Annotated in this window: 104 protein-coding genes, 1 tRNA gene, 2 pseudogenes and 1 other annotated feature (3 of these 108 only partly in view); of the genes and pseudogenes, 51 read left to right on the top strand and 56 right to left on the bottom strand. The window is 58.0% G+C overall.

Features of this window, described 5'->3' with window-relative positions:
* A protein-coding gene (gene fepC, locus L463_RS12675; protein WP_032103089.1) for an iron-enterobactin ABC transporter ATP-binding protein crosses the window boundary here: on the top strand, positions 1–265 show its 3' end. The gene continues 530 nt to the left of window position 1, outside the view; the window shows 265 of its 795 coding nt (coding positions 531–795); the start codon falls outside the window, past its left edge; its stop codon occupies positions 263–265.
* An 82-nt stretch (positions 266–347) separates the two neighbouring features.
* On the opposite strand, the gene entF is transcribed toward fepC, so the two are convergent.
* From entF to fes, 3 genes are read right to left on the bottom strand one after another with little or no spacing between them, the layout of a single operon-like run.
* Positions 348–4,205: an enterobactin non-ribosomal peptide synthetase EntF gene (entF, locus tag L463_RS12680; RefSeq protein WP_032103088.1), complete on the bottom strand. Its 3,858-nt coding sequence runs from the start codon at positions 4,203–4,205 to the stop codon at positions 348–350.
* A complete protein-coding gene (locus L463_RS12685; protein ID WP_032673161.1) occupies positions 4,202–4,414 on the bottom strand; it encodes an MbtH family protein in 213 nt (70 codons plus the stop codon). The genes entF and L463_RS12685 overlap by 4 nt, the downstream gene beginning before the upstream one ends.
* 10 nt (positions 4,415–4,424) lie before the next feature.
* Entirely contained in the window at positions 4,425–5,624 is a 1,200-nt protein-coding gene (gene fes / locus L463_RS12690) for an enterochelin esterase (protein ID WP_032103086.1), read from the bottom strand.
* Positions 5,625–5,770: 146 nt separating this feature from the next.
* Here fes and L463_RS12695 point away from each other — a divergent pair, with 146 nt between their 5' ends.
* Positions 5,771–8,020 carry a TonB-dependent siderophore receptor gene (locus L463_RS12695; protein WP_032620108.1) on the top strand — a complete coding sequence of 750 codons (2,250 nt, stop codon included), beginning with the start codon at positions 5,771–5,773 and terminating at the stop codon, positions 8,018–8,020.
* Positions 8,021–8,082: 62 nt separating this feature from the next.
* Entirely contained in the window at positions 8,083–8,772 is a 690-nt protein-coding gene (gene entD, locus L463_RS12700; protein WP_032103084.1) for an enterobactin synthase subunit EntD, read from the top strand.
* Here entD and L463_RS12705 read toward each other — a convergent pair.
* Genes L463_RS12705 through sitA form a run of 4 tightly spaced genes read right to left on the bottom strand, consistent with a single transcriptional unit; the run spans position 8,708 to position 12,109 of the window.
* Complete coding sequence (locus L463_RS12705) at positions 8,708–9,547, bottom strand: metal ABC transporter permease (protein WP_023303259.1); 840 nt, start codon at positions 9,545–9,547, stop codon at positions 8,708–8,710. The two genes, entD and L463_RS12705, sit on opposite strands and share 65 nt — an antisense overlap.
* Positions 9,541–10,392, bottom strand: a complete 852-nt coding sequence (gene sitC / locus L463_RS12710; RefSeq protein WP_023296090.1) for an iron/manganese ABC transporter permease subunit SitC — start codon at positions 10,390–10,392, stop codon at positions 9,541–9,543. The genes L463_RS12705 and sitC overlap by 7 nt, the downstream gene beginning before the upstream one ends.
* Positions 10,389–11,195 carry an iron/manganese ABC transporter ATP-binding protein SitB gene (gene sitB, locus L463_RS12715; RefSeq protein WP_032103082.1) on the bottom strand — a complete coding sequence of 269 codons (807 nt, stop codon included), beginning with the start codon at positions 11,193–11,195 and terminating at the stop codon, positions 10,389–10,391. Before sitB ends, sitC begins: the two co-directional genes overlap by 4 nt.
* A gap of 2 nt (positions 11,196–11,197) precedes the next feature.
* Positions 11,198–12,109: an iron/manganese ABC transporter substrate-binding protein SitA gene (sitA, locus tag L463_RS12720; RefSeq protein WP_032103081.1), complete on the bottom strand. Its 912-nt coding sequence runs from the start codon at positions 12,107–12,109 to the stop codon at positions 11,198–11,200.
* Positions 12,110–12,321: 212 nt separating this feature from the next.
* Here sitA and L463_RS12725 point away from each other — a divergent pair, with 212 nt between their 5' ends.
* Genes L463_RS12725 through L463_RS12730 form a run of 3 tightly spaced genes read left to right on the top strand, consistent with a single transcriptional unit; the run spans position 12,322 to position 13,735 of the window.
* Positions 12,322–12,882, top strand: coding sequence for a hypothetical protein (locus L463_RS12725; protein ID WP_023296087.1), 561 nt, complete (start codon positions 12,322–12,324; stop codon positions 12,880–12,882).
* A complete protein-coding gene (locus L463_RS23495) occupies positions 12,879–13,235 on the top strand; it encodes a putative T6SS immunity periplasmic lipoprotein (protein WP_023296086.1) in 357 nt (118 codons plus the stop codon). The genes L463_RS12725 and L463_RS23495 overlap by 4 nt, the downstream gene beginning before the upstream one ends.
* The gene (locus tag L463_RS12730; RefSeq protein WP_023296085.1) at positions 13,235–13,735 is read left to right on the top strand and encodes an Hcp family type VI secretion system effector; all 501 of its coding nucleotides are present in this window, start codon (positions 13,235–13,237) and stop codon (positions 13,733–13,735) included. Before L463_RS23495 ends, L463_RS12730 begins: the two co-directional genes overlap by 1 nt.
* Before the next feature lie 87 nt (positions 13,736–13,822).
* On the opposite strand, the gene L463_RS24030 is transcribed toward L463_RS12730, so the two are convergent.
* Both L463_RS24030 and betT read right to left on the bottom strand, forming a co-directional pair.
* Positions 13,823–14,272 carry a SymE family type I addiction module toxin gene (locus tag L463_RS24030; RefSeq protein ID WP_074130314.1) on the bottom strand — a complete coding sequence of 150 codons (450 nt, stop codon included), beginning with the start codon at positions 14,270–14,272 and terminating at the stop codon, positions 13,823–13,825.
* A 380-nt stretch (positions 14,273–14,652) separates the two neighbouring features.
* The gene (gene betT / locus L463_RS12735) at positions 14,653–16,686 is read right to left on the bottom strand and encodes a choline BCCT transporter BetT (protein WP_032103080.1); all 2,034 of its coding nucleotides are present in this window, start codon (positions 16,684–16,686) and stop codon (positions 14,653–14,655) included.
* A gap of 128 nt (positions 16,687–16,814) precedes the next feature.
* On the opposite strand from betT, the gene betI reads away from it, so the two are divergent.
* The 3 genes from betI to betA are packed head-to-tail and all read left to right on the top strand — an operon-like array spanning position 16,815 to position 20,566.
* Positions 16,815–17,402 carry a transcriptional regulator BetI gene (betI, locus tag L463_RS12740; RefSeq protein WP_017382531.1) on the top strand — a complete coding sequence of 196 codons (588 nt, stop codon included), beginning with the start codon at positions 16,815–16,817 and terminating at the stop codon, positions 17,400–17,402.
* 13 nt (positions 17,403–17,415) lie between these two features.
* Positions 17,416–18,888, top strand: a complete 1,473-nt coding sequence (gene betB / locus L463_RS12745; protein WP_032103079.1) for a betaine-aldehyde dehydrogenase — start codon at positions 17,416–17,418, stop codon at positions 18,886–18,888.
* A gap of 13 nt (positions 18,889–18,901) precedes the next feature.
* A complete protein-coding gene (gene betA, locus L463_RS12750; RefSeq protein ID WP_017694353.1) occupies positions 18,902–20,566 on the top strand; it encodes a choline dehydrogenase in 1,665 nt (554 codons plus the stop codon).
* Positions 20,567–20,659: 93 nt separating this feature from the next.
* Here the strand turns inward: betA and L463_RS12755 are convergent, their stop codons facing one another.
* Positions 20,660–21,358: a GNAT family N-acetyltransferase gene (locus tag L463_RS12755; protein WP_032103078.1), complete on the bottom strand. Its 699-nt coding sequence runs from the start codon at positions 21,356–21,358 to the stop codon at positions 20,660–20,662.
* Between the two features lie 200 nt (positions 21,359–21,558).
* Here L463_RS12755 and L463_RS12760 point away from each other — a divergent pair, with 200 nt between their 5' ends.
* The 5 genes from L463_RS12760 (at position 21,559) to L463_RS12780 (ending at position 26,592) form a co-directional block, all read left to right on the top strand.
* Positions 21,559–23,127 (top strand): ABC transporter substrate-binding protein, encoded by a 1,569-nt coding sequence (locus tag L463_RS12760; protein WP_023303250.1) that lies wholly within the window; start codon positions 21,559–21,561, stop codon positions 23,125–23,127.
* A 98-nt stretch (positions 23,128–23,225) separates the two neighbouring features.
* Positions 23,226–24,239: an ABC transporter permease gene (locus L463_RS12765; RefSeq protein WP_032103077.1), complete on the top strand. Its 1,014-nt coding sequence runs from the start codon at positions 23,226–23,228 to the stop codon at positions 24,237–24,239.
* Positions 24,239–25,072 carry an ABC transporter permease gene (locus L463_RS12770; protein ID WP_032103076.1) on the top strand — a complete coding sequence of 278 codons (834 nt, stop codon included), beginning with the start codon at positions 24,239–24,241 and terminating at the stop codon, positions 25,070–25,072. The genes L463_RS12765 and L463_RS12770 overlap by 1 nt, the downstream gene beginning before the upstream one ends.
* Positions 25,065–25,901, top strand: coding sequence for an ABC transporter ATP-binding protein (locus L463_RS12775; protein WP_023296076.1), 837 nt, complete (start codon positions 25,065–25,067; stop codon positions 25,899–25,901). The genes L463_RS12770 and L463_RS12775 overlap by 8 nt, the downstream gene beginning before the upstream one ends.
* A complete protein-coding gene (locus L463_RS12780; protein ID WP_032103075.1) occupies positions 25,888–26,592 on the top strand; it encodes an ABC transporter ATP-binding protein in 705 nt (234 codons plus the stop codon). Before L463_RS12775 ends, L463_RS12780 begins: the two co-directional genes overlap by 14 nt.
* A 108-nt stretch (positions 26,593–26,700) precedes the next feature.
* On the opposite strand, the gene L463_RS12785 is transcribed toward L463_RS12780, so the two are convergent.
* The 4 genes from L463_RS12785 to budA all read right to left on the bottom strand — a co-directional run bounded on the left by L463_RS12785 (position 26,701) and on the right by budA (position 30,575).
* Positions 26,701–27,174 (bottom strand): cold-shock protein, encoded by a 474-nt coding sequence (locus tag L463_RS12785; protein WP_017382537.1) that lies wholly within the window; start codon positions 27,172–27,174, stop codon positions 26,701–26,703.
* Positions 27,175–27,311: 137 nt separating this feature from the next.
* Positions 27,312–28,082 carry a (S)-acetoin forming diacetyl reductase gene (locus L463_RS12790; RefSeq protein ID WP_003858846.1) on the bottom strand — a complete coding sequence of 257 codons (771 nt, stop codon included), beginning with the start codon at positions 28,080–28,082 and terminating at the stop codon, positions 27,312–27,314.
* Positions 28,083–28,102: 20 nt separating this feature from the next.
* Positions 28,103–29,824, bottom strand: a complete 1,722-nt coding sequence (gene alsS / locus L463_RS12795; RefSeq protein WP_154123198.1) for an acetolactate synthase AlsS — start codon at positions 29,822–29,824, stop codon at positions 28,103–28,105.
* On the bottom strand, positions 29,796–30,575 hold the full coding sequence (gene budA, locus L463_RS12800) for an acetolactate decarboxylase (protein ID WP_026094386.1): 780 nt from the start codon (positions 30,573–30,575) through the stop codon (positions 29,796–29,798). Before budA ends, alsS begins: the two co-directional genes overlap by 29 nt.
* A 105-nt stretch (positions 30,576–30,680) precedes the next feature.
* Between budA and L463_RS12805 the strand changes: the two genes are divergently transcribed.
* Positions 30,681–31,562, top strand: a complete 882-nt coding sequence (locus L463_RS12805) for a LysR family transcriptional regulator (protein WP_015571195.1) — start codon at positions 30,681–30,683, stop codon at positions 31,560–31,562.
* Positions 31,563–32,110: 548 nt separating this feature from the next.
* Here L463_RS12805 and L463_RS12810 read toward each other — a convergent pair.
* A complete protein-coding gene (locus L463_RS12810; protein ID WP_023296073.1) occupies positions 32,111–32,779 on the bottom strand; it encodes an epoxyqueuosine reductase QueH in 669 nt (222 codons plus the stop codon).
* Positions 32,780–33,148: 369 nt separating this feature from the next.
* Positions 33,149–33,301, bottom strand: a pseudogene (locus L463_RS0122680) (ketopantoate reductase C-terminal domain-containing protein); the annotation flags it as partial.
* On the opposite strand from L463_RS0122680, the pseudogene L463_RS23485 reads away from it, so the two are divergent.
* From L463_RS23485 to L463_RS12825, 4 genes and pseudogenes are all read left to right on the top strand, one after another.
* Positions 33,297–33,520: pseudogene (locus tag L463_RS23485) on the top strand (glutamate-cysteine ligase family protein); the annotation flags it as partial. The pseudogenes L463_RS0122680 and L463_RS23485 sit on opposite strands and share 5 nt — an antisense overlap.
* Before the next feature lie 343 nt (positions 33,521–33,863).
* Positions 33,864–34,355: an Hcp family type VI secretion system effector gene (locus L463_RS12815; protein WP_003858859.1), complete on the top strand. Its 492-nt coding sequence runs from the start codon at positions 33,864–33,866 to the stop codon at positions 34,353–34,355.
* A gap of 10 nt (positions 34,356–34,365) precedes the next feature.
* Positions 34,366–34,722, top strand: a complete 357-nt coding sequence (locus L463_RS12820) for a tlde1 domain-containing protein (protein ID WP_006809708.1) — start codon at positions 34,366–34,368, stop codon at positions 34,720–34,722.
* The gene (locus tag L463_RS12825) at positions 34,719–35,153 is read left to right on the top strand and encodes a hypothetical protein (RefSeq protein ID WP_032105018.1); all 435 of its coding nucleotides are present in this window, start codon (positions 34,719–34,721) and stop codon (positions 35,151–35,153) included. The genes L463_RS12820 and L463_RS12825 overlap by 4 nt, the downstream gene beginning before the upstream one ends.
* Before the next feature lie 50 nt (positions 35,154–35,203).
* Here the strand turns inward: L463_RS12825 and L463_RS12830 are convergent, their stop codons facing one another.
* Positions 35,204–36,094: an oxidoreductase gene (locus L463_RS12830; protein WP_032105017.1), complete on the bottom strand. Its 891-nt coding sequence runs from the start codon at positions 36,092–36,094 to the stop codon at positions 35,204–35,206.
* Positions 36,095–36,199: 105 nt separating this feature from the next.
* Here L463_RS12830 and L463_RS12835 point away from each other — a divergent pair, with 105 nt between their 5' ends.
* Entirely contained in the window at positions 36,200–37,321 is a 1,122-nt protein-coding gene (locus L463_RS12835) for a YbdK family carboxylate-amine ligase (protein ID WP_032105016.1), read from the top strand.
* Here L463_RS12835 and L463_RS12840 read toward each other — a convergent pair.
* The 3 genes from L463_RS12840 to L463_RS12850 all read right to left on the bottom strand — a co-directional run bounded on the left by L463_RS12840 (position 37,251) and on the right by L463_RS12850 (position 44,295).
* Positions 37,251–40,406: an efflux RND transporter permease subunit gene (locus L463_RS12840; RefSeq protein ID WP_032673160.1), complete on the bottom strand. Its 3,156-nt coding sequence runs from the start codon at positions 40,404–40,406 to the stop codon at positions 37,251–37,253. The genes L463_RS12835 and L463_RS12840 overlap by 71 nt on opposite strands.
* Before the next feature lie 9 nt (positions 40,407–40,415).
* Positions 40,416–41,480 (bottom strand): efflux RND transporter periplasmic adaptor subunit, encoded by a 1,065-nt coding sequence (locus L463_RS12845; RefSeq protein WP_032673158.1) that lies wholly within the window; start codon positions 41,478–41,480, stop codon positions 40,416–40,418.
* A 106-nt stretch (positions 41,481–41,586) separates the two neighbouring features.
* A complete protein-coding gene (locus tag L463_RS12850) occupies positions 41,587–44,295 on the bottom strand; it encodes a cation-transporting P-type ATPase (protein WP_015571204.1) in 2,709 nt (902 codons plus the stop codon).
* Positions 44,296–44,783: 488 nt separating this feature from the next.
* Here L463_RS12850 and L463_RS12855 point away from each other — a divergent pair, with 488 nt between their 5' ends.
* The gene (locus tag L463_RS12855) at positions 44,784–45,032 is read left to right on the top strand and encodes a DUF1158 domain-containing protein (protein WP_032103885.1); all 249 of its coding nucleotides are present in this window, start codon (positions 44,784–44,786) and stop codon (positions 45,030–45,032) included.
* Here the strand turns inward: L463_RS12855 and L463_RS12860 are convergent.
* Complete coding sequence (locus L463_RS12860; protein WP_032103887.1) at positions 45,018–46,586, bottom strand: alpha/beta hydrolase-fold protein; 1,569 nt, start codon at positions 46,584–46,586, stop codon at positions 45,018–45,020. The genes L463_RS12855 and L463_RS12860 overlap by 15 nt on opposite strands.
* 123 nt (positions 46,587–46,709) lie before the next feature.
* On the opposite strand from L463_RS12860, the gene L463_RS12865 reads away from it, so the two are divergent.
* Positions 46,710–48,854 (top strand): TonB-dependent siderophore receptor, encoded by a 2,145-nt coding sequence (locus L463_RS12865; protein ID WP_032103889.1) that lies wholly within the window; start codon positions 46,710–46,712, stop codon positions 48,852–48,854.
* 73 nt (positions 48,855–48,927) lie between these two features.
* On the opposite strand, the gene L463_RS12870 is transcribed toward L463_RS12865, so the two are convergent.
* Together L463_RS12870 and L463_RS12875 are read right to left on the bottom strand one after the other, a co-directional pair.
* On the bottom strand, positions 48,928–49,269 hold the full coding sequence (locus L463_RS12870; RefSeq protein ID WP_003858880.1) for a RamA family antibiotic efflux transcriptional regulator: 342 nt from the start codon (positions 49,267–49,269) through the stop codon (positions 48,928–48,930).
* Positions 49,270–49,301: 32 nt separating this feature from the next.
* The gene (locus L463_RS12875; protein WP_032103890.1) at positions 49,302–50,405 is read right to left on the bottom strand and encodes a RomA family MBL fold metallo-hydrolase; all 1,104 of its coding nucleotides are present in this window, start codon (positions 50,403–50,405) and stop codon (positions 49,302–49,304) included.
* Between the two features lie 191 nt (positions 50,406–50,596).
* Here L463_RS12875 and L463_RS12880 point away from each other — a divergent pair, with 191 nt between their 5' ends.
* From L463_RS12880 to nfsB, 3 genes are all read left to right on the top strand, one after another.
* Positions 50,597–51,187: a TetR/AcrR family transcriptional regulator gene (locus tag L463_RS12880; protein WP_003858882.1), complete on the top strand. Its 591-nt coding sequence runs from the start codon at positions 50,597–50,599 to the stop codon at positions 51,185–51,187.
* Positions 51,177–51,545: an MmcQ/YjbR family DNA-binding protein gene (locus L463_RS12885; RefSeq protein WP_003858883.1), complete on the top strand. Its 369-nt coding sequence runs from the start codon at positions 51,177–51,179 to the stop codon at positions 51,543–51,545. Before L463_RS12880 ends, L463_RS12885 begins: the two co-directional genes overlap by 11 nt.
* A 120-nt stretch (positions 51,546–51,665) precedes the next feature.
* Positions 51,666–52,319: an oxygen-insensitive NAD(P)H nitroreductase gene (gene nfsB / locus L463_RS12890; protein ID WP_003858884.1), complete on the top strand. Its 654-nt coding sequence runs from the start codon at positions 51,666–51,668 to the stop codon at positions 52,317–52,319.
* A 36-nt stretch (positions 52,320–52,355) separates the two neighbouring features.
* Here nfsB and L463_RS12895 read toward each other — a convergent pair whose 3' ends face one another.
* The 3 genes from L463_RS12895 to L463_RS12905 form a co-directional block, all read right to left on the bottom strand.
* The gene (locus L463_RS12895) at positions 52,356–52,643 is read right to left on the bottom strand and encodes a helix-turn-helix domain-containing protein (protein WP_015571209.1); all 288 of its coding nucleotides are present in this window, start codon (positions 52,641–52,643) and stop codon (positions 52,356–52,358) included.
* Positions 52,624–52,953, bottom strand: a complete 330-nt coding sequence (locus tag L463_RS12900) for a type II toxin-antitoxin system RelE/ParE family toxin (protein ID WP_017382553.1) — start codon at positions 52,951–52,953, stop codon at positions 52,624–52,626. The genes L463_RS12895 and L463_RS12900 overlap by 20 nt, the downstream gene beginning before the upstream one ends.
* Positions 52,954–53,092: 139 nt before the next feature.
* Entirely contained in the window at positions 53,093–53,962 is an 870-nt protein-coding gene (locus L463_RS12905; RefSeq protein ID WP_023296063.1) for a helix-turn-helix transcriptional regulator, read from the bottom strand.
* 107 nt (positions 53,963–54,069) lie between these two features.
* Between L463_RS12905 and L463_RS12910 the strand changes: the two genes are divergently transcribed.
* Together L463_RS12910 and L463_RS12915 are read left to right on the top strand one after the other, a co-directional pair.
* Positions 54,070–55,506: an MFS transporter gene (locus tag L463_RS12910; protein ID WP_023303238.1), complete on the top strand. Its 1,437-nt coding sequence runs from the start codon at positions 54,070–54,072 to the stop codon at positions 55,504–55,506.
* A gap of 67 nt (positions 55,507–55,573) precedes the next feature.
* Positions 55,574–56,818: a mechanosensitive ion channel family protein gene (locus L463_RS12915; RefSeq protein WP_015571212.1), complete on the top strand. Its 1,245-nt coding sequence runs from the start codon at positions 55,574–55,576 to the stop codon at positions 56,816–56,818.
* Here the strand turns inward: L463_RS12915 and L463_RS12920 are convergent, their stop codons facing one another.
* From L463_RS12920 to L463_RS12960, 9 genes are all read right to left on the bottom strand, one after another.
* On the bottom strand, positions 56,819–57,790 hold the full coding sequence (locus tag L463_RS12920) for a LacI family DNA-binding transcriptional regulator (protein WP_015571213.1): 972 nt from the start codon (positions 57,788–57,790) through the stop codon (positions 56,819–56,821).
* Between the two features lie 75 nt (positions 57,791–57,865).
* Positions 57,866–59,008: a Gfo/Idh/MocA family protein gene (locus L463_RS12925; protein ID WP_032103892.1), complete on the bottom strand. Its 1,143-nt coding sequence runs from the start codon at positions 59,006–59,008 to the stop codon at positions 57,866–57,868.
* Positions 59,001–60,026: a sugar phosphate isomerase/epimerase family protein gene (locus L463_RS12930; RefSeq protein ID WP_032103893.1), complete on the bottom strand. Its 1,026-nt coding sequence runs from the start codon at positions 60,024–60,026 to the stop codon at positions 59,001–59,003. Before L463_RS12930 ends, L463_RS12925 begins: the two co-directional genes overlap by 8 nt.
* A 15-nt stretch (positions 60,027–60,041) precedes the next feature.
* On the bottom strand, positions 60,042–61,277 hold the full coding sequence (locus tag L463_RS12935) for an MFS transporter (RefSeq protein WP_032647590.1): 1,236 nt from the start codon (positions 61,275–61,277) through the stop codon (positions 60,042–60,044).
* A gap of 294 nt (positions 61,278–61,571) precedes the next feature.
* Entirely contained in the window at positions 61,572–62,960 is a 1,389-nt protein-coding gene (pheP, locus tag L463_RS12940) for a phenylalanine transporter (RefSeq protein WP_032103895.1), read from the bottom strand.
* A gap of 102 nt (positions 62,961–63,062) precedes the next feature.
* Positions 63,063–65,036: a PhoX family protein gene (locus L463_RS12945; protein WP_032103896.1), complete on the bottom strand. Its 1,974-nt coding sequence runs from the start codon at positions 65,034–65,036 to the stop codon at positions 63,063–63,065.
* Between the two features lie 127 nt (positions 65,037–65,163).
* Positions 65,164–67,347 (bottom strand): TonB-dependent receptor, encoded by a 2,184-nt coding sequence (locus L463_RS12950; RefSeq protein WP_032103898.1) that lies wholly within the window; start codon positions 67,345–67,347, stop codon positions 65,164–65,166.
* Positions 67,348–67,547: 200 nt separating this feature from the next.
* Positions 67,548–67,823: a DUF1471 family periplasmic protein YahO gene (gene yahO, locus L463_RS12955; RefSeq protein WP_017382562.1), complete on the bottom strand. Its 276-nt coding sequence runs from the start codon at positions 67,821–67,823 to the stop codon at positions 67,548–67,550.
* 225 nt (positions 67,824–68,048) lie between these two features.
* Positions 68,049–68,125 (bottom strand) — tRNA-Arg (locus tag L463_RS12960).
* A 303-nt stretch (positions 68,126–68,428) separates the two neighbouring features.
* Between L463_RS12960 and L463_RS12965 the strand changes: the two genes are divergently transcribed.
* The 3 genes from L463_RS12965 to fimZ all read left to right on the top strand — a co-directional run bounded on the left by L463_RS12965 (position 68,429) and on the right by fimZ (position 71,274).
* Positions 68,429–69,091 (top strand): EAL domain-containing protein, encoded by a 663-nt coding sequence (locus L463_RS12965; protein ID WP_032103899.1) that lies wholly within the window; start codon positions 68,429–68,431, stop codon positions 69,089–69,091.
* Between the two features lie 24 nt (positions 69,092–69,115).
* On the top strand, positions 69,116–69,832 hold the full coding sequence (locus tag L463_RS12970; protein ID WP_017383240.1) for a helix-turn-helix transcriptional regulator: 717 nt from the start codon (positions 69,116–69,118) through the stop codon (positions 69,830–69,832).
* Positions 69,833–70,641: 809 nt separating this feature from the next.
* Positions 70,642–71,274 (top strand): fimbria biosynthesis transcriptional regulator FimZ, encoded by a 633-nt coding sequence (gene fimZ, locus L463_RS12975; protein ID WP_003858901.1) that lies wholly within the window; start codon positions 70,642–70,644, stop codon positions 71,272–71,274.
* 50 nt (positions 71,275–71,324) lie between these two features.
* Here the strand turns inward: fimZ and sfmF are convergent, their stop codons facing one another.
* The 6 genes from sfmF to fimA form a co-directional block, all read right to left on the bottom strand.
* Positions 71,325–71,846: a fimbria assembly protein gene (gene sfmF / locus L463_RS12980; RefSeq protein WP_023296055.1), complete on the bottom strand. Its 522-nt coding sequence runs from the start codon at positions 71,844–71,846 to the stop codon at positions 71,325–71,327.
* Between the two features lie 9 nt (positions 71,847–71,855).
* Positions 71,856–72,863, bottom strand: a complete 1,008-nt coding sequence (gene fimH, locus L463_RS12985) for a type 1 fimbria D-mannose specific adhesin FimH (protein ID WP_023296054.1) — start codon at positions 72,861–72,863, stop codon at positions 71,856–71,858.
* Positions 72,856–75,414: a fimbrial biogenesis usher protein gene (locus L463_RS12990; RefSeq protein ID WP_032103900.1), complete on the bottom strand. Its 2,559-nt coding sequence runs from the start codon at positions 75,412–75,414 to the stop codon at positions 72,856–72,858. Before L463_RS12990 ends, fimH begins: the two co-directional genes overlap by 8 nt.
* Before the next feature lie 14 nt (positions 75,415–75,428).
* Positions 75,429–76,121 (bottom strand): type 1 fimbria chaperone FimC, encoded by a 693-nt coding sequence (gene fimC, locus L463_RS12995; protein WP_017383236.1) that lies wholly within the window; start codon positions 76,119–76,121, stop codon positions 75,429–75,431.
* 34 nt (positions 76,122–76,155) lie between these two features.
* Positions 76,156–76,698 (bottom strand): type 1 fimbrial protein subunit FimI, encoded by a 543-nt coding sequence (gene fimI, locus L463_RS13000; RefSeq protein WP_017383235.1) that lies wholly within the window; start codon positions 76,696–76,698, stop codon positions 76,156–76,158.
* Between the two features lie 69 nt (positions 76,699–76,767).
* Positions 76,768–77,331, bottom strand: a complete 564-nt coding sequence (gene fimA / locus L463_RS13005; protein ID WP_003858911.1) for a type 1 fimbrial major subunit FimA — start codon at positions 77,329–77,331, stop codon at positions 76,768–76,770.
* A gap of 310 nt (positions 77,332–77,641) precedes the next feature.
* On the opposite strand from fimA, the gene folD reads away from it, so the two are divergent.
* The 5 genes from folD (at position 77,642) to L463_RS13030 (ending at position 82,199) form a co-directional block, all read left to right on the top strand.
* Positions 77,642–78,508 (top strand): bifunctional methylenetetrahydrofolate dehydrogenase/methenyltetrahydrofolate cyclohydrolase FolD, encoded by an 867-nt coding sequence (gene folD, locus L463_RS13010; protein WP_006809817.1) that lies wholly within the window; start codon positions 77,642–77,644, stop codon positions 78,506–78,508.
* Positions 78,509–78,510: 2 nt separating this feature from the next.
* Positions 78,511–78,723, top strand: coding sequence for a ribosome-associated protein YbcJ (gene ybcJ / locus L463_RS13015; protein ID WP_017694378.1), 213 nt, complete (start codon positions 78,511–78,513; stop codon positions 78,721–78,723).
* Positions 78,724–79,004: 281 nt separating this feature from the next.
* The gene (locus L463_RS13020; RefSeq protein ID WP_003858916.1) at positions 79,005–80,504 is read left to right on the top strand and encodes a PTS transporter subunit EIIC; all 1,500 of its coding nucleotides are present in this window, start codon (positions 79,005–79,007) and stop codon (positions 80,502–80,504) included.
* Positions 80,505–80,587: 83 nt separating this feature from the next.
* Positions 80,588–81,604, top strand: coding sequence for a Mal regulon transcriptional regulator MalI (malI, locus tag L463_RS13025; protein ID WP_023296051.1), 1,017 nt, complete (start codon positions 80,588–80,590; stop codon positions 81,602–81,604).
* Positions 81,605–81,677: 73 nt separating this feature from the next.
* Entirely contained in the window at positions 81,678–82,199 is a 522-nt protein-coding gene (locus L463_RS13030) for a metal-dependent hydrolase (protein ID WP_032103901.1), read from the top strand.
* Between the two features lie 84 nt (positions 82,200–82,283).
* Here L463_RS13030 and cysS read toward each other — a convergent pair whose 3' ends face one another.
* On the bottom strand, positions 82,284–83,669 hold the full coding sequence (gene cysS / locus L463_RS13035) for a cysteine--tRNA ligase (protein ID WP_032103903.1): 1,386 nt from the start codon (positions 83,667–83,669) through the stop codon (positions 82,284–82,286).
* Between the two features lie 175 nt (positions 83,670–83,844).
* On the opposite strand from cysS, the gene ppiB reads away from it, so the two are divergent.
* The 5 genes from ppiB (at position 83,845) to mnmH (ending at position 87,913) form a co-directional block, all read left to right on the top strand.
* Complete coding sequence (gene ppiB, locus L463_RS13040) at positions 83,845–84,339, top strand: peptidylprolyl isomerase B (RefSeq protein WP_000256009.1); 495 nt, start codon at positions 83,845–83,847, stop codon at positions 84,337–84,339.
* Between the two features lie 3 nt (positions 84,340–84,342).
* Complete coding sequence (gene lpxH / locus L463_RS13045; protein WP_017694382.1) at positions 84,343–85,065, top strand: UDP-2,3-diacylglucosamine diphosphatase; 723 nt, start codon at positions 84,343–84,345, stop codon at positions 85,063–85,065.
* A gap of 119 nt (positions 85,066–85,184) precedes the next feature.
* On the top strand, positions 85,185–85,694 hold the full coding sequence (gene purE, locus L463_RS13050) for a 5-(carboxyamino)imidazole ribonucleotide mutase (protein ID WP_032673157.1): 510 nt from the start codon (positions 85,185–85,187) through the stop codon (positions 85,692–85,694).
* Positions 85,691–86,758, top strand: coding sequence for a 5-(carboxyamino)imidazole ribonucleotide synthase (gene purK / locus L463_RS13055; protein ID WP_017694383.1), 1,068 nt, complete (start codon positions 85,691–85,693; stop codon positions 86,756–86,758). Before purE ends, purK begins: the two co-directional genes overlap by 4 nt.
* Positions 86,759–86,842: 84 nt before the next feature.
* A complete protein-coding gene (mnmH, locus tag L463_RS13060) occupies positions 86,843–87,913 on the top strand; it encodes a tRNA 2-selenouridine(34) synthase MnmH (protein WP_032104062.1) in 1,071 nt (356 codons plus the stop codon).
* A 125-nt stretch (positions 87,914–88,038) separates the two neighbouring features.
* Here the strand turns inward: mnmH and L463_RS13065 are convergent, their stop codons facing one another.
* The 3 genes from L463_RS13065 to ybbA form a co-directional block, all read right to left on the bottom strand.
* Positions 88,039–89,184, bottom strand: a complete 1,146-nt coding sequence (locus L463_RS13065) for a porin (RefSeq protein ID WP_017383228.1) — start codon at positions 89,182–89,184, stop codon at positions 88,039–88,041.
* 182 nt (positions 89,185–89,366) lie between these two features.
* A complete protein-coding gene (gene ybbP, locus L463_RS13070) occupies positions 89,367–91,781 on the bottom strand; it encodes a putative ABC transporter permease subunit YbbP (protein WP_017383227.1) in 2,415 nt (804 codons plus the stop codon).
* Entirely contained in the window at positions 91,778–92,464 is a 687-nt protein-coding gene (gene ybbA, locus L463_RS13075) for a putative ABC transporter ATP-binding protein YbbA (RefSeq protein WP_017383226.1), read from the bottom strand. Before ybbA ends, ybbP begins: the two co-directional genes overlap by 4 nt.
* On the opposite strand from ybbA, the gene tesA reads away from it, so the two are divergent.
* Genes tesA through L463_RS13090 form a run of 3 tightly spaced genes read left to right on the top strand, consistent with a single transcriptional unit; the run spans position 92,435 to position 94,770 of the window.
* Positions 92,435–93,067, top strand: coding sequence for a multifunctional acyl-CoA thioesterase I/protease I/lysophospholipase L1 (tesA, locus tag L463_RS13080; RefSeq protein ID WP_003858933.1), 633 nt, complete (start codon positions 92,435–92,437; stop codon positions 93,065–93,067). The two genes, ybbA and tesA, sit on opposite strands and share 30 nt — an antisense overlap.
* Positions 93,048–93,857: an SDR family oxidoreductase gene (locus L463_RS13085; protein WP_108454203.1), complete on the top strand. Its 810-nt coding sequence runs from the start codon at positions 93,048–93,050 to the stop codon at positions 93,855–93,857. Before tesA ends, L463_RS13085 begins: the two co-directional genes overlap by 20 nt.
* 58 nt (positions 93,858–93,915) lie before the next feature.
* Positions 93,916–94,770 carry a co-chaperone YbbN gene (locus tag L463_RS13090; RefSeq protein WP_017383224.1) on the top strand — a complete coding sequence of 285 codons (855 nt, stop codon included), beginning with the start codon at positions 93,916–93,918 and terminating at the stop codon, positions 94,768–94,770.
* A gap of 51 nt (positions 94,771–94,821) precedes the next feature.
* On the opposite strand, the gene fetB is transcribed toward L463_RS13090, so the two are convergent.
* Positions 94,822–95,604, bottom strand: coding sequence for an iron efflux ABC transporter permease subunit FetB (fetB, locus tag L463_RS13095; protein WP_032104064.1), 783 nt, complete (start codon positions 95,602–95,604; stop codon positions 94,822–94,824).
* A complete protein-coding gene (gene fetA, locus L463_RS13100) occupies positions 95,597–96,268 on the bottom strand; it encodes an iron efflux ABC transporter ATP-binding subunit FetA (RefSeq protein WP_015571235.1) in 672 nt (223 codons plus the stop codon). The genes fetB and fetA overlap by 8 nt, the downstream gene beginning before the upstream one ends.
* A gap of 142 nt (positions 96,269–96,410) precedes the next feature.
* On the opposite strand from fetA, the gene L463_RS13105 reads away from it, so the two are divergent.
* The 3 genes from L463_RS13105 (at position 96,411) to L463_RS13115 (ending at position 98,783) form a co-directional block, all read left to right on the top strand.
* The gene (locus tag L463_RS13105) at positions 96,411–97,265 is read left to right on the top strand and encodes a hypothetical protein (protein WP_015571236.1); all 855 of its coding nucleotides are present in this window, start codon (positions 96,411–96,413) and stop codon (positions 97,263–97,265) included.
* Positions 97,266–97,419: 154 nt separating this feature from the next.
* Positions 97,420–98,334: an SPFH domain-containing protein gene (locus L463_RS13110; protein WP_003858941.1), complete on the top strand. Its 915-nt coding sequence runs from the start codon at positions 97,420–97,422 to the stop codon at positions 98,332–98,334.
* Positions 98,331–98,783 carry an NfeD family protein gene (locus L463_RS13115; protein WP_015571238.1) on the top strand — a complete coding sequence of 151 codons (453 nt, stop codon included), beginning with the start codon at positions 98,331–98,333 and terminating at the stop codon, positions 98,781–98,783. Before L463_RS13110 ends, L463_RS13115 begins: the two co-directional genes overlap by 4 nt.
* On the opposite strand, the gene cueR is transcribed toward L463_RS13115, so the two are convergent.
* Positions 98,780–99,190 carry a Cu(I)-responsive transcriptional regulator gene (cueR, locus tag L463_RS13120; RefSeq protein WP_017383222.1) on the bottom strand — a complete coding sequence of 137 codons (411 nt, stop codon included), beginning with the start codon at positions 99,188–99,190 and terminating at the stop codon, positions 98,780–98,782. The genes L463_RS13115 and cueR overlap by 4 nt on opposite strands.
* A gap of 108 nt (positions 99,191–99,298) precedes the next feature.
* On the opposite strand from cueR, the gene copA reads away from it, so the two are divergent.
* The 3 genes from copA to ybaK all read left to right on the top strand — a co-directional run bounded on the left by copA (position 99,299) and on the right by ybaK (position 103,320).
* Positions 99,299–101,797: a copper-exporting P-type ATPase CopA gene (gene copA, locus L463_RS13125; RefSeq protein ID WP_032104065.1), complete on the top strand. Its 2,499-nt coding sequence runs from the start codon at positions 99,299–99,301 to the stop codon at positions 101,795–101,797.
* A gap of 50 nt (positions 101,798–101,847) precedes the next feature.
* Positions 101,848–102,642: a TraB/GumN family protein gene (locus tag L463_RS13130; RefSeq protein ID WP_032673155.1), complete on the top strand. Its 795-nt coding sequence runs from the start codon at positions 101,848–101,850 to the stop codon at positions 102,640–102,642.
* Between the two features lie 198 nt (positions 102,643–102,840).
* Positions 102,841–103,320, top strand: a complete 480-nt coding sequence (gene ybaK / locus L463_RS13135; RefSeq protein WP_010428207.1) for a Cys-tRNA(Pro)/Cys-tRNA(Cys) deacylase YbaK — start codon at positions 102,841–102,843, stop codon at positions 103,318–103,320.
* Between the two features lie 91 nt (positions 103,321–103,411).
* Here ybaK and ushA read toward each other — a convergent pair whose 3' ends face one another.
* The gene (ushA, locus tag L463_RS13140; protein ID WP_017383219.1) at positions 103,412–105,064 is read right to left on the bottom strand and encodes a bifunctional UDP-sugar hydrolase/5'-nucleotidase UshA; all 1,653 of its coding nucleotides are present in this window, start codon (positions 105,062–105,064) and stop codon (positions 103,412–103,414) included.
* Between the two features lie 164 nt (positions 105,065–105,228).
* Here ushA and L463_RS13145 point away from each other — a divergent pair, with 164 nt between their 5' ends.
* Positions 105,229–106,449 carry an MFS transporter gene (locus L463_RS13145; RefSeq protein WP_015571242.1) on the top strand — a complete coding sequence of 407 codons (1,221 nt, stop codon included), beginning with the start codon at positions 105,229–105,231 and terminating at the stop codon, positions 106,447–106,449.
* Between the two features lie 232 nt (positions 106,450–106,681).
* Positions 106,682–108,358, top strand: a complete 1,677-nt coding sequence (ybaL, locus tag L463_RS13150; protein WP_017383218.1) for a YbaL family putative K(+) efflux transporter — start codon at positions 106,682–106,684, stop codon at positions 108,356–108,358.
* A gap of 93 nt (positions 108,359–108,451) precedes the next feature.
* Here ybaL and L463_RS13155 read toward each other — a convergent pair whose 3' ends face one another.
* From L463_RS13155 to dnaX, 7 genes are all read right to left on the bottom strand, one after another.
* Positions 108,452–109,756 (bottom strand): inosine/guanosine kinase, encoded by a 1,305-nt coding sequence (locus L463_RS13155; RefSeq protein ID WP_032104066.1) that lies wholly within the window; start codon positions 109,754–109,756, stop codon positions 108,452–108,454.
* Between the two features lie 62 nt (positions 109,757–109,818).
* The gene (gene hemH / locus L463_RS13160) at positions 109,819–110,781 is read right to left on the bottom strand and encodes a ferrochelatase (protein WP_017383216.1); all 963 of its coding nucleotides are present in this window, start codon (positions 110,779–110,781) and stop codon (positions 109,819–109,821) included.
* A gap of 124 nt (positions 110,782–110,905) precedes the next feature.
* Complete coding sequence (gene adk / locus L463_RS13165) at positions 110,906–111,550, bottom strand: adenylate kinase (RefSeq protein ID WP_006809841.1); 645 nt, start codon at positions 111,548–111,550, stop codon at positions 110,906–110,908.
* A 187-nt stretch (positions 111,551–111,737) separates the two neighbouring features.
* The gene (htpG, locus tag L463_RS13170) at positions 111,738–113,612 is read right to left on the bottom strand and encodes a molecular chaperone HtpG (RefSeq protein WP_032104068.1); all 1,875 of its coding nucleotides are present in this window, start codon (positions 113,610–113,612) and stop codon (positions 111,738–111,740) included.
* A 110-nt stretch (positions 113,613–113,722) separates the two neighbouring features.
* Positions 113,723–114,328: a recombination mediator RecR gene (gene recR, locus L463_RS13175; RefSeq protein ID WP_006809843.1), complete on the bottom strand. Its 606-nt coding sequence runs from the start codon at positions 114,326–114,328 to the stop codon at positions 113,723–113,725.
* Positions 114,328–114,660, bottom strand: a complete 333-nt coding sequence (locus L463_RS13180) for a YbaB/EbfC family nucleoid-associated protein (protein WP_003858972.1) — start codon at positions 114,658–114,660, stop codon at positions 114,328–114,330. The genes recR and L463_RS13180 overlap by 1 nt, the downstream gene beginning before the upstream one ends.
* Before the next feature lie 53 nt (positions 114,661–114,713).
* Positions 114,714–115,343 carry the 3' end of a DNA polymerase III subunit gamma/tau gene (gene dnaX / locus L463_RS13185; protein ID WP_017694393.1) on the bottom strand. Its footprint extends 1,299 nt past the window's final position, so the window shows 630 of its 1,929 coding nt (coding positions 1,300–1,929); its start codon lies off the right edge, out of view; its stop codon occupies positions 114,714–114,716.
* Positions 115,320–115,343 (bottom strand) — a sequence feature (DnaX frameshifting element); it runs 41 nt beyond the window's last position. It overlaps the preceding gene by 65 nt.

The following is a 115,343-nucleotide window of genomic DNA, read 5'->3' as shown; positions in this document are numbered from 1 at the left end:
CCATCAGATTGACCTGCTGGAGCTGCTGAGAGAGCTGAACCGTACGCAGGGGTACACCCTGGCGGCAGTGCTGCACGACTTAAACCAGGCGTGCCGCTACGCGACGCATCTGATTGCGTTGCGCGACGGCGAGATTGTGGCGCAGGGCGCGCCGAAAGAGATTGTGACGCCGGATCTGATCGCGCGGATCTACGGCATGCGCTGCATGATTATTGAGGATCCGGTGGCGGGTACGCCGTTGGTGGTGCCGTTGGGTCGGCGGTAATTGCCGGGTGGCGGCTACGCCTTACCCGGCCTACATTTCGCTCCCGTAGGCCCGGTAAGCGCAGCGCCACCGGGCATTTGCACTATCCAAAAATTTCCTTCAGTACCGGCCCAATCTTTTCAAACGCCTGCGGTGAAATGATATCCACGTGGGCGCAGTCCTGGCTGTACACCTCCAGCTCATCCACCCACGGCGCCCACGCGGCCTGCGGATCCAGGGTTCGCGTTCGCTCGGCGACAAACAGCGTCGCTTTACCGTCAAACCGCGCGCTGTGCGCCGTGGTGAGCAGCCGCACCGCGTCCGCATAGTTGCCTTCAATGGCGTTAAACAACTCGCTGGAGCCCTGCCCCTGCTGGGCAGCGATAAACGCCTGGCGTTCGCGCTCAATTTCCGCCAGCACCTCCGGATCGAGGCCGTTGGCCTCTTTCTCCGCCCAGTTCTGGGTTTCCGGCGGCCAGGTATCCAGCAGGCCGAGGAACGCTACGTCTTCACCCTGCTCGCGCAGACGCGCCGCAATGCCCTGCGCCAGCGTGCCGCCGAGGGAATAGCCGAACAGATAATACGGCCCCTGCGGCTGTTGCTTACGCAACGTGTTCAGATGATGTTCGATCACCGCATCGAGATCCGCACACTGCTGCATCGGCCCCTCAGGCCGGGGAGACTGAATGCCGACGATTGACCAGCGCGGGCTGAGGTAGCGCGCCAGGACGCTAAACTGCCAGGCAAAGCCGGACGCCGGATGGAAGCAGAACAGCGTCGGGCCGTTGCTTTCACGCAGCGGGAGAACGGTTTCATACCCCAGACGCTGCGCCTGCTCGTCGCTCATCTGCGAGTCCAGCAGGCCGCTAAGCTTACTCACCGTCGAGGCGACCATAACCTGCCCCGGCGTGACCTTGCGGTTAAACGCGCGGCTAAGCTGAGCCGCGAGGCGCATCGCCAGCAGCGAGTGGCCGCCGAGGGCAAAAAAATCGGCTTCGATATCGTTCACCGCGCAGCCCAGCAGGGCAGAAAACGCCTGCGCGACGACGGCTTCGGTTTGCGTCTCCGGCGCGCGGCCGGTGGTTTTACTGGTCAGTTCCGGCAGCGGCAGCGCCTTGCGATCCAGCTTGCCATTGGCGCTGAGCGGCAGCGCGCTGATTTGCAGCAGCACCACCGGCACCATATGCGGCGGCAGCTGGGCTTTGAGTGAGGCAAGCAACGCGTCGCGATCCAGCGGTAAGCCGGATTCAGAGACGACGTAGCCCACCAGCTGGCGGGCATCGCCGCCCATGGCAGCCGCCTGGTTGAACACGCAGGCGTGCGCCACCGCCTGGGCCACATCCGGCAGCGCGAGCATCGCCCGGTCGATTTCGCCCAGCTCGATGCGCTGGCCGCGGATTTTCAGCTGATCGTCGCTGCGGCCCAGATATTCCACCGCGCCGTTGTCCAGCCAGCGGGCAACGTCCCCGGTGCGGTACATTCGCTCGCCGGGGGCAAACGGATCGGCGATAAAGCGGCTGGCGGTAAGGTCGGGGCGTCCCAGATACCCCTGCGCCAGCTGAATGCCGGTGAGATACAGATCCCCCGCCACGCCGAACGGCACCGGGCGCATCATCGCGTCCAGAATGCGCAGCCCCGTATTCCACACCGGGAAGCCGATCGGCACGCTGTTGCCTTCCACCGCCGCCAGCTCGGGGCCAAACGCCGGATACCAGCTCACATCCACCGCCGCTTCGGTTGGGCCATAGAGGTTGTGCAGCGGCGCATGGGTGAGCTGTTCCCACTCGCGACATAGCGCAGTCGGCAGCGCTTCGCCGCTACAGAACACCTGCTTCAGCGTCCTGCAACAGTCGACGTTTTCCGGCGTCAGCGAGGCGACGAACGCCGCCAGCATCGACGGCACGAAGTGGGTGGTGGTTACGCCATATTCTGCGAAGAAGCTCTGCATCGCCTGCGGATCGCGGTGCGCGTCCGGCTCCGCCATCACCAGCTTCGCCCCGGCGATAAACGGCCACCAGAACTCCCACACCGACACGTCAAAGCTGCACGGCGTTTTCTGCGCCACCACGTCATGCGCCGCCAGTGGATAATGATCCTGCATCCATTTCAGGCGGTTAACGATGGCGGTATGGCCGACCATCACCCCTTTTGGACGCCCCGTCGAACCGGAAGTAAAGATGATGTACGCGGTCTGCTCCGGCTTCGCCAGGCGCAGAGGTTCAGCATCGGTGGCCGGTAATAGTGTGTTGTAACTAAAAGTGGCGATCGGCAGATCGTTAAAGCGCGGAAGCTGCTCGTCGGTGGTAATGAGCAGCGACGGCTTCGCGTCCTCCAGCATCATCCGCAGACGGTCATCCGGGTAACCGGTATCCAGCGGCAGCCAGGCGGCGCCAGCTTCAACAATCCCGTGCAGCGCCAGGGTCAGGAACACCGAGCGCGGGAGCGCCACCGCCACGCTGTCGCCCGGCTTCACGCCGTGCGCGCGCAGCAGGTTTGCCAGCGCGACCACCTGCTCGCGCATCTGGCGGTAGTTCAGTTCAGTATGGGCATCCGCCAGCGCGGGGGCGTCCGGCGTTTTGCTCGCCTGCTCCGCGACCAGATCTGCCAGCGTGGTGGACGGCAGCGCCAGCCCGGTATCGTTGATGCGCGCCAGCCGGGCGTATTCCTGCTCTGATACGGTTTCCACGTCGCCACAGCTCAGGTCCGGATTGGCGGCAAACTGCGTCAGCATTGCGTTCAGGCGCGCCGCGTGTCCCTTCAGCGTCGCCTCGTCGTAACGCTGCCCGTTGGCGAGGATCTCAATGTTCAGTCCACCCTGCTCGTCCGGGAACAGCGCCAGCTCCAGATCGTTCACCGGGCCGGTTGCCAGCGTATGGGTGATGGCTTCCACGCCATCGATATCCAGCTGATAATCGAACACCTTAACGTTCAGCACCGGACCAAAAAGGGCTTCGTCGCCTGCGGCACGTCCGCTGTCGCGCACGATCTGCTCGGCGTCGTAACGCTGATGGCGGCGCATCTTTTTCAGCTGGTTCGCCAGGCGCAGCGCCAGTTCCGGCAGGCTCTCCTGCGGGCGAATATTCACCGCCAGCGGCAGGACGTTGAGCACCGGTCCGGTCGCGGTCAGCGCGGCGGAGCCCATGCGGCGCATAAAGATAAACCCGGCGGCGTAGTCCAGCCGTCCGGTCAGGCGGCCCAGCCACAGCGCCACCAGCGCAAGGGCCAGATCGGTACGCTGCGCCTGGCCTGCCATCTGTGCAAGCTGGCTGAACGCACGGCCGTCCATCGCAATTTTCAGGCGCAGGATATCGGTGGTGGCGGCGCGTCCCGGCAGCGGCGCGGAAGAGAGCGAGACCGGAGAAGGAAGCTGTTTGCGTTGTTCGGCCCAGAAAGCACCGTCGCGCTGATACGCCTCGCTGTCGCGATAGCGCTGATACTCCTCCACCACCTCGGCGAACGGGGTGAACGGCGAGGCCGGCGTGGATTCACCTTTCTGCCACGCAGCGTAAATGGCGGTGATCTGACGGGTAATAGCAGGGAAGCTGAAGCCATCTACCACCAGATGATGATACCGCTGATACCAGTACCAGTGGCTTTCTCCCACCTGAATCAGCTGGTGAAACGCCAGCGGCTGACCGCTGTCGACGCGCAGGTTCTGGTTGAGATCGGCCTCCATCAGCGCCACGGCGGCGTCGTGGGAGTCAACGCGCACGATGGACGGCTCCGGCAGGAGCATGGCCTCATCGATCCACTGCCACACCTCACCGTTATCTTCGGCAAAACGCATCCGCAGGGTGTCGGCCTGCATCATGCCTTCAGCGATGGCTTTTGCCAGCAATGGCGCATCGATAGCGCCTTTCAGCTCGGTGTAGTGCGCGACGCTCCAGGCGTTTGGCAGGGAGGAAAGCTGCTCTGCCATCCAGATCCCGGGCTGGGCGGCGACAAGAGGGAGACGGTTCATGCGCGCTCCCCCGCAAAACATGACGGCTCAGGCGTCTGCCACTGTTCCGCCAGCCACTGCTGGCACGCCTCCTGAGATTGCGGTTCGCAGACCACGCGCCAGCCCGCGGGCAACTCGCACTGCTGCGGCCACAGGCTGTACTGCCCCTGGTCATTTTGCAAAATGGCGAACTGTCCCTGCGGATTATCGAAAGGATTGCTGAATTCCATACAGACTCCGTTATTGAATAAGCGGCTGCCAGAGGGTCATCAGCCCCTGCGTCAGCCCACCGCGCCAGCAAAGCGCATCGTGTCCGCCGTCAACCTGACGCCAGAAAACCGGTTGCTGAGTGTGTAGTTCGGCGAGGATCGCCTGGTTTGCGCGCAAAATAAGCGGCTCGTTGCGCCCGGCCTCAAGGACGATGCGCAGCCCGCCAGCGGTTTTGTCACCCGCTTTGAGTTGTTCGATGAGCAGCCCGTCCTGCTGCGCGCCGCGGTGCGGCCACCAGTAGGATCCGGACTGGCTGAGGATGCAGCCAAAACGCTGCGGCCAGTTGAGGCCCGCATAGAGGGAAGAGAGCCCGCCGAAGCTCTGACCCGCCACCACGGTATGGTCGGCGCGGTCGCTGAACGGGGCCATGTTTTTCACCTGCGGGAGAAGTTCGTCCTGCACCGCCAGCCAGAAATCAGGGTTACACGGCAGCTCGCGGCTGCGGTGTGCGGTGTCAATCACGTCGATTAAGACATAGACCGCAGGCGGCAGTTTGCCTTCATGGGTGAGCGACGCCAGCGCAGGCCAGACGGGCATGCTTTCGGCCCAGAACTGCCCGTCGAGCAGCACCGCCAGCGGGCGCTCGGGGCTTTCATCCCCGGTGGTAAAAACCCACACGCGGCGACGGTTCTTCAGACGCGCGCTGTGCCACTCAATGCAGACAGGCTTTTTGTAAGGGGTATCGGGATGGTTCCAGCCGGGCTGTACGGGCGCCTCCGGCATCTCCAGCGCCGAGACGGCGTGCCCGCGCCCGCCGCGCCAGCTCTGGGCATTCAGCGGGTCGGACACCGCGTGCGGCAATAGTTTGCGCCAGCCTTCGCGCAGCGCCATGCGGTCCGGCTGATCGCCTTCAAACACTGCGCTGGCAAAATCGTTTTCATTGTCGGAGGGGATAAAACAGTAGCTGCCGCGCCATTCGGGGCTGAACTCGCCCTGCCACTGCCAGACGTCGGTATCCGGGATACGTTCAAGGGACTGCGGACGGGCATTTTGATGGTGATCGGTCACACCGGTGACGTAGAGCCAGACGCGTTTAACCGTCGACGTTTTCTGCGTTCCCGCCGGGTCCCGCCACCAGAATGTCACGCGATAGTTTTCCTGATGACGTTCCCGTTCCGGCCCGTCTTTCGCCTGCCACCACGCTTCACTTCCGGTTGTTAACGCCGTCACCCTTATAACCCCATGTTTAACAGTCTTTTTTGTTTCAGAGCAAATTTTATTGATAATATTATTGATAACTATTTGCATTTGCAATAGCGTAATGCCCGCGCTGTGGGAAGCGCGCTCATTAAATAACCATAAAAGCGGGACGTACAATGAATAAGAAGATTCACTCTCTGGCCTTGCTGGTCAATTTAGGGATTTATGGTGTCGCGCTGCCCGTCATGGCAGACGACAACACCGCCTCCGCGCAGCATGAAGACACCATGGTGATCACCGCCGCCGAGCAGAATTTGCAGGCGCCGGGCGTGTCGACAATCACCGCCGACGAGATCCGCAAAAACCCGCCCGCGCGGGACGTGGCGGAAATCATCCGCACCATGCCGGGCGTTAACCTGACCGGCAACTCCACCAGCGGCCAGCGCGGGAATAACCGTCAGATTGACATTCGCGGCATGGGCCCGGAAAACACCCTGATCCTGATCGACGGCAAGCCGGTCACCAGCCGCAACTCCATCCGTCTGGGCTGGCGCGGCGAGCGTGATACCCGCGGCGATACCGGCTGGGTCCCGCCGGAGATGATCGAGCGCATCGAAGTGATCCGTGGCCCGGCTGCTGCCCGCTACGGTAACGGCGCGGCGGGCGGCGTGGTGAACATCATCACCAAAAAATTTGACGACCAGTGGCACGGCTCCTGGAACACCTACCTGAATGCGCCAGAGCATAAAGACGAAGGTTCCACCAAACGCACTAACTTCAGCCTGAGCGGCCCGCTGGGCGGGGATTTCAGCTTCCGCATGTACGGTAACCTGGATAAAACTCAGGCCGACGCCTGGGACATTAACCAGGGCCATCAGTCTGACCGTACCGGCACATATGCCGACACGCTGCCGGCAGGCCGTGAAGGGGTCGAGAATAAAGACATCAACGGCGTGGTGCGCTGGGACTTTGCGCCTATGCAGTCCCTGGAGTTTGAGGCGGGATACAGCCGCCAGAACAACCTTTACGCGGGCGATACCCAGAATACCAACAACGACAACAGCTCCAGCGGGCTGGTGAAGAAGAACTACGGTAAAGAGACTAACCGTATCTATCGTCAGAACTTCGCCGTGACCTGGAACGGCGGCTGGGATAACGGCATTACCACCAGCAACTGGGCGCAGTACGAGCACACCCGCAACTCACGTCTGGGCGAAGGCCTGGCGGGCGGTCTGGAAGGCCTGTTCAACAGCAATAAATTCACCGATACCGACCTGGCCGACGTGATGCTGCACAGCGAAATCAACCTGCCGATTGATTTCATTGTGAATCAAAACCTGACGCTCGGCACCGAGTGGAACCAGCAGCGCATGAAGGACTCGACCTCCTTCACGCAAACCCAGCAGGGCGGCACTATTCCGGGCATGAGCGAAGACCGTAGCCCGTACACTTCAGCGGAGATCTTCTCCCTGTTTGCCGAAAACAACATGGAGCTGACCGACAGCACCATGCTGACCCCTGCCCTGCGCTTCGACCACCACACCATTGTGGGTAATAACTGGAGCCCGTCCCTGAACCTGTCGCAGGGTCTGGGGGATGACTTCACCCTGAAGATGGGCATCGCGCGCGCCTATAAAGCGCCAAGCCTGTATCAGACCAACCCGAACTACCTGCTGTACAGTAAAGGCCAGGGCTGCTACGCCAGTTCCGACGGCGTGGGCTGCTACATGATGGGTAACGACGATCTGAAAGCGGAGACCAGCATCAACAAAGAGATTGGTCTGGAGTGGAAACGCGATGGCTGGCTGGCGGGTGTGACCTGGTTCCGCAACGACTACCGCAACAAGATTGAAGCGGGCTACGCGCCGATTGGCCAGACGTCCACCGGCAAAGTCACCACCGATATCTACCAGTGGGAAAACGTGCCGAAGGCGGTAGTAGAAGGTCTGGAAGGCTCCCTGAACGTGCCGGTCAGCGACACCATCAACTGGACCAACAACATCACCTACATGCTGCAAAGCAAGAACAAGGAGACCGGCGATCGTCTGTCGATCATCCCGGAGTATACGCTGAACTCTACCCTGAGCTGGCAGGTACGTCAGGATGTCTCATTGCAGTCGACCTTCACCTGGTATGGCAAGCAGCAGCCGAAGAAGTACAACTACAAAGGTCAGCCGGTGACCGGGTCTGAGAAAGACGAAGTCAGCCCGTACAGCATCGTTGGCCTGAGCGCGACCTGGGACGTGACCAAAAACGTCAGCCTGACCGGCGGCGTGGACAACGTCTTCGACAAGCGCCAGTGGCGTGCGGGTAACGCCCAGACCACGGGTAATACCACCACCGGCGCGTATATGTACGGTGCGGGCGCGTATACGTATAATGAACCGGGCCGTACCTGGTATATGAGCGTGAATACGCGTTTTTAAGGCACTGAAGTCAATCCTTCCCTCTCCCCTCCGGGGAGAGGGTCAGGGTGAGGGGAAAAACCATGCACACCACCCACAGCACATTTTCTCTCGCCGGCCACACCCTCCACCGCATCACTTTCGACCCCGCCACCTTTACCGACGCCGATCTCCTCTGGCTCCCCCACCACGCCCAGCTCGCTGACGCCGGACGCAAACGCAAGGCCGACCACCTGGCAGGCCGCATCGCCGCCGCGCACGCCTTACCTGACCACACCATGCCCGCCATCGGCCCCAGCGGGGAACCGCTCTGGCCGCAAGGTATTTCCGGCAGCATCACCCACAGCGGCACGCAGGCGATAGCCGTCGTCACGCAATACCCGGCGCTTATCGGCATCGACTGTGAAACGATCCTCTCCGAAAACGAAGCCAGGGAAATCAAAGACGGCATTATTGATACGCAGGAAGAACCTGTGCTTTCCCGCCTGGGATACCCGTTCGCCCTCGCCCTGACGCTGGTCTTCAGCGCCAAAGAGAGCCTGTTTAAGGCCCTCTTTCCGCAGGTACAGGCCTGGATGGGTTTTGACTGCGCCCGCGTTACCAAGCTCGACGACAAGACGCTCACGCTGGCGTTGACCCGTCAACTGGCAGGCTTTGAAGAAGGCACCGCCTTCCGCCTGCACTGGCAGCAGCACGGCGAACAGGTCATCACCCTGCTGTCACACGCTCCTGGCGACGAGCCTTCACGCTGGTCACCACAAACGTCACGATAAACACCATCGCGAACAGGACCACAATGGTCGGCGCAGGCGCGCTGTCGAGATAAAACGAGGCATAAACGCCGCTTACCGACACCAGCGCTGAAACGGCGACCGCCACCAGCAGTGCCATGTGAAAGCGTCGGGTAATCAGCACCGCCACGGCGCCGGGCGCAATCAGCAGGGAAATCGACAGAATAATCCCCACCGCTTTCAGCGTCGCAACGATGGTCAGCGAAACCATGCACAGTAAGCCGTAGTGCAGCCAGCGGGTGCGCAGGCCACTCGCCTGCGCCTGCTGATAGTCAAAGCAGAACAGCAGAAAATCGCGCCACTTCAGGCCAATCACCAGCGCAATCAGCCCCGCGACGAGACCGCTTTGCAGAATGTCCATCCCGTTAATACCCAACATATCGCCGAACAGAATGTGGTCGAGATGCACCTCAGGTTTGACGGCGATATAGAGGATCAGCCCGGCGCCGAACATGCCGGAAAAGACGATCCCCATGACCGTATCCTGTTTGATGCGGCTGTTATCCTTCAGATATCCGGTGGCGACCGCGCAGAAAAGACCGGCCACGAATGCACCCAGCGCCAGCGGCAGGCCCATCATCCAGGCCAGCACGACGCCGGGAAACACCGCGTGGCTCATGGCGTCGCCCATCAGCGCCCAGCCTTTCAGCACCAGAAAAACCGACAGCAGCGCGCAGGGCACGGCCACCATGAGTGAAATCAGCAGCGCGTTGTTCATAAACGCAAACTGGAACGGTTCGAGAAGCAGCGTCAACATGGGTGTGCCTCCCGCGCCCGACGGCGGCTGGCAAGCAGTCCGTGCTTCGGCGCAAAGACGAACGCCATCAGGAACAGCAGCGTCTGGGCGACCACGATAATGCCGCCGGTGGCGCCGTCCAGGTAATAGCTGGCCCACGCGCCGAGGAAGCTGGTGATGCTGCCAATGGCGACCGCAATCATCAGCAGGCGCGGGAAGCGGTCGGTCAGCAGCCACGCGGTCGCGCCGGGCGTGACCACCAGACAGATCACCAGAAATGCGCCGACGGTTTGCAGCGCCGCCACGGTAGAGACCGCCAGCAGCGTGAAGAAGAGAATTTTCAGGCGTTCAGGACGCAGGCCGATGGCGCGGGCGTGGTTCTCATCAAAAAAGGTCACCATCAGATCTTTCCATTTGAACAGCAGGATAACTATCGACACCACGCCGATAATCGCCAGCTGGACGATATCTTCCGGGGCGATAGCCAGAATATTGCCGAGGACGATGGTCTGAATGTTCACCGAGGTCGGGTTGAGCGAGACCATAAACAGCCCCAGCCCGAAAAACGAGGAGAAGATCAGCCCGATAATGGCGTCCTCCTTCAGGCGGCTGCGCTGGTTGAGAAACAGCATGCTGCCCGCCGCCAGCCCGCCCGATAAAAACGCCCCCAGCGAGAACGGCAGCCCGAGCATGTAGGCCCCCGCTACGCCCGGCACGATGGAGTGCGACAGCGCATCGCCGATCAGCGACCAGCCTTTGAGCATCAGATAGCAGGAGAGAAACGCGCACAGCCCGCCCACCATCGCCGAGACCCACATCGCGTTGAGCATGTACTCGTAGCCGAAGGGTTCGAGAAGCACGTTCATTTGGCCTCCTGACGGTGCGTGACGAAGGGGCGTTCGTCATCGGTAATAATGCGATCTTCCGAGCCGCTGAGCACCACGTGGCGCAGCACGCCGCTAAAGGCGCGCTCGAGATTCTCGGCGGTAAAGGTGATATCCGTCGGGCCGCTCGCCAGCACGGTGCCTTTGACCATCACCGTGTAATCGCAGAATTCCGTGACCGAGCCCAGATTGTGGGTCGAGACCAGCATCGTTTTACCCTCGTCGCGCAACTCCCGCAGCAGGCTGATGATCCTGGCTTCGGTTTTGACGTCCACGCCGGTAAACGGCTCGTCGAGCAGGATCACCTCGCCCTGCTGGGCAATCGCACGGGCCAGAAACACGCGCTTCTTCTGCCCGCCGGACAGCTCGCCAATCTGCCGATGGCGCAGCTCGAGCATATCTACACGCTTCAGGGCGTCGGTGACGATCTGCTTATCGCATTCTTTGGGACGACGCAGAAACCCCATATGCCCGTAGCGGCCCATCATCACCACGTCCTCGACGAGCACCGGAAACGACCAGTCGACCTCTTCCGACTGCGGCACGTAGGCGACCAGGTTCTGACGCAGCGCCCGGTGAGGCGGCAGCCCCAGAATGGAGATAGTGCCGCTCGCCGCCCGCACAAACCCCATCACCGCCTTAAACAGCGTGGACTTGCCGGAACCGTTCACCCCCACCAGGGCGGCAATCGATCCGCCCGGCACGCTGAACGATGCGTCGCGCAGCGCCGTGTGGCCGTTGCGGTAGGTCACGGTCACGTCGGTTACAACAATCCCCTCGTGCATGGTTACTCCTTCATGCCGTCACGGATGCCCTGCACCAGCGTGCGGGTGGTGACGTTCAGCAGATCGATATAGGTCGGCACCGGGCCGTTTTCCGCGCTCAGAGAGTCGACGTACAGCACGCCGCCATAGTGGGCGCCGGTTTCACGCGCCACCTGACGGGCGGGCTTATCCGAGACCGTACTTTCGCTAAACACCGCCGGAATGTGATGTTTTTTCACCATGTCGATAACCTTGCGCACCTGCTGGGGCGTGCCCTGCTGATCGGCGTTGATCGGCCACAGGTAAAGCTCCTTCAGGCCCAAATCCCGCGCCAGATAGGAGAACGCCCCTTCGCTGGTTACCATCCAGCGTTTGTCTTCAGGTATCTCCGCGACCTGCTTGCGCAGCGGTTCGAGAGTGGCGGTGATCTTCTGCTTGTAGGCTTCCGCATTGCGCTGATAGGTCTGTGCGTTGGCCGGATCGTTCTTCACCAGCGCGTCGCGGATGTTATCGACGTAAATCAGGGCGTTGTCCGGCGACATCCACGCGTGCGGATTGGGCTTGCCGTTATAGGGCCCTTCGCTGATGCCCATCGGGGTGATGCCTTTGGTGACAATCACCTCCGGCACGCCGTTCAGATGCTGATAAAAGCGCTGGAACCACAGCTCCAGATTCATGCCGTTCGCCAGGATCAGCTGTGCCTTCTGCGCGCGTTTGATATCGCCCGGGGTGGGCTGGTATTCGTGAATTTCCGCGCCCGGTTTGGTGATGGAGGTGACCTCTGCGGCATCCCCCGCCACGTTTTTCGCCATATCAGCGATAACGGTAAAAGTGGTGATGACCTGGAACTTTTCAGCCGCCAGCGCGCCGGTCGTGGTCGCGGTCATGAGCAGCGCGCCGAGCAACAAACGCTTCAATCCTTGCCGTGGATGCATCGCAGAAGTCTCCTGAGGTGATTAAATTCAAAGCAAAATTAGCCTGTGCTATAAGGTATAGCATAGGCTATGTTTAAATGAAAATAGTTATCATTAAAGTTGTGTCAATGAAGGGCGTGACGGGGAAGTTTTAGGAAAAGTGCGTTCTTTTTCCTCTGCCGTTCAGGCGTATGATTGAAGACCAATACCCACATAAAAAACATGGAATTGTTATGCCTGTTAATGAAAGGATCCACCCCACTTCGGGAACCCCAATTAATCCAGGCGGGGTCCGACAGCTCACGATCGGTGAAATCGCCCTTGCTAAGACGCTTTACGGTTACAGCATCCGTTATCATCTGGTGTGGATACACAGGGAAAGTTATCTTCCTTTTAATTTACAACCTGTAAATGTTGCTATGACTCCCAACGGGGAAATGTGGTTTAGAGAAGACACATATTCTCCGGATTTTTCATTAGAAAAATTGTTAGATAAAAAACACCTATTCATGCATGAAATGATGCATGTCTGGCAAGCCCAAAAAGGGATGTTTGTCAGAACAAGGGGATTATTCTCTGGTATTGCTGACTACACCTATAGCTTTGATAAAGCAGATCTGTTGCATTACGGATTAGAACAGCAAGCATCGATCGTAAGTGACTACTGGTTATTACAGTTTTATGGGTTTGAAAAATATACATTCCTGCCAAAATATCGAGATATTAATTCGAATGAACCCGTTTATTCTCTGCTGCAAAAATATAAAAATATTCTGAAAGGATTCCCAGGATGAAAACTATAACGCTCATCTCACCATTATGTATTCTCCTGACGGGGTGCCCTGGTTGCCCGCCGTTGTCTCATCCCAGAGCTACTTTTATTGAGGGTAACCATGTTTGCTTTAGTATTAATAAAAAAGATGTCGTGAACTATTACACCATTGATTCCAGCAAAGGCCCCGACATTACTACCATCACAAGTTCGGGAAGGAATAAAATCAGTTGGTCTTATCCTAACAGTTGCATAGATGTTAATTGGGAGTATGGCTATACATATGTTATTAGCTATGGTTTAAATAATAAAAATTATCATCACGAATTCTTTATTGATAATGACGGACAGCTTACTAATTTAGGAGAATTATAATGTCATTACCCGCTTACCTATTTCTCTACGATGAGAACGGAATGCAGGTTCAGGGCGACTGTATGATGCCAGGCCGGAAAGGTGCTATCGAAATTATGAACAGCAGTTACGGCATAAAACAGGCAGTGGACAGCCATACCGGGAATATGACCGGAACACGGCAGCATGGCCCTGTTACTCTGCATAAGCAATTGGATAAAGTGAGCCCTTATCTTGCCGTTGCCGCCTGCGAGGGCAGACGGCTGCAAAAAGCCATTATCAAATATTATGAAATTGTTGAAGCGGGAGCAGAAAGGGAGATCTACACCATTACGCTTGATAGCGTAGTGATCTCATCTCTGGATTTCACGCATGTTTATTACCCAGGCAGCTCAGCCCCGAATATGCATGAAGTTGTTGGGCTTCGATTCCGGGGCATTCAGTGGAATTATGTGAAAGGTAATATTCTTTATGCCGATGCATGGATGAAACCAGCTCAGAAAGAGAAGAGTAACGCATAATTTACCTGGCTCATAAAGATCAATGCATGCTGCCGCTCAGAAACGGCGATCCTGGCATTCCCTGGATCGCCTGGTTAATCTTAAGCGCTACCCTTTTCCACTTTCGTTCACGGGCAAATCCCCCGTATCAATTAACGCTCCCGGAAACGTCTCCAGCCACTTCATCATCTTCAGTTTGTTGGTATACGTTGCACTGACGCCTTCCAGACAGCCCCACAGCTCACGGGAATTTTGCGGCGTAATCACAATACAATCCGGCATCACGCGGATCTTCACGGCTATTCCTGCTTTAAACCCTGCGCGGGTTAACCACGCGCCGGTTAACGGCAGATAGTTGCGCTCCATTCGAGTATAAAGTTCCACACAGGCGGAACCCGCCTCTCCTCTTTCATGAAGATACGCAGAGTGAACCGGCTCGTCATGCAATGCCCGGATGCGTTTTTTGCGTAGCTTCTCGCGATTTTCTTGCTGAATCTCTAAATCTGCATTTTGTGTTTGGGCAATAGCCCGCTCTGGCATAGAATTCTTCGCAGCCATAATCAACTCCGTGTTAGTTGTTTGTGGTTAGCGGTATGGAGGTGGTCGCACACCTTTGTACCGCGATTCCTTTTCTTACCTTTTTACCTATTCTTTCAAGATCTCAGTGCTGGCTTAACTGGCGCTATTATACTGCCATGGATAAATGTACAGGGGTCGAATATTAGGGAAATGCGAGGCGGCTCGAGTAAATAAAGAAAAATAAAATGGTGAATATAAAGAAAGGAAATATTGCCCTTCAGATCCAATGCTCATTAAACGCCTGATGGCGCTTCGCTTATCAGGCCTACGATAAACCGGTTTTGTAGGCCGGGTAAGGCATCGCCGCCACCCGGCATGAGGGCAGCGGCGCTGCCTTTGTAGGTTCTTCAGATCAAGCCTCAAACATCCGGGAACATCACGCTATTCCCCGGCGCTTCCCTGTGCAGATGGATAAAGTTCAGGTGCCGTTCATACTGGTCCAGAATGTCCGTGATCACCTGCTCCTTGCTGTAATCCATCAAATCATTCCCCTGGCTCCCTTCCAGCAGGAAGGTCTCCAGCCGGTAGTAGGTCGACTTCCCGCTGCGCGCCCGGTAGGTAAAGCCGGGAACCGAATACTGCTGCGGCCAGATCTGATAGACAAAGTTCTGCTCGTCGCCCATGTGCACCAGCAGATCCAGGTGCCCCAGATTTTCGCCCTCCTCTGGCGGCAGGTTTTTCAGTTCAACGTAGGCGCCACGCAGCTTCAGCTCCTGGGCCACCTCTTCCATCGCCGGGAAACAGACCGTCTCCATCATCTGGCTGGTGTAGCGCGTGCCGGGGTAGTTCATCAGGCGCGAGAGGCGTTTCTTCCAGCTCAGCCTGTCCTGCGCGCCCAGCGGACGCGGGGCGGTGTCGCGGCTGGCGCTGACGCGGCGGTAGTCTTCCACCTTAAGCGATTTATACAGCCCGGCCATCACGAAGAAGATCACGAAGCTGAACGGCAGGCCCATGATCACCGTGGTGTTCTGCAACGCCGAGATACCGTTGGTCATCAGCATGCCGAGCGTCAGCAGGCCGATGGCGACGGACCAGAAGATGCGCAGCCAGTTCGGCGCGTCGCTGTTAATGTCCTTGAGCTTCGAGGTGAAGTTCCCCAGCACCAGCGCGCCGGAGTCCGCCGAGGTGACGTAGAACAGCAGGCCGGTGATGGTCGCCACGGAGGCGCTAAAGGTGAACGCCGGGTACTGGGCCAGCAGGCTGTAGAAGCCGCGCTCCGGGTGCGCCATAGCCTCCTGCGCGAAGGTCGCATTGCCGTGGATAATTTCGTGCAGCGCGCTGTTGCCGAAAATCGACAGCCACAGCAGGGTGAAGGTGAACGGGATAATCAGCGTGCCCATCACGAACTGACGGATGGTGCGCCCGCGCGAAATACGCGCCAGGAACAGGCCGACAAACGGTGACCACGCCACCCACCACGCCCAGAAGAACAGCGTCCAGTTGTTCATCCACTCCACCGGGCGGTCGAAGGCAAAGCTGTTCAGCGTCATGCCCATAAAGCGGTTCACGTAGTCGCCCACGTTCAGCACTAAGGCATTGAGCAGGAACGAGGTGTCGCCCATAAACAGCACGAACAGGATCAGCCCTAGCGCCAGCGCCACGTTCAGCTCGGACAGCACGCGGATGCCCTTATCAACGCCAGACGTCACCGAAATGGTGGCGATAATGACAGAGAGCGCAATCAGCGCCGCTTTGGCGGCCATCGAATCCGGGATATCAAACAGCACGCTCAGCCCGTAGTTGAGCTGTACCACGCCAATCCCGAGCGTTGTCGCGATACCGAAGATGGTGCCGATCACCGCCGCAATGTCGACGCTGTGGCCAATCGGGCCGTTGATCTTTTTACCGAAGATCGGATAAAGCGCGGAGCGGATGGTGAGGGGCAAATTATAACGATAGCTAAAGTATCCGAGCGCCATGCCCATCAGGGCGTACATCGACCAGCCCGTCAGGCCGTAGTGGAACAGCGTCCAGACCATCGCCTGGCGCGCGGCCTCCATCGTCTGCCCTGCCCCTTCCGGCGGCTGCATATACTGCGTGACCGGTTCCGCCACGGAGAAGAACATCAGGTCGATGCCGATGCCTGCGGCAAACAGCATTGCGGCCCAGCTCAGCAGGCTGAATTCGGGCTTAGACTGCTCTGGCCCGAGCTTCACCGAACCGAAGCGCGAGCAGGCAATGCAGACCACGAAGACAATATAGAGCGTCGCCGCCAGCAGATAGTACCAGCCGAAGGTCTTCGACACCCAGTTCAGGGTGCGCCCAATCCACTCGGCAGAAAAATCACGAAAGAAAATGGTCGTCAGGGAAAACAACAAAATCAGCCCGGCGGAAGTATAAAAAACGACCGGGTTGATTTTGTCTTTTTCTCTGTCCTGTGAAAGGTCTGTCATCCAGTATCCCCACTGTTTTTGTAACTATTGAAATCCAAATCCGCAACAATTAAGACACATTTTATATTGAACGTCCAATCAAAAACCGCTTTAATAGTTAACCAACGCTGATGAATGGAGTGGCAAAAATGCCCAAAGTGGGGATGCAGCCGATCCGGCGCAGGCAGCTAATCGATGCCACGCTGGAAGCAATTAATGAAGTGGGAATGCATGACGCAACCATCGCGCAAATCGCCCGTCGGGCGGGCGTATCCACGGGGATCATCAGCCACTATTTCAAAGATAAAAACGGTCTGCTGGAAGCGACCATGCGTGACATCACGGGTCAGCTGCGCGACGCGGTATTAAGCCGTTTACGCGCCCTGCCGGACGGCAGCGCAGAGCAGCGATTGCAGGCGATTGTCGGCGGCAATTTTGATGAAACCCAGATCAGCGGCGCGGCGATGAAGGCCTGGCTGGCCTTCTGGGCCAGCAGCATGCATCAGCCGATGCTCTACCGTTTGCAGCAGGTCAGTAGCCGCCGATTGCTCTCTAACCTGGTGTACGAGTTCCGCCGCGAGCTGCCGCGTGAACAGGCTGAAGAGGCGGGCTACGGGCTTGCCGCACTGATTGACGGGCTATGGCTGCGCGCTGCGCTCAGCGGCAAACCGCTGGATAAAACCCTGGCCCAGTCGCTCACCAGCCACTTTATCAGCCAGCATTTACCGACCGATTAACCGAGGAGAATTTATGTCCCGAATGGCAGAACAGCAGCTTTATATCAATGGTGGTTACACATCGGCCACCAGCGGTCGCACCTTCGAGACCATCAACCCGGCGAACGGTGAAGTTCTGGCAACCGTGCAGGCCGCCGGGCGCGAAGACGTGGACCGCGCCGTGGAAAGCGCACAGCGCGGGCAGAAGATCTGGGCGGCGATGACCGCCATGGAGCGCTCGCGCATCCTGCGCCGCGCCGTCGATATCCTGCGCGAGCGAAACGACGAGCTGGCAACGCTGGAAACCCTCGACACCGGTAAAGCGTATTACGAAACCTCGACCGTCGACATCGTTACCGGCGCGGACGTGCTGGAGTACTACGCGGGACTGATCCCGGCGCTGGAAGGCAGTCAGATCCCGCTGCGCGACACCTCGTTCGTCTACACCCGCCGCGAGCCGCTGGGCGTGGTGGCGGGCATCGGCGCGTGGAACTACCCGATCCAGATCGCCCTGTGGAAATCTGCCCCGGCGCTGGCGGCGGGCAACGCGATGATCTTCAAGCCGAGCGAAGTGACGCCGCTTACCGCCCTGAAACTGGCGGAGATCTACACCGAAGCAGGCGTGCCGGACGGCGTGTTTAACGTCCTGCCGGGCGTGGGCGCAGAGACCGGCCAGTTCCTGACCGAGCATCCGGGCATCGCCAAAGTCTCCTTCACCGGTGGCGTGGCCAGCGGCAAAAAGGTGATGGCGAACTCGGCGGCCTCGTCCCTGAAAGAAGTGACAATGGAGTTGGGCGGCAAATCGCCGCTGATAGTGTTTGACGATGCGGATCTGGATCTCGCGGCAGATATCGCCATGATGGCGAACTTCTTCAGCTCCGGCCAGGTGTGCACCAACGGCACCCGCGTGTTCGTACCCGCGAAGGTCAAAGCCGCGTTTGAGCAAAAAATCGTTGAGCGCGTGGGCCGCATCCGCGCGGGCGACCTGTTCGATGAAAACACCAACTTTGGCCCGATGGTCAGCTTCCCGCACCGCGACAGCGTGCTGCGCTACATCGCCAAAGGCAAAGAGGAAGGCGCGCGCGTGCTGTGCGGCGGCGACGTGCTGAAGGGTGACGGCTTTGACAACGGCGCGTGGGTGGCCCCGACCGTGTTCACCGACTGCACCGACGAAATGACCATCGTGCGCGAAGAGATCTTCGGCCCGGTGATGTCCATTCTTACCTATGACACTGACGAAGAGGCCATTCGCCGCGCCAATGATACCGACTACGGTCTGGCGGCGGGCATCGTCACCGCCGATCTGAACCGCGCCCACGGCGCTATTCATCAGCTCGAAGCGGGCATCTGCTGGATCAACACCTGGGGCGAATCCGCCGCAGAGATGCCGGTCGGTGGCTACAAACACTCCGGCATTGGCCGTGAGAACGGCGTCATGACGCTTCAGAGTTACACCCAGGTGAAGTCCATCCAGGTTGAGATGGGTAAATTCCAGTCCATATTTTAACCGGGAGGTTTATTTGCAATTTGACTACATCATTATCGGAGCCGGCTCTGCCGGCAACGTACTGGCAACACGACTGACTGAAGATCCGAACACCACCGTCCTGCTGCTTGAGGCGGGCGGGCCGGACTACCGCTTTGACTTCCGCACCCAGATGCCTGCCGCGCTGGCCTTCCCGTTGCAGGGCAAGCGCTACAACTGGGCGTATGAAACCGAGCCAGAGCCTTTCATGAACAATCGCCGCATGGAGTGCGGACGGGGTAAAGGGCTGGGCGGCTCGTCGCTGATCAACGGCATGTGCTACGTGCGCGGCAACGCAATGGATCTGGATAACTGGGCGAAAGAACCGGGTCTGGAGCACTGGAGCTACCTCAACTGCCTGCCCTATTACCGCAAGGCAGAGACCCGCGACGTGGGGCCGAACGACTACCACGGCGGCGACGGTCCGGTGAGCGTCACCACCTCTAAGCCGGGCGTGAACCCGCTGTTTGAAGCGATGGTAGAGGCGGGCGTGCAGGCGGGCTACCCGCGCACCGACGACCTTAACGGCTATCAGCAGGAAGGCTTTGGCCCGATGGACCGCACGGTCACGCCGCAGGGCCGACGCGCCAGCACCGCGCGCGGCTATCTGGACCAGGCCAAACCGCGCCCGAATCTGACCATCCGCACCCACGCCATGACCGATCACATTATCTTTGACGGCAAGCGCGCGGTGGGCGTCGAGTGGCTGGAAGGCGAAAGCACCATTCCGTCAAAAGCGACGGCGAAGAAAGAGGTGCTGCTGTGCGCGGGCGCCATCGCGTCTCCGCAGATCCTCCAGCGCTCCGGCGTGGGCAACGCTGAACTGCTGAAGCAGTTTGATATCCCGCTGGTACATGATTTACCCGGGGTGGGTGAAAACTTGCAGGATCACCTGGAGATGTACCTTCAGTATGAATGTAAGGAGCCGGTCTCCCTCTACCCTGCCCTGCAATGGTGGAACCAGCCGAAGATTGGCGCGGAGTGGCTGTTTGGCGGCACAGGCGTGGGCGCGAGCAACCACTTCGAAGCGGGCGGATTTATCCGCAGCCGCGAGGAGTTCGAGTGGCCGAACATTCAGTATCACTTCCTGCCGGTGGCGATTAACTACAACGGCTCGAACGCGGTGAAAGAACATGGCTTCCAGTGCCACGTTGGCTCCATGCGCTCGCCGAGCCGCGGCCACGTGCGCATCAAGTCGCGCGATCCGCACCAGCATCCGGCGATCCTGTTCAACTACATGTCCCACGAGCAGGACTGGCAGGAGTTCCGCGACGCGATCCGCATCACCCGCGAGATCATGCACCAGCCAGCGCTGGACAAGTATCGCGGTCGTGAAATCAGCCCGGGCGTCGAATGCCAGACCGACGAACAGCTGGACGAGTTCGTACGCAACCACGCCGAAACCGCCTTCCACCCGTGCGGCACCTGCAAAATGGGCTACGACGAAATGGCGGTGGTCGACGGCGAAGGCCGCGTTCACGGGCTGGAAGGGTTACGCGTAGTGGATGCGTCGATTATGCCGCAGATTATCACCGGCAACCTGAACGCCACCACCATCATGATTGGCGAAAAGATTGCCGACGCCATTCGCGGGCGCGAGCCGCTGGCGAAGAGCACGGCGGCGTATTATGTGGCGGATGGGGCGCCGGTTCGCCGCTGAGTGCGAACGTCTCCCCTCACCCCGACCCTCTCCCAGAGGGAGAGGGTGTCATCGTCCCCTCTCCCTCTGGGAGAGGGTTAGGGTGAGGGGAAATTATTGCCGAAATGCTTCAAGCCGCTTAACCTGCCGTCCTTCCCCGTCAAAATTCTCCGCCGCCAGCCAGGCGCGCAGCTCTGCATCGCGCTGCGGCCATTCGCCGTCAATAATCGAAAGCATATCGCTGTCGCGGTTGCGTCCTTTACGCACCAGCTTCTGGCGCAGGCGCCCTTCCCAGACAAACCCCAGCCGCTCCGCCGCGTTGCGTGAGGCGATGTTCATCGAATCGCACTTCCACTCCAGCCGGCGATATTGATGCTCAAAGGCATTTTTCAGCAGCAGCCACACCGCTTCGGTACCCACGCGGGTGCCCTTCATTCTGCGCGACCAGGTGACGTGGCCGATCTCAACCGAGCCCTGAAAGCGTTCTATCGCCATATAGCTGACCAGCCCTACCGCCTTTTCGGTGCGCAGATCGATAACGGCAAAGGGCACCAGGTCGTCATCCAGCACCTTTCCCAGCACCCAGTGCGCAGTGGCCTCAACGCTCACAGGCTGGGTGCTGGCAAGCCACGTCCAGTCGCTGTCGTCACCCAGCGCATAGGCTTCAAACAAATCAGCCGAATGGCGGTCAGCATCCAGCGGCTCCAGGCGGCAATACTGCCCGGTGAGCAGGGTACGGGTTAACGCGCGGGCGCATTTCCAGTCCGGGACAATATCGTTAACGGTTTGACCATGTTGATTGATTTCGGGCACGGCGGTGACTCCCTGAAAGGTAAGGAGTTTGTTATATCAGGTTAAAAAGCGAACGAAAAGAGAGGTGACTCATAACCAGACCGAATGCGTTATTCCCGGAGGGCATAAGCAAAGCAGAATTTCGACTTTGAGGAAATCCTCAGCCAGCCTACCGTAACGGTGCATAAAACAATCACAATATATTTTCTTCAGGGATCGCTATGAATAAAAAACTGCTGCCGTTACTGGTGCTGGCTGCGCTCTCAAGCGCTGCTCACGCCGCTACCCCGCCCAACACGCTGGTTGTCGCCCAGGGTCTGGATGATATCGTGAGCCTTGACCCGGCCGAAGCCAACGAACTTTCCAGCATCCAGACCGTACCGAGTTTGTATCAGCGTCTGGTACAGCCGGACCGCGATAACCCGGAAAAAATCACCCCGGTTCTGGCCGAAAGCTGGGAAGCGGACGCGGCAGCAAAAACCCTGACCATCAAACTTAAGCCCGATGCAAAATTCGCCTCCGGCAACCCGCTGCGCCCGGAAGATGTGATCTTCTCATATACCCGCGCCGTGACGCTGAACAAATCCCCGGCGTTTATCCTCAACGTACTGGGCTGGGACGCCAGCAACATCGCCAGCCAGCTGAAGAAAGTGGACGACCATACCCTCACGCTTCGCTGGACGGCGGACGTCAGCCCGTCGGTAGCGCTGAATATACTCTCCACGCCGATTGCCTCCATCGTCGATGAAAAGCAGGTTGCGGCGAACGTGAAGGATAACGACTTCGGCAACGCGTGGTTAAAAATGCACTCTGCGGGCAGCGGCGCGTTCAAAATGCGCGTTTACCAGCCGCATCAGGCCATCGTGCTGGAAGCCAACGAATCCGCGCCCGGCGGCGCGCCGAAGCTTAAAAGCATCATCATTAAAAACGTCCCCGATCCCGCTTCCCGCCGCCTGCTGATCCAGCAGGGTGATGCGGACGTGGCGCGCGATCTGGGTGCAGACCAGATAATCGCCCTCAGCGGCAAGCCGGGCGTGAAGGTGCTTAGCATCCCTTCTGCCGAGCAAAACTATCTGGTGTTTAACACCGGCAACAGCGCTAACCCGCTGCTGAATAATCCAGCGTTCTGGGAAGCCTCGCGCTGGCTGGTGGATTATGAAGGCATCACCAAGGACCTGCTGAAAGGCCAGTATTTTGTTCATCAGAGCTTCCTGCCGGTCGGCCTGCCGGGCGCGCTGGAGGACAATCCGTTCACGTTTGACCCGGCAAAAGCAAAAGCGATCCTCGCCAGGGCGGGCATCAAAGACGCGCATTTCACGCTGGACGTAGAGAATAAACCGCCGTTCATCACCATCGCGCAATCCATGCAGGCGAGCTTCGCTCAGGGCGGCGTGAAGGTGGATCTGCTGCCCGCGGCGGGTAGCCAGGTGTACGCCCGCGTGCGTGCGAAACAGCATCAGGCGGCCATACGTCTGTGGATCCCGGACTACTTCGATGCACACTCCAACGCCAGCGCCTTCGCATGGAATGACGGGAAATCCAGCACCGTGGCCGGGCTTAACGGCTGGAAAATTCCGGAGCTGAACAACGCTACGCTGGCGGCGGTTGCCGAGCCGGATCCGGCAAAACGTCTGGATCTGTATAAGAAGATGCAGGAACAGTTACAGCATAACTCGCCGTATGTGTTCGTTGACCAGGGCAAAACCCAGATCGTGGTGCGCGATAACGTGAAGGGGTATCAGCAGGGGCTGAACGCGGATATGGTCTGGTACGATCGCGTTACGAAGTAGCCCTTGTTGCCGGGTGGCGCTGCGCTTACCCGGCCTACGTTCCTGGTTTTTGCAGGCCGGGTAAGGCGAAGCCGCCACCCGGCATAAAGAGATTTCCCATGCCACATCTTTCCACCCGCGTGCTTCAGGGTCTGCTGACTCTCCTGCTCACGCTGTTCGGGCTACTGCTGGTCACGTTTGCGCTCTCTGCCTTTTCCCCGGTCGATCGCGTATTGCAGATCGTCGGCGATCACGCCAGCCAGTCCACTTACGATCAGGTTCGCCACCAGCTTGGGCTGGATCGGCCCCTGCCGGTGCAGTTCTTGCACTACCTGCAAAACCTCGCTCACGGGGATTTAGGCACCGCCAGCGCTACCGGTCAGCCGGTATTGCAGGACCTGCTGCACGCCTTTCCCGCCACGCTGGAACTGGCAACGCTGGCGCTAATTATCGGCACGGTACTCGGCGTGATTGCGGGTGTACTGTGCGCCCGCTACGCCGGTTCGCCACTGGACTTAGCGATCAGAACGCTCACCCTGCTCGGCAATTCGGTGCCAATATTCTGGCTCGGACTGCTGATGCTGGCTCTGTTCTACGCGAAACTACAGTGGAGCGCTGGCCCCGGCAGGCTGGACGACATCTGGCAATTCACCGTCGAGCCACGAACCGGATTTGCGCTGGTTGATACCTGGCTTTCCGGCGACCGCGAGGCGTTCCGCAACGCCATCAGCCACCTGGTGCTGCCGGTGCTGCTGCTGGCCTACTACTCGCTGGCAAGTATCACCCGCCTGACGCGCTCCGCCTGTCTGAGCGAGATGAACAAAGAGTACATATTGCTCGCCCGCGCCAAAGGCGCCGGAGAGATGACCATCCTGCTGCGTCACGTGCTGCCGAACATTCGCAGCACCCTGCTGACGGTAATTGCGCTGGCCTACACCAGCATGCTGGAGGGCGCGGTATTAACCGAAACCGTCTTCTCGTGGCCGGGCATCGGGCGCTACCTCACCACGGCCCTGTTCGCCGGTGACACCACCGCCGTGATGGACGGCACGCTGCTGATTGGCGTCTGCTTTGTTCTGATCAATAACCTTACCGACCTGCTTGTGCGGGCGACCGATCCCAGGGTGCGCTAATGCCGTTTTATCTCTTCTTACGCCGCCTGCGCCGCTCCCCTGCCGCGTTTTGCGGGCTGATCGCCATCGCGCTGCTGGTGCTTATTGCCCTGTTCGCGCCGTGGCTTGCGCCGCATGATCCCAACTGGCAGGACGCCGCCGCGCGTCTGCAACCGCCCAACGCGCAGCACTGGCTGGGTACCGATAGCTATGGGCGGGATCTGCTCTCCCGATTAATCTACGGCACCCGTCCGGCACTGGGGCTGGTGGCCTTAGTCACCGTTATTACCCTCCCCGCCGGTCTGCTGGTGGGGATTTTGTCAGGCTACTACGGCGGCTGGATGGAGCGCATCCTGATGCGCTTTACCGACGTGGTGATGTCGATGCCGCGCCTGATCCTCGCCTTCGCGTTTGTCGCGATGCTCGGCCCCGGTCTGGTGAACGGCGCGCTGGCGCTGGCCTTAACGACCTGGCCTGCCTATGCGCGCCAGGCGCGCAGTGAAATCCAGCGTCTGCGCCACAGCGATTATCTGGCCGCCGCGGAGATGATGGGCATTCGCGGCCCGCGCCTGCAGGTCGGCCATATTCTGCCCCTGTGCCTGCCCTCCGCGATTGTACGGCTGACGCTGGATCTGGCCGGGATCATTCTGGCCGCCGCCGGGCTGGGTTTCCTTGGCCTGGGCGCACGTCCACCGATGGCGGAATGGGGCGCGATGATAGCCGACGGCATGCAGGTCATTTTTGACCAGTGGTGGATTGCCGCCATTCCAGGCGGGGCGATTCTGTTTGCCAGCCTGGCCTTTAACCTGCTGGGCGATGGCCTGCGCGACGTACTGGAGCCACAGCATGACTGAACACCGCGTCATCGTCGATGCGCTAAATATCGACTACCCCGCCGCGCGCGTGGTCAACAACCTGAGCTTTACGTTAGGCAACGAGCGGCTGGCGCTGGTGGGAGAATCCGGCTCCGGCAAGTCCATGTCTGCCCGCGCCCTGATGGGGCTGGTGCGCAAGCCCGGCATCGTGAGCGCTAAGCGGCTTAACGTGCTTGGCAACGACCTGCTGACCCTGAACAGCCGCCGCTGGCAGGCGCTGCGCGGCAACGGCATTGCGATGGTTCTACAGGACCCGCGCTACGCGCTAAACCCGGTGAAAACCGTCGCCGCCCAGCTTGATGAGGCGCTGACCCTCCATCAGCGCCTGCCCCGCGCCGAACGCCTGGCGCGCATTCACGATATCATCCGCGCCGTGGGGCTGAACGAGCACGTGCTCCAGCGCTATCCCGGCGAACTCTCCGGCGGCATGGGCCAGCGCGTGATGATCGCCATTGCGCTCGTCAACAACCCGCAGGTGCTGATCGCCGACGAACCGACTTCCGCGCTGGACGCACGCCTGCGCAACCAGATCCTGGAGCTGCTGGTACAGCAGTGCGAGGCGCGGCAGATGGCGATGCTGTTAATCAGCCACGACTTGCCGCTCGTCGCGGAACACTGTGACCGCGTGCTGGTGATGTATCAGGGTGAGAAAGTTGATGAAATGGCGGCGAGCCAGTTGCCGCAGGCAACCCATCCTTACACGCGCACGCTCTGGACCTGCCGCCCGAACGCCGGGACGTTCGGCCAGATGCTGCCGACGCTCGACCGTTCGCAACCGTGGAAGGAGGCCGACAATGGCACTCGTTGAGGTTAACCAGCTCCGGGTGAGTTTTGGTGAAAAAACGGCGGTTTCCGCCGCCAGTTTTGCCATCGAAAAAGGCGAAACCTTCAGCCTGATCGGTGAATCCGGCTGCGGCAAATCGACTCTTCTGCGCGTGCTGGCGGGGCTGCTGCGCGAGTGGAATGGCCACATTTCCGTCCTCGGGGAAAATTTACGGCCAGGACGACGTTTTGAAGGCGCGCTTCGCCGTAACGTGCAGATGGTGTTCCAGGATCCGTGGGCGTCTTTGCACCCGAACCACACCATTGCCCGCACCCTGTCGGAGCCGTTAAACATCCACGGCGAAACACAGGTTGCCGAAAAGGTGGCGGATGCGCTGCAACAGGTGGGTCTGGCTGCCGACGCCGGCAGGCGTTACCCGCATCAGCTTTCCGGCGGACAGCGTCAGCGCGTGGCCATTGCCCGCGCGCTGCTGCTGCGCCCGCAGCTTCTGCTGCTGGATGAACCGACCTCGGCGCTGGATATGTCGGTACAGGCGGAGATCCTGAACCTGCTCAACCGCCTGAAGGCGCAGCACGGCATGACCTACCTGCTGGTGAGCCACGATGCGGACGTGATTGCGCATATGTCCGACCGGGCGGCATTTATGGCGCACGGGGAGATCCAGCGGGTATTTGACCGTGAAGCAATGTTGCGGGGCGAGCACAGGATGGGGTAAGTGCGCGCGGCGGTGCCCGGTGGCGCTGCGCTTACCGGGCCTACGTTTCGTGCCGCGTTGATGGTTTTTCGTAAGCCGGGTAAGGCGTAGCCGCCACCCGGCAAAACGTTACTTCAGCAGCTTCACCGTGGCATCAATGTCGATCTCATCTTCAGTGAAGATCATCGTCGTGTTCTGGAAGGTGGTGATCGCCAGCTTCTTCACCGTGCGCATTTCGCCCGGCTTTTTCTCGGTTTTGGGTTTGATGCTGTTCATCAGCAGCCCCACCGACAGCACCGCATTCTCTTTGTCGATTTTGGTCTCAACGGGCTCTTCCTCGCTGAACACCACGAAGGATTTAATTGAGGTGAGCTTCACGCGCTCGCCCGCAATATAAAGATGCTTACTCTCCGGGATCACCTTCACCGCATACGCGGAAAGGCCTTTGCTGTTGGTGGTTGGCTCGAAGGTCACCGCCGCATCTTTTTTAATCAGATCAGGGTTGGCGACCTTAATCACATGAAAATAGCGGTTGTCGCCGTTTTCATCTTTGATAAATCCAAAGCCTTTATCTTTAAACCACGTTGTGATTGTACCGTTCATCGCTGTTACCGCCTGTCAGATCTTAAGACTAAAGTTTTGCAGCGCGCAGTGTAATGCACAATGGCTGACGAGACAAAAAAAAGCCCCTGCACGGGAGCAGGGGAAAGTTCATGTCAGAGCTTTTTAGTATTGTGTATTTAGTTGAACACCATCCCACCATCAATCAGCAGCGACTGACCGGTCATGTAGTCGGAATCCGGCCCGGCGAGGTAAGAGACGCAGGCGGCCACGTCTTCCGGCTCGGACAAACGGCCAAGCGTGATGCGTTTGGCAAAGGTTTCCGTCCCGTAGCCAAGCGGTTTACCCGCCGCCTCGGAGACCTGACGGTCGATTTCCGCCCACATCGGCGTTTTGACGATCCCCGGGCAGTAGGCGTTAACGGTGATCCCCAGCGGCGCGAGATCCCGCGCGGCGGTCTGGGTTAAGCCGCGCACCGCGAATTTACTGGAACTGTAGACGGCCAGCTCCGGGTTACCGGTGTGGCCCGCCTGGGAGCAGGCGTTGATGATCTTGCCGCCGTGCCCCTCTTTACGAAACGCGTCAATTGCGGCCTGAATGCCCCAGATCACCCCTTTCACGTTGATGTTGTAGACCTTGTCGACAATCTCCGGCGTGATGGATTCGATGGGCGTGGACGGCGCCACCCCGGCGTTATTGACGATGACGTTAAAACCGCCCAGCGCGGTGCGGGCTTTTTCCACCGCCGCGAACACCTGCTCGCGGTCAGAGACGTCCACCTTCACGGCGACGGCCTTCCCGCCGTTACGGGTGATCTCATCCGCGACCGCTTTCGCCGTCTCTTCGTTGTAATCCGCAATAGCAACGGCAAAACCATCCTTCACCAGGCGAAGCGCGATCGCTTTGCCAATCCCCTGGCCGGAGCCGGTTACGAGAGCCACTTTTTGCATTTCTCTGTCCTTATATTGATTCACAAAATCTGGCTGAGATGGAGCTGGCCCATCAGCAGCGGGTTATCGCTGTAGTCGACGGGAATGGCCACCACGGCCGGGCCATCGACATCCATTGCCGCACGCAGCGTCGGTTCGAGCGCATCCGCGCTCTCGACGGCAAAGCCTTTCGCACCGAACGCGTCGGCATAGACTTTGAAATCGACCGGGCCGAACTCGACGCCGGAAAGCCTCTGGTATTTTTTCTCTTCCTGGATGGCCACCATGTTGTAGGCGTTATCCACCCAGATGATGTGCAGCACATTGGCGTTGAGGCGTACGGCGGTTTCCAGCTCCATGCTCGACTGCAAAAAGCCGCCGTCCCCGGAGACCGAGACCACCTTGCGCCCCGGGTTGACCAACCACGCGCCAATCGCCCACGGCAGCGCCACGCCCATGGTCTGCTGACCGTTGGAGATCATCACCTGACGCGCCCGGAAGCTGTAGAGGTAGCGGGCGATCCAGATGTGGAAGCTGCCCATGTCGACGGTGAGCGTTACGTCGTTATTCACGATGTCCTGCATGGCCCGGACGATGCGCAGCGGATGCAGCGCAAACTGGTTGAGCGATGCGCCGCGACGGTCGAGGAGGTCCCGCTGATGCTGGCGATCGACAAGAATTTCCGAGGCGCGCTGGCTGAGTTCAAGTTTGTGCTCGATTCGACTGGCAAGCAGATTCAGCGTGGCGGCAATATCCCCGACCAGTTCCAGATCGGGAACATACTTGCGCTCCTCATAGGCGGGCAGCACGTCAATGTGCACCAGCGTCGCGTCGCCGCTGTTCCACATGGACGGCTCGTATTCCACCGGGCTGTAGCCGATGCAGATAATCAGGTCCGCCAGATGCAGCAGCCGGTCGCCCGCCTGGTTGTTAAAGAGGCCGACGCGTCCGGCGAAGCGGGTGAAGTGTTCCTGATTCACCGCCCCGGCGGCCTGATAGGTGCTGGTGACCGGAATACGGCTTCTCTCCAGCAGCTTATGCAGCGCGGCGCTGTTGGCGGGCTGGCTGGCCATCAGGCCGAGTAAGATGACCGGGTTTTTGGCCTTCGCGATAAGCTTCGCCACGTCGTTGATGGCTGACTCCGGCGCCGGGCCCATCAGCGCCGCGGTGCTGGCGGGTAAAATAGCCCCCGTGGTGGGCTGGTCGACAATATCCTGCGGCAGGCTGACAAACGCCCCGCCCGGCCTGCCCTGCTCGGCAGCGCGAAACGCGTTCGACACCACCTCGGCAATCGCGTCCGGTGAATTAACTTCGACGGCGTATTTGGTGACCGGGCTGAACATGGCGACGGTATCCATGCTCTGGTGCACCAGTTTCGCTTTATCTGCCCGCTTCACCGCCCCGCCCAGCGCCACCACCGGGTCACCTTCGCTGTTGGCGGTGGCGATGCCGGTGATCAGGTTGGAGCAGCCCGGCCCGGAGGTGACCAGCGCGACCCCGGCCTTACCGGTTAGCCGCCCTACCGCTGCCGCCATAAACGCCGCGTTCGCCTCGTGACGCACCGGGATAATCTCGATGGAGGAGTCCAGCAGGGAGTCAAAGACCTTGTCGATTTTTGCGCCCGGTATGCCGAACACCTGCTTCACACCCTGCGCTTCCAGCTGGCCGACAACCATATCGGCGCCGTGCGCCCACTGACGTGACTGTTTCTCACTGTTCACGGTAGTTCTCCTGTTAGTTTTCGACGGCGCGGATAGCCGCATCAAGGTTGCTGGGGTGCAGGTTGGCCTGTAAAAACGCGCTGTCGGCGGGCAGGTCAATCATCAGCTTGTGGATTTCGCCGAAGGTGAGCACGCCGTTCTCCAGCTGATAGTCGAGCAGGTGGCCCCCGCCCTGACGGTCGTCGGTGATAAAGTGTTCGTGATAGCCCGCCACGTTAATGCCCTGCATATGCTGCGGGGTGCGGAACCCGACCAGTACGCCCTCGCGCTGGTTAAAGCGGAACACCGGCTGGTCATCCAGCACGTCGGTCATCGCCCGGTACGGCGGTGTCTGGCGCGGTACGGTGCGGGTGTGCGCGTGGCGGAAATTGCCGTCGATGCGCAGCGCGCAGAACAGGTTATCGGAGGGGATTTGCTTGTCGATCACGTCGTGGATCTGCTGACGGCTGACCGGCCCGTCGAAGGCCTTGCGGTACTGCGGCTGGAACCAGGTCATCACCGCGAACGGCGTTTTTTGCTCCGGCTTCGCGGCGCGGGCGCTGCCGTCGGCGCGCAGCTGGTACACCTGGCTGCTGAAGGCAATCATTTCACCGTCCAGCTCGTTAAAGGTACCGAGACCAAAATCACCGTGTGCCAGCAGGTCGGCGATGGTCGTCTCCCCTTCGTAGACGCCGCTTAGCAGGGCGCTCATTAGCGATGTCTGATAGATCACGCTGTCAGGATGCTGAGCCGAGAACCCACGCAGGGTCTCGCATAAACTCGCCTCACAGTCGCATGCAGATGAATGCATCATCATGCCCGTCCTCTTCAACTTTATTTATAAAGGTTAAATAAATGTTGACCCGATTCAGCAGAGAGTTCCAATATAGAATCCATGCTGGTTTGAGACGTTTTTGATATGGAACTTCGTTATCTGCGCTATTTTGTCGCGGTAGCACGCGAGCGACACTTCACCAGGGCGGCCAAAGCGCTGGGTATTTCACAGCCTCCTCTGAGTCAGCAGATCAAACGGCTCGAAGAGGAAGTGGGCACGCCGCTGTTCAGGCGCCTGACGCGGGGCGTGGAGCTGACCGAAGCGGGAGAGGCCTTCTATGAGGACGCCTGTAAGATCCTGGCGCTGAGCGATGCCGCGCTGGAGAAAGCCCGGGGCATCGCGCGCGGGCTGAACGGCAGCCTGTCGATTGGCATCACCAGTTCAGATGCTTTTCATCCCAAAATCTTCGCCCTGATTCGCCAGTTTCAGGTGCAGAACATGGCTGTGCAGGTTCACCAGGTGGAAGCCAATATGTCGTCGCTGACGACGATGCTGGCGGAGGGTGAGCTGGATATCGCCTTTGTGCGCCTGCCGTGCGAAAGCAGTAAGGTGTTCGAATTAAAAATCCTCGATCGGGAGCCGATGGTGGTGGCGCTGCATCGCGATCATCCTCTGGCGGCATGTGGCGATCTGGCGCTGGATGAGCTGCGGGATACGCCGGTGGTGCTGTTCCCCCAGGAGGTAGCACCGGGGCTGTATGACCGCGTTTACGGCAGCTGCGAGCGGGCCGGGATCGATATGCAACACACGCTGCAATCTTCACAACTTTCCTCTTCCCTGAGCATGGTCTCCGCTGGCGGCGGGTTCGCGCTGGTGCCGAAATCCATGGCCGCTATTTCTCCGCCGAATGTCACCTACCATGCGCTGCGCTCGCCGGAGCTTTATACCGATATCGCGCTCTGCTGGCGGCGCTTTGAGCGTTCGCGGACGGTGAAGCGGTTTCTGGCGATGATGAGCGAGGAGTAGCTACGGTGTGGCTGTGCCCGGCGGCGCTGCGCTTGCGCGGGCCTACGCTTCGTGTCGCGGGTTGGTTGGCTTGTTGGCGGTTTTGTAGGCCGGGTAAGGCGCAGCCGCCACCCGGCAATGCCCTTTGGAAGCCGCCTCGCAAACTTTTAAGCAACCTTATGTAATTCAGGGGCATCCCTTTTCATCCCTTCTTCACCTGCAACTTCCCGATTCTGCGGATCTCTTTGAACTGTCTGGCACCTGTGCGGCATACGTGAGCGTACTGGTGGAAACGGACGATGCGGTGACATTTGCCACGCTCTGTAAGCAACTGCTGGGTTGTTAGCGGAGTTTGTGAAGGAGCCTTATATAACGGCTCACTGAGTCGGCCTTATACAAAGGACAACGTTGTTTGATGAATGACTGTTAAGAGCGTTCAGCAGGCTTCGATGCCAGATCGACTTTCAGCCATCTCATGACTAAAAATTACTGTTCGTGCCGGGTGGGGCATGCAATTGTTAGAGGAATGCACAGGAAGGCGGTCACGCCACAGAGGGCGTGACATAAAATCAGGCCTGGTCGTCTTCTTTACCGTAGTAAAGCTTACCGATCTGAATGAGAGGACGGCCCTGGGATTTGCGGTGCAGGTTGCTGTCACGCAGTGAATAAACACAGCCGCAGTATTCCTGCTGGTAGAACTGCTCGCGCTTGCTGATTTCAATCATGCGCGACGAACCGCCCTGTTTCCGCCAGTTATAGTCCCAATAGACCATACCCGGATAGTGGGCGGCGGCTCGCTGACCGCAGTCGTTGATTTGCTGCATATTTTTCCAGCGAGAGATGCCCAGTGAGCTGCTAATCACGTTGAAGCCATTTTCAGCGGCGTAAAGCGCAGTCCGCTCAAAGCGCATGTCAAAACACATGGTGCAGCGAATGCCGCGCTCGGGTTCCCATTCCATGCCTTTGGCGCGCTCAAACCAGTTATCTGTATCGTAATCCGCATCGATAAACGGTACGCCGTGCTGTTCGGCAAAGCGAATATTCTCATCCTTACGAATCAGATACTCTTTCTGCGGATGAATGTTCGGATTGTAGAAGAAGATGGTGTAGTCGATCCCTGAGGCCTGGATCGCCTCCATTACCTCACCAGAACACGGAGCGCAACAGGAGTGCAGCAGCAGTTTATCTGCCCCGTTTGGGAGTTCTAGTTTAGGGCGTTTGAAATCAGCGGTAGTCATAAATTTATTTGTTGAGGTAATGAGGACTGAAAACAGTGTAGCATCAGAGCTGTGCTATCGGGAATGGCGGCCAGTCTCATACATATCCCGCAATGCCTGTTATTGACACATAGCGGACGCATCTTTCACACGTTTCTATATAACCTGGTTAGCAAAACTATCTCCGCTGCACTTCTTCTCAGCAAGCAATTCCTGAATACGCTACGCAAATTAAACAAATATTTCAGGCCAAGATAGATCAGGCACGTTAACGCTGGATCATATGCGCGCTGGCGAAGCGTTTTGGTTTGCCGGTGAGCGCATTTGTGGGGAACTGATGCGAGGTTTTCACCCAGACCAATTCCCCAGACGTTAATACCACTATCTCTCTCACCCCTGCCCCTCACTCCCCGCCGCCAGCAGCGGCACCACCACATCGCTGACGGGCACCGCAATCCCGTGCCTGCGGCCATAGCGCTGGATCACGCCGTTGCGTATGTCCCACTCCATCAGGCGATCCGCCTGACGGTCGGACAGGATCGACAGCATTAAAGATCTGCACTGGGACATTCGCCCCAGCCCGCACATTAGCACCGTGCAGGTGCGGTCGACGGATAAGCCGCTGACGCTCAACAACGCGATTAATATCGCCTGGCTGATCCAGGCCACGTCACACTGGCTGCTGACCACGCGGCCTTATAAGCATCAGGAACGGGATTTTCTGCGGTACCTCTTTACCGTTTTCAGGTGTGTCGCTACGGATAGGTGGATATTCAGACGAGCCGTTATGCGTTTTTGAACAATTAATAAAGAGTCAAATAGACAGAATACCCAATAAACATTCAAGTATTTATTACATCTTCAATTAATATTCACTTAATTATTATTTAAGCAAAACCACCGTATTAATCATTAACAATTTATCCAGATCCAAACCATAAGCCCCCATACTTTCTTAATTTGCATCAACGAAACCGCAGATCGTTTTATATCCACCCTGTACAAAATTGACGGCCAATTTTGTACGCGCTAGCGTTGCACTAGTTACGTAACAAGCTAAACCATAAGGTCTTTTCAGGATTTCCTTAAATGGAGTTTTAAACAAATGGCTATTCCCGCTTATTTATGGCTTAAAGATGACGGCGGCGCCGATATAAAAGGCTCTGTCGATATATATGGACGTGAAGGTAGCATCGAGATTATCGCCTTAAATCACGGCATAATGCAGCCCACGGACAAGCATAACGGCAAGGCGACAAGTCTTCGCATCCATTCCCCCTATTCTTTCGATAAAGAGATCGACGCTTCCAGCCCCTATTTGTACAAGGCTGTTAGCACGGGCCAGAAGCTAAAATCCGCAGAGATAAAGTTTTACCGTATCAACGATGCTGGTCAGGAAGTGGAATATTTTTCCACCCTTCTGGAAGGCGTGAAGATCGCCAGCGTCTGTCCAATGATGCTTGATATCAAAGATCCTGACTATGAGAAGCATAACCATCTTGAGCTGGTAGAGCTGCTCTATGAAAAAATTACCTGGCGCTACGTGGACGGTAACATCATGCATTCAGATAGCTGGAATGACCGTAAGACGGCATAAGGAGAACGTTATGGGATGGAAGTATGAGCAATCAACTGGCAAGATGTATAAAGACGGCAAATTAATTGAGACAGGATATTCCGGTGCCCTTACCAATAAAAATAATCCGGACCGTCAGCATGTGAAGGGTCTGGGTCCATTGCCGCGCGGAACATATAAAATTGCGGGACATTCGAATTCTAAAGGACCCATTACCATTATCCTTGAGCAAACTTCGGGAGAGAGTTTTGGTCGTTCAGAGTTCCGCATTCATGGTGACCATAAGTACGGTCCAGCCGGATTTGCTTCGGAGGGGTGCATCATTCTCTCACTGTCAACGCGACGTAAAATCCTTCGTGACGGCGGTGAGCTTGAGGTAGTGCGATGAAATACCCAATCGTCCTGCTGCTTTGTGCGCTCACTGTCCCAGCCATTGCAGCCAGCACTGACTGGCCATCAGCACTTCATGGAATCGCCTCAGGTGACACACACTGGATTGAGCAAGCCCCAACGCTGGCTGCCACGGCTGACGCCAGGCAGGCGCAACTGCTGGAGGATGCTTTGGCCGCAGCGCTCACAACAAACACCAGCGCCACACTGAAAGCGCTCCAGACCATTGACGCGGGAAAGTGGCCGCACGTGGTTGGCAGCGATATCGTCTGCACGCCGCCTCTAGAGAAATCCCCCGCCGAAGTCGACGCGTTCTATCAGCGCACCCGCCGGGCGCTGCTGGATACGGTTGAGGGTGCTCAGTGCCTCTGGATCCTGGAAGCAACAATGGAAGAGCTAAACGCTGAGAAAGCCCGTCAGGGTAAGTAAGAGTTACCCGGCGCACAACGGCCGGGTCTTCCTTCTCGCCAGACCCTGGCTCACCCCGGCCCCTCGCTCCCCGCCGCCAGCAGCGGCACCACCACATCGCTGACGGGCACCGCAATCCCGTGCCTGCGGCCGTAGCGCTGGATGACGCCATTACGGATATCCCACTCCATCGGGCGATCCGCCTGACGGTCGGCAAGGATCGACGTGCCTAAATCCACTGGCGCACGCTGGAAGTTCGCCAGGATCTCCTGGGCCACCGCATCGTCCAGCTTCGCCCCTTCGGCGCGGGCGACGGTAAGCCCCTCGCGCAGGTAGGCCAGCGCCAGCTCGCTGATATCCTCGCGCCTGAACATCCCGGCGCGGCGATTGGCCAGCACCATCAGCCCGGCGACCGCGTTTTGCAGCAGCTTGCGCCAGGCGACGGTAGTGAAATCTGTCGAGAGCTCAACGTCACAGCGCGTGCCGCGAAGCGCCTCCACCACCCGCTGCGCCTGCGGCACGTCCGGCAGCGTAAGGCGCGGTTTGGCGCGCAGCCAGACGGAGGCATCCGGCTCGCGCTGGGCAGGGAACCAGACCACCGAGGGCAGCACCGTTGCGCCATTGACCAAAGGCGCAAGCTGGGCTTTCTGCTCCACGCCGTTTTGCAGCGCGCAGACCACGGTGTTTTCATCGCACAGAGCGCGCAGCCACCCGGCGCTGTCGGCATTTTGCGTCGTTTTGACCGCCAAAAAAACGAGGTCAACGGGGCGCGTAATGACGCTGGGATCGGTGAGTACCGGACCGGGCACCACAATTTCACCCTCATCATGACGCAGGCGCAGTTCCGGATGCGCGGTGCGCCCACACAGCAGCGGCGTGCGGCCCGCTTCATGCAGCACCGCGGCGATGGTGGTCCCAATCGCACCGGGTCCTGTCAGCGCAATGGTTGGATAGTCAGACATGGGTCACTCCCCTTTTGCTAAGCCTGCTATCAGTTATACCACCCTGAGACGAGCGCGCCACGCCCATTGTCTATACTCAACTCATAACAGACAACGGAGTGCGCCATGCCTTTACCCGACTTCAAATCCTCTGAACCTTATACCCTCGGCATTGAGCTCGAACTCCAGGTGGTTAACCCGCCGGGTTACGATCTGAGCCAGGACTCCTCTGCCCTCATCGCCGCCGTCAAAGACGACATCAAAGGGGGGGAAGTCAAACACGACATCACCGAAAGCATGCTCGAAATCGCCACCGGCGTGTGCCAGACCATCGACCAGGCAGCGGCGCAGTTTTCAGTGATGCAGCAGAGCATCCTGCGCGCGGCGGAAGATCAGCATATCCAGATCTGCGGCGGTGGGACGCATCCGTTCCAGAAATGGCAGCGGCAGGAAGTGTGCGACGACGAGCGCTATAACGTCACGCTGGAGCGCTTTGGCTATCTGATTTTGCAGGCGACGGTGTTCGGCCAGCACGTACACGTCGGCTGTCGGACCGGGGACGACGCCATTTACCTGCTGCACGGCCTGTCGCGCTTTGTGCCGCACTTTATCGCCCTGGCCGCCGCATCACCGTATATGCAGGGCACGGACACGAAGTTCGCCTCATCGCGTCTCAACATCTTCTCGGGCTTCCCGGATAACGGTCAGATGCCGTGGGTCAACAGCTGGCAGGAGTTCGAGGGGCTGTTCCGCCGCCTGAGCTCCACCAGCATGATCGACAGCATTAAGGATCTGCACTGGGACATCCGCCCCAGCCCGCACTTCGGCACCGTCGAGGTGCGGGTGATGGATACGCCGCTGACGCTCAGCCACGCCATTAATATCGCCGGGCTGATTCAGGCAACGTCGCACTGGCTGCTGACCGCGCGGCCCTATAAGCATCAGGAACGGGATTTTCTGCTGTACCGCTTTAACCGTTTTCAGGCCTGTCGCTACGGGCTGGAAGGCATTCTGACGGACGTACATACCGGCGAGCACAAAACCGTGGCGGAAGATATCGCCTGGCTGCTCGAGCAGGTTGCGCCGTCGGCCGAGAAACTCGGCGCGACAAGCACAATCAATGAGATTGCCCTGCTGTTAAAGCAGGGCAAGAGCGAGGCGCAGCGCATGCGGGACTTTATCGCCGATGGCGGCTCGCTGATTTCTCTGGTGCAGAAGCACTGTGAGCTGTGGGCGACGAGTCCGTAAGGCCGTGGCCCCACTCGCGCAGGCGCTGGAACAGCACGAACAGCGCCGGGATGAACACTATCCCCACCACGGTCGCCACCAGCATGCCGCTGAACACCGTAGTGCCGATGATGCGGCGGCTCTGGGCACCCGCCCCGGTCGCCAGCATCATCGGCAGGACGCCGATAATGAACGACACGGCGGTCATCATTACCGCGCGGAAGCGGCGCGATGCCCCCTCCCGTGCGGCATCGACAATCGCCATTCCATCCATGCGCCGGGCGCGGGCAAACTCCACGATAAGAATTGCGTTCTTGGCGGCGAGGGCTATCAGTAGCACCAGACCTATCTGCACGTATACGTCGTTGGCATAGCCCGCCAGCCACAGCCAGACCAGCGCCCCGCCGATGGCGAACAGCACTGAGAGCATCACGCTCGCCGGCAGCGTCCAGCTCTCGTACTGGGCGACGAGGAACAGCCACGCCATCACCACCGCCGCCAGCACGATCCATATCGCCTGATTGCCGGTCTGCTGCTCCTGATACGACATGCCGCTCCAGGCGTAGTCGTACCCGGCTGGCAGGTTTTCCGCCAGAATCTCGCCCATCGCCGCCATTGCGGTGCTGCTGCTCACCCCTTCCGCTGCCGAGCCGCTCACCGATACCGACGGGAACTGGTTGTACTGCTGAATAAATGGCGCGCCGACGGTCGGCGTGATGGTGATGAGGTTGCTCAGACGCACCCGCTCGCCGCTGTTGCTGCGCACGAACAGCTCGCTGATTTGCTCCGCGCGCTCGCGCCACTGCATCTCGTTCTGCATCACTACGTGGTAGACGCGGTTGTTGACGCTGAAATCCCCGGCGCGCGTGCCGCCAAAGGCGGTTTGCAGGCTGCTGAAGATGCGTGACACCGGCACGTCGAGGCGGGCCGCGCGCTCGCGGTCAACGGTGAGCGTCATCTGCGGCACGTTGCTGCTCCAGGTGGTGAACACGCGGCTCAGCCGCGGGTTCTGGTTGGCTTTCGCCAGCACCTCACGCGTCACGCGCTCCAGCTCCGCCGGACTTTGCCCCGCCTGCGCCTGAATGCGCAGGTCGAAGCCGGAGGCGTTGCCCAGCCCCGGCAGCGTCGGCGGCGCAAAGGTCATGATGGTGGCTTCCGGCAGGGCCAGCAGCTGGTGCTGAAGGGTGCCCATCACCTCATCCAGCGGCGGACGCTCGCTCCAGTCTTTGAGCATGATGGAGATAAACCCGCCGTTCGATGCGCTGGTGCCGTTGAGGATGTTAAACCCGGAGACCTGAATCACGTCTTCTACCGCCGGGTTGTTAGCGATCAGCTCGCGCGCGGTGGTCATCACCGCTTCGGTGCGCTCCAGCGAGGCTGCCTCCGGCAACTGGACGCTGGCGAAGAAGTAGCCCTGATCCTCCTGCGGCAGGAAGCCCTTTGGCATCGACATAAAGCTGAATACCACCACCGCCGCCGCACCCGCGGTGGCCAGCAGCGCCAGCCACGGGCGCAGGTTTAAAACGTTCACGATGCGGGTGTAGAAACCGCGCGTGGCGTCCAGCCCGTGGTTAAAGGCGCGATAGAGTGCCGCAGGTTTCTCCGGTCGCGGGCGCAGCAACAGCGCGCACAGGGCGGGCGTAAGAGTCAACGCCACCAGGCTTGAGAGCGTGACGGCAGTCGAGAGCGTCACCGCGAACTGGCGGTACAGCTCGCCCACAATCCCCGGCAAGAGCGCCACCGGCACAAACACCGCCAGCAGCACCAGCGTGGTGGCAATCACTGGCCCGGCAATCTGGCGCAGCGCCAGCGCGGTCGCCGCCGTCCGGCTCTGCCCTTCCGCCATCAGCGTTTCGACGCTCTCCACCACCACGATGGCGTCATCCACCACCATGGTCAGCGCCAGAATGATGGCGAACAGGCTCAGCGTATTGGCGGAGTAGCCGAGCGTATAGAGCACCGCGAAGGTGCCCACCAGCGACACCGGAATGGCAAGGGCAACAATCAGCGTCGCGCGCCAGCTTTGCAGGAACAGGGACACCACGACCACCACCGCCAGCATCGTCAGCGCCAGCGAGACGCCAATCTCTTTGATGGTGGCGGCCACAAACGAGGTGGTGTCGAATTTGACTTCATAGACCAGATCGTCCGGGAAGCGTGTGGATAACCGTTCCAGCTCCGCGCGCACCGCATCGGCCACGCGCAGGGCGTTAGCGGACGGCGTCGGGTAGATGCCGAGGTAGGCGGAGTCGTGCCCGTTCAGCTGCGCGCCAGAGCTGTAGCTGCGCGAGCCAAGCTCGATGGTGGCGACGTCCTTCAGGCGCACTAGCTGCCCCATCTCCCCGGCGCGGATAATGATGTTGGCAAAGTCGTCGGCCTGATTTAAGCGCCCCAGCCCGTTAATGGTCAGGGTCTGCTGCTGGCCGTTAAACACCGGCGGCGTGCCGACCTGGCCTGCCGCCCCCTGCACGTTCTGCTCGCGCAGCGCCTGCGCCACGTCATCGCTGGTCACGTTCAGGGCGTTCATGCGGTCCGGGCGCAGCCAGATGCGCATGCTGTAGTCCCGTGCGCCAAACATCTGTACCTGCCCGACGCCCGGCAGACGCGACAGCGCCTCGCGCACCTGGGTGCTGGCGTAGTTGCTGACGAACAGCGGCGTGTGGGTGTTGTTCGGTGAGTAAAGGCTTACCCCCATCATCAGGTTGGTGGCGCGCTTGCGCACCTGCACGCCGTTTTGCTGCGCCTCGGTCGGCAGTTGCGCCACGGCCTGCGCCACGCGGTTCTGCACGTCGATGGCGGCGAGATCCGGGTCGGTGCCTGCCGCAAAGGTAATGTTCAGGCTATAGCTACCCTCGTCCGAACTGGTGGACTCCATATAGAGCATATGATCCACCCCGTTCAGCTGGGTTTCCAGCGGCGTGGCGATGGCCTCCGCCACGTCAGCCGAGCTGGCGCCCGGCCATGACGCTGACACATTCACGACCGGCGGGGTGATCTGCGGGTACTGCTCCACCGGAATAATCCTCAGCGCAATGGCTCCCAGCAGAGTGATGACCAGCGCAATCACCATCGCAAAGCGCGGGCGTTTGATGAAAAACGTCAGCATGATGGCTCCTTAATTCAGTATCTGGACGGCAACGCCTGGCTGCACGCGCTGCGCACCGTCAGTAATCGCTCGCTCACCGGGCTTCAGGCCGGAGGCAATCTGGAACTGCTGGCCGATCTGTCCGGCGACCTTCAGCGGACGCATTTCGGCTTTATCCTCGGCGTTAACCACCCATGCGAAGAATCCGTGGCCATTCTGCTGTACGGCAGCGGCGGGCAGAGTCAGCACTGGTTGCTCACTTGACGGACGCAGGTAGACGTTCACGTTGCCGCCGGGCAGCAGCTGATGGCGCGGGTTGGCGAACTCGGCGCGCAGCATCACGCTGGCGGTTCGCGGGTCGATGCGGTTGTCCACGGAGGTGAGTTCCCCGCTGATGCGCTGGCCGTTGCTGTCAATCAGCGCCTGCCAGGCCTGCTTCATGGCGCTGATATCCGCATGCTGTCCGGCTTTAGTGGCAAACGAGCCCTCTTCCAGCGCAAAGGCGATGCGGATGGGATCGAGCTGCACCACCTCCACCAGCACACCGCTGGCAGGATTCACCAGGCTGCCGACGTGAAAGTTGCTGTGCCCCACGCGCCCGTCAATCGGTGAGGTAATGCGCGTGTAGTTGAGGGTGACGCTGCGGGTGTCGAGACGGGCTTTCGCCTGCTCCAGCGCGGCGCTCGCTACGTCGCGCTGCATGCGGGCGTTGTCCACGTCGTGGCGGCTGATGGCGTTGCTGCTGCCCAGGCTTTCGAAGCGTGACAGCTGCTGCTGCGCCTGACGCAGCGTGGCTTCGGCGCTTCTCACTTCGGCCTGCGCCAGACGCAGGGCGGCGCGCGGCTCGGCGTCGTCCAGTTCGAACAACACGTCGCCTTTTTTCACGTACTGCCCGTCGCGGAAGTGGATTCTGGTGATGACGCCTTCCGTGCGGGCGCGCAGTTCAACGGTGTGGATAGCTTCAATGCGACCCGGGATCTGACGCTCGGCGGCGTGGGCGGTCTGCTCCACGGTGGCGACACGCACGGGAATGGCCGCGGCGAATGCGGGTGGCAGGGTGCAGGCGAGGAGCGCGAACAGGAGTGGGAATTTCATGGGAGTACCTCGGCGTTGTTTTCCCTCACCCCGGCCCTCTCCCACAGGGAGAGGGAGGTCAGAGTTCCCTCTCCCTGTGGGAGAGGGTTAGGGTGAGGGCAAAAGGTTATGCAGCCTTACGGAACCTGCGAGTCAGTCGCTTCTCGATTTCGACGACGAAGAACATCACGCCCGCCACCGCCAGCGTCACGAACCAGTAGCGCAGCGGCAGCGCTTCGGTGCCGAACAGCATCTGCATAAACGGCAGGTAGATGATCGCCGCCTGGAGCAGGAACAGTACGCCCGTTACCAGCCAGATCCCTTTGTTCGCCAGCAGGCCGCGGTTCAGGGAGAACCCGTCGGTGTTGCGGCAGTTAATCATGTAAACCCACTGGGCGCAGACCAGCATCTGCAACAGCACGGTGCGGATGAACTCCGCGCTGTGGCCGCGCGGGGCCAGCCAGGCTTCCAGCGCAAAGGCGGCGATGGCAATCATGGTGCCGACGAAGGCCACGCGCCAGACGGCGTAGGCGTCCATCACGTGCTGCCCGGTCTGACGCGGCGGGCGGCGCATAATGTTGCGCTCGGCGGCCTCGAAGGCCAGGCCGAAGGAGAGCGTGGCGGAGGTCGCCATGTTCATCCACAGGATCAGCACTGGCGTCAGCGGAATGATGTTCCCCGCCAGCAGCGCAATCACAATCAATAGCCCCTGCGCCAGGTTGGTCGGCATGATGAACAGAATGGTCTTCTTCAGGTTGTCGTAAACGCGACGCCCCTCTTTTACCGCGCTGGCGATGGTGGCGAAGTTATCGTCCGTCAGGACCATGTCCGCCGCCTCTTTGGTCACTTCCGTGCCTTTGATGCCCATCGCGATACCCACGTCCGCCTGGCGCAGCGCCGGGGCATCGTTCACGCCGTCACCGGTCATGCCGACGATTTCGCCTTTGTCCTGCAACGCTTTCACCAGGCGCAGCTTATGCTCCGGGCTGGTACGGGCGAAGATGTCATACTTCACCGCCGCTTCCGCCAGCTCGGCGTCGTCCATCTTCTCCAGCTGGTAGCCGGTAACCGCCTGCTCGCTGTTGGTGATCCCCAGCATCTGGCCGATGCTCATCGCCGTCTGCGGGTGATCCCCGGTGATCATCTTCACGCGGATCCCCGCCTGCTGGCAGGCGTTAATCGCCTCAATCGCTTCCGGACGCGGCGGATCCATCATCCCGGCAATGCCGAGGAAAATCAGGCCGTGACTCAGGTCGTCGTGAGTTAATGCCTGCTCGCCGTTCGCTGGCTTGAACGCCGCGGCGACCATGCGCAGCCCCTGACGCGCATAGCGCTCCATCTCCGTTTCCCAGTACGCGCGGTCAAAGGCTTGCGCACCGTTGCGGGTCTGCTGCTGCTCACACAGGGCGAAAATCACGTCCGGCGCGCCGGTAATCAAAATCTGCTCCTCACTGCCAATCTGGTAGTGGGTGCTCATGTACTTGTACTGAGAGTCGAACGGGATCTTGTTAACCAGCGTGGTCACGACCGGCTCGAGGTGGGCCTTGGCCGCCAGCACCTTCAGCGCGCCCTCGGTTGGCCCGCCGGTGATGCCCCACAGGCCACGCTCGTCCTGAATCAGCTGGCTGTCGTTACACAGGTCGATGGTGCGCAGGTACTGCTCCAGCACGGTGCCCGGCTGGATCTGCACCGGCTCGTCGCTGCCTTCGAGGTAGATGTTGCCCACCGGCTCGTAGCTGTTGCCGTCCACGCGATAGCAGGTGTCGGCGGTGATGATGGCTTTCACCGTCATCTCGTTCATGGTCAGGGTGCCGGTTTTATCCGAGCAGACCACGGTCATCGCGCCCAGGGTTTCAACCGTCGGCAGCTTGCGGATGATGGCCCGCTTGCGCGCCATCGCCTGTACGCCCAGCGAGAGGATGATGGAGATAATCGCTGGCAGACCTTCCGGTACGGAGGCTACCGCCAGGCTAATCAGGGAGAGCAGCAGCTCGCCCATCGGGATCTCGCGGAACACCAGGCTGAAGACAAACAGCGCGGCCATCATCGCCAGAATGATGGCGAAGATCGCTTTACCCAGCTTGTCCATCTGCACCAGCAGCGGGGTGCGGTGTTTTTCAATGCCCGCCATCATCTGGTTGATGTGGCCGAGTTCGGTCTCCTGGCCCGTGGCAATGACCACGCCAACGCCGCCGCCCGCGCTTACCGTCGTACCGGAAAAGACCAGGTTCGTGCGGTCGCCCAGCGGTAATTCGCCGTTCAGCGGGCTCGTGTGTTTATCCACCACGGTGGATTCACCGGTCAGAATTGCCTCTTCCACGCGTAAATTATGCGCTTCGATTAAGCGCATATCCGCCGGTATACGATCTCCTGCACGCAACACAATAATATCGCCCGGGACGATTTCCGTCGTCGGGATAGTTTCATGGTTGCCGTTACGAATAACGCGCGCCTCGCTGGAGAGCATATTGCGAATACTCTTCAGGGATTTTTCCGCGTTACTTTCCTGAATGTGGCCAATTAAGGCATTGATTACCGCCACGCCCAGAATAACCAGCGTATCAACCCAGTGTCCCATTACTGCCGTTAATACGGCGGCTGCCAGCAGGACGTAAATCAGGACATCGTTAAAATGCGCGAGAAAACGCAGCCAGCCCGGCTTGCCTTTTTTCTCCGGCAGCGCGTTCGGGCCATGCTTCTGTAAACGCGCCTGCGCCTCGGCACGGTCCAGGCCATTAGCCTGGCTCTGCGCCTGAGCAAGCACCTGCTCTACGGTCTGCTGGTACGCCTGCCCGCCTGCGGGTGGCATATTCTGCGAGAAATTTTTTTTGGTCATGGTATTTTTCCTTCAATATCCGGTGGACGGAAGCCGGAATTCCTTTCTGGCTTTAAATAATTCATTTTTAAGTCTTGCGGGTTAAATTGATCTACCGCAATATATTGACTACCCGGTTATTCAAAACTGATTAAAATTATTTCGACGCGTTGATTTTTACAAAATATTTCTAAACCAACACTAAACGAGGAGGAAGCATGTTTGGTATTTATCGCGGACGGCGTCTGGCGTTATACATTGTCGCAGCCATTGTTATTGCGACGTTAATTGGATATAGCACCTATAGCTTTGTAAAAATATTTTCGTGAGAAAGACGTTTATTTACATAACGCGATATTAATTTAATCGCCCCGAAAATATTATCTATTTTCTGTTATTAATTCGCAGAATAACGGTGGCCTTTTACCCAATTTTGCCAGCGGGGATGATATTGCTTTACGTTTCAGGATGCCGGACAATGACATTTTTAACTGACGATTAACATTACGATGAAACACCCGTTAGAATCGCTGCTCACCGCAGGGGGCATTTTGCTGATGGCCCTGCTCTCCTGCCTGCTGTTACCCGCGCCGTCGCTGGGTCTGGTGCTGGCGCAGAAGCTGGTTCAGACCTTTCATATGGTCGATCTGAATCAGCTGTACACCATTCTGTTCTGTCTGTGGTTTTTGGTGCTCGGCGCCATCGAATTCTTTGTCCTGCGTTTCATCTGGCGCCGCTGGTTTTCACTGGCGTCGTAAGCCAGTGAGATCGCGCATCCCGTGGATCAGCGCTTCACACCAGGCCGCGTAGTCGTGGCCGCTGGATGAGGGGTGGAAGCTGACGCGGTAGCCTTTATTCCTCAGCATCTGTTCAAAATCCTGCGTGGTGCGATAGATGCCGCCGCCCGGCCCCGTGGTTTCAAACTTCCCGGCCTGTAACCAGAAACGCACCGGATACGGTCGAGACTGTTGGTACTGGCGCGTCAGCCAGCCGGGAGCGTCACCTTCCGGCGCCCACCAGTAAGAACCGGAAAGGCTCAGCACGTTGCCAAACAGGCGCGGATAGCGCAGCGCCACCCATGAAGAGGCAATTCCCCCGTAGCTTGATCCTGCCAGTACGGTTTTCTGCCGCTGCATGCCGATGCCCTTCCCCCGCAGCCACGGCAGCAGCTCGTGCGCCATAAAGTCAGCAAAATCCGGGTTCGGCGGCAGCTCGTTGCCGCGACGGGCGTGATCGAGGCTGTCGATAAACACCACGTTAATCGGAGGCAGGTGATGTCGGGCAATCAGACCGTCCAGCACGTTGGCAAAATGGTATTCGTCCTGATAAACCTGTCCGTCGAAAAGGATGAGCGTCCAGCGTGCAGGCTGTGCGCCGCGCGGTTGGTAGATCATCACGTCGCGGGCATTGCCGAGGATGTTGCTGCTCAGCCTCTGGCGGCTCAACGTCCCGTGTAACAGCGGCTGTGCCGTAGCCCGAACGGAGCAGTAGCGCGCCGGGCTGAGATCGAGCAGAGAATAGCGATTCCAGCGATCGGTCTTCTGCTCCCCAAAGCTATTCGGGTTAAGCGGATCGGCCTGCGCGCTTACCAGGATGGCGCGGCGTTGATCGCGGGCAGAGCCTTCAACGATCGGCACATCGGGGGCGAGCTTGTACTGCATCACCGTATCAGCGGGGACCACGTAGCTGCGGAACCAGACGTCGCTGTTGCCCAGACGGAACAGCGGATCGTGATCCCCCGCCGGAGAGCCGAGAATGAAGACGTTATCCCGCGCGCCGCGCCACAGAAAGGTCACCCGCTTATGGCTCGCATCTACCGGCTCCACCATCGGCGTTCCCTGTCGACGCTGCGCCTGCCAGAACGCCTCGGTACTTCCACCGGCAGAAATGACGTTTGCCAGCGCCTTCAGCGTCGGGCTTTCTGGCGCCAGCATCTGCACGCGTGGTAACGGAGAGGTCTCTTTCATCCGCCACTGAAAACGCCACGGCTTGCCAGCTTCGCCGTGTAGCACCAGCGAGGTGTTCTGTTTCACCGGCAGGGCAAACAGCAGCGTGTGTTCCCCGTCCGCAGGACCGTTTTCGATCAGCGTGCGGATGCGACGGTTTTGCCCATCCAGCAGGCGCGCATCCGTCACGCCATGCAGCGTGGCGGAAACGTAATTTTCATCCAGCTCGGGCAGGGAGAAGCAGACTTCGCCGCTGGCATCAAACTTTCCCTGAACATCGCCCTGCCGGGACGACTGCTCGCACGTTGCCGCCACGGCGGGCAGCGCGCCGATCCCCAGCAGCAACCCACTCCATACCCTCTTCATTACCGCTTGTTCCCCAACGAAATTTGTTAACAACGCTAATGCAAATGGTAATAATTTGCAATATCATCAACGGCGTTTTACCGGTGTTTTTATGGCGATAGCAACCAAGGACGTTCAATAAAAATGTTTAAAAATAATAAGATAATGCAGCTCTGGCTGCTGAGTCTGGCGACGACCAGCGTCGCGGCTCAGGCAGAAACGAAAGAAGAAACGATTACGGTGACGCAGGGCGTGAGTGAAGAGCCCACTGCGCCCGTAAAAGGCATTGTGGCGACGAAAACGCTCTCCGCCACCAAGACCAGCGCGGAGATCGTGAAGACGCCGCAGTCGGTATCGGTGATCACCCGCGATCAGATGAACATGCAGGACGTCACCTCCGTTTCGCAGGCGCTGCGCTACTCGGCGGGCGTGTTTACCGAGTACCGGGGCTCGTCTAACCGTAACGACGAGGTGTTTGTGCGCGGCTTTAGCTACGTGCCGAAATTCCTCGACGGCTTAAGCTTTGGCGCAACGGCTTCCTCACAGACGGGCACAGTTGACCCGTGGCTGCTGGAGCGCGTGGAGCTGGTGCGCGGCCCGGCGTCGGTGCTGTTTGGACAGGTGAATCCGGGCGGGTTAATCAGTATGACCAGCAAGCGCCCGACGGCGGAGGCCATTCACAACGTGCAGTTCCGCACCGGCAATAACGATCTCGCCGAAGGTGCGTTTGATTTCGGCGGCAAGCTGAGCGACGACGGCCGCGTGCTGTATCGCGTGAACGGTATCGCCCGTACGCAGCATAATCAGGTGGACGATTATAAAGAGACGCGGATGGCGATCGCCCCGGCGATCACCTGGTACCCGAACGATCAGACCCGCTTTACGCTGCTGACCAGCTACCAGAAAGATCCGGATGCCGGATACCGCAACTTCCTGCCCGCGTATGGCACGGTGAAAAGTGCCGACGGGAAGTACATCCCGCGCGACTTTAACGTCAGCGATCCGAATTACAATCAATCCTGGCGCGAGCAGACGATGATTGGCTACGAGCTGGAACACCAGTTCGCCGACAACCTCACCTTCCGCCAGAACGCCCGTTACGCCACCATCAAGCAGAAATATCGTTATCTGGTTTACGCCAACAGCGCGGCCAACAGCACGGTGTTGACCCGTCGCGCCCAGCGTGAAGAGCGCACGACCAACGAATTTGGCCTTGATAACCAGCTGGAATATCTACTGGAGACCGGAAGCGTCAACCACACCCTGCTCGGCGGGTTTGATTACAAGACCAGTAAGGATAAACAGCTGCTGGCGCGCGGGAGCGGCTCACAGTATGACCTCGACTGGACAAACCCGGTTTACGGCGTGAACGTGGATGAAAGTACCTTCAAAACGGCCACCGACGAGCAGCAAAATCTCGACCAGATGGGCCTGTATCTTCAGGATCAGATGAGCTGGAACAACTGGGAGTGGCTGGTTTCCGGGCGCTACGACTGGAGCGAAGTGCGTACCAGCGACTTCACCGACAACAGCTTAACCCAGCAGAACGACAACAAATTTACCTGGCGCACTGGCCTGCTGTACGCGTTTGATTCTGGCCTGTCGCCGTACATCAGCTACAGCACCTCGTTTGAACCGAACCTGCAAACCAACCGTGCGCCGGGCGTTGCGCCATTCAGGCCTACTACCGGGGAGCAGACCGAGATTGGCGTGAAATATCAGCCGGTCGACACCACGCTGATGACCCTGGCGCTGTACGATTTGACTCAAGACAACGTCGCGACCTATAACAGCGCTGAAGGCTGGTTCGAAAATGCGGGCAAGGTGCGTTCGAAAGGCGCTGAAGCGGAAATCCACGCCACGCTGATGGATAACATCAACCTGATTGGCTCCTACACTTACACCGATGCAAAAACCGAAAGCACCACGGTGGCGGGAACTGAAGGCAAAACGCCTGCGCGCATTCCAGCGCATATGGCATCGGCGTTCGCCAGCTATACCGTTCCGGGCGGAGCGCTGAAGAGCCTGACCGCTGGCGTGGGGATGCGCTACATCGGCACCAGCTACGGCGATGCGAAGAACACCTTCAAGGTGCCATCGGTGGATCTGTATGACGCGATGCTGCGCTACGATCTGGGCGAGATGAACCGCAGCCTGAAAGGGGCAAGCGTGCAGTTCAACGTCAATAACGTGGCAGACACGAAGTATGTGGCGTCATGCGCAAGCGATACGGCGTGCTTCTACGGGATTGGCCGGACGGTGACGGCGACGGTGAATTACAGCTGGTAAGCATGGTGCTGTCTGATCCCCTCACCCCGGCCCTCTCCCTAAAGGGGAGAGGGCCGGGGTGAGGGGATGTTTTTCAGTGCGCCCGACCGTGGTTTTCTTTGCGATACGCCCCGGGCGGCTGGTTGAAGGTGCGGGTAAAGATGCGGGTAAACGTCTGCTGCGAGTCAAACCCGTAGCGCAGGCAGATATCGTACACGCGCTCGTCTGACTCACGCAGATCGCGCGCCGCCATCAGCAGCTTGCGTTCGCGGATGTAGCGCCCCAGACTTTCGCCTTTGTACTGCATAAACAGCCGCTGTAAATGCCATTTTGAGTAACCCGCATGGCGGGCAATCTCTTCGATGCGTAACGGCTGGTGTAGATTGTCATCAATCCATTCGACAATCGTATCAATGACCTGAGCGGAAATCGTCATACTGCTCTCCCCCTCTGCTTCTCGCTTAAACATTATTCCCACCACTCGCGAAATTGTTGCGTGGTATCACTCACCCGCACGGGCTCGCCCAGCTCCGGCGTCAGCAGCCGGTAGTTTTTATCCTTACTGGCTTTCGCCAGCTGGATCAGTGGATCGTTCCAGGTATGTTTCGCCAGCACAAAACGCCCGTTATGTCCCGGCACGACCGCTTTGGCATTGAGATCTGCCGAGGCCTGCGCCGTTTTTGCCGGGTGCATATGGATGTACTTCCAGTCCTGGTCGTACTGGCCGTTTTCCATGATGGCTAAGTCAACTCCGCCAAACTGCTCGCCAATCGCTTTGAAGTGCGGGCCGTAACCGGAGTCTCCGCTGTAGTAGACCTTTCGCTCTGGGGTGACAAACATAAAGCTGCCCCACAGGGTCTGGTTACGCTTAATGCCGCGCCCGGAAAAATGGCGCGCCGGCAGAACGTGTACGGTCAGCGTATCGCTGATATGCACCGACTGGTTCCAGTCCCGCTCGTCGATAATCTCAGGGTTCATCCCCCAGTAGCGCAGATGCGACCCCACGCCCAGCGGGGTGACCACGCGCTTAACCTTCGGCAGCAGCGCCTTGATGGTGGCGTAATCCAGATGGTCATAGTGATCGTGGGAGATAATCAGCAGGTCGATCTCCGGCATGCTCTCCGCACGCCACGGGTACTCCCCCGCAAACGCTTTATTGAGGAAGGAGAACGGTGCGGCGTAGCTACTCAGAACCGGATCGATCAGGATGCGTTTCCCCGCCAGCTGCATATACCAGGAGGAGTGGCCGAGCCACACCAGCGTGTCCTGTTCAGGCGACAGGCTCGCCAGATCGGTTTTCACCAGCGGCAGCGGCTGCGCAGGACGGGCGTTTTCGGTTTTACGGGTAAGGAACTGCCACCACGCCACCAGCATATTTTGTTGCCCGGTAAAGCCCGGCGTAGGGAGCGTGTTATGGAATTGCCCGTCGCGATAGTGCGGAGAGGCTTCCACTTCAGAGAGCTGCGCACCCTGCGGTGGCTGGCCAAATCCGGCATTCAGTACAAACGGTAAACTGGCAGCTGAAGCAATAATCATGACTAACACCACGCAGATGAATAGAGGCTTTTTCATTTCCTGACCCGCCTACGCGCCCCATCCGATGGTTTGCGCGGGTGACACTTGATTATGAGTGAGTAAGCACTCATTATAGATAGGATGATTACGCCGTCAAGAAGGTTTTCGTTCTTTGACATTCCGCGTTGCAGCGTATCAAGGCTCGTGTTTCAATCAGGGCTTTTACAATTGACGGGAGGAAAAATTTAGTGGCACGTCCGAAGAGTGAAGATAAAAAACAGGCCTTACTGGAAGCAGCAACGGCTGCGTTTGCGCAGTCAGGTATTGCCGCCTCAACGGCGTTAATTGCCCGTAATGCGGGCGTCGCTGAAGGGACACTGTTTCGCTACTTTGCTACCAAAGACGATCTGCTGAATGCCCTCTACCTGCATCTGAAGCAGGATCTCTGCCAGACCATGCTGGCGAATCTCGATCGCACCATCACCGAGCCAAAAGAGCATACCCGCAATATCTGGAACAGCTATGTAGACTGGGGCATTCGTAACCCCCTGGCGCATGCGGCTATCCGCCAGATTGGCGTCAGTGAAAAGCTGAACGCCGAAACCGAGCAGGCGGTGAAAGACATGTTCCCGGAACTGCATGAACTGTGTCGTCGTTCGATCCGCCCGGTGTTTATGTCTGACGAGTTTAAGACCTTCGGTGATGCAATGTTCTTATCGCTGGCTGAAACCACCATGGAGTTTGCCGCCCGCGATCCGTCCCGTGCCGTCGATTTTAAAGCGCTGGGCTTTGAAGCCATGTGGCGCGGGCTTGCTGAGGAAGATAACCATGGACAGTAAATCCTTGCAGGAACATGCCAGACGCGTCGCGCTGGAGATGCCTTTTACCGAACATTGCTGGCCGTTTGGCCCGGAGTATGACGTGTTTAAGGTGGGCGGGAAAATTTTTATGCTGATGGCGACCGCACACGGTCGGGCCCACGTCAGCCTGAAATCCGATCCGGAAAAATCGCTGCTCAATCAGCAGATCTACCGTGGCGTGGAGCCCGGTTACCATCTGAATAAAAAACACTGGATCTCACTTTATGGCACGGACGACATCACGCCTGAACTGGTCACCGACCTGATTACGGATTCGTGGAATCTGGTCGTTGATAAACTGCCGAAAAAAGATCAGAAGTGGATTCGGCCAGCCTGATTGTTCGTCTGAGACGAACAGAATAAGCGCTCGAATCGCACTTATCTTTTCCCGCTTCGCGCGGTAATCTGCTTTCCTTTCACGCCCGCCCGCGGGCGAATTTCATCACCAGGAGTTGTTATGGATATTATTTCTGTCGCCCTGAAACGCCACTCTACCAAGGCGTTCGACCCAGCCAAAAAACTGACCGCAGAAGAAGCGGAAAAAATCAAAACGCTGCTGCAATACAGCCCGTCCAGCACCAACTCCCAGCCGTGGCACTTTATTGTTGCCAGCACTGAAGAGGGTAAAGCGCGCGTGGCAAAATCCGCGGCGGGCACCTATGTGTTTAACGAACGCAAAATGCTGGATGCCTCTCACGTGGTGGTGTTCTGCGCGAAAACCGCGATGGACGATGCCTGGCTTGAGCGCGTTGTCGATCAGGAAGAGGCTGACGGCCGTTTCGCCACACCAGAAGCAAAAGCCGCGAACCACAAAGGCCGCTGCTATTTTGCCGACATGCACCGCGTGGATCTGAAAGATGACGACCAGTGGATGGCGAAGCAGGTTTACCTGAACGTCGGCAACTTCCTGCTGGGCGTGGCCGCGATGGGCCTGGATGCGGTACCCATCGAAGGGTTTGACGCCGCGATCCTCGACGAAGAGTTTGGCCTGAAAGAGAAAGGCTTCACCAGCCTGGTGGTGGTCCCGGTCGGGCATCACAGCGTGGAAGATTTCAACGCCACGCTGCCGAAATCTCGCCTGCCGCTGAGCACGATTGTGACTGAATGCTAAGCGCTTCTGGCACGCCGGCTATCGGCGTGCCCGTTTTCAGTAAAGCGTTATCTGCGGATGCTTTACCCCGCACACCAGCGCATAACGCGTTAATGTATCGAGACTCGCCCGGGTAATATTTGCTTCCATTCGTGATACCGTCGGTGCGCTGACGCCCATCCGCTCCGCCACCTGGGCGCGCGTCAGACCAGCATGATTGCGCCATTGCGCCAGCATCTCCCGCAGGCGTTCCTTGCGCTCTTCTGCATCAAAGGAAGCCTGAACTTCTGAATCGCTTAACAGTTCAGCTCTGAGTTCGTCCCAGTCAATAATCTTTTTGCTCATCCAACATCTCCTGTTGTCGTTTCAGTGCCAGACGGAGTTCAGCAGAGGGCGTTTTTTGCGTCTTCTTGATAAACACCCGCAGCAGAAAAATGGTTCTTTCCCGCTGATAAACGTAGATCCCACGAGTATGGATCAGCCCGACGGTTCGGATTTCGAACAAACCATTGGGTAAGGGTTTGCTGTCAGGTTCACGCAATACTGTCGGGTTGTTGCGTAATTTATCAAGCTGGCGAATCAGCTTCGCCTGTACTCCCGCAGGCAATGAGAGGATCTCCTCCCTGACTGCCGCATGAACGATAAGTCTGAACACTGTATTTCATCCCTGATAATATTAGCATGTAAGGCAATTTGCATTAAAGGCTAATTTTGCCTTTCGTGATTCACCTTACCAGCTTATTCCAGGCAGGACCGGATCCGCGTTGATTCCCTGAAAGCCCCTCGCAAAAAACTTATTTCCCCTGCTCCGCCAGCCACGCCATCGCCCTCTCCCCTGCCTCATCCACGGGTAAATAGACCAGCAGCCGCGATCCGTTTCGCGGCGCGGAGTACCAGTACATCTGCTGGAGATGAAAATCCCCCAGCTCGGGATGGGTGAACAGCTTGAGCTGGTTCTCCACGCCGCGCACGTCGTTACGCTGGTGCCACAGGGTTTTGAACTCTTCGGACACCGCAAAAAAACGCGCCAGCTTCGCTTCCCAGAGCGGGTCGCCACGGTGCTCAGCCATGGCCGCGCGGAAGTAGGAGACGAAAATCGGCAGCACGTCGTCACGTTTGCCGAGCCGCGCGCGCCACGCCGGATGGGTGAGGAACAGGTAAATACAGTTGCGATCTTCCGGCGGGATGGCGTTGAAATCGACGCCCATCAGGTGGCCGAAGCTGTCGTTCCACGCCACGATATCGAAATTCGGTTTCTGAATACTGGCAGGTTTCGGCATCAGGGTATCCAGCAGGCGACGCGTGCCTTCGCTGATCCCCTCGCAGCACACCGCCTGCGGGGCTTCGCCCGGCGGCAAACCGGCGAGCACAAAAAGATGCCGGGCTTCGGTCGGGGTGCATTGCAGCGCTTTTGCGATGGCGGCCATCACCGCGCTGGACGGATTGACGTCCCGGCCCTGCTCCAGCCAGGTGTACCAGGTCACGCCGACATCCGCGAGCATCGCCACCTCCTCCCGACGCAGGCCCGGCGTGCGGCGGCGGCCGCTGCGCGGTAAGCCGAGGCGCTGCGGATCGAGGCTTTCGCGCCGGGCTCGCAAAAACGCGCCCAGCTGCTTGCGGGTGTCATCCTGGAGAGAGGTGACAGGTTCAGACATCAGCGTCATAACATCTCCTGCATGGTAGTGTCAGTACCAGTATAAGCAAGAACTGGTACCCGTTTATCAGATGGTTGATGCTACGACTCTACGCTGTTTGACGCAATGGAGTCACCATGAATACGTCAGTTGTTTCACCGGGTCGTGCGGGCCTGATACTGCTGTTAACCGGCCAGATGCTGCCGCTGATTGATACCTCAATCACCAACGTGGCGCTGGATTCCATCACCCATTCATTACACGCCACCGCCACCGAACTGGAGCTGATCGTCGCCCTCTACGGCGTGGCCTTTGCCGTCTGCCTGGCCCCCGGCAGCAAGCTGGGCGATAACCTTGGCCGCCGTCGCCTGTTTATGTGGGGCGTGGCGTGTTTTGGCCTGGCCTCGCTGCTGTGCGGCATGGCGGGCAATATCGAACAGTTGCTTGGCGCGCGCATTCTTCAGGGCGCGGGCGCCGCGCTGATCATGCCGCAAATTCTCGCGACGTTGCATGTGACGTTAAAAGGATCGGCACACGCCAGAGCGATCAGCCTGTTTGGAGGTATCGGCGGAATTGCGTTTATCGTCGGCCAGATGGGTGGCGGCTGGCTGGTGTCGGCGGACATCGCCGGGCTGGGCTGGCGCAACGCCTTCTTTATCAACGTGCCGATTTGTCTGGTGGTGCTGGCGCTGAGCCGTCGCTACGTGCCGGAAACCCGCCGCGACACGCCGTCGCGCATTGACTGGACCGGGACTGTCCTGCTGACGGCAATACTGTGCTGTCTGCTGTTCCCGATGGCGCTCGGCCCGCAGTGGCACTGGTCGTGGCCGCTGAAGGCCGCACTGCTGGCGATTGTGCCGCTGGGCTGTTTGATGGTGCTGAACGCGCGCAAAAAAGAGCGTGAGAATGCCCACCCGCTCATCGCGCCACGCCTGTTACAGCTGCGCAGCATCCGCTTTGGCGTGCTGATCGGGATACTCTTTTTCAGCGTCTGGTCCGGGTTCATGTTCTGTATGGCGCTGACCATGCAAAGCGGTCTGGGGATGGCGCCGTGGCAGTCCGGGAACAGCTTTATCGCGCTTGGCGTCACCTATTTTATTTCTGCCTGGTTCGCCCCACGCCTGATTGCCCGCTACAGCACCAGCGCCATCCTGCTGACCGGGCTTGCGATTCAGCTTGTCGGCCTGGTGGCGCTGATCGCCACGTTCCGTCACTGGGGAATGCAGAATACCGCGCTGACGCTGGCCCCGGCCACCGGGCTGGTGGGTTACGGGCAGGCGCTGATTGTAAACAGCTTCTACCGTATCGGGATGCGCGATATTCAGCCTGACGACGCGGGGGCCGCGAGCGCGATTTTAAGCACGCTGCAACAGGCTGCGCTGGGGCTTGGCCCGGCCATTTTCGGCGCGATTTTGCTGCACGGGCTGCAAAATCATCACGGAGATTATACCCAGGCGGTCAACGTCTTCCTGATGGTGGAAACGGCCATGATGGTGGTGCTGGCGCTGGTCACGCTGCGTATGCGTCATCGTCTGTGTTTACCGGTCGTCAAGGCCTGTCCGGCGACAAAATAAAACTGCCTGAATTTGCATAATAGATCCGCAGCCGCCATTATGGGGCTGCATCAATACAGGAGACGTTATGCAGGAATTAATTGCTCAGGTTGAAGAGTTAGGGATTGAAATTAATCACACCACCTCTTTAGTGATTATCTTTGGTATTATTTTTCTTACGGCCATTATCGTTCATTTTATTCTGCACAAAGTGGTGCTGCGCGCATTCGAGAAACGCGCCCAGGCCAGCAGCCATTTATGGTTGCAGATCATTACGCAGAACAAATTATTTCACCGTCTGGCGTTTACCCTCCAGGGGATAATCGTCAACGTTCAGGCGGTTCTGTGGCTGCAAAAAGGCAGCGAAGCGGCGGAATTACTCACCACCTGCGCGAAATTGTGGGTGATGGTTTATGCCCTGCTCTCCTTCTTCTCGTTGCTGGACGTGATTTTCAATCTGTCGCAGAAAATGGCCACCGCCTCGCAGCTGCCGCTGAAGGGGATATTCCAGGGCGTTAAGCTGGTGAGTGCCATTCTGGTGGGGATACTGATTATCTCCCTGCTGATCGGTCAGTCACCCGCCATTCTGATAAGCGGCCTGGGTGCGATGGCTGCCGTTCTGATGCTGGTCTTTAAAGACCCGATACTGGGCTTAGTGGCGGGCATTCAGCTCTCCGCCAACGACATGCTCAAGCTCGGCGACTGGCTGGAGATGCCGAAGTACGGCGCCAACGGCACGGTGACCGACATCGGCCTGACCACCGTTAAAGTGCGCAACTTCGATAACACCATCACCACCATCCCGACCTGGGCGCTGGTGTCCGATGCGTTCATCAACTGGAGCGGCATGTCCGCCTCCGGTGGTCGCCGCATCAAGCGTAGCCTGAATATCGATACCACCAGCATTCATTTCCTCGACGAGCAGGAGCAGCAGAAACTGATTCAGGCGAAACTGCTGAAGCCGTATCTGGCGGCGCGTCATGAGGAAATTAACCTGTGGAATCAGCAGAACGGCGAAGGGGAATCGGTATTAAACCTGCGCAAGATGACCAATATCGGCACCTTCCGTGCCTACCTGAATGAATATCTGCGTAACCACCCGCGCATTCGCAAAGATATGACGCTGATGGTGCGCCAGCTCGCGCCGGATGCCAACGGGCTGCCGATTGAAATATATGCCTTTACCAACACGGTGATCTGGGCGGAATACGAAGATATTCAGGCCGACATCTTCGATCATATTTTCGCGGTGGTAGATGAATTTGGCCTGCGTATTCACCAGTCGCCAACCGGAAACGATATTCGCTCGCTGGCTGGCGTCATCGCCAGATAATCAGGAGCTGGCGCGGGAAATAAAGCGCCAGTCCATCATGACCCTTTCCGTGGGCGCATCCGGGTTGTCGATCTTATTTAACAGCAGATTGACCGCCTTGCGCCCGATATCCCGTGACGGCTGTTCAATAGTGGTGAGTGAAATCATCTCCGCCAGCTCAGTGCCGTCAAAGCCGACCACCGCGATATCTTCTGGCACCCGCAGCCCTGCCTGCTGAATGGCGCGCAGCGCCCCCGCCGCCAGCGTATCGGAAACGGCAAACACCGCATCCGGCGGGTTTGCTTTTAACAGATTTTGCATCGCCGCCATGCCCGCACCAGAGCTGAGCTCACTGGCGTACTCCACCGCCTGATAATCCAGATCCCGCAGGTGTATGACGCTCTTATAGCCGCGCTCGCGCAGACGGGCATATTTGTAGCTGAGGTCGTGGTTGATGAGCGCAATGCGTTTGCGTCCCCCGTCGGCAAGCTGGCTGACAACGTGCTGGGAGGCATCAACATCATTAATCCCCACGCAGGAGACCGCGCCCGCATCGGCGTATTCAGCGCACTGCACCCACGGCGCGTTGCCAATCAGCGCGGCCAGCTCCGGCAGTTTCGAGAATGCATCCATGGTGATAATGCCGTCGACGATTTTGCCGGAGAGCAGGCTTAAGCCCGAGCGGGAGCGCTCAATATCCGAGCCGGAGTTGCAAAGCAGAATGCGATAGCCGTTCTTTTCTGCCTCGGCTTCAATGCCCTTCACCACTTCGGCGCAGAACGGGTTGGCGATGTTCGAGACCATCACCAGGATCATATAGCTGCGGGCAGTGCGCAGCTGACGCGCCAGCAGATTGGGCTGATAGTTACTCTCCTGGATCGCCTGCAAAACGCGCTCGCGGTTTTTCGCCTTCACGGTATCGCTGTTATTCAGTACGCGGGAGACCGTTGCTACGGATACCCCGGCCAGTTGAGCGATTTTCTGAATTGACATAGCGACGATACATCCTGCGGTTAGCGTTTTGTGCAGGCTACCATAAATTGATTGCCCGGCGAACCGGGCAATGCGTCAGTATTCCACGCGCACCCAGCGCTGCTGCTGATGACTTTTCATAATCGCATCAATGATATACATCACACAGGCGCCATCGTGGAAGGTGGCAAACTGCGGATTATCCGGCATCGCGCCCGCCTGCACGGCACGGTAAAACTGCGCCATCATATTTTTAAAGGCATCCGGCCAGCCTTCAATGTGCCCGCCGGGGAAGTGGGCGCTGTCGGCCACGTCACGGTTCATAAGGCCCGGATCGTCGCAGAGTATCTGGTTTGCCCTGGCGCGATGGCCGACCCACAGCTGCTGCGGGATTTCCTGATCCCACGCCACCGACTGCTCGCTGCCGTTAATTTCAAAGGTCAGGCGATTTTTTCGCCCCGCGCTCACCTGCGAGACGCTAAAGCTGCCCTTGCTGCCGTCGTCAAAGCGGAACAGCACCGAGCCAAAGTCTTCGGTGGTGACCGGTTTGTCTTCATACTCCGCCTGCTCGTCATGGGAGAAGGTCTGATGACCGCCCGCGCTGGCCTTGCGCGTCGGCCAGACGGTGGATAAATCAGCCATCACCCCGGTAATACGCCTGCCGGTCACATACTGTACCGTATCGCACCAGTGGGAGCCGATGTCCGCCACCGCCCGCGACGCGCCGCCGAGCGCGGCATCCACCCGCCAGTTGTAGTCGGTTTCCAGCAGCATCCAGTCCTGTAAATAGCTGCCGTGCGAAGCAAACAGCCGCCCGAGGCTGCCCGCACGCATCATGCTCGCCGCCTGGCGCACCATCGCAAACTGGCGATAGACAAAACTCACGCCATGCACCACGCCTGCCTGCTCCGCCAGCGCCACCAGCTCGCGCGCCTCGTCCGGCGTCATGCACAGCGGCTTTTCGGAAAACACGTGCTTGCCCGCACGCAGGAGCTGGCGGTTAATCTCCGCGTGCAGGTGGTTCGGCGTGCAGTTGTGCACCGCGTGCAGATTAGGGAGCGCGAGCAGTTCCTCCACGCTGGCACAGGCGTGCGGCACATTGAGCTGGTGCGCCTTTTCCTGCGCCTTAACGAGCGAGCCGTCACAGAGCGCGACCACCTGCACAAACCCGAGACGCCTGAGCGCCTCGATATGCGCCGGGCCAATAAACCCGCTGCCGATAATCCCGACGTTAATCATGGCTGCCCCCTGCGGCGAAATCATCAAACGCCCGTCCGGAAACCGGGATGATATGACGGCGGATAAATTCGCTGCCCTCACTCGCGCCGGTATCGCCATCCTTCAGGCAGCACTCCCACTCCAGCACCGCCCAGCCGTCGTAGTCGTACTGGGTCAGCTTGCTGAAAATGCCCTTAAAGTCGATCTGTCCGTCGCCGGGCGAGCGGAAGCGTCCGGCGCGGTTGATCCACGGCTGGTAGCCGCCGTAGACGCCGCTGCGCCCGCTGGGGCGGAACTCGGCGTCCTTCACGTGGAACGCTTTAATGCGCGCATGGTAGATATCGATAAAGGTCAGATAGTCCATCTGCTGGAGCAGCATATGGCTTGGATCGTAGAGAATATTACAGCGCGGATGGTTGTCGACCAGCGCCAGAAAACGCTCGAAGGTGACGCCGTCGTGCAGATCTTCCCCCGGATGCAGCTCAAAGCAGACGTCCACGCCCTGCTCGTCGAAGGTATCCAGAATCGGCCGCCAGCGGGTTGCCAGCGCCTGGAACGCCTGCTGAAAGCGCTGCTCGTTGTGCGGCGGCCACGGATAGAAAAACGGCCAGGCCAGCGATCCGGAGAAGGTGGCGTGCGCTTTCAGGCCTAATCGGGCCGAGGCGACCGCCGCCTGCTTCAGCTTTTCCGTCGCCCACGCCTGACGCGCCGCCTCGTTACCGCGCACGGAAGCAGGGGCGAAGTGGTCAAACGCCTCGCTGTAAACCGGGTTTACCGCCACAAGCTGCCCTTCCAGATGGGTCGACAGCTCGCTGATGACCAGCCCGTGCGCGGCCAGCTTGCCCGCGATTTCATCGCAGTAGGCCTGACTCTCTGCGGCTTTCTCCACATCAAAGATATGCGGATGGTTGCAGGGGATCTGCACCGCTTTGTAACCCTTCCCCGCCGCCCATCCTGCCAGCCCGTCGAGCGTGTTGAAGGGCGCTTCCCCGCCAATAAACTGCGACAGAAAAATGCCAGGTCCTTTCATTGTCCTCATACCACCTCCTGAACATTACGCCTTGTCATCGTCATACTTAAACGTGAGAAGGAAAATCAGCGCGATCGCCGCGGCAGCCACCGCCGGGATCCACCAGAATGTGACCCACGCCTGCGGCACGGTCTGCCCTGCCACCAGACGGTTGTAGAGCGCGCCGGAAATCTGCGAGCCGAGCAGCATGCCGATGCCGTAGGTGAACATCACGATCATGCTCTGCGCCTGACCTTTCACCTTTTCGCCCGCCACGCGGTCGGTGTAGATAAAGCCGACGACAAAGAAGAAATCGTAGCAGACGCCGTGGAGCAGAATGCCGAGATACAGCAGAATGCGCCCCTCCTCGCTGACGCCCAGCGCGAACATGGCATAACGCACGAACCACGCCAGCATGCCGATCAGCAGCATATATTTCACGCCCAGGCGGCGGAACAGCAGAGGGATGACCAACATGAAGACGATCTCAGACATCTGCCCGAAGGACATGGCGGTGCTGACGTCGGCAATCCCGGCATCCGCCAGATACGAGGCGGTGTAGGCGTAGTAGGTGCCGAGCGGGACGGAGATCAGCATCGCGCAGACGGAGAAGACGAAGAAGTGGCGGGTTTTAAGCAGCGCGAAGGCGTCCGCGCAGAAGAGATCCCGCACCTTTACCGGCAGGCCTTTCGCCGGGGCGGGCGTGTGCGGCAGCGTCAGGCTGTAGATCGCCAGCAACACGGAGCTGACCGCCGCCACCTGGAAGATGGTGACGCTGGACGCCACGCCGGTGACGCCGATGAAAATGCCCGCCGCGATCCAGCCGATGGTGCCGAACACGCGCACTACCGGGAAGGTTTTATCCACGTTCGCCAGACTGTGAAACGCAATGTTGTTGGTCAGCGCCAGCGTCGGCATATAGCAGAGCGTGTAGCCAAACAGCAGGCCAATCAGCAGCGCGCCGTTCTCAGCAATCAGCGCCCCCGGCACGAACCAGAGGATCGCCGCGCCCGTGAGGTGCATCACCGCCATCACCTTCTGCGAGGCAAAGAAGCGGTCCACCAGCATCCCGAGCACGAACGGCGAAAGAATGGAAGCGATGGGTCCGGCAGAGAACGCGTCGCCAATCAGCAAAGACATGTTGTGCCGGGTCATCACCAGGCCAAGCGTGACCGACCAGCTACCCCAGATAAAAAATTGCAGAAACATCATCAGCGACAGACGCGGCACCAGCAGCCGGTGCTGCGTTATCGCCTTTTCACTACTCTCAGTTGACACCATGATAAGCCTCACCCGGAAAAAGTAATCGATTACAAATTCGTTCAAATGAAAAGTAATCGATTACAAAACAAAGATCCTGTGGATCAAAACAGAATTGGGAGGGGAGTCACGATAAAGGTGAAGGGGAGGTGCCGGGTGACGGCTGCGCCTTACCCGGCCTACTAAATAACGTCCCCGAACATGTAGGCCCGGTAAGCGCAGCGCCACCGGGCGTGAAGGCGGGTGCGGTCTGGTTTGGTGCGGTCTGGTGCCCTCACCCCGGCCCTCTCCCACAGGGAGAGGGAGAAAACCGCGCTACTTTTTGCGTGAAAGCTTAAACGCGATAAACAGGAACACCACCCACACCGGCAGCAGCATCGCTGACAGGCGCATCTCATCCATGGTGCACATCAGCACCAGAATCAGGCCGAGGAAGGCGATACAGAGGTAGTTCCCCGCCGGATAGAGCAGCGCTTTAAACTGCGTCTCGCGCCCCTTGCGTCGCATCGCCGCGCGGAAGCGAAGGTGCGCCAGGCAGATCATGATCCAGTTCAGCAGCAGCGTGGCGACAACCAGCGCCATCAGCAGGCCAAACGCCTCTTTCGGCAGCAGATAGTTAATCAGCACCACCAGCGAGGTGATAGCGCCAGACAGGAACAACGAATTGATCGGCACGCCGCGACGGCTGACGCGGGTGAGGAACTTCGGCGCGTTGCCCTGTACGGAGAGGCCAAACAGCATGCGGCTGTTGGAGTAAACCCCGCTGTTGTAGACCGACAATGACGCCACAAGAATGACGAAGTTCAGCGCCGAAGCCACCACGTTGCTGTTTAAATCGTGGAAAATCATTACGAACGGGCTACTGTCAGATTTCACTTCTACCCACGGATAGAGCGCCAGCAGCACCACCAGCGAGCCGATATAGAACAGCAGGATACGGTACACCACCTGGTTGACCGCTTTCGGAATGCTTTTGTGCGGATCGCGCGCTTCAGCTGCGGTGATGCCAATCAGCTCCAGCCCGCCGAAGGAGAACATAATGACCGCCAGCGAGAGGATCAGCCCTTTCCAGCCGGTCGCCAGAAAGCCGCCGTGCTGCCACAGGTTGTCGATGCTCGCGCGCTCGCCGCCGTGGCCGGAGAACAGCAGCCACAGGCCAAAGCCGATCATGCCAATAATCGCCAGCACCTTGATCAGCGCAAACCAGAACTCGGTCTCGCCATACAGGCGCACGTTCACAAGGTTAACGGCGTTAATGATGATGAAGAAGGCCGCGGCCCAAATCCACGTCGGCACGTCCGGGAGCCAGTACTGCATATAGATGCCGGCGGCGGTCAGCTCTGCCATGCCCACCAGCACGAACATCACCCAGTAGTTCCAGCCGGAGAGGAAGCCTGCGAACGGCCCCCAGTATTTATAGGCAAAGTGTGCGAAGGAGCCGGACACCGGCTCTTCAACGACCATCTCGCCGAGCTGGCGCATGATCAGGAAGGCGATAATCCCGGCGAGAGCGTAACCCAGCAGAACCGCCGGGCCAGCCATTTGAATGGCGGGGCCGATGCCGAGAAACAGCCCGGTACCGATCGCGCCGCCAAGGGCAATTAACTGAATATGTCGATTTTGCAAACCACGTTGCAGCGTCGGACTCTGATCCGACGAAGCTTCAGCGCTACCATGGCCTGAAGCGGATGACGCGTCTTTCACGCCCTACCCCTGTCTCTTTTTTAGAAGGGGCACGTTTTAACACTTCATGCTGGTGGTAGCAAGCTTAACGCCGGGCCAGCGCATGCGCCCGGCGGATAAACGTCACGACCCGATGATCCCGCCGTCCGCTTTGGTAATCACCACCGTTGACGATCGCGGACGCCCGTTCGGGCTGGCGTCTGGCCAGTTGGAAACAGCGCGCGGATTGGCCGGGTCGGTAATATCATCCCCGCTCTCCCCCGGATGCTGAATGTTGATAAACAGCGTGCGGTTGTCCGGCGTAAACGCAATGCCGGTGATTTCACATCCGCGCGGCCCGGTCAGAAAACGGCGATACTCGTTGGTGCCCGGAATGGTGGCGACCATCTGGTTATTGCCCATCCCCTCGTACGCTTTCTTATTGATGGTGCTGGAGGAGACGTCGGTCTGGATCCACAGGACGCCCTGGTGATCGAACGACAACCCATCAGGGCTGCCGAATGCCGCGCCCTGCATGGAGCCTTTGGCCTTCGGATCGTCGCCGTCGGTACGCCCGGCCATAACCAGAATATCCCACTTAAAGCGTGCGGCGGCAGGATCGGCACCCTCTTCGTGCCAGTGCATGATGTGACCAAACACGTTGTTGGCGCGCGGGTTAGCGGCATCGACCGGTGCCTTCCCCTCTTTACCGCGATCGCTGTTGTTGGTGAGCGTACAGTAGACGCTGCCGCTGGCGTGCGGATCGACGGCAATCCACTCGGGACGATCCATTTTCGTTGCCCCCACCGCGTCGGCCGCCAGGCGGGTTTTGATCAGCAGATCGCCCTGGCTTTCAAACCCGTTGCTTTTATCCAGGCCATTTTGCCCGAAGATCAGCGGCAGCCAGTCGCCGCTTCCGTCCTGGTTGAACCTGGCGACGTACAGCGTGCCGGACGTCAGCAGCTGCATATTGGCTTCCCGGTTCGCGGGATCGTATTTTTTGTCGGAGACAAACTTATAGATGTACTCAAACTTCTGGTCGTCGCCCATGTAGACCACCACGCGATTATCGGCGGCGAGCGTGACGGCGGCCCCCTCATGCTTGAAGCGGCCCAGCGCGGTGTGCTTGCGCGGGGTGGAGGTCGGGTTGTAGGGATCGATCTCCACCACCCAGCCGAAACGGTTGGGTTCGTTAGGGGTTTTATCGACGCTGAACCGCTCATCCACCTCGTTCCAGCGATAGGACTCATCGCTGTCGCTAATGCCGTAGCGTTTTTCCAGCGGATTGAGATCGGCTTTTTTCACAAAAATGTCCGACCAGTTCTCCTCGCAGGTGAGATAGGTGCCCCAAGGCGTGTGGCCGTTGGCGCAGTTCTGCATGGTGCCCAGAACGCGTTCCCCCTGCGGATCGGCGGCGGTTTTCATTAAATCCTGATGCCGCGCCGGGCCGGTAAGCTGCATCGGCGTATTGACGGTAATACGCCGGGCGAAGGAAGACGGACGCACCACCTCCCAGCCGCTGCCCGTTTTTTTCACTTCCACCACCGACACGCCCATCGCGTTCTGCCCCTTGCGGGCTTTATCGAGGCTCCAGTTCGCCGTACCGTCGGTAAACAGCATCCCGTTATCGATGTATTCATGGTTCAGCGCCAGCAGGCCATGTTCCGGGTTTTGCGCCCCCTGCGGCAGGCTAAACCACGCCATGCCATCGTGGTGCATACCCGCCTGCACAGCCTGTTCGTCTGTGGTATTGCTGGCGTCCGGCTTAAATGCCGGCATGTTGTCTTTGATTCCCGTCGGATCACCCCAGCGATAGAACGGGCGGGCAATATAACCTTCTGGCACCCTGACCGTGTCTTCCGTGGAGACGTCGATGCTGGTAAAGCCCAGGGAAACCGCTTTTGCCAGCGCGGAAGACTTCGATACCGCGGCAATGGCATTTTCGGGTGTGATCAGATACGGGAATGATACGGCGGCCCCCGCTACGGCCCCCATCTGGAGAAAACGGCGGCGGGAGAGGAACACCTCTGCAACCTCGGAGAATACCGGGTTAGCGCTGCGGTTACTGATATCGTCGCGATGTTCTTTTTTAAATACGGATTTGAGGGGTCTGCCCATAGCGGCTTCCTGTCATTGGCCAAGAGGTAAGGATGTGGCGACCAGTGTAAGAAGCTTTTATTACAATTTTATAACACGACAACGAAGGGATTGGGGCGTCCCTGCCCCGGATAACGAGGTGGAACGCTTAGAACTCGTAGCCAACCGAGACCTTAAAGGTACGCGGCTCGCCCTGAGTGATGTAAGTACCGGAATCATCCACGCTTGACCAGTAGTTCTCGTTGGTCACGTTGTCGATGCCTGCCCGCACGGTCATCTGGTTTTCATTGTGGTTCACCGCGAAGCGATAGCGCATGCCCAGATCCAGCGTGGTGTAGCTGTCCAGCTTTTTGGTGTTCGCAAGATCGGCATACTGCGTGCCGGAGTGGTTAACGCGTGCGGTCGCCGTCAGGCCTTCAATCGGCTTGATATCGTACTCTGCGCCCAGCACGGCGTAGAAGCTCGGAATACCGATCGCATCGTTGCCCTGATTGACGCCGTTTTTGGTTTTGGTCAGCTCGGCCTGCAACCAGGTGGCGCTGGCATTCAGACGCATCCCAAGCATTGGCTCGCCGAAGACGTTCAGCTCCACGCCGCGGTTACGCTGTTCTGCATCCAGGCCGTAGTGACCGCTGTCGTCAAGGATCGCCGACGGCATTTTGATCTCAAACAGCGCCAGGGAGCCGCCCACGCGGCCAAAGTCCGCCTTTACGCCCACTTCGTTCTGCTTAGAGTGCACGATACCGGTGCTCTGGCCGTAGTTAGTAGCAGTGTTCGGCGCAGTTTCACCGGGCTGTAACGCCTCGGTGTGGTTGGCGTAGAGGGAAATTTCCTCCCACGGTTTATAGACTACGCCGTAGGTTGGCATCCAGCGGCTGCCGTCGAAACCGTCCGCGTCGTTTTCCGCGCCGGTGATTTTGTTGTACCCGCGGATGACAACTTTCTGATGACGTGCGCCTGCGGTGAACAGCAGCTTGTCATCCAGCACGCCCAGGGTATCACTCAGCAGCCAGCCCTGCGTGCGGGTGCGCCCGCTGGTCAGCGGATCGCTGTATTTACCGCCTGAGCCGCTGAAGTTACTGCTGTCCGGCATATCAACGCCGGTGTTGTGGTAGATGTTGGTGGTCGGATTATCCGCCGCGGCCGACATTTTCCACGCGATTTTTTCGTTTTTGGTCATCGCCGAATACCCGACGTTCACCTTGTGCGAGACGAAGCCGGTAGTGAAGTTACCGCGAATGCCCGCCATGCCGCTGACGGAATCGCTGATGCGGTTGGTATCAAGGCGGCTGACCGTCGCATTACCGCTCTTATCGAGGAGCTTCGGCGCGCTGTAGATCCCTTCTTCGTGCGCGTGCTGCGCGCCGAGACCGGTATATGCCGTCCAGCTATCGGTGATGTCATACTCGCTGCGCCACATCCCGAACTCGTTTTCGATATCGCTGTAGGCCCACTTCTGCGAGAAGTTGCGATCGTTCTTCGGCGGCTCAGGCACAAAGTCCACCGCCGAGATGTTGACGCTGGTTGGGCTGCCGTGGAAGGTTTTTTTCTGGTAGCCCAGGTCCAGCGAGGTGCGGAAGCGGTCGCCTTTGTAATCCAGGCCGGTGGAGAGCAGCGTGGTGCGGCGGCGGTCGTTCGGCACGCCGGTTTCCCCTTCGCGATGCACGAGGTTCACGCGCGCGCCAAACTGGTCGTTATCGCCAAAGCGACGACCCGCATCCAGCGTGGTGCCAATCTGGGAATCCGAGGTGTAGTCAACGCCCACTTTCGCCTGCGGGGTGTCGCCCGCGTGTTTTGGCTCAAGGTTGATCATCCCGCCCACGCCGGAGCTTGCGGCGCCGTTCATCAGGGAGTTGGCCCCTTTGAAAATCTCGATACGGTCAACCATCTGGGCATCCACCACCTGACGCGGCAGCACCCCGGACAATCCGCCAAAGGTCATATCGTCGCCGTCAAACTTCAGGCCGCGAATGCGGAAGGTTTCCGCGCTGTTGCCGTAACCCTGAACAAATTGCACGCCCGCGTCGTTGGCAACCACGTCAGCAATGGTTTTTGCCTGCTGATCTTCCACCAGCTTCGAGGTGTAGCTGATGATGTTGAACGGCACGTCCATGGCGTTCTGCTGACCGAGCATACCCATGCGCCCGCCGTTCGCCACCTGGCCGTCGAGGAAGGCTGGAAGCAGCTGGTCACCACCGGGTTTGAAATCACTCCCCGCCGTGGACTGGACCACGATGGTGTCCTCTTTTTTCTCATCCGCCGCAAAAGCGGAGTGTGTAACCGCGCCGATGGCAATCGCCAGCAGCGTTTTGTGCATTGTGGTGTTGTTCATAATGAGCTCTTAACGTGCGCGCAAAAATGACCCGTTGTCGGGCCTTAAAAGTTATTAAAAGAAATGCAAATGAGAACTATACGCATTATGAATGCGTAATCAAGTGTCAACGGACATCTCTGAGCGAGAAGAGACAAGAAACAAGGCTGGCGGGAGGTATGGCGCGCAACCACCCCGAAACAGGGGTGGTTGCTAAGGCATTATTTTTTCTTGAAAATATCGGCGGTACCGTGAATTTTGTTGTTGGTATTACCGGAAGTCAGCACCAGAACATCAGCACCTTCTTTATCGGCTTTCTCGATCAGCTCTTTTTTCGCGTCGTCTACCGAGACTTCATTGGAAGTGCTAACCGTACCGATTTTTTCATACTGTGATTCCACTTTCTCAAACTCGTTTTTCGTCAGCAGTTCAGCCGCAAAGGTATTGGTGGTAAACAGAAATGCAGTGCCCATCAAAATAGCAGTCGTTTTTTTCATAACCTTTTTCCTTGAGATTAATCAGCAACTACGAAAAGCCCCACGAGTAAGAGTGAGGTGATATGAGCATGGTAGAGGAATAGCAAAATTGCCATAGGGTAAGAAAAATACTGTTATAACAGTCAATTGTGCTGTGAAAAATGTGCGTTAACGCTACTTTCGCGAGGGGTGTTTCATGGAGAAAATCAGCAGGACGTCGCGCAGGCGGCAATCTGTGAAATTTAATGGCACGCCCTGTAGGATTCGAACCTACGACCTACGGCTTAGAAGGCCGTTGCTCTATCCAACTGAGCTAAGGGCGCACGGAGAAGAGTGTACTTCGCGGTGGTGAAACGCCTGGAATTATACGGTCAATGCGTAGTGAGTCAATGCCTTTTCCGCCTTCTCTGGCGATAATGACTAGCTGATTGTAAATACGGCTGTTTTTTCAACATTTATCCCTCTTTTACGGGCTGCGAAAAGGCTTAGCCGCTTTTAAGTAACGCCTGCTGTTTTCCTGTTTACTTCACCTTCACACTGTCCAGCGGTAACCCGGCCGCCTGGAGGCTGGAAGTGAACAGGACGACGGAGTGACAGCGCCAGACCAGACAGGTTTTCCCTCGTGCGTGCAGCACATCTCACACGATATTACAGGCATTAAGCTTGAACCCATTGTCGCCCTCTCATCTTCGCGCACGGTGGGGGCCGAAGTGCTCAGCGTGCTGTCGCCGCATCAGCAAAACGAAAGCTTTTTCCAGGACTGGTCCGCCGCCCGGGCGCTTATGCTGCTGGAAGCACAGATCGCCGCGTTAAAAAACCCCTTCCCCTGTGACAACCTTTTCATAAATTTGCCGATAACCGTTCTGACCATACCGGAAATGTTCCAGCGTTTACTGCAACTTAACAGCCCACCGCTGAACATTGAACTCGTGGAGCCTGCCTCGTTCTTTACACTCTCAGACCCGGCGCGTCTGAGGGTGAGTTGTGCGCTTCAGCAGTTGACCGCGCGAGGACACCGGATCTGGCTGGATGATATTGATGAAGCGTCAGGGCACGCATTTTTATCCTGCCGCCTGCCATTAAGCGGAATAAAAATCGATAAGATCGCTTTCTGGCGTTTACGTGAAACGCCGGCGCTGACACAGCTGGTCACCCTTTGTTCAAAAATCGCTGCGAATGTGCTTATTGAAGGCATTGAAACAGAACGGGACCGTACTTGCGCGCTTCATGCTGGCGCGCGCTTCGGTCAGGGATATTATTGGCCATCCTGGAGATGGCAGGAGGACTGAACGGTCATCGCCAAGAGGGAAGCTATGCGAATGACAGTGCGCCGTTACCGGCGTCGTCGGACAGGAAGTGATTCACTGGGTTCTACGCACTCGCCTTTTGCTCTCCCATTTTTTGATCGTCTCGAATATTTGAGCCAGTCAATCAACCAGACCCGCAAAACCGATGCTCCCTTTATCATTCTGGTCACACAGGATAATTTTTTCCGTTCCGGTTTACTGAGCGGGCAGTCGCCCCTGAGCAATTGCTGCGACTATTCCACGCTGGAAGCCGCCCTCAGTGATTTAAATCACTGGCCTTCATCGCGTCTGGTAATAGACATTGAGAGCCGCGCCTCGCCGCTCATCGACCTGCTGGACCGATTACGCCGCCACAGCCTGTTCGCCCCCTACCTGACACCCTACCTGCTCGTCCGCGCCGATGATTATGATGCTCGCCTGTTTTGTAAAGCGGCTGGCCCTTTTCATGTGCTTGAACGCCAGCTAACGGCGCTGGCTATGCAACAAACCTTGCTGGAAGCACCGTCACCGGCCGGCAACCGCAAAGAGTGGTTTTCACGGGATGAATGGCCGATTTTACAGGCGCTGTCGCAGGGGAGCTCCTTGCGGCAGATCGCGCAGTTACAGAACCGCCCCTACAGCCGCATTATTTACCGTCTCAGCTGCATCCTGGCGAAACTTGGGCTGAATCATCGTCATGAGTTGCTACATCTTCTCAACAACCTCTCAGATTTCACGTATTAACGTATTCAGTAACTTCTTAATTCCTAAAGACCTTTAGGAAATTACTTAGGATGTATGTTAAATTTTTGTGTTTTTTAACAAAACTTTCGATTTTATAACTATTCCTAATTCCAGGTCTTAAACCATGCGAAATGCTGCCGGTACGCTCAACGAGAGTGATTTTATCCATGCGTTAAGGTTCTGGCGCTTCAGTTAACAGGATGATAATGGTGTAAAAACAAGCGATTCACCTGTAAAAGAATGCGATGAGAGGTGAAGAAAACAGCAGATAGTACTGTTCTGTTGTTGGGAACGGCAATTTGCCAGGAGGCGTTTGAAACGGAGAGATGACGCACGAAATGGCGGATTTCAGGGATGGCAGGCAGGCGGGATGCTGGTTGTCACAGCCTGCTCGCTGTTAACATTCATTTAACATACAGTAAAATCGTTTATTTTTTGTTATTACATAAAGATGAAAGTGTGTGGTAAATGCAATATCAGGACATTTTTGCTAATTTTAAAAAGTTAGTGATTCAGATCCAGAACATAATAATCAGCAATATATGGATATTAATTTACAGGCTTTTCGGACAATACTTAAACGGTATAATAAGACGTGTTTGACACGCGAATAAGAAAAATCATTTTGCCATAACCAGCCTTATGAGATAACTGCGCTGAGGCATTGATATCACCACTACGTAAACAAGGATGCTTTCGCTCTTCCCAGGGACATTTACCGTACAAGGATCTGCGCAATTATCCTTCCGGCTTTTCGAGAGTTTTAACAAAACTCAGCATAACGCTTTTAACAATCTGAGGCATAAAAAATGAAACCGGCATCCGTTATCATTATGGACGAACACCCTATCGTCAGAATGTCGATAGAAGTCCTGCTACAGAAAAATAAAAACATCCAGGTCAAACTGAAGTCAGGCGACAGCCACGAGGTGCTTGACTGTATACGCAACCACCCCATTGACCTGGTCATTCTCGATATTGAAATGACGGGCACGGATGGGTTCGTATTACTGAAAAGAATCAGGAACTTAAATAAAGACATTAAGGTTCTTTTCCTCTCTTCGAAATCTGAAGCCTTCTACGCAGGACGCGCCATCCGCGCCGGGGCAAATGGTTTTGTCAGTAAGCGAAAAGATCTGGGGGAAATTTATAACGCGGTGGAAATGATCCTGACGGGCTATTCCTTCTTCCCCTCAGAAACATTGAGTTTTATAAACCATCTGGGCTCGCGGACGGGCGCCGCTGTGGATATGCCATTATCAAATCGTGAAGTGACGGTTCTGCGATATCTGGCGAACGGATTATCTAATAAGGAGATTGCGGATCAATTATTACTTAGCAACAAAACAATTAGCGCCCATAAGTCTAATATCTTTTCCAAGCTGGGCGTGCAAAGTATCGTTGAATTAATTGATTACGCGAAAGCGCACGAATTACTGTAATCCTACCCTCTCCCTGCAACATATAACCGTTACAGGGAGAGTGGATACGATTAATTATAATTAATCATGAAAGTTGCATCGGCGTCAGCCCGTCCCGGCTGCGGGTTATCCGCCGTGGCGATATAATTGGCATAAAACGACAGTTCGGCATTTCCCTGCGCATCTACCGCCACCGTCTGGCTGGCCTGCTGCAACGCGAGGCGCGTTTTATCCCGGTCGAGGATCTCCACGGCCACGTTGCTGGCCGCGCTGGCATCATTCAGCGCCAGCAGGCTATTATCATGCCCGTCCATCTTCCCCGTAAATGTGACCGAAGCCGCCCCCGGCGGACATCCGGTCAGCTTCAGGGTGAACGGTACAGGCTGCGTCCGGCTCCCCGTTGTGCGAAGCTGTTTCGTGGGCCAGGTGCCGAGCGTGACGGTTTTATTGCTGTCGTCCCCCTCCGCCACGCAGGTAAAATCCACGATATTGCCGTAGAGCTGAATGTTAATTTCCCCAAGCGCCGTCTCTGCGTGTGCAGGGGAGCAAAGCGCAAAGAGCGCGACGGCTAAATACCGCATTCCGTTTCGCATACCTGCTCCTTAGTCGTAGTCGACGCGTAAATAGCCGCGAGAGGTAAAACGCCCCTCGGCAGGTTTTTTACCGGTTACGCTGACGGGCCACGCGCGGATCCCCACCTGCGCCTGAGCGCTGTCGTCCAGACGGAACGGGATTTTGCTGGTCAGGTTGTTGGGCGTCAGCGGCACGCCATTACTGTTGGCAATCACAAAACCCACATCCGCGTTATCGGAAACCAGCGTACTGCCTGAAACCTTCTCCGCTTCAACACGCATCGTGAGCATGGCGTTCGCCTCGACGTTGGTGCATTTGATGCCGATGGTTTTGCTTTGCGCTGAGATCCCCTCCGGCTTATTCCCGATGCCTGCTTTACTGAACAGGGAGGCGCCGATGTCTCCGAAATCGAACTCCACCACATTCCCGGCATTAATTTCACAGCTCTGAGGTACCTGAATAGTCCCGCTGTAGCTGATGGTATAAACCGGCGTGGTGAGCGGATCCGAGGAGGTCGTGGTGACGTAAACCCGGAACATGGTCGCCCGGGGGATCACCACCATATTGATAAAGCGTCGGGTCACTTTAAGCCGGAAGACGAGGCTGGAATCCTGTACGCCAAACGGTTTGTTTTTAGACACATTCGGGTGGCTCCCCATCTGAATGTAGCTTTTGGGCGGATAAAACGTGCCAGCGTAGCTGTCGGTAATTTTCATCGCCCCGTCCAGATAGTCGTTTAGCTTCAGATACTGGTAGCCATCGCTGGTGCCCGTAACAGGGAAATCGGTAACATAGCTGCGCTTGGTGGTGTTCCCGGACGTTCCCTTAGGGCAGACGGCGTTGACGCCCACCCACTGGGACTTCTCGCTGAGCGTGACAATCTGCCCCACCTGGTTATTGGAGCTGTTAAATTTATCCGTCAGGTCGTAATACACCTCCGTCGGCACGCCATTTTCATTGACGCAGACCGTGGCGAAGGCCTCAGATAGCGGAAAAAACGCCAGCAGGGATAGCCCCAGATAATGGATTTTATTCACAGCGGATCCCCTTAAGTGTGATCGCCTGTTGCAGGCTTTGTTCTGGCAGGCTGTAGGGCGCACGACACTGGGACTGTTTCCCGTCTCCCCACTGAATCAGCAGTTCTCCGCTCAGCGGCAGCCCGCTCAGGTAAATCTGACCGTCATCTCCCACCATGCTGGTTACGCCGCTCTGCGTCTCACGCACCACCGCCCCAAACGGTACAGGCTGGTTATCACGCTTCACGGTGAGCAGCGCACGCACGCCGATGCGGGTGTCAAAACTGGCGCGCACCAGCGCACCGTTCGTCGGCACGACGCTGGAAACGTTATTTTCAATGTCGGTGTTGTTGCTCATGGTGTTGGTGTCCAGCGCCACGCGGTTGTATCGGTACACCGTGGCGTACGGCATCACCGCATAGCCACGCCAGTCTGTTTTGACGCCGGTCTGGTTTTCGACGCTCACGCCTGACGCGCCCGGCGCTTTGATCAAGACGTTGGTATCGCCCAGCGGCTGACTGAATGTGATGCCGTCTGAATGCCCTACCACGCCGCCGGAGAGCTGCCAGTTGAGGTCGTGCTGATCCCGGGCGTAGTTGTAGCCCACGCCCAGCGTGCCGTACGTCGCCTGCCAGTTAGCGCTGGCGCTGCCGCTGGCACCGTTATTGCTGGTGTGACCCTGCGTGACGCTGTAGTTCAGGTTACGATCCTGGAGCAGCGTTCCGCTGATCCCGGTCTGCCAGCTGGTATCACCGTCGCTGTTACGGCTGGCAGAGGCTGTGGCATAGGCCCGGTCGATCGCGTTATCGCGACGGTAGCCGTGACGGGTGAACAGGCTGAACGGGACGGAGACGTTGAACGAGGCGATCCGGTCGGTTCCGTCAATGCCGACGGCCTTGTTCCACGACCAGGATAAGGCGTAGCTGACCCCTTTCACCCCGCCCGCGTAGCCAAGCTGATACCAGACGTTGGATTCGCTGGTGCCCCAGTAACTCTGCTGGCTGCCCGACACGTACACCGAGCCGTAATCGCCGAGAGACTGGGAGATATTGAGCTGGAAACGCCCTTTTTTATTCAGCGTCAGGTTGTGATAGCTCTGCACGTCCGGCACGCCGTCATCGTCCTGATCGTCGCCATACTGGTAGCCTTCCATTGTGCGCCAGGCCACATCGTCGAGGGTGTAGAAGCCTTTGGTCGAGTAGCGATAGCCCAGCAGCTGGAAGTTGGTGCCGAATCCGTTAAGAGATTTTGCGTACAGGAACCGCAGGGACTGCCCTTCATGGCGGCTGTCATCGGCAAGCTGGCTGCGGGCATGGGTGAGATCAAGTGAAACCGCCCCCCAGTCACCGAGGTTTTTACCCGCGCCAATGGCGATGGCGGTATAGCGCGAGGCCAGCTGCGTTCCGCCGTACAGCGTATAGCCGTCGGCAAGACCCGCAATCATCGTACCCTGAGTAAAGAACGGCGTGTCCTGCTCGCTGTTGCCGCTGCGATAGTCCCCTGCCACCAGATCGTATTTCCAGCGTCCTTCACGCTGGAGCAGCGGAACGGTGGAATACGGGACGGTGTAGCGCTGCTGGCTGCCGTCCCTCTCTTCCACCGTCACCTCCAGGTCACCGCTTGAGGAGGTCGGGTTAAGATCAGTTATCGCAAAAGCCCCCGGCTGCACATAGCTCTGGTAAATCACGTATCCGTTCTGGCGGATCACCACTTTGGCAGGGGTGCGGGCGATTCCGCGCACGGTAGGCGCGTAACCTTGCAGGCTGTCCGGGTACATACTGTCGGACGAATAGAGGCGACCACCGCGAAAACCAACGCTGTCGAAGACATCGTTACCGGTGTTGCTGTCGCCAAGCACCAGCTCGCTTTTCAGCGGGATGATCGTACGCTGCGCCCAGGTACCAATATTTTGCCAGCTGCTGTGCCGCTGGCCGTTGCTTTCGGTATAACGCCACGCGCCGTTATTGCGTAATCGCCAGGCGCCATAGTTCAACCCGCTTTGCAGGTTCAGATAGTAGCTGTCGTCGTCGCTGCCCCGGTTGCCGGTAAAGCTGTAGTTCAGCAGCGCGGCGGGGATGCCTTCATCCCACTGTTCAGGTGGAATATACCCGCGGGCGCTGTTTTGCATCGCCACCTGAGGCAGGCTGACGTTCAGGCGCAACGAGGCGAAGTTGAACGCCGTTTCGCTGCCCGGAATAGCCGTGGTGAGCGGAACGCAGGTATCGCCCTGCACGTTGCTCAGTTCCGGGAAGGCGGCGATATTGACGCCAAAGCGATCGAGCATCGCGCGCGTAATGCACGGCGACAAACCGCCCGCGACCGGCGGCGTGTTGTCAGCTTGCTCAAACCGCACGTCCTGCGTGCCGATAAACTCATCGTTACGCCAGATATCGACGCGATAGACGCCCGGTGCTTGCTGGTGGCCTTTTTCAAAACGCGACAAATCCGCCACGTTCGCCGTGTCATCGGAGAGAAACGCCGGGTTAAAGTAGCTTTCGCCCCAGCCAGCGAGTGGCCAGAGCGTTGCCATCAGTGCCAGCGCAACCGGGCAGTAACGCCATTGAGTGTTCATCGCCCTGTCTCTGCTCACAGGCTGACGCTACGCGCCGGCGTAATGGCGCCATAGTCATTCACACTCTGCCAGGAGAGCGTGCCGCTCGCAGCGGCAGGCAGCACCTGCTGCGCCGAGCTTTTAGGAGCAACCATCAGGTTATCCAGCGTCTGACCGCCGAGCTTCAGATTGACCAGCGTGACGTAATACGGCGAGGCATTGCTCACCTTAAGATGGTTGCCGACGCGCTCAAAGCGCAGCTGTGAGAGCGCCTCTTCCGGCGGCATCGCCAGGTTAGCCGGGCGAACAAACAGCTTGATACGTGACAGAATAGCCAGTTGCAGGACGTTGTTGCCGTCCTGATGTTTTTTGCTGACGGAGGGAATCGCTTTGACGTTCATGTAAAAGAGCGATTCGCGATCGGCAGGCAGCGCCGGGCCTGCGTAGATAATGCGCAGGGTGTTTTCGCTGGCCGGCTCGCTGACAAACAGCGGCGGCGTGACGGCAAAGGTTTTTTCCTTTTGCCCGTTGGCATTTTCTATCCACGCGTTAATTAAATAGCGCTCTTGTTTATTGCTGTTGGTGATCGCCAGCGACGTTTGTTTGGCATCGGCCGGATAAATAACGCGCGTCGCGCCCAGCGCAATTCCGCCGGACGCATTCGCGCTGGCAGAAACCATCATCAAAATAAAAGATAAAAACAGTCCAGGTTTAATCAGGGTGTTCATCACAACCGTACCTTTAATAATTAGTTCGCAGGCGTCAGGGATAAATCAACGTAAACCAGACATTCGACTGAATAGTGCCTGGTACAAGGTGTTCGGAAATTGCCCGGTAGCGGGCGCTGAAATGAAATACCAGCTCGCGGGTGTCAATGGGTAACCAGCTCACCGCCGTCGCGTTCGGGATGATCTGACGTTGCTGTTCGTCAAAAAGCGCCAGCCCGACACCACTGCTGACCGCATTTTCCCCCGGCCGCGATGTCGCCAGGAAAACCTGCGGGTCTTCTGCCGGTGTCACTCCCTGGAACTGGATCCCCACGGTGCGGGAGACGTCCACGCTGCAATCCAGCAGACGTACGGTGAAAGGCACATTAACCGTGGAAAAGCTGCCGACGCCGGAAAAGGCGTTTGTGCGGTATTGCCCCATATCCACGCGCATATTCTGGCTGTCCGGGGCCACGGCGCAGCCGCCGTTAACCAGCTCTCCCCTGAGGTGTACTTTGCCGCCGTCTATGACCACGGTATGTGCGTTTACCGCTGAGGCAATCGCAAGGGCACACAGCAGTATCCCAGTCCTTGTCATCCTTCGCTCCCGGTATAGGCGATCAAAAGACCTCTTCCCTGAGGCCAGCCACATCCCTGTACTCAGGCATTACTCGTATTTCATTACGAATGTTGCGTCCGCGTTTGCCTGGCCTGGCTCGGTGGTCGCCGCCGTGGCTTTATAGCGCGCGGTGAAGTTCAGGGTGTTAGTCCCTTCAATCAGGTTCTGCGCCGCAGAGAAGGTGGCGCCGTCCGGGGTCAGCGTGGAGGATTTGCTGTCGAGGATCTCAATACCTACGCCCTTCGCGGAGTTGTCGTTGTTACCGGAGCTTACCGCCAGCAGCGTTTTGTCGGTGGCGTCGATCTGGCCGGTAAACGCGACAGCAGCGGTTTTCGCTACCGCAGGATCGCAGTCGTTCAGTTCGATGGTGAACGGAATATTGGAGGTGGTGTCACCCACTTTAGTGAATTTCGCGGTACGGTACTGGCCAAGATTAACCGTCTGCTCTGAAGAGTCAGTATTCACTGAACACGCGGCATTCACTAATTCACCTTTAAAATGCACCGTACCACCGTTTACAGATACAGGCGCTACCGGATCTTCTGCGTGAGCGGCACCCGCGACCAGGGCCAGAGTTGCAATAACAGTAGAAGCAATGTTGCTGAGTTTCATGTCTATTCCTTTAAAATGTAAATAACCCTTCCCGCGCATATTCGGGAATAAGAAATACGATCAATTAAAAAATTGAAGGCTTATTTCGGAGAGGACAAAGTAGCTCAGGAATTTATTTTGTAATATGTCAAAACGCTGCCATTTTGCCAGGTCACATCCTAATCACCTCTAAGAAATTGACCATGCCCTGAGAAGGGATTTTGCGGGACATCGATGAAATCTCGTAAAGGGTGACTGACAGCGGCGCTCGCTTCTGACAAAATACAGGCAATCCCTCCTTTCTAACGTTACAGACGGAATCTTCTCTCTGATGGCAGCAAAGATTATTGACGGTAAAACGATTGCGCAGCAGGTGCGCTCTGAGGTTGCGGAAAAAGTGAAGGCGCGTAAAGCCGCCGGATTTCGCGCCCCCGGGCTGGCCGTTGTGCTGGTTGGCAGCAACCCGGCTTCGCAAATTTATGTCGGCAGCAAACGCAAAGCGTGTGAAGAGGTGGGGTTCGTCTCCCGCTCTTACGATCTGCCGGAAACCACCAGCGAAGCGGAACTGCTGGAACTGATCGACACCCTGAATGCCGATAAAGAGATCGACGGTATCCTGGTTCAGCTGCCGCTGCCTGCGGGCATCGACAACGTGAAGGTGCTGGAGCGCATCGCGCCGGACAAAGACGTTGACGGTTTCCATCCGTATAACGTGGGCCGCCTGTGCCAGCGCGCGCCGCGCCTGCGTCCGTGTACCCCGCGCGGCATCGTGACGCTGCTGGAGCGTTATAACATCGATACCTACGGCCTCAACGCCGTGGTAATTGGCGCCTCCAACATCGTGGGCCGTCCGATGAGCATGGAGCTGCTGCTGGCGGGCTGCACCACCACCGTCACCCACCGCTTCACCAAAAACCTGCGTCACCACGTCGAAAACGCCGATCTGCTGATCGTTGCGGTCGGCAAGCCGGGCTTTATTCCGGGCGAGTGGATCAAAGAGGGCGCAATCGTCGTGGACGTGGGTATTAACCGTCTGGAAAACGGCAAAGTGGTCGGCGACGTGGTGTATGAAGATGCCGCAGCGCGTGCATCCTATATCACTCCGGTCCCGGGCGGCGTAGGCCCGATGACGGTAGCAACACTGATTCAGAATACCTTGCAGGCGTGCGAGGAGTATCACGACGTAGAGGACGCGTAATCATGGCAACTTTTTCTTTAGGTAAACACCCGCACGTTGAGCTGTGCGATCTGCTGAAGCTGGAAGGCTGGAGCGAAAGCGGCGCGCAGGCGAAGATCGTCATAGCCGACGGGCAGGTAAAAGTAGACGGCGCGGTGGAAACCCGCAAGCGCTGCAAAATTGTCGCGGGTCAGACCGTGAGCTTTGCAGGACAGAGCGTGACCGTGACGGCGTAAGCTGTCTGATGCCCGGTGGCGCTGCGCTTACCGGGCCTACGTACTGTTTCCGTTTGTAGGCCGGGTAAGGCGAAGCCGCCACCCGGCAATTTCTCTCACAATCCCCTCACACCCATCACGGTTAATTATCGATCAACTTCAAATAATCACTATTCCCTCTGGCGAAATGTGAAAATTAAGTTGCGCGATTTTCAGACTTTCCCCACGATAAGTAGAACGTTCTACTAAAACGTTCTACTTACAATAACAGCGCGAAAAAGCGCTACTCGGGGGAAATCAGCATGAGCCTGATATCAGGGTTTGTTAAATCGCTGTCTAAGTTATCGATGATTGGTCGCGCCTTAATGCTGCCAATTTCACTGCTACCCGCTGCGGGCCTGCTGCTGGCCTTCGGCGATAAGTTCCATCTGCCGCTGATGATGAACGCCGGCGGGGTTATCTTTGATAACCTGCCGATGCTGTTCGCCATCGGCTCTGCCGTCGGACTGGCTTCGGAATCCGGCATTGCCGCACTCTCTGCGGCGGTCTCCGTGTTTGTCACTAACATCACCATCAGCACCGTGCTGAGCATTACGCCGGAAATGGCCTCTCAGGGCGGTAAATACGCCATGGTCGTCGGCATTCCGACGTTGCAGATGGGCGTCTTTGGCGGCCTGATCTGCGGTATTCTTGCGGCCTGGTGCTACAACCGCTTCCACACCATGCAGCTGCCGGAGTTCCTCGGCTTCTTCTCCGGCAAGCGTTTTGTGGCGATTGCGACGGCGTTTCTGTCGTTCCTGCTCGGCCTGCTGCTGCCGTACGTCTGGCAGCACATTCAGTCCGGCATCGACGCCCTGTCCGTGGTGGTGAATGGCGATAACCAGGCGGCCTCGACCTTTATCTTCGGGCTGGTGGAGCGCGCGCTGATCCCGCTCGGCCTGCATCACATCTGGTATCCCTCCTTCTGGTATTCGTTCGGGGATTACACTACACAGGCGGGGCAGGTGATCCACGGCGACCAGACCATCTGGTTCAAGATGCTGGAAGAAGGGGTGAAATCCTTCAGCAGCGACACCTACCAGAACGCCGGGAAATTCATGCAGGGCGAGTTCCCGCTGATGCTGTTCGCGCTGCCTGCGGCGTGCCTGGCGATGTACCACGAAGCGCACACGAAGAATAAGAAAATCGCGGCCGGTATTCTGTTCTCTGCGGCGCTCACCTGTTTCCTGACGGGGATCACCGAGCCGGTGGAGTTTACCTTTATCTTCGTGGCGCCAATCCTTTACGTTTTCAACGCCATCATGGCGGGGCTGGCGTACATGACCATGTACCTGCTGCATGCGCACATCGCCAAATCGTTCTCGGCGGGCTTTATCGACTACCTGTCGTTCGGGATCCTGCCGTCGTTTAACGGCTATCAGACCAACTTCCTGAGCGCCATTATCATCGGCATTCCGATGGCATTGATCTACTACTTCACCTTCCGCTTCGTGATCCGTCGCTTCGACGTGAAAACGCCGGGCCGCACCGAAGTGACCGCCAGCGCGAATGACAAGTCCGATTCCGAACTTGCCACCGAAATCATCGGCCTGCTGGGCGGTGCGCAGAACATTGATTCCGTCGGCTCCTGCATCACGCGTCTGCGTCTGGAAGTGGCGAAGAGCGAAGCGGTGGACCGGGACGGGCTGAACGGGCTTGGCGCGCGCGGCGTGGTGTTCGTGGGCGACAACGGGATACAGGTGATTTTCGGGGCCAGAGCACAGTTTATCGCCCAGACCATGTCCACCATGATTGGCAAATAATAAGATGCCTGAAGGAGGCGTCTCCTGTACGCTGGGGAACGCCTCTTATCTGGCTGATAATCGGGAAATTTCAGGGAGCGGTTTTGAAGAAAGTCAGCATTATTGATGTCGCAAAGCATGCGGGCGTGTCGGTTTCTACCGTTTCGCTGGTGCTGCGCCAGAAAGGGAAGATCTCAGAGGCGACGATCGGGAAGGTCAATGCCGCCATCACAACGCTGGGCTATGTTCATAACGTCGCCGCTGCCAACCTTCGCGCCAACACCTCCAACCTAATCGGCCTGATCCTGCGCGACTTCAGCGACAGCTTTTCCATCAAGGTGATGGCGAGCATCGTTCAGGAGCTGGAGAAGCAGGGTTATATGGTTTTTCTCGGTCAGCCGCTGAACGACGGCGAACATCTTGAACGGACCCTGCTCTCGTTTAAGCAGCAGGGCGTGGCGGGCGTCATCTACCTGGCGTCGGACACCCGCGCCGCCTCTCTTCCGGAGCACATTCGTCACTGCCCGCTGCCGCTTGTGGCGGTTTCGCAGTCGTTGCTGGAAGAGAAATGCAACCTGGTAATGCGCGATAACCGCCAGGCGGCGAACCTGGCCGCGCGTTATCTTATCGAGCGCGGGCACCGCAACATCGCCTACATCGGCGGGCGCGACGGGTGCCGTATCCGCGAGCAGCGCCTGCTCGGTTTTCGCAGCGCGATGACGCAGAACGGCCTGGTCTGGCGTGAGGAATATTCACCCGCCTGCACCGATGACACGCAGGCGGCGGCCATGGCGACTCGTCAGCTGCTGGAGAAGAACAACACGATTACCGCCCTGCTCTGCCATTCACCGGACGCGATGATCGGTTCGATCTCCGGTATTCACCAGGTGGGGCGCACGGTGGGTAAAGACGTGTTTTTAACCCAGCAGGTGGCGCTGATCGGTTTTGAAGATATGCTCCACGTTAATCTCACGTCGCCGTCGCTGACTTACGTTTCGTCTGCCAGCGAAGAGACCGGCCGCCAGGCGGCAGGGCTGATGATCCGCAGGCTGAAAGAGCCGGATCTGCAAACGCAGCGCATTACCCTCTCCGGGCAGCTTATCGCGCGGGAATCGGCGTAAAATCAGAATTTAGCACAGGTTTGCTGCGGCGGATCTGCTGCTATATTCCCATGATTTGCCATGGATAAATGCAATGCCTACCGTTATCACCCACGCTGCCGTACCTCTGTGTCTGGGCTTAGGGCTCGGAACTAAAGTCGTCCCACCCCGCCTGCTGTTTGCCGGGATCGTCCTCGCCATGCTGCCCGATGCCGACGTACTGGCGTTTAAATTCGGTGTCGCCTACGGGAATATTTTCGGCCATCGCGGTTTCACTCATTCGCTACTGTTTGCCCTGGTGGTGCCGATACTCTGCGTGCTGGCAGGCCGACGATGGTTCAGGGCCAGCGTGATGCGCTGCTGGCTGTTTTTAACCGTGTCATTGCTGTCGCACAGCCTGCTGGATTCGATCACCACCGGCGGGAAAGGCGTCGGCTGGCTGTGGCCGTGGTCAGATGAGCGCTTCTTTGCGCCGTGGCAGGTGATTAAGGTCGCGCCGTTTGCGCTGTCGCGCTATACCACGCCGTACGGGCATCAGGTAATCATTTCAGAACTGCTGTGGGTGTGGCTGCCGGGGATGGTGCTGATGGGGTTGCTGTGGTGGCGACGGAGGTAAAAAAGCCGGGTGGCGGCTGCGCCTGACCCGGCCTACTTTCATCTGTAGGCCCGGTAAGCGTTAGCGCCACCGGGCGTTACGGACTTACTTACGACGCCAGGTGGTTCCCTGCGGGCCATCTTCCAGAATAATGCCCATCTCGGTCAGACGGTTACGCGCCGCATCCGCCGCCGCCCAGTCTTTCGCCTGACGCGCTTCGAAACGTGCTTTAATCAGTGCTTCAATTTCCGCCACTTCACCGTCGTCAGCCTGCGCGCCGCTTTGCAGGAACAGGTCCGGCTCCTGCTCCAGCAGGCCGAGCACGGAAGAGAGCTTACGCAGGTGAGATGCCAGCGCATTGGCCGCCGCCATATCTTCTGACTTCAGGCGGTTCACCTCACGCGCCATGTCGAACAGCACGGAGTAGGCTTCCGGGGTGTTGAAGTCGTCGTTCATCACCTCAACAAAGCGGGCTTCGAACGCATCGCCGCCTGCGGCCGGAACAGACTTGTCGGTGCCGCGCAGTGCGGTATACAGACGCTCCAGCGCAGCGCGCGCCTGCTTCAGGTTCTCTTCGCTGTAGTTCAGCTGGCTGCGATAGTGGCCAGACATCAGGAAGTAGCGCACGGTTTCCGCGTCGTAATACTTCAGCACGTCGCGCACGGTAAAGAAGTTGCCCAGCGATTTCGACATCTTCTCGCGGTCAACCATCACCATCCCGGAGTGCATCCAGTAGTTCACGTACTCGCCGCCGTGAGCACAGGTGGACTGCGCGATTTCGTTTTCGTGGTGCGGGAACATCAGATCCGAACCGCCGCCGTGGATGTCGAAATGGTTGCCCAGCTGTTTGCAGTTCATCGCGGAACATTCAATGTGCCAGCCCGGACGCCCTTCGCCCCACGGGGATGGCCAGCTCGGTTCGCCCGCTTTGGACATCTTCCACAGCACGAAGTCCATCGGATTGCGCTTCACGTCAACCACGTCCACGCGCGCACCGGCCTGGAGCTGGTCCAGATCCTGGCGGGAAAGCGCACCGTAGGTTGGGTCCGTCGGCACCGAGAACATCACGTCGCCGTTGTCCGCCACATAGGCGTGACCACGCTCGATCAGCTTTTGGGTGATATCAATGATTTCATGGATATGGTGGGTCGCACGCGGCTCACTGTCCGGGCGCAGAATATTTAAGGCATCAAAATCCTTGTGCATTTCGGCGATCATGCGATCCACCAGCGCGACAAAGCTTTCGCCATTTTCATTAGCACGTTTAATGATTTTGTCGTCGATGTCGGTGATATTGCGCACGTACTTCAGGTTATAGCCCAGGAAGCGCAGGTAGCGTGACACCACGTCGAACGCGACAAAGGTACGGCCATGGCCGATATGACAGAGATCGTAAACCGTAATACCACACACGTACATGCCGACTTCCCCGGCATGGATAGGTTTAAATTCCTCTTTTTGGCGCGTCATTGTATTAAAGATTTTTAACATCGAAGATTCCATGTAAACACGTGTGTGGATTGTTTGTTCCTTATAATACCCATAATTCGGAGTACGGTCAGCACACAATGCAAGGTGATCGTGTCCTGTGGTTATGCTATAACAAGCCCCTATATGTGACCCGAGCACGGGTCGACGCACCACAATAACGGAACAGGATGCAAAAATGGTTACTTTCCACACTAATCATGGCGATATCGTAATCAAAACCTTTGATGACAAAGCGCCTGAAACAGTTAAAAACTTCCTGGACTACTGCCGCGAAGGTTTCTACAACAACACTATTTTCCACCGTGTGATCAACGGCTTTATGATCCAGGGCGGCGGTTTCGAGCCTGGCATGCGCCAGAAAGAGACGAAAGAAGCGATCAAAAACGAAGCGAACAACGGCCTGAAAAACACCCGTGGTACGCTGGCAATGGCCCGTACTCAGGCGCCACACTCTGCGACCGCACAGTTCTTCATCAACGTAGCGGACAACGACTTCCTGAACTTCTCTGGCGAAAGTCTGCAAGGCTGGGGCTACTGCGTATTCGCAGAAGTGGTTGAAGGAATGGACGTGGTCGACAAGATCAAAGCCGTTTCTACTGGCCGCAGCGGTATGCACCAGGACGTTCCTAAAGAAGACGTTGTGATCACAAGCGTGACCGTCAGCGAGTAATTCGTGGCGACACTCTTTATTGCGGATCTGCATCTGCAAACAGAAGAACCGGCGATAACCGCCGGTTTTCTGCGTTTTTTACGCGGTGAAGCGAAAAGCGCCGACGCGCTGTACATTCTGGGCGACCTGTTTGAGGCCTGGATAGGCGACGACGATCCGAACCCGCTGCACCGTGAGATAGCTGCGGCCATTAAAGTGCTGGTGGATTCCGGCGTCCCCTGCTATTTCATTCACGGCAACCGTGATTTCCTGATCGGCCAGCGCTACGCCCGCGAGAGCGGTATGACGCTGCTGCCGGAAGAGCAGGTGCTCAACCTCTATGGCCGCAATATTCTGATCATGCACGGCGACACGCTCTGCACTGACGATACCGGCTACCTGGCGTTTCGCGCCAAAGTTCACACCCCGTGGATCCAGAAAGTGTTCCTCGCCCTGCCGCTGTTTATCCGCAACCGCATCGCCGCCAGAATGCGCGCGGGCAGCAAGGCCGCCAACAGCAGCAAATCGATGACCATCATGGACGTCAATCCGCAGGCGGTGGTGAAGGTGATGGAGAAGCATCGCGTTCAGTGGTTGATCCACGGCCATACCCATCGTCCCGATGTGCATTCCCTTATCGCCAACGGCGAGCCCGCCCATCGCGTGGTTTTAGGCGCCTGGCACAGCGAAGGATCGATGGTCAAAGTTACGCCGGAAGGTGTCGAACTGATCGCCTTCCCGTTTTAACGCCTCCCCGTCTTTTCGCTCATTTCCCGACCACGCAACCGTTTTCCTTGCCGGTATTACATGCTATTCTCTGTGCCCTCGAAAGCAGTGTGTTCCGCACCACAGGAGTTTTAAGACGCATGTCTTCCCGCAATAATCCGGCGCGTGTCGCCATCGTGATGGGGTCCAAAAGCGACTGGGCTACCATGCAGTTCGCCGCCGAAATCTTTGAAATCCTGAATGTTCCGCACCACGTCGAAGTGGTTTCCGCGCACCGTACGCCGGATAAACTGTTCAGCTTCGCCGAAAGCGCCGAAGAGAACGGTTACGAGGTGATCATTGCCGGTGCGGGCGGCGCAGCACATCTGCCGGGCATGATTGCCGCCAAAACGCTGGTGCCGGTACTGGGTGTTCCCGTGCAAAGCGCCGCGTTAAGCGGGGTGGATAGCCTTTACTCTATCGTCCAGATGCCGCGCGGTATTCCTGTCGGTACGCTGGCGATTGGTAAAACAGGTGCGGCAAATGCCGCCCTGCTGGCCGCGCAGATCCTGGCGACGCATGATAAAGAGTTACATCAGCGTCTGGCGGAGTGGCGTAAAGCCCAGACCGATGAGGTGCTGGATAACCCGGATCCGCGGGGTGCAGCATGAAGCAGGTTTGCGTTCTTGGTAATGGTCAGCTTGGCCGGATGCTACGTCAGGCCGGTGAGCCGCTGGGTATTGCCGTCTGGCCCGTCGGGCTGGATGCCGAGCCGGAAGCCGTGCCGTTCCATCAGAGCGTGATCACCGCCGAAATTGAACGCTGGCCGGAAACCGCCCTGACCCGCGAGCTGGCGCGCCATAACGCCTTTGTGAACCGCGACGTCTTCCCGATCATTGCCGACCGTCTCACGCAAAAACAGCTTTTCGACAAGCTCGGCCTCGCGACCGCGCCGTGGCAGCTGCTTTCCGATAAGCGCGAGTGGGATGACGTGTTTGCGATGCTGGGAGACCTGGCTATTGTGAAGCGTCGCGTCGGCGGCTACGACGGCCGCGGGCAGTGGCGCCTGCGCGCGAACGACACCGCCGAGCTGCCGGACGACTGCTACGGCGAGTGCATTGTTGAGCAGGGCATAAACTTTAGCGGTGAAGTGTCGCTGGTTGGCGCGCGCGGGCATGACGGGCACACCGTTTTTTACCCGCTAACGCATAACCTGCATCAGGACGGGATTCTGCGCACCAGCGTCGCCTTCCCGCAGGCCAATGCTGACCAGCAGGCGCAGGCGGAAGAGATGCTCTCTGCCATTATGCATGAGCTGGGCTATGTGGGCGTGATGGCGATGGAGTGTTTCATCACGCCGTCGGGTCTGCTGATCAACGAACTTGCGCCGCGCGTGCACAACAGCGGCCACTGGACGCAAAACGGCGCCTCCATCAGCCAGTTCGAGCTGCACCTGCGCGCCATCACCGATCTGCCGCTGCCGCAGCCGGTGGTGACCAGCCCGTCGGTGATGATCAACCTGATCGGCACCGATCTGAACTACAACTGGCTGAAGCTGCCGCTGGTGCACCTGCACTGGTACGACAAAGAGGTGCGTCCGGGGCGTAAGGTCGGCCATCTGAACCTGAACGATACCGACACGGACCGCCTGAGCGCCACGCTGGAAGCGATTGTTCCCCTGCTGCCGCCAGAATATGCGAGCGGTATTGTCTGGGCGCAGTCAAAACTGAAGTAAGTATCCCTCGCCGGGGAGTTGACCTTCCCCTTCCCCGGCGTACAATCCCCGCCCATTGCTGCTCAGTTTTCTTCTGGAACCACCATGAACGATGGAACGGACTATCGCGCGATCCTCGCGTCCGATACCCCTTTAATCGACGTTCGCGCGCCGATCGAATTTGCCCAGGGTGCGATGCCCGCCGCACTCAACCTGCCCTTAATGAACGACGATGAGCGTGCCGCCGTCGGCACCTGCTATAAACGCCAGGGTCCGGACGCCGCGCTGGCGCTCGGCCATAGCCTGGTCAACGGCGAGACGCGCGAGGCGCGCATCAGCGCCTGGCGGGAAGCCAGCCTTGCCCATCCTGAGGGCTACCTTTGCTGCGCGCGCGGCGGCCAGCGCTCGCATATCTCACAGGCCTGGCTGAAAGAGGCGGGCGTCGACTATCCGTTGATACGCGGCGGCTATAAGGCTCTGCGTCAGACGGCGATTCAGGTGACCATTGAGCAGTCACAAAAGCCGATGGTGCTTATCGGCGGCTGTACCGGTAACGGTAAAACGCTGCTGGTGAAGCAGCATGCACAGGGCATCGATCTGGAAGGGCTGGCGCACCATCGCGGCTCGTCGTTTGGTCGCACGCTCACCCCGCAGCTTTCTCAGGCGAGCTTCGAGAATCACCTTGCGGTTGAGCTATTGAAAAAAGACGCCACGCGCTGGGTGCTGGAAGACGAGGGCCGGATGATTGGCTCCAATCACCTGCCGGAGTGCCTGCGCGACCGCATGGCTGAAGCGCCTGTCGTGGTGGTCGAGGATCCGTTTGAGATCCGTCTTGAGCGCCTGCGCGAAGAGTATTTCGTCCACATGTGGGCCGACTTTTCTGCCGCCTGCGGTGAAGAGGCGGGCTGGAAAGCGTACAGCGAATATCTGCATCACGGCCTGTACGCCATTCGTCGCCGTCTGGGGCTGCAACGCTTTGCGGAATTTACCGCCCTGCTGGATGCCGCGCTTGTCGAGCAACAGCGTACTGGCAGCACTGACGCGCACTTCAGCTGGCTTGTGCCGTTGCTGAAGGACTATTACGACCCGATGTACGGCTATCAGCTGGAGAAAAAGGCGGAGAAGATTGTGTATCGCGGGACGTACGAAGAAATTGCTGAGTGGCTCGATCGCTGAAAAATAAAGCCGGGTGGCGAGGTAAAAGCAAAACGGCAACCTGGGTTGCCGTTTTTAATGTTTTTTCCCTCTCCCCGTGGGAGAGGGTCAGGGTGAGGGCATCAGGCCGCACCCTACATGACAACTTAGAAGTCGTAACGCAGACGCACCAGGTTCATATCGCCCAGGTTGTCGGTGCTGGAGGTGAACACGTGTTCGTAATCCACGCGGAAACCGTAATCCAGCTGGAAGCTGATACCCACACCGTTGTCGATGCGCTGGTAGTTACGGCCATTCACGTACTCAATACGGTCGCCCATGAAGTACGGCTGGATGGATTTCACCGCATACTGACCAACCGGGAACTTGTAACCCGCAAAGTATTCAATACCCCATGCATCACCGGCGAAGTAGTCGTTAACGGACACTTTTTTGGTGGTCAGGAAGTTCTGATACCAGCCGCCGCCTGCGGAGAAGGTCCAGTTATCCGGCGTCCAACTCAGGGCGGTACCAAGGATATTCTGGTCGTAGGATTTGCTGTCGCCGTTGTCCGGGTTACGCATGTCCGCGCGGGTGTAGTTCCACGCTGCGCCCCAGGTCAGATCGGTAGTCAGGTGATAATCGATACCCAGTGAACCGCCGCCTTTACGTTTGTAACGCAGGCCGTTGCCCGGCAGGTATTCGCTGTCTTCAAACAGGTAAGAGGCGTAGATGTCAGCATCGCCCACGGTTTTCTTGTACTTCAGCATCTGGCGTGAACGGTAAGAGCCGTCATAGTCGCCGTTGATCCCGTTACCTGGCGCCTGACCAATCATGTCGTAGTCCCAGATATCGGTTTTTGCGCCCACTACGTCATAGTACACGCTGTTCTGCTGGCCGAAGGTCAGCGTACCCCAGGTGTCGCTCTTCAGACCGGTGTAGAGCATACGACGAGAGGTGTCGTGCGCGCCGTCGGCGTAGTGATGATCCCAGTTGAACTGCGCCGGAATGTTCACACCCAGCTCGTAGTAGCTGATCCAGCTGATGTCATCGAACAGGTAGTAATCCGCAGCGAAACGGAAGCGGGTGCCGCCGTCAAAGCCGTTGCGCTTGTAGCTGTTTTTGCCGTCATCACCGGTCATATTCTGGAACTGAGGACGAATACTGCCGCCAACGGTGAAGTTCAGGCGGCTCAGCGGGTTACCCGCCTGCGGATCCTGTTTCAGAAGGGTGATTTCCGCCTGAGATGCGAAAGAAGCCAATGCCACTGCTGCGCCGATCGTTGTCGCCAGCGCTGTTTTTCTTATAGTCATTCTTTTTCCTTGATAGACACGCTGCTAAATATTTAGCTGGTGAATATTAACCGGAAAAATTCGGGCTGTGTGGGCGGGTTTTTAATGTTTTGTGCTACTAAATGCAGGGGCATTAACGATTTGTGCCGTTAAGCGATGACGCACCAGCAGAAATGCCGGTGCGTCATCATCACGTCAGTAAACTAGCTGACAAACTGGCGGAATAGCGCTTTACCTTTCAACAGCCGGGTTCCGAGCCAGCCGCCGCACAGGGACAGCAGCACGGCGCCGCAGACGGGCAGCGTGAGCCACAGCCGCCAGTCGGGCTCCCACGGGAAGTCGAAGACTTTGCTCTGGAGTACCGCCAGCGCGGTTTCCGCCCCGATGGCCGCCACCAGGCCCGCCACCAGACCGAGCAGGGCAAATTCGCTCCACAGCGTGGCGCGCAGCAGCCGTTTACTGGCTCCCAGCGTGCGGTAGACCACCAGCTCCTGATGACGCTGACGCATGCCCACCTGCACCTGCGCCAGCAGCAACAGCACACCGCAGACGGTCACCAGCACTACCATCACCTCCAGCGCGCGGCTCACCTGCTCCAGCACCTGCCCGACCTGTTTGAGGATCGCGCCGATATCCAGCAGGCTCACCGTCGGAAATTCCCGGTTAAGCTGCGTCAGCATGCCGTTGCCGTTTTCCCAGCGGAAGCTGGTGAGCCAGCTCTGCGGCTGTCCGTCCAGCGCACCCGGCGGGAAGATGAAGAAGAAGTTTGGTCGCAGGCTTTCCCAGTCCACTTTGCGCAGGCTGGTGACTTTGGCGGTGAAATCCTGGGTATCGCCGGTGAAGGTCACGCTGTCTCCGAGCTTCACGTTCAGGCGTGTCGCCAGCCCCTCTTCCATCGACACTTCCCCCGCTTTCGGCGGCCAGGTGCCGGCAACGATCGGGTTATGGTCCGGACGTTTCGCCTGCCAGGTCAGGTTGAGTTCGCGATTGAGCGATTCATCCTTATTTCCCTCCGTCGACTGGCCGTTGATCTGCGTCAGGCGGGCGCGCACGATCGGATAGAACGATTCCGGAATAATGTGATGCTCAGACAGGAAACCCTTCAGCGGCGTCACCTGTTCGGGAGCAATGTTGATCAGGAAATAGTTCGGGCTTTCCGGCGGAAGCTGTTGCTGCCAGCGATCCAGCAGATCCCCGCGCAGCACCAGCAGAAGCGCCAGCAGCATAAACGACAGCGAAAATGCCGAGAGCTGGCTGAGGGTAGACCACGGCTGGTGCAGCAGTCGGTTAACCGCTAACCGTATGGGGAGTGATTTAACTGTCAGCTTTCTCAGGACATTAAGCAGTATCCAGCCCACTACGCCGCACAGCAGCGCCAGCACCACCGCGCCCGCCAGCACCGCCCACAGCAACGTACTGCCGCCCATCAGCCAGGCCAACAGCCCGACCGCCACCGCAATAATCACCGGCAGGTAGAACTTCAGCGGCCAGACGCTGGCCACCACATCGCGGCGCAGCACGCGCAGCGGCTGGGTGGCGAGCAGCAGCCGGTACGGGCGTAACCCTACCAGCAGGGAGATCGTCGTCATCGCGCCGATGGCCCACAGCCACGGCCAGAGGCTGGCAGGCGGTAATGCGGCGGGGAGTACCGGTTTGAGCAGCACCATCAGCAGCTTTTCAAACAGCAGCCCTATCGCCCCGCCGGTCAGAGCCGACAACGCCAGCACCATCAGCCACTGGCCGACAATCAGCTTGCGCAGCTGCGCGCGGCCCGCGCCGAGGGTTTTGAGGATCGCCGCCAGATCGTAACGGCTGCGGCAGTAGTGCCCCATCGCCACGGCAACCGCCGCAATGGCAAGCAGCAGAGTTAACAGCGCCGACAGCAGCAGGAACTGCTGGGAACGTTCGAGGGATTTGCCGAGCGCCCCGTCATCCTGCTCCAGCCCGTACCAGCGGTGTTCCGGCTTGAGCTGCGGCAGGAGCCATTTTTCGTACGCCTCCAGCTGCGCAGGCGTCCCGCCAAACTTATACCGCCAGGTGACACGGCTTCCCGGCTGGACGGCGTTGGTTTTCGCCACATCAGCGCTGTTCATCAGCAGGCGCGGCGCAAGCTGGAACGGATTAAATCCAGAGTCGGGCTCCTGCACCACTTCCCCGGCAATTTTGAGTGTCGCGTCGCCGACGTCGATACTGTCGCCGGGTTTCAGGTTCAGCAGCGCCATCAGTCGCGATGCCAGCAGGACCGTACCGGCCGTCGGTTTTAGCCCCGGCGGGCTGGTTTGTAAGTCACCGTACATCGGGTAGATGTCATCCACGGCTTTTACGCTTGCAAGCTGCGGCGTGTCGCCCGCAAAGGTCATAGTCTGAAAGGTGATCTGCTCCCCTACCTTCAGCCCCTCTTTGCGCGCTTCCTCAATCCAGCCCGGCGGCACGGGGCGAGAACTTTGCAGAGCCCGGTCCCCGGCCATAAATTCCCGACTCTGCTGGCTAAGCCCTTTCTCCATACGATCGCTGACGCTACCGAGCGCCAGCACGCAGGCCACCGCCAGGCTCAACGCCAGCCAGACAATCAGCAGCGAGGGCGAGCGCCACTCGCGCCAGAACCAGCGGGCAATCATGCTTCCTCCTGAAGAATACCGTTCACCAGCCGCAGGCGGCGGTCGCAGCGGGCGGCCAGCTGCGGATCGTGGGTAACCAGAATCAGCGTGGTGCCGTGCTCGCGGTTGAGGGAAAACAGCAGATCGGCAATTTTGTCCCCGGTTTTACGGTCGAGATTGCCCGTTGGCTCATCGGCAAACAGCACTTCCGGGCGGCCGTTAAACGCCCGGGCCAGCGCCACGCGCTGCTGCTCACCGCCGGAAAGCTGTGCCGGAAGGTGGTCGAGACGTTTGCCCAGCCCCAGCTGTTCCAGCAACGCCTTCGCGTGATCGCGGCTTTCACGAGTATTGTCACCGCGCAGCAGGCCGGGCAGCTCAACGTTTTCCAGCGCGTTCAGCGTCGGGATCAGCATGAATGACTGAAAGACAAACCCGATATGCCGGGCACGCAGCGCGGCGCGGGCCTCTTCATCAAGCGCGTGGAGGGGCTGGCCGACCAGGTTCACTTCCCCACTGCTGCCATCGTCCAGACCGGCGAGAATGGCCAGCAGCGTGGACTTACCGGAACCGGATTCACCAATCAGGGCGATGGTTTCGGCACGTTTGACAACGAGTTCAACTCCGGTGAGGATGGAAAGCTCGTGTTCTCCCTGACCGACGGACTTCTTAAGACGATGAACTTCAACAATGTTTTCCGCTGGCATTTGCCCTTCCTGTTTTTGATGCTGATGACCTTCCGCGCGGCGGCTGCGGACACGTTATTGATTCTGGGCGACAGCCTGAGTGCGGGCTATCGTATGGCCGCCAGTGCGGCCTGGCCCGCCCTGCTCAATGATAAATGGCAGTCCCGGGCGTCTGTCGTGAACGGCAGCATCAGCGGCGATACGTCGCAGCAAGGCTTATCGCGCCTGCCTGCCCTGCTTAAGCAGCATCAACCGCGTTGGGTGCTGGTTGAACTGGGCGGTAATGATGGTTTGCGCGGCTTCCAGCCTCAGCAAACGGAGCAAACGCTGCGGACCATTTTGCAGACCATTAAGGCCGCCAATGCCCAGCCGCTGCTGATGCAAATTCGCCTGCCCGCCAACTACGGCCGTCGGTATAATGAGGCGTTTAGCGCGATCTATCCTAAGCTTGCCAAAGAGTTTGATATTCCGCTGCTGCCATTTTTCATGGAAGAGGTCTATCTGAAACCCCAGTGGATGCAGGATGATGGCATTCACCCCAATCGCGATGCCCAGCCGTTCATTGCCGACTGGATGGCAACCCGGCTGGCTCCTTTAGTAAAACATGACTCGTCAAACAGCTGAGAACCTGACAGGTAAAGTTATGCAAAAATCGGTCTTAATAACAGGATGTTCCAGCGGAATTGGCCTTGAAAGCGCCCTTGAACTGAAACGTCAGGGGTTTTGGGTACTGGCAGCCTGCCGCAAACCCGAGGATGTCGAACGCATGCGAGGGCTGGGATTTACCGGCATTCTGCTGGATCTCGATTCGCCAGAGAGCGTAGAGCAGGCCGCCGATGAGGTTATCGCCCTGACCAACAACTGTCTTTACGGTCTGTTCAACAATGCGGGCTACGGCGTGTACGGCCCGCTACAGACTCTCTCACGGGAACAGCTGGAGCAGCAGTTCTCCGCAAACTTTTTCGGGGCGCATCAGCTTACCATGCGCCTTCTCCCCGCCATGCTGCCGCACGGCGAAGGGCGCATCGTGATGACCTCCTCGGTCATGGGCCTGATCTCCACGCCGGGCCGCGGGGCTTACGCCGCCAGCAAATATGCGCTTGAAGCCTGGTCCGATGCGTTGCGCATGGAGCTGCGCCACAGCGGTATTAAGGTCAGCCTGATTGAACCGGGCCCGATCCGCACCCGCTTTACGGAAAACGTTAACCAGACGCAGGCGGACAAACCGGTCGAAAACCCCGGCATCGCGGCGCGTTTTACGCTTGGGCCAGAAGCCGTCGTTGCCAAAGTGCGCCACGCGTTTGAGAGCGATACCCCTAAAATGCGCTATCCGGTCACGCTGGTAACCCATGCCGTCGGCTGGTTGAAACGCCTGCTGCCGGGGCGGATGATGGACAAAATTTTGCAGGGTTGAGTTGAAGCGACGACGCTTACCCCCATGTAAAGAGTAAACCGATAAAAGAGAATGCCGCATGTCCGTACAGAATATCGTCAACATAACTGAAGCTAACCTGCAACAGACGCTCGAACAGTCAATGATTAAACCGGTGCTGTTCTACTTCTGGTCTGAACGCAGCCAACACTGCCTGCAACTGACGCCGGTCCTGGAAAGCCTTGCCGCGCAGTACAACGGTCAGTTCATTCTGGCGAAGCTGGATTGTGACGCCGAACCGATGGTGGCTTCCCAGTTTGGCCTGCGCGCGATCCCAACCGTCTACCTGTTCCAGAACGGTCAGCCGGTGGATGGCTTCCAGGGGCCGCAGCCGGAAGAGGCGATCCGCGCCCTGCTGGATAAAGTTCTGCCGCGCGAAGAAGAGCTGAAAGCGCAGGAAGCCATGGCGCTGATGCAGGAAGGTAAGTACGACGAGGCGCTGCCGCTGTTAAAAGACGCGTGGCAACTGTCGAACCAGAACAGCCAGATTGGTCTGCTGCTGGCAGAGACCCAGATTGCGCTGCACCGCCCTGAAGACGCGGAAGCCGTGCTGAAAACGGTGCCGATGCAGGATCAGGATACCCGTTATCAGGGTCTGGTGGCGCAGATTGACCTGCTGAAACAGGCGGCCGATACCCCTGAAATTCAACAGCTTCAGCAGCAGGTTGCGGACAACCCGCAGGATGCCGCGCTGGCAAGCCAGCTGGCGCTTCAGCTTCATCAGGTGGGGCGTAACGAAGAGGCGCTGGAGCTGCTGTTTAGCCATCTTCAGAAGGACCTGGGCGCCGCAGACGGACAGGCGCGGAAGATGTTCCAGGAGATCCTGGCCGCGCTGGGTACCGGTGACGCGCTGGCGTCGAAATATCGTCGTCAGCTGTACGCGTTGCTCTACTAGTAAAAAAATGCCCGGTGGCGCTAACGCTTACCGGGCCTACAAAAGCCGATATTACCCCGTCTTTTTCAACTGCGTCACCACCAGCTGGTGGCGCGCGTTGTAAAACTTCCGATAGGTCAGGTAGCAGGCAATGATGGTGGACAGGCTCGCCGTAGAGAGCAGCATAAACGTCACCATAATCTGGTAATTAATCGCTTTTACCGGATCGATACCGGCAAAAATCAGCCCCGACATCATTCCCGGCAGGCTCACCAGACCCACCGTTTTAGCGGAATCCACCGTTGGGATCAGCGAAGAGCGAATGCTGTCGCGGATCAACCGCGCCGAGGCCACCTTCGGTGTCGCGCCCAGGCTTAGCTTCTCCTGAAGCTGCTGCTGTTCACTGCTGAACCGTTGCCCCAGATTGTTGTAGCACAACCCGACCGCCACCATCGCATTGCCCGCAATCATCCCGGAAATGGGGATCACCTGCATCGGCGTAAATTCTATCGAGCCGGAGAGTACCAGTACCGCCAGCGTTAACGCGGTCCCGGTAGTGATGGCGATCAACGACGAAATGAACGCTTTATCGATGTATTTACTGCGTTTCTGCGCGTTCCATGCCGCGTTAAAGCAGATAAACAGCACCATCAACAGGGTCAGCACGGCATGATTGACGTTGAAGATGTATTTCAGCACATAGCCGACGATGATGAGCTGAATGACCGCGCGGGCGATACTCCAAAGAATATCTTTTTCCAGCCCCAGCTTTTCCCGGTAGCTGACCACAATCGCCACCAGCACCAGGACCATCGACAGCGCCAGCGATTCGTTGGTTATGTTATGTTCACCCACGATGAGCCTCCTCCATTTTCCCGCCCTGCGGCCTGAGCGTGATGACATCATCCGCATGGGTAATTTCATTTGAATCATGCGTCACCCACAGCACGGCAATATTCTGCTCCCGGGCGTAGCGATGGATAATGTCATTGACGTTGCGCTTGTTAGCGTCATCCAGCGCGCTGGTGATTTCGTCCAGCAACAGCGCCTTCGGCAAGAATTGCAGGTTACGGATCAGCGAGACGCGCTGCTTTTCCCCTCCCGACAGTTCGGCGATCGATTTGGTCAGCGTCTCCGGCGAAAGCCCGAACCGGGTCAGATCGTCGGTAAACTTTTTCGGATCAGGCGTTTGGTTGCGGATGTGCCAGGGGAAAACCAGATTGTCGTATACCGTGTCGCCAAACAGGGACGGCGTTTGCACGCAGTATGACACCTGCTGGCGATAGCTTTCCGGTGAAAGCGTGGCGATATCTTTTCCTGCAAACAGGATGGTTCCCTCCGTTGGGCTCAGTAGCGAAGCCACGATTTTCAGGAGGGTGCTTTTGCCGCAGCCGGAGGGGCCAGTTATCAGTTTAAATTCGCCCGGAGAGAGACAAAAATCGACGTGCTGAAGGATGGTGTTATCACCCACACGAAAGCCAACATCCCTGATATCCAGAAGATTTTTTTTATTATTCATTCCGATTCCATTAACCGCTGTAATAAGAACAGCCTTTAGCATAATCCTTTCCGCTACGCAGCGCGAATAGCCTTAACCTATAGCAAGTGTTAAACTTTTTGCTCGCTAATTGTCACCTCTATAACTACAGGAAGTCAGCAACATGACACATATCTTTTATGAGTTCTCTTCCCTGAAGCCTGGTGTTCCTGATGTGGAAACATTAATGGAAGTCATCAATTCTTCTGAACTCACGCGTTTTGTCATGGGTGCAGAGGTGGTCGATTTTGTTAAGAAGGCGCTCATCGTTAACACCACAATCGGTAGCTTTAAAAACTGCTATTTTGCTTTCGATGATGGAGCTTACTTTCTCGAGTTTGACGGCAAGGGTAAATCCAGACGCTTTACTGAGGTGCCGGACTGGTTCGTTTCCCCCGCGGAATTTGCCCGCTCGCAATGGCTGATTAACCATGATCTGGCCGATGTGAAGGCGACGGCGTTTATTGACGTGCTGATGTCCTACCCGCTTAAAGAGCGCCGGGCGCACTGCAATCTGCTGTTTGGTCTGGATCTGCATAAGGTCAATGTGGTTCCTGCGCCTACAGCCCCTGCCGGAAAAATGGGCAATAAAAACGGAAAAACCACCAAGCCTCGCGTCACGGATCTCGGCTCTTTTGAGCTTTTTACCGCGTTCTTTGCGCGTATGAAAACCGCCGTCAATGCTAATGAATTCCCTACCCTACAGGTGCTGACCGGCCAGGAGGATCTTACAAAAGCGCCGCACAGCTTAAAGCAAGGGATCAGAACCTGGTTTAAAGCGATTACCGGCGATCTGCCGCCGAACAACAAACGTGTCGGGGCGGGCAATGCGGTATTGTTCTGCGCTCCCGTTCGCGAGCAGATCCAGCAGATAGAGGCCATCGGCCTGGAAAAATACTATCAGGGCTTATCAAAAGCCATCGCTGACGCCGGGGATGGGTTTATCACCGACTTCAGCTATACCTGGTCTGAAAAGTAACGTTTTGCGCCCCGCATTCCGAACGGGGCGTTTTATTTCTGCCAGTCCGGTTCCCACCTCTTTACAGGGGCGAAATCCTGTTCGTTAGCCGATATACTTACGTTCAACAAATACGCAGTTTTTCTCGTTACGGCATGCAAAACAGGAGGTTTTTATGCTCATCGTTGTTCCTGTCCTTATATTCGTTGCGCTGGTTATCGTGGGCGCAGGCGTCAAAATTGTCCCGCAGGGTTACCAGTGGACCGTCGAACGCTTCGGTCGCTACACCAATACTCTTCAGCCGGGTTTAAGCCTGATCGTCCCGTTCATGGACAGAATTGGGCGTAAGATCAATATGATGGAGCAGGTGCTGGATATCCCTTCCCAGGAAGTCATCTCCAAGGATAACGCCAACGTCACCATCGATGCGGTGTGCTTTATTCAGGTGATTGATGCGCCGAAAGCGGCCTATGAGGTGAGCAACCTGGAGCTGGCGATCGTCAACCTGACCATGACCAACATCCGTACCGTGCTTGGCTCAATGGAGCTGGACGAAATGCTCTCCCAGCGCGACAGCATTAATACCCGCCTGCTGCACATTGTGGATGAAGCCACCAATCCGTGGGGGATCAAAGTGACCCGCATTGAGATCCGCGACGTGCGCCCACCGGCAGAGCTGATTGCTTCCATGAACGCGCAGATGAAGGCCGAGCGTACCAAGCGCGCCTATATTCTTGAAGCCGAAGGGGTGCGTCAGGCTGAAATCCTGAAAGCGGAAGGGGAAAAACAGTCGCAGATCCTGAAAGCCGAGGGCGACCGTCAGTCTGCCTTCCTCCAGGCGGAAGCGCGTGAACGTTCGGCAGAAGCAGAAGCCCGTGCGACGCAAATGGTCTCCGAGGCGATTGCCGCCGGGGATATCCAGGCCGTGAACTACTTCGTCGCGCAAAAATATACCGATGCGCTGAAGGAGATCGGCTCCGCGAACAACAGCAAGGTGGTAATGATGCCGCTGGATGCCAGCAGTCTGATGGGATCTATCGCCGGAATTGCCGAGTTGATCAAAGACGGCGGAAACGAGCGTAAAAAATGATTGAGCTCATCGTTGCACATCCTCATGCGTTCTGGCTAAGCCTTGGCGGTTTACTGCTGGCCGCCGAGATGCTTGGCGGCAACGGTTATCTGCTGTGGAGCGGGGTTGCCGCGGTGATTACCGGGCTGGTCGTCTGGCTGCTGCCTGTCGGCTGGGAGTGGCAGGGCGCGCTGTTTGCCGTGCTGACGCTGCTGGCCGCCTGGCTGTGGTGGCGCTGGCTGAACAAACGGGTGAAGGCGCAGAAGCCGGTCGACGCGCACCTCAACCAGCGTGGGCAGCAGATCGTGGGTAGACGCTTTACGCTTGATAACGCGCTGATCAACGGACGCGGTCATATGCGCGTGGGGGACAGTTCGTGGCCGGTGGTGGCCGACGATGACCTCAGCGCCGGCACGCGGGTTGAGGTCATTGCGGTGGAAGGCATTACCCTGCGGGTTAAAGCCTGTTAGGCGTGGGTTTTACGGTGGCAGCAGCCGGAAAGATTGTCGATAATCGGGCACTCGGCGCTGTCATCTCCCGGGCAGGATTCTGCCAGCTGTAACAGTTGCTCACGCATCGCCTGTAATTCGATGATATGGCGTTCGATCTCCGCCACTTTTTCCAGCGTACGTTTTTTCACGTCGGCACTGTGGCGTTTCGGATCGTTAAACAGGTTAACCAGCTCGCCGCACTCTTCAAGGTTAAATCCTACCTGTCTTGCCTGACGCAGTAACGTCAGTTCATCAAGATGCAGCTGCGTATAGCTGCGGTAGCCGTTCTCACTGCGCAACGGTGGCGTCACCAGCCCTTTTTCCTCATAAAAGCGAATCGCTTTGCTGGTTAAGCCGGTTTTTTTCGCAACATCGCTGATATTCACATTTCCCCCTTGACCTTCCCCTTGATGGAAGGTTTAACCTTCATAACAGTTAGCGAAAAGCAAAGTGAAGGTCAACAATTGACCAGAACATTATACGGGAGTTTTGTTATGTCTCACACTATTGACCTGACACTGGACGGCCTCTCCTGCGGCCACTGTGTCAAACGCGTTAAAGAAAGCCTGGAGCAGCGTCCTGACGTGGAAAGCGCTGAGGTGACTATCGATCATGCCGCCGTGACCGGCAGCGCCAGCGCCGACGCGCTGATTGATACCATTAAACAGGCCGGTTACGGGGCGGAGTTAAGCCACCCAAAGGCTAAACCGCTGGCAGAGTCATCATCCCCGTCGGAAGCACTGACAGCGGCCACTCCTGAGCTTCCGGTAGCTGATGATATTGATGACAGCCAACAGCTGCTGATCAACGGCATGAGCTGCGCCAGCTGCGTCTCCCGGGTACAAAACGCCTTACAGGCGGTACCGGGCGTCGCACAGGCACGGGTAAACCTGGCGGAGCGTACTGCGCTGGTGATGGGCAGCGCCTCTGCCGCAGAGTTAGTGCAGGCCGTGGAGAAAGCGGGCTACGGGGCGGAGGCCATCGAAGATGATGCCGAGCGCCGCGAGCGCCAGCAGGAAACGGCTGTCGCCACTATGAAGCGTTTCCGCTGGCAGGCGATTGTCGCCCTGCTGGTCGGTATTCCGGTGATGGTGTGGGGCATGATGGGTGACAACATGATGGTCACCGCTGACAACCGCACCCTGTGGCTGGTGATTGGTCTGATTACCCTTGCGGTGATGGTGTTTGCTGGCGGACATTTCTATACCAGCGCCTGGAAGAGCCTGAAAAACCGCACCGCGACGATGGACACGCTGGTCGCGCTCGGTACCGGCGCGGCGTGGCTGTATTCGATGAGCGTGAACGTCTGGCCGCAGTGGTTCCCGATGGAGGCGCGCCATCTCTATTATGAAGCGAGTGCGATGATTATCGGTCTGATTAACTTAGGCCATATGCTCGAAGCCCGCGCGCGTCAGCGCTCGTCGAAAGCGCTGGAAAGATTACTCGATTTAACCCCGCCGACGGCCCGCGTGGTCACGGACGACGGGGAAAAAAGCGTTCCGCTCTCAGAGGTACAGCCGGGAATGACGCTGCGCCTGACCACCGGCGACCGCGTGCCCGTCGACGGTGAAATCACCCAGGGCGATGCCTGGCTGGATGAAGCGATGCTGACCGGCGAGCCGATACCCCAGCAGAAATCTCAGGGCGATGCGGTGCATGCGGGTACGGTGGTACAGGACGGCAGCGTACTGTTCCGCGCCAGCGCGGTCGGGAGCCATACCACGCTGTCACGCATCATTCGCATGGTCCGCCAGGCGCAGAGCAGTAAGCCGGAGATTGGTCAGCTTGCCGATAAAATCTCCGCCATTTTTGTGCCGGTGGTCGTCGGTATTGCCCTGCTGAGCGCGGCGATCTGGTATTTCTTCGGCCCGGCGCCGCAGATTGTCTACACCCTGGTGATCGCCACCACGGTGCTGATCATCGCCTGCCCTTGTGCCCTTGGCCTGGCCACGCCGATGTCGATTATCTCTGGCGTCGGACGCGCCGCCGAATTTGGCGTACTGGTCCGTGATGCTGACGCCCTGCAACGGGCAAGCACGCTGGACACCCTTGTCTTTGATAAAACCGGCACGCTCACCGAGGGCAAACCGCAGGTGGTGGCCGTCAGTACCGTTGGCTGTACGGAGACGGACGCCCTGCGCCTTGCCGCCGCGCTGGAACAAGGTTCCAGCCACCCGCTGGCGCGCGCCATCCTGGAGAAAGCCGGTGATGGCCGTCTGCCGCAGGTCAGCAACTTCCGCACCCTGCGCGGTTTAGGGGTCAGCGGTGAAGCCGAAGGCCATACGCTGCTGCTGGGCAACCAGGCACTGCTGACTGAACACGGCGTTGATACGTCCGCGCTGGACGCAGAGCTAAACGCGCAGGCCTCTCAGGGCGCGACGCCGGTTCTGCTGGCGAGGGATGGTCAGGTGGCGGCGCTGCTGGCCGTGCGCGATCCGTTACGCCAGGACAGCGTAGATGCCTTACAGCGCCTGCACCGCGCGGGCTATCGTCTGGTGATGCTGACCGGGGACAACCCGACCACCGCCAACGCCATTGCGAAAGAAGCCGGTATTGATGAGGTGATCGCGGGCGTGCTGCCGGACGGCAAAGCGGACGCCATCAAGAACCTGCAAAGTCAGGGTCGCCAGGTGGCGATGGTGGGCGACGGCATCAACGACGCCCCGGCGCTGGCGCAGGCTGACGTAGGCATTGCGATGGGCGGCGGGAGCGATGTCGCCATTGAAACCGCGGCGATCACCCTGATGCGCCACAGCCTGATGGGGGTGGCGGATGCGCTGGCGATTTCGAAAGCCACGTTGCGCAACATGAAGCAGAACCTGCTGGGGGCCTTCGTCTATAACTCGCTCGGCATTCCGATTGCCGCCGGGATTTTGTGGCCGCTGACCGGTACCCTGCTGAACCCGGTTGTTGCGGGTGCGGCGATGGCGCTCTCGTCAATTACCGTGGTGAGCAACGCTAACCGTCTGCTGCGGTTTAAACCGAAGGATTGAACCTTGTACCCGTACGCGCTAGCATGAACCTTTCCGATCATGGAGCGCGTATGGGTCTGTTTAATCGTCTAAAAACATCGTTTCGCGCCCTTTTTCCCCGCCGTTATGCCTGGCCCGGTATGGATATTTCGCTTCCGGGCGGGCAGCATCTGCACCTGGTGGGAAGCATTCATATGGGCACGCAGGACATGTCCCCCCTGCCCTCCGGCCTGATTAAACTGCTGAAGCGCGCCGACGCGCTGATCGTCGAAGCCGACATCTCCGGCCATGAATCGCCGTTTGCCGGGCTGGAAAGCGATCGCCCCCTGGCGGAACGTCTTAACGGGACGCAGCTGGCTGAGCTTACCCGTCTTGCGGATGAGACCGGCGTCTCGCTCTCAATGCTCGACACTCTGCCCCTGTGGCAAATTGCCATGGTGCTACAGGCCACCCAGGCGCAGCGCCTGGGGCTGCGCGGCGATTACGGTATCGATTATCAACTGCTGAATGCGGCAAGGGCGCGCAACCTGTCCGTCATTGAACTGGAAGGCACGGACAGCCAGATTGCGCTTCTTCGCCAGCTTCCCGATGACGGCCTGATGCTGCTGGATGATACCCTGACCCACTGGCACACCAACGCGCGTCTGCTGCAAACGATGATTGGCTGGTGGCTGGATGCGCCGCCCGCAGACGGTAAGCTGGCGTTACCGTCGACGTTAAGTGAATCGTTGTATGATGTGCTGATGAACGCGCGCAACCAGGCGTGGCGGGAGACACTATATGCCCTGCCTGCCGGTCGTTATGTTGTCGCGGTTGGCGCGTTGCATTTGTACGGAGAAGGGAATTTGCCGTCGCTGCTGAAATAAAAAAATGGCCAATATCTCTATTGGCCCGTCAAAGAGGAATTTCATCGTTTTTATTATACCGAAGTGACCTTCGGCTACGCCGATTGTCGCTCAAAGTAACCATCACTGCCAATACTATTGCGCAAGATGGTGCTATTTTTTAGACAAACGTCAGGCGTATGCTGCTGGTATGAATCGTCTGTCGTAAGAAGGATAGCCATGACTCCCGCCGTTAAATTACTCGAAAAAAACAAAATTTCTTTCCGGATCCACACCTACGATCACGATCCGAACGAAACCAACTTTGGTGATGAAGTGGTGCGCAAGCTGGGGCTGAACGCGGACCAGGTCTACAAAACGCTGCTGGTCGCGGTGAACGGCGATATGAAGCACCTCGCCGTGGCAGTGACGCCCGTCGCCGGACAGCTTGATCTGAAGAAAGTGGCCAAAGCGCTGGGAGCGAAAAAGGTCGATATGGCTGACCCGATGGTTGCGCAACGCACAACGGGTTATCTGGTCGGCGGGATCAGCCCGCTCGGCCAGAAAAAGCGTCTGCCGACGCTGATCGATGCGCCTTCGCAGGAGTTTGAGACGATCTATATTTCTGGCGGCAAACGCGGGCTGGATATCGAACTGGCCGCAGGCGATCTGGCGAAAATGCTGGACGCGAAATTTGCGGATATTGCGCGCCGGGATTGAGAAAATTGCCCGGTGGCGCTGCGCTTACCGGGCCTACGATTCGAATGTAGGCCGGGTAAGGCGAAGCCGCCACCCGGCAAAAAAAAACGCACTACTGCCAGCTCACCTCGCCTTTCGGCTCATACATGTTCACGTCAATCGGTGAATTTTGCTGGATAAACTGCTTCAACACTTCCGCATCAATAAACCCGGTATTTACATAACCCGGTTTGTTATCGATATGCGGATAGCCGTCGCCGCCGGTGGCGTTAAAGCTTAACGTTGCCAGGCGGTAGGTTTTCGCCGGATCAACCGGTTCGCCTTTGATTTTGAGATCGTTGAGCTTGCCGTCCTTCGCGACGAAGCTGACGTTAGCAAACTGCGGATACGCCCCGGAATCCGGCTTCATCTGCGCCACGGCGGTCAGGTAGTCAATCACCTCCTTCCCGCTCATGTCCGCATAGACCACCACGTTGCCAAACGGCTGCACTTTGAGCACGTCTTTATAGGTGATGTCTCCGCCTTCAATGGAATCACGAATACCGCCGCCGCTCATCACGCCGAAATCCGCATTCGTGCGCGCCATCTGCGCGGCCAGCACCAGACGCCCCATGTTGGTCTGTACAAAGCGGACTTTGCTGCGGTCCCCTTCCAGTCGTCCGTTAAGCGTGCCAATCTTCACGTCCAGCTGCGCTTTCCCTTTGCTCTGGAACGGCGTCAGCAGAGAGAGCATCTGCTGGTTTTCAGCGATCTCTGGCGTGTAGAGTACGCGCTCGCTTTTGCCATCCGGGTAGGTCACTTTCTTCTTCAGGTTGACCGGGATGAGCTGATAGTGCACCAGCTTCATTTCGCCGTTACGGAATTCGAAATCCGCGCGGCCAACGTATTTACCCCACTCGTGGGCCTGTACAATCCAGATCCCGTTCTGACGATCAGGCGCGCACGGCGTGCCGGGCACATAATCTGCCTGCTTTTTATTCTCAGAAGCCATGCAGACCGGATCCTGTGAGTGACCGCCCACAATCATCGCCAGCGAGCCCGCAGGAAGGCTGCGCGCCATCTCCACGTCGCCCGGCGCGTTAGAGCCGTGCTGACCGTTATCGTAATGCCCCATGTGGGTGGTCGCGATAATCACATCCGGTTTTTCATTCTGCTGCAACTCCTGGATCACCAGCTTCGCTTCGTCCGCCGGTTTACGAAATTCGATGTCGGTGAAAAATTCAGGGTTGCCAATTTTGGCCGTATCGTCGGTGGTTAAGCCGATGACCGCGATCTTCAGATCCTGACGCTTAAACAGCGCCCACGGTTTAAACAGGCGCTCGCCGGTGCTTTTCTGATAAATATTGGCGGAAAGGAACGGGAATTTGGACCACTTCTCCTGCTGGCGCAACACGCTCAGCGGATTATCAAACTCGTGGTTTCCGACCGCCATCGCGTCGTAACCAATTAAATTCATGCCGCGGAAATCAGGCTCGGCATCCTGTAAATCAGATTCCGGCACCCCGGTATTAATATCCCCGCCCGACAGCAGCAGGACGCTGCCGCCCTGGGCCGCGACCTCTTTACGAATGCCGTCAACCAGCGTTTTTTGCGCCGCCAGGCCATATTCACCGTATTCGCTGCGCCAGAAATGGCCGTGATGATCGTTAGTATGCAGAATGGTAATTTTATAGGTTTTATCTTTTTCATACGCCTGCGCGGGCAGGCTTGTCAGCCCCCATGCGGCGATGAGCGCCAGCGCGACGCCACGCTTCATTAACTTCATCTTCTCTCTCCCTGACCCATAGACAAACGCAAAAATTACAGTGACTCACAAGAATAGACAAATAAGTTTTCAGAATTGCGACTTTCTTCAAATGTCACGGACGGGTATGTTAGTCGGATAATAATTACTCCCTGCATCTCTAATAACAAATCGACGTGGTATTTATGGCAATCAGTGAATCAACCCAGCCCGTCCAGGGCGCTCCGGCGTCGCCGCCGAAATCGCGCACTTCCTTTAAAGTATTAGGCGCAATCAGTCTCTCTCATCTGCTCAACGACATGATCCAGTCGCTGATTCTGGCGATCTACCCGCTGTTGCAATCTGAGTTCTCATTAACCTTCGTGCAGATCGGGATGATCACCCTGACCTTCCAGCTGGCCTCTTCGCTGCTACAGCCGGTAGTGGGCTACTGGACGGACAAATACCCGATGCCATGGTCGCTGCCCATTGGCATGTGCTTCACCCTGAGCGGGCTGGTGCTGCTGGCCATGGCGGGCAGCTTTGAGGCGGTACTGGTTGCCGCGGCGCTGGTGGGAACCGGTTCATCGGTGTTCCATCCGGAATCGTCCCGCGTGGCACGTATGGCCTCAGGCGGACGTCACGGGCTGGCGCAGTCTCTGTTCCAGGTGGGGGGTAACTTTGGTAGCTCCCTCGGTCCTCTGCTGGCGGCGGTAATTATCGCGCCTTACGGCAAAGGCAACGTGGCGTGGTTTGTGCTGGCCGCGCTGCTGGCGATTGTCGTCCTGGCGCAAATCAGCCGCTGGTATGCCGCGCAGCATCGCGTAAATAAGGGAAAACCTGCCGCGAAGATAACCAATCCCCTTCCGCGCAATAAGGTGATCCTTGCCGTCAGCGTGCTGCTGGTGCTGATTTTCTCGAAATATTTCTATATGGCGAGCATTAGCAGCTATTACACCTTCTATCTGATGCAAAAATTCGGATTATCAGTACAAAACGCCCAGTTCCACCTCTTTGCCTTCCTGTTTGCGGTGGCGGCAGGCACGGTGATAGGCGGCCCTGTGGGGGATAAAATTGGACGTAAATATGTCATTTGGGGCTCTATCCTCGGCGTCGCGCCGTTTACGCTTGTTTTACCGTACGCAACGCTGGAATGGACCGGAATATTGACGGTGATTATTGGTTTTATTCTCGCATCGGCATTTTCAGCCATCCTGGTCTACGCGCAGGAGCTGCTGCCGGGACGTATCGGTATGGTTTCCGGTCTCTTTTTCGGTTTTGCCTTTGGCATGGGCGGCCTTGGCGCAGCCGTGTTGGGGATGGTTGCAGACCACACCAGCATCTTCCTGGTCTATAAAATCTGCGCTTTCCTGCCACTTCTGGGGATGTTGACCATATTCCTGCCTGACAATCGTCATAAAGCGTGACTTCACGGCTGCCAAAGTTAAACTTTGGCAGCCGGATAACCTGATGCCATAAGGCTTTCCTCTCCCTCCCCTCAGCAAATTTATCAAAATCTGCCTTTTTTCATGCTTATTGCCTTTTTATTGTGATTTCAACAATTATTCATAAACATAAGCGTAAAAATTGTCATAAACTATTAATCGGCTTTTTGGTATTTGCACCAAAAATGGATCACCCATCGCGAAAGGAGACGGAATGCACCACGCCACACCGCTTATCACCACCATTGTTGGTGGACTTGTGCTCGCTTTTATTCTCGGCATGATTGCCAATAAACTGCGTATTTCGCCCCTTGTAGGCTATTTGCTGGCGGGCGTGCTGGCAGGGCCCTTTACGCCGGGTTTTGTCGCAGATACCAAACTGGCGCCTGAGCTGGCGGAATTGGGCGTAATCCTGCTGATGTTTGGCGTCGGACTGCATTTTTCCCTGAAGGATCTGATGGCGGTAAAGTCGATCGCCATACCGGGAGCGATCGCCCAGATAGGGGTGGCGACGCTGCTGGGCATGGCGCTTTCGGCGGTGCTGGGCTGGTCAATCATGACCGGTATCGTATTTGGGCTGTGTCTTTCAACCGCCAGTACCGTGGTGCTGCTGCGCGCGCTTGAAGAGAGACAGCTGATAGACAGCCAGCGCGGACAAATCGCGATAGGCTGGCTGATTGTTGAAGATCTGGTAATGGTGTTGACGCTGGTTCTGCTGCCTGCCGTTGCCGGGATGATGGAAAAAGAGAATATCGGCTTCGCCTCGCTGGCGCTGGATATGAGCATTACCATCGGTAAAGTCGTGGCGTTTATCGCCATCATGATGCTGGTGGGCCGCCGCCTGGTGCCGTGGATCATGTCCCGCAGCGCCGCCACGGGCTCGCGTGAACTGTTCACGCTTTCGGTCCTTGCGCTGGCGCTGGGCATTGCCTTTGGCGCCGTCGAGCTGTTTGACGTCTCCTTTGCGCTGGGCGCGTTCTTCGCCGGGATGGTGCTGAACGAGTCCGAGCTGAGCCACCGTGCCGCGCACGATACCCTGCCGCTACGTGATGCATTCGCGGTGCTGTTCTTTGTCTCCGTCGGGATGCTGTTCGACCCGCTGATCCTCATTCAGCAGCCGCTGGCCGTGCTGGGTACGCTGGCAATCATCATCTTTGGTAAGTCCGTTGCCGCCTTCTTCCTGGTACGGATGTTCGGTCACTCGCCGCGCACGGCGCTGACCATCGCCGCCAGCCTGGCGCAGATTGGCGAGTTCGCCTTTATTCTTGCTGGTCTGGGGATGGCCCTGAACCTGCTGCCACAGGCGGGGCAAAATCTGGTGCTGGCGGGGGCGATCCTCTCCATCATGCTAAACCCGGTATTGTTTGCCCTGCTGGAGAAATATCTCGAGAAGACCGAAACCCTCGAAGAGCAAACCCTGGAAGAAGCGATTGAGGAGGAGAAACAGATCCCCGTAGATATCTGCAACCACGCGCTGCTGGTCGGTTTTGGCCGCGTCGGCAGCCTGCTCGGTGAGAAGCTGATGGCCCAGGGGATCCCCCTGGTAGTGATTGAAACCTCCCGCACTCGCGTCGACGAGCTTCGCGAGCGCGGCATCCGCGCGGTGCTGGGCAACGCGGCTAACGAAGAGATTATGAATCTGGCCCATCTGGACTGCGCTCGCTGGCTGCTGCTCACTATCCCGAACGGTTACGAGGCTGGCGAGATTGTCGCCACAGCCCGTGAAAAATGCCCACATATCGAAATCATTGCCCGCGCCCATTATGATGACGAAGTGGAGTACATCACCGAGCGCGGCGCGAATCAGGTGGTGATGGGTGAGCGTGAGATTGCGAATACAATGCTGACAATGCTGACAAAACCGCCAGTTGAAGAGGCGGTGACGGGTTAAGTTTTGTGCGGCCTGATGCCCTCACCCTGGCCCTCTCCCACAGGGAGAGGGAACAAACACTAAAAACGGCAACCACAGGTTGCCGTTTTGCTTTTACCTGTCCCAATACGCCTCTTCGAGGCTGTCTTCCCGTTCCGGCAGCCCCCGCGTTAAGCGCGGTGAATGCTGGTTCAGCACCTGATAACTCACGCGGTTCGCGTACTTGCACACCTGCGCCAGCGAGGAGTAGGTCAGCCAGTTGAAGGTGTGCTTGCTGGAATTCGGCACATTGGTTTTGTGGTAGGCGTTGGCGGTGATGTCGTGCAGCAGCGCGGCCAGCGCGCCGTCGCCCGCGCCGTTGGTGTTCATGATCTTCTCGGGGCCACCCATATACGGTGCGATGTGGGAGAAGATACGCAGCGGGTTGATGCAGTCTTTATGACGCATGGCGCGGCTGAACTCGTACTGGTTAAATTCGGCGATTGCGCCCGGCAGCAGCGGGTGCTGGGTTTTCCGCTTGCTCTCTTCTTCCGTGAAGCCCGCCATATACAGCCCGACCGGCCCGGCGGTGCAGAGCACCAGATCTACCCAGTCCAGCGCCTTATCAGACGCCAGCAGCGGATCGCTTTCGCCGGTCAGCGCTTCGGCTTCTTCTTCATTCATCGCCAGAATCGAGACGTGTTCTTTCAGGAAGGCCTGCCACCACTCCGGGTTGTCGGCAATGACGAATTTGGTGCCCAGCGTCAGAACCACAGGCACGTTGTATTTCTTCGCGTACTCAATTGCCTTCATGGTTGCGTCCGGCATTGGTTCGCCCGGCTTGCAGCGCACCAGATAGGAGGTCAGTACCAGCGCAGACGCGCCCGCGATCACCTCTTCCGGGATACTTTCAGCGCGCAGCTTGTTCATATGGCCGGGGCTGATGGCAAAGGTACGCTCGCCGGAATCGCTTATCAGCGTAAAGCAGCGGCCAATCGGCCCGTCAACGCCCTGCAAATAATTCAGATCGGTGCGGCTGGAGGTATTGCACAGGTAGCGGTAGGCGTAGCCTCCGATTTCGATATTGCTGCACATCACGCCAAGCAGTACCGAGCGGTCGTCTGCCAGTACGGAGTAGTTGTGCATAGTGTTGCCGATGGTGCCGCCGGCAAACTGGTGGGTGATAAGATTTTCGCGCACCAGCTCCTGATACAGCGCTTCGGCAACGTCATCCTCAATCACCAGCGAGTGCCCGGCGCTCAGACCGTAACGTGCGACAAACGCATCATCCACTTTGGCTTCAATGTCCACCAGCGTCTGATCGATACCGACCACCCAGGCAGCGCTGGTTTCGCTTTCCTGCTGAATTTGCTGTAACAGCGGATCGCGGGCATCGACGGGGAAATAGTGTTTGGACTTACGTTTACCGGGAAATTTCATGGTCTGAACTGTGCAAAGAATACGGGCCGGGAATGGTAGCACAAACCCGGCCCGTAACGCGATCAGCGGCGGGTGGTGACCAGTGACACCATCATGTCGATGTGTTCAGGGGAGTCGTTAAGCGCAGGAATGTATTCGTATTTCGTTCCGCCCGCCTCCATAAAGAACTCTTTGTTCTGGACAGCAATCTCTTCCAGCGTTTCCAGACAGTCCGCCGAGAAGCCCGGCGACATCACCTGAATGTGCTTCACGCCCTTCTCGCCCAGCATCTTAAGCGTTTCATCAGTATACGGGGTGAGCCACGGTTCACGGCCGAAGCGCGACTGGAAGGTCATCATCACCTTCTCAGGCGGCAGGCCGAGGGCGGAGACCAGCTCGCGGGTGGTATCGCGGCAACGCTGGGGGTAATCATCCCCTTCGTTCGCGAAACGCTGCGGAATACCGTGATAGGAGAGCAGCAGCAGATCCGGCTCGCCGTGTTTTTCAAACGACGCGCGCGCGCTGCTGGCAAGCGCCTGAATGTACAGCTCGTTATCGGCGTAGTCGCGGATAAAGGTGATACCCGGTATACGGCGGCGGGTCGCCAGAATGCGCGCCAGTTCGTCCCAGACGGCAGCTACCGTGGAGCACGAATACTGCGGATAAAGGGCCAGCACTACAATGTGTTCAACGCCCTGCGCCAGCAGAGAGTCGACGGCGCTTTCCAGGGACGGCTTACCGTAGCTCATGCCGAGCGCAACGGGCATGTCCGGCAGGCGGGCGGCCAGCGCCTTCTCCTGACGACGGCTGTAGACCATCAGTGGCGAGCCCTCTTCCATCCACACGGACTGATAGAGCTTTGCCACACGCGGGGAACGAATCGGCAGAATGACGCCGCGCAGCAGTGGCCACCACAGCAGTCTTGGGGTATCCACGACGCGCGTGTCGCTTAAAAATTGTCGCAGGTAGCGTTTGACCGCCGCTGGAGTAGGTGCTTCTGGGGTGCCCAGATTGGCAAGCAGGATGCCGGTTTTCGCCTGACTCATTCACGCCTCTTAACCATTTGATAGGCTGTCAATTGTAGCGGAAATGCGTTTAAACGAAACCCATTGCTGTAATAGGTAAGATGAGAATTTTTCTCACCCGGGGCTCCGGGTGAGAGAGGTGCGCTTAGCCGAGGATTTTTTCCAGCTCTGCACGTACGTCAGCCACGGCTTTAGTGCCGTCCACTTTCGCGTATTTGGTGTTACCCGCCTGCGCTTCTTTGGTGTAGTAGCCGATCAGCGGTGCGGTCATCTGATGGTATTCCACCAGGCGTTTACGCACGGTTTCTTCCTGATCGTCTTTACGGGTGGTCAGCTCTTCGCCGGTCACGTCGTCTTTGCCTTCAACCTTAGGTGGGTTGAATTTGATGTGGTAAACGCGGCCAGAAGCAGCGTGTACGCGACGGCCAACGATACGGTCAACGATCAGCTCGTCTGGTACGTCGAACTCCAGCACGTAATCCACGTTGATGCCCGCTTCTTTCATGGCGTCAGCCTGAGGAATGGTGCGCGGGAAGCCGTCCAGCAGGAAACCGTTACGGCAGTCTTCCTGAGCAATGCGCTCTTTAACCAGCGCGATAACCAGTTCGTCGGTCACCAGTTTGCCTGCGTCCATGATGTCTTTCGCTTGTTTACCCAGCTCGGAGCCAGATTTAACAGCGGCGCGCAGCATGTCACCGGTGGAGATTTGCGGAATACCGTATTTCTCCATGATGAACTGAGCCTGAGTTCCTTTACCCGCGCCCGGAGCGCCAAGCAGAATAATACGCATTGCGAAAATCCCCTCAAAAGTCGATTCAATTTTTCAAAAAGCGCTAAACAATACCACCAGAACGGGTATGGCTCAAGGAAGGTGGGAAGGCTGAAACGGTTAACGGGGGGAGATAATTTGGCTTCGTGCGGTCAGGTGCCCTCACCCTAACCCTCTCCCTGTGGAAGAGGGCCGGGGTGAGGGAAGATTACGCCAGCAGCAGCGCATTCACACGTTTAATGAACAGGTTAGGATCTTCCAGCGTACCGCGCTCGGCCAGCAGGGACTGATCCAGCAGCAGTTCAACCCACTCCGCAAAGCGGGCGTCGTCCTGGGTATCCGCCGCGCGTTTCACCAGCGGGTGATCCGGATTAAGCTCAAAGATATATTTCACTTCCGGCACGGCCTGGCCCGCCGCAGCGAACAGTTTCGCCATCTGGGTGCTCATTTCGTCCGCATCGGTGGTGACAATGGCTGGCGTATCGGTCAGACGGTGCGTGAAGCGCACCTCTTTCACGCGGTCGCCCAGCAGCGTTTTAACGCGCTCAACGAACGGCTCCAGCGCCTTCTCGGCTTCTTTCGCGCTGTCGTCCACTTCATCCGCCAGCTTATCGATAGACTCGTCGGCTTTGGCAACGGACTGGAAGGATTTACCGTCGAACTCGGTCAGGTAGTTCATCATCCACTCGTCGATGCGGTCAGACAGCAGCAGCACTTCGATGCCTTTCTTACGCAGCAGTTCCAGATGCGGGCTGCTCTTCGCTGCCGCATAGCTGTCGGCGGTGATGTAGTAGATCTTCTCCTGCCCTTCTTTCATGCGGGAGACGTACTCTTCCAGCGACACGGTCTGGGCGGAGGAGTCGTTGTGCGTAGAGGCGAAGCGCAGCAGTTTAGCGATAGCTTCCACGTTCGCAGTATCTTCCGCCGGACCTTCTTTCAGCACCAGGCCAAACTGTTTCCAGAAGGTCTGGTATTTTTCCGCATCGTCCTTCGCCAGTTTTTCCAGCATCTGCAACGCACGTTTGGTCAGGGCGTTGCGCAGGTTACGGGTGACGGTGCTGTCCTGAAGAATTTCACGGGAGACGTTCAGCGGCAGATCGTTGGAGTCTATCAGGCCACGCACAAAGCGCAGGTAGTTCGGCATGAACTGCTCGGCGTCGTCCATAATGAACACGCGCTGCACGTACAGCTTCAGGCCGTGCTTGTGATCGCGGTTCCACATGTCCCACGGCGCCTGCGCCGGAATGTACAGCAGGCTGGTGTACTCCTGTTTCCCTTCCACACGGTTGTGGCTCCAGGTCAGCGGATCGGTGAAGTCGTGGGCGATGTGCTTGTAAAACTCGTTGTACTCGTCGTCTTTAATTTCAGCTTTATTACGCGTCCACAGCGCCTGCGCCTTGTTGATTTTTTCCCAGGAAACCACGGTTTCGCCGTCTTTCTCTTCCTGTTTTTCAATCTCAACCGGCAGCGCAATATGGTCGGAATATTTGCTAATAATGGAGCGTACGCGCCAGTCGTTCAGGAAATCGTCTTCGCCTTCACGCAGGTGCAGGGTGATTTCGGTGCCGCGATCCGCTTTGGTGATGTCATCAACGGTGTACTCGCCTTCACCTTTAGACTCCCACAGCACGCCGTTCTCGGCGCTGTCGCCCGCGGCGCGGGTGCGCACGGTGACTTTGTCCGCCACGACGAACGCCGAGTAGAAGCCTACGCCGAACTGACCGATCAGCTGGCTGTCTTTCGCCTGGTCAGAGCCCATGGACTCAAGGAACGCTTTGGTGCCGGATTTGGCGATGGTTCCGAGGTGGTCAATCACCTCGTCGCGGTTCATCCCGATGCCGTTATCGGCGATGGTCAGGGTGCGGTTCTCTTTATTAAACGAGACGCGCACGCGCAGCTCGCCGTCGCCTTCATACAGTTCCGGGTTAGACAGCGCGCGGAAGCGTAGCTTGTCCGCCGCATCCGAGGCGTTGGAAATCAGCTCACGCAGGAAGATTTCTTTGTTGGAATACAGGGAATGGATCATCAGGTGCAGAAGCTGTTTTACTTCTGACTGGAAACCACGGGTTTCTTGTCCTTTCATCTAAGTCGACCTCAACAATGCCATTTAATGGGGTTGTAAAACGTTGAGTGAGAGATGGGGATAAGGGGAGGAATTTTCAAGCGGAGGCCGCGCGCGCAGCCTCCGTTTGGTCAGAAAATAATCTTGTGACGTCCGGCCAGCGAGTGTGACAGCGTGGTGCCGTCGACCATCTCCAGCTCACCGCCGACCGGCACGCCGTGGGCGATGCGGCTGGCGTCAACGCCGTACTGCGCGCACAGTTCGGCGATGTAGTTGGCGGTTGCCTCCCCTTCCACCGTCGGGTTGGTGGCGAGGATCACCTCTTTGATGGTTTCCGACTCCAGGCGCTGCTCCAGGCGATCGAGACCGATATCGTCCGGGCCGATGCCATCCAGCGGGGAGAGATGCCCCATCAGCACGAAATAGCGGCCGGAAAACTGCCCGGTTTGTTCGATGGCGTAGATGTCCGCCGGACTCTCCACCACGCAAATCTGACCGTTTTCCTGACGACGCGGGTTCGTGCAAATGTTACATACGTCCTGCTCGGTAAAGGTCCGGCAATCCGCACAGTGGCCAATTTCTGACATGGCGCGGGTCAGAGCCTGCGCCAGGCGCATCCCGCCGCTGCGGTCGCGCTGCAATAGCGTAAACGCCATACGCTGCGCCGACTTCGGGCCAACGCCCGGCAGGCAGCGCAGTGCTTCCATTAACTGCGTGAGCAGCGGACTGGTTTGCATCAGAATGGCATCTTAAAGCCCGGCGGCAGTTGCATACCGCTGGAAACAGAGGCCATTTTCTCTTTCTGGGTTTCGTCGATACGGCGAGCGGCATCGTTAAACGCGGCTGCAACCAGATCTTCCAGCATCTCTTTGTCGTCTTCGAGCAGGCTCGGGTCGATTTCAACGCGACGGCAGTTATGCGCACCGTTGATGGTCACCTTGACCAGACCGGCACCGGATTCACCCGTGACTTCCAGCTGAGCGATCTCTTCCTGCATCTTCTGCATTTTTTCCTGCATCTGCTGAGCCTGCTTCATCAGACCACCCAGACCGCCTTTTCCACCAAACATAGGCTTCTCTCTTCTTTCACGTTAAGGATTACAACCGTAAGTCAGACTCACGATCAAATGGGGCGAATACTCTCTTCATCCAGATCGGCGTCGAAGAACCGACGCAGGGTCTGGATGTTGTTATCCGCAATTATCGCCTCGCGCGCCTGCGCGAGCTTCTCTTCATAAATGGCCTGACGCCACTCGAGCGGCGTTTTCACCGCCGGATTATCATCTTCAATGATAGTCAATTCAACCGGTACACCCTGTAATGCGGTAAGCGCCTCGGCCAGCGCCTTTTGCGCGCCAGGGGAGTTGAGGTGCCGCTGGCCAGGGCGCAGGTGCAGACGCACCTGATTACCGTCCTGCTCTTTCCAGGCGTTCAGCGCGACCTGCTCCACCAGCTTCGGCAGTTGCAGTTTGCTGACCTCGGCGGCCCAGGCATCGCGCTCAATGGATTCTTCCGCGAGCTTCGCGGACAGCTCCGGCGTTTTTTCATGCTCCAGCGCCTTTTTCAACGCTTTTGGCGTGGCGACCACTTCCTTGACCGTTTCAACAACGGTGGTCGCCTTCCAGCGGTATGCCTCTTCTTTCGCCGGGGCTTTTTGCTCGAGCGCGGACGGTGCCGGACGCGACTGCACGCGCTCCGTTACCGAGGCCAGTCGTTCAAGCGCGGCGTTGTTCACCGGCCGCGCTCTTGCAGG

The sequence above is a fragment of the Enterobacter sp. BIDMC 27 genome (assembly GCF_000534415.1).
Classification (GTDB): Bacteria; Pseudomonadota; Gammaproteobacteria; order Enterobacterales; family Enterobacteriaceae; genus Enterobacter; species Enterobacter hormaechei_C.
Note: the sequence above shows the minus strand (reverse complement) of the source record. Positions and strands in the feature narration are given on the sequence as shown.

Excerpts from the sequence above, each read along its gene's own strand:
- L463_RS13110 (WP_003858941.1), top strand. The coding sequence starts at position 97,420 with ATGCTCATCGTTGTTCCTGTCCTTATATTCGTTGCGCTGGTTATCGTG.
- ybbA (WP_017383226.1), bottom strand. The coding sequence starts at position 92,464 with ATGCCAGCGGAAAACATTGTTGAAGTTCATCGTCTTAAGAAGTCCGTC.
- L463_RS12905 (WP_023296063.1), bottom strand. The coding sequence starts at position 53,962 with ATGACGCTGATGTCTGAACCTGTCACCTCTCTCCAGGATGACACCCGC.
- L463_RS23495 (WP_023296086.1), top strand. The coding sequence starts at position 12,879 with ATGAAAACTATAACGCTCATCTCACCATTATGTATTCTCCTGACGGGG.
- L463_RS12705 (WP_023303259.1), bottom strand. The coding sequence starts at position 9,547 with ATGTTGACGCTGCTTCTCGAACCGTTCCAGTTTGCGTTTATGAACAAC.
- L463_RS13130 (WP_032673155.1), top strand. The coding sequence starts at position 101,848 with ATGGGTCTGTTTAATCGTCTAAAAACATCGTTTCGCGCCCTTTTTCCC.
- sitA (WP_032103081.1), bottom strand. The coding sequence starts at position 12,109 with ATGCATCCACGGCAAGGATTGAAGCGTTTGTTGCTCGGCGCGCTGCTC.
- L463_RS12810 (WP_023296073.1), bottom strand. The coding sequence starts at position 32,779 with ATGACTACCGCTGATTTCAAACGCCCTAAACTAGAACTCCCAAACGGG.
- sitC (WP_023296090.1), bottom strand. The coding sequence starts at position 10,392 with ATGAACGTGCTTCTCGAACCCTTCGGCTACGAGTACATGCTCAACGCG.
- L463_RS12790 (WP_003858846.1), bottom strand. The coding sequence starts at position 28,082 with ATGCAAAAAGTGGCTCTCGTAACCGGCTCCGGCCAGGGGATTGGCAAA.
- L463_RS12685 (WP_032673161.1), bottom strand. The coding sequence starts at position 4,414 with ATGGAATTCAGCAATCCTTTCGATAATCCGCAGGGACAGTTCGCCATT.
- L463_RS12930 (WP_032103893.1), bottom strand. The coding sequence starts at position 60,026 with ATGAGGACAATGAAAGGACCTGGCATTTTTCTGTCGCAGTTTATTGGC.
- cysS (WP_032103903.1), bottom strand. The coding sequence starts at position 83,669 with ATGTTAAAAATCTTTAATACAATGACGCGCCAAAAAGAGGAATTTAAA.
- L463_RS12815 (WP_003858859.1), top strand. The coding sequence starts at position 33,864 with ATGGCTATTCCCGCTTATTTATGGCTTAAAGATGACGGCGGCGCCGAT.
- L463_RS12865 (WP_032103889.1), top strand. The coding sequence starts at position 46,710 with ATGTTTAAAAATAATAAGATAATGCAGCTCTGGCTGCTGAGTCTGGCG.
- L463_RS13115 (WP_015571238.1), top strand. The coding sequence starts at position 98,331 with ATGATTGAGCTCATCGTTGCACATCCTCATGCGTTCTGGCTAAGCCTT.
- L463_RS12730 (WP_023296085.1), top strand. The coding sequence starts at position 13,235 with ATGTCATTACCCGCTTACCTATTTCTCTACGATGAGAACGGAATGCAG.
- fimA (WP_003858911.1), bottom strand. The coding sequence starts at position 77,331 with ATGAAACTCAGCAACATTGCTTCTACTGTTATTGCAACTCTGGCCCTG.
- L463_RS12925 (WP_032103892.1), bottom strand. The coding sequence starts at position 59,008 with ATGATTAACGTCGGGATTATCGGCAGCGGGTTTATTGGCCCGGCGCAT.
- alsS (WP_154123198.1), bottom strand. The coding sequence starts at position 29,824 with ATGCGGCTATCCGCGCCGTCGAAAACTAACAGGAGAACTACCGTGAAC.
- L463_RS12910 (WP_023303238.1), top strand. The coding sequence starts at position 54,070 with ATGAATACGTCAGTTGTTTCACCGGGTCGTGCGGGCCTGATACTGCTG.
- L463_RS12695 (WP_032620108.1), top strand. The coding sequence starts at position 5,771 with ATGAATAAGAAGATTCACTCTCTGGCCTTGCTGGTCAATTTAGGGATT.
- L463_RS12760 (WP_023303250.1), top strand. The coding sequence starts at position 21,559 with ATGAATAAAAAACTGCTGCCGTTACTGGTGCTGGCTGCGCTCTCAAGC.
- L463_RS12920 (WP_015571213.1), bottom strand. The coding sequence starts at position 57,790 with ATGTCAATTCAGAAAATCGCTCAACTGGCCGGGGTATCCGTAGCAACG.
- L463_RS12875 (WP_032103890.1), bottom strand. The coding sequence starts at position 50,405 with ATGAAAAAGCCTCTATTCATCTGCGTGGTGTTAGTCATGATTATTGCT.
- yahO (WP_017382562.1), bottom strand. The coding sequence starts at position 67,823 with ATGAAAAAAACGACTGCTATTTTGATGGGCACTGCATTTCTGTTTACC.
- L463_RS12770 (WP_032103076.1), top strand. The coding sequence starts at position 24,239 with ATGCCGTTTTATCTCTTCTTACGCCGCCTGCGCCGCTCCCCTGCCGCG.
- L463_RS13020 (WP_003858916.1), top strand. The coding sequence starts at position 79,005 with ATGAGCCTGATATCAGGGTTTGTTAAATCGCTGTCTAAGTTATCGATG.
- L463_RS12820 (WP_006809708.1), top strand. The coding sequence starts at position 34,366 with ATGGGATGGAAGTATGAGCAATCAACTGGCAAGATGTATAAAGACGGC.
- L463_RS13030 (WP_032103901.1), top strand. The coding sequence starts at position 81,678 with ATGCCTACCGTTATCACCCACGCTGCCGTACCTCTGTGTCTGGGCTTA.
- L463_RS24030 (WP_074130314.1), bottom strand. The coding sequence starts at position 14,272 with ATGGCTGCGAAGAATTCTATGCCAGAGCGGGCTATTGCCCAAACACAA.
- L463_RS12860 (WP_032103887.1), bottom strand. The coding sequence starts at position 46,586 with ATGAAGAGGGTATGGAGTGGGTTGCTGCTGGGGATCGGCGCGCTGCCC.
- L463_RS13065 (WP_017383228.1), bottom strand. The coding sequence starts at position 89,184 with ATGACTATAAGAAAAACAGCGCTGGCGACAACGATCGGCGCAGCAGTG.
- L463_RS12850 (WP_015571204.1), bottom strand. The coding sequence starts at position 44,295 with ATGACCAAAAAAAATTTCTCGCAGAATATGCCACCCGCAGGCGGGCAG.
- betT (WP_032103080.1), bottom strand. The coding sequence starts at position 16,686 with ATGACAGACCTTTCACAGGACAGAGAAAAAGACAAAATCAACCCGGTC.
- L463_RS13085 (WP_108454203.1), top strand. The coding sequence starts at position 93,048 with ATGACTCGTCAAACAGCTGAGAACCTGACAGGTAAAGTTATGCAAAAA.
- L463_RS12725 (WP_023296087.1), top strand. The coding sequence starts at position 12,322 with ATGCCTGTTAATGAAAGGATCCACCCCACTTCGGGAACCCCAATTAAT.
- copA (WP_032104065.1), top strand. The coding sequence starts at position 99,299 with ATGTCTCACACTATTGACCTGACACTGGACGGCCTCTCCTGCGGCCAC.
- entF (WP_032103088.1), bottom strand. The coding sequence starts at position 4,205 with ATGAACCGTCTCCCTCTTGTCGCCGCCCAGCCCGGGATCTGGATGGCA.
- L463_RS12990 (WP_032103900.1), bottom strand. The coding sequence starts at position 75,414 with ATGAACACTCAATGGCGTTACTGCCCGGTTGCGCTGGCACTGATGGCA.
- L463_RS12870 (WP_003858880.1), bottom strand. The coding sequence starts at position 49,269 with ATGACGATTTCCGCTCAGGTCATTGATACGATTGTCGAATGGATTGAT.
- L463_RS12895 (WP_015571209.1), bottom strand. The coding sequence starts at position 52,643 with ATGAGCAAAAAGATTATTGACTGGGACGAACTCAGAGCTGAACTGTTA.
- L463_RS13180 (WP_003858972.1), bottom strand. The coding sequence starts at position 114,660 with ATGTTTGGTGGAAAAGGCGGTCTGGGTGGTCTGATGAAGCAGGCTCAG.
- L463_RS13105 (WP_015571236.1), top strand. The coding sequence starts at position 96,411 with ATGACACATATCTTTTATGAGTTCTCTTCCCTGAAGCCTGGTGTTCCT.
- L463_RS12950 (WP_032103898.1), bottom strand. The coding sequence starts at position 67,347 with ATGAACAACACCACAATGCACAAAACGCTGCTGGCGATTGCCATCGGC.
- sitB (WP_032103082.1), bottom strand. The coding sequence starts at position 11,195 with ATGCACGAGGGGATTGTTGTAACCGACGTGACCGTGACCTACCGCAAC.
- ushA (WP_017383219.1), bottom strand. The coding sequence starts at position 105,064 with ATGAAGTTAATGAAGCGTGGCGTCGCGCTGGCGCTCATCGCCGCATGG.
- fimZ (WP_003858901.1), top strand. The coding sequence starts at position 70,642 with ATGAAACCGGCATCCGTTATCATTATGGACGAACACCCTATCGTCAGA.
- L463_RS12855 (WP_032103885.1), top strand. The coding sequence starts at position 44,784 with ATGAAACACCCGTTAGAATCGCTGCTCACCGCAGGGGGCATTTTGCTG.
- L463_RS12785 (WP_017382537.1), bottom strand. The coding sequence starts at position 27,174 with ATGAACGGTACAATCACAACGTGGTTTAAAGATAAAGGCTTTGGATTT.
- recR (WP_006809843.1), bottom strand. The coding sequence starts at position 114,328 with ATGCAAACCAGTCCGCTGCTCACGCAGTTAATGGAAGCACTGCGCTGC.
- L463_RS12970 (WP_017383240.1), top strand. The coding sequence starts at position 69,116 with ATGCGAATGACAGTGCGCCGTTACCGGCGTCGTCGGACAGGAAGTGAT.
- ybcJ (WP_017694378.1), top strand. The coding sequence starts at position 78,511 with ATGGCAACTTTTTCTTTAGGTAAACACCCGCACGTTGAGCTGTGCGAT.
- fetA (WP_015571235.1), bottom strand. The coding sequence starts at position 96,268 with ATGAATAATAAAAAAAATCTTCTGGATATCAGGGATGTTGGCTTTCGT.
- sfmF (WP_023296055.1), bottom strand. The coding sequence starts at position 71,846 with ATGCGAAACGGAATGCGGTATTTAGCCGTCGCGCTCTTTGCGCTTTGC.
- nfsB (WP_003858884.1), top strand. The coding sequence starts at position 51,666 with ATGGATATTATTTCTGTCGCCCTGAAACGCCACTCTACCAAGGCGTTC.
- L463_RS12945 (WP_032103896.1), bottom strand. The coding sequence starts at position 65,036 with ATGGGCAGACCCCTCAAATCCGTATTTAAAAAAGAACATCGCGACGAT.
- mnmH (WP_032104062.1), top strand. The coding sequence starts at position 86,843 with ATGAACGATGGAACGGACTATCGCGCGATCCTCGCGTCCGATACCCCT.
- fimI (WP_017383235.1), bottom strand. The coding sequence starts at position 76,698 with ATGACAAGGACTGGGATACTGCTGTGTGCCCTTGCGATTGCCTCAGCG.
- L463_RS13090 (WP_017383224.1), top strand. The coding sequence starts at position 93,916 with ATGTCCGTACAGAATATCGTCAACATAACTGAAGCTAACCTGCAACAG.
- purE (WP_032673157.1), top strand. The coding sequence starts at position 85,185 with ATGTCTTCCCGCAATAATCCGGCGCGTGTCGCCATCGTGATGGGGTCC.
- htpG (WP_032104068.1), bottom strand. The coding sequence starts at position 113,612 with ATGAAAGGACAAGAAACCCGTGGTTTCCAGTCAGAAGTAAAACAGCTT.
- fimC (WP_017383236.1), bottom strand. The coding sequence starts at position 76,121 with ATGAACACCCTGATTAAACCTGGACTGTTTTTATCTTTTATTTTGATG.
- L463_RS12830 (WP_032105017.1), bottom strand. The coding sequence starts at position 36,094 with ATGTCTGACTATCCAACCATTGCGCTGACAGGACCCGGTGCGATTGGG.
- L463_RS12775 (WP_023296076.1), top strand. The coding sequence starts at position 25,065 with ATGACTGAACACCGCGTCATCGTCGATGCGCTAAATATCGACTACCCC.
- betB (WP_032103079.1), top strand. The coding sequence starts at position 17,416 with ATGTCCCGAATGGCAGAACAGCAGCTTTATATCAATGGTGGTTACACA.
- hemH (WP_017383216.1), bottom strand. The coding sequence starts at position 110,781 with ATGAGTCAGGCGAAAACCGGCATCCTGCTTGCCAATCTGGGCACCCCA.
- purK (WP_017694383.1), top strand. The coding sequence starts at position 85,691 with ATGAAGCAGGTTTGCGTTCTTGGTAATGGTCAGCTTGGCCGGATGCTA.
- ybbP (WP_017383227.1), bottom strand. The coding sequence starts at position 91,781 with ATGATTGCCCGCTGGTTCTGGCGCGAGTGGCGCTCGCCCTCGCTGCTG.
- ybaL (WP_017383218.1), top strand. The coding sequence starts at position 106,682 with ATGCACCACGCCACACCGCTTATCACCACCATTGTTGGTGGACTTGTG.
- L463_RS12825 (WP_032105018.1), top strand. The coding sequence starts at position 34,719 with ATGAAATACCCAATCGTCCTGCTGCTTTGTGCGCTCACTGTCCCAGCC.
- L463_RS13155 (WP_032104066.1), bottom strand. The coding sequence starts at position 109,756 with ATGAAATTTCCCGGTAAACGTAAGTCCAAACACTATTTCCCCGTCGAT.
- L463_RS12835 (WP_032105016.1), top strand. The coding sequence starts at position 36,200 with ATGCCTTTACCCGACTTCAAATCCTCTGAACCTTATACCCTCGGCATT.
- L463_RS12780 (WP_032103075.1), top strand. The coding sequence starts at position 25,888 with ATGGCACTCGTTGAGGTTAACCAGCTCCGGGTGAGTTTTGGTGAAAAA.
- L463_RS12915 (WP_015571212.1), top strand. The coding sequence starts at position 55,574 with ATGCAGGAATTAATTGCTCAGGTTGAAGAGTTAGGGATTGAAATTAAT.
- adk (WP_006809841.1), bottom strand. The coding sequence starts at position 111,550 with ATGCGTATTATTCTGCTTGGCGCTCCGGGCGCGGGTAAAGGAACTCAG.
- ybaK (WP_010428207.1), top strand. The coding sequence starts at position 102,841 with ATGACTCCCGCCGTTAAATTACTCGAAAAAAACAAAATTTCTTTCCGG.
- entD (WP_032103084.1), top strand. The coding sequence starts at position 8,083 with ATGCACACCACCCACAGCACATTTTCTCTCGCCGGCCACACCCTCCAC.
- betI (WP_017382531.1), top strand. The coding sequence starts at position 16,815 with ATGCCCAAAGTGGGGATGCAGCCGATCCGGCGCAGGCAGCTAATCGAT.
- budA (WP_026094386.1), bottom strand. The coding sequence starts at position 30,575 with ATGATGCATTCATCTGCATGCGACTGTGAGGCGAGTTTATGCGAGACC.
- L463_RS12840 (WP_032673160.1), bottom strand. The coding sequence starts at position 40,406 with ATGCTGACGTTTTTCATCAAACGCCCGCGCTTTGCGATGGTGATTGCG.
- folD (WP_006809817.1), top strand. The coding sequence starts at position 77,642 with ATGGCAGCAAAGATTATTGACGGTAAAACGATTGCGCAGCAGGTGCGC.
- L463_RS12765 (WP_032103077.1), top strand. The coding sequence starts at position 23,226 with ATGCCACATCTTTCCACCCGCGTGCTTCAGGGTCTGCTGACTCTCCTG.
- L463_RS12805 (WP_015571195.1), top strand. The coding sequence starts at position 30,681 with ATGGAACTTCGTTATCTGCGCTATTTTGTCGCGGTAGCACGCGAGCGA.
- ppiB (WP_000256009.1), top strand. The coding sequence starts at position 83,845 with ATGGTTACTTTCCACACTAATCATGGCGATATCGTAATCAAAACCTTT.
- L463_RS12845 (WP_032673158.1), bottom strand. The coding sequence starts at position 41,480 with ATGAAATTCCCACTCCTGTTCGCGCTCCTCGCCTGCACCCTGCCACCC.
- L463_RS13145 (WP_015571242.1), top strand. The coding sequence starts at position 105,229 with ATGGCAATCAGTGAATCAACCCAGCCCGTCCAGGGCGCTCCGGCGTCG.
- L463_RS12885 (WP_003858883.1), top strand. The coding sequence starts at position 51,177 with ATGGACAGTAAATCCTTGCAGGAACATGCCAGACGCGTCGCGCTGGAG.
- tesA (WP_003858933.1), top strand. The coding sequence starts at position 92,435 with ATGAACTTCAACAATGTTTTCCGCTGGCATTTGCCCTTCCTGTTTTTG.
- L463_RS12935 (WP_032647590.1), bottom strand. The coding sequence starts at position 61,277 with ATGGTGTCAACTGAGAGTAGTGAAAAGGCGATAACGCAGCACCGGCTG.